The following is a 112,266-nucleotide window of genomic DNA, read 5'->3' on the forward strand; positions in this document are numbered from 1 at the left end:
GGGCAGTGCGGCGCCGGAGGCGAGGAGCAGGGTGGCCAGGGCGACCCCGACGACCGGGCCGGTGTTCATGGCGGTCTGCTGGAGCCCGCCGGCGACTCCGGCGTGCTCCGCCGCGGCGTGGTGCACGACGACGGAGGTGGCCGTCACCATGACGGCCCCGAAGCCGGCGCCGATCAGCGCGGCGCACGCGCCGGTGGCGAGCCCGGAGGCGGTCACCACGGGCCGGCCGAGCAGCAGCACGCCGGCGGTGAGCAGGACGGCGCCGCCGGTGGCGGTGGCCCGCGCGCCCACCCGCTTCTTCAGCAGGGCGCTCAGCGGCGCGCCGACGATTACGAGCAGGGCGAGCGGAAGCATCCGCAGCGCGGTGGGCAGCGGGCCGAGGCCGAGGGTGTCCTGGAGGAGGTACGTGGCCGTGAACAGCGTGCCGGAGAGGGCTGCCGACACCGCGACCAGGGCGCCGAGGCCGGCGACGACCGGGCCGGGCCGCAGCATGTCCGGGGGCAGCAGCGGGTGCGGGGTGCGCCGTTCGTGTCCGGCGAAGGCCACGGCGGCGAGCACCGCGAGGACGAGGACGGGCGCGGCGCCGGCGACGGGCCCCTGGACGAGCGCGTGCACGAGGCAGGCGAGCGCGAGGCCCAGGAGGCAGGCGCCCGGCAGGTCGAGCGCGCCGACGCCCGGCGCGGGCTCCCGGCGCGGTTCGGGAACGGCGAGGCACAGCAGGGCGATCGCGAGCGTCGGGGGCACGCCGATGAGGAACACCGCCCGCCAGCCGTAGGCGTCGACGAGCAGCCCGCCGAGCAGCGGTCCGGCGGCGGCCGCCAGGCCGATGGCGCTGGTGCGCAGGGCGACGGGCATTCCGAGCCGTTCCGGCGGGAAGGCGGCGCGGAGCATCCCCAGGGTGGCGGGCTGGAGCAGAGCGCCGGCGACGCCCTGGAGGACCCGGAGGGCGACGACCCAGCCGATGCCGGGCGCCAGGGCTATCCCGGCGGAGGCGCCGGCGAAGCCGAGGCAGCCGAGGGCGAAGAGCCGCCGGTGTCCGTAGCGGTCCCCCAGCCTCCCGGCGAAGACGAGGAGACTGGCGACGGCGACGAGGTAGCCGGTGCTGGTCCACTGCACCTGCCCGGTGTCCGCGGCGAGGTCCGCCTGGAGCGCGGGCTGGGCGATGGTCAGCACGGTCCCGTCGACCGCGACCACGGCGGCGCCGACGACGCTGCAGGTCAGGGCGAGCGGGCGGTGGAACGCGGAAGGACGCCCCGGAGGTCCGCTCATCGCCCGCCGCCCGAGGCGCCGGCACCCGGTCCGAGGTGCGCGTCGAGTGTCGCGGCGAGCATCGGGGTCATGTCCTCCGTGCCGGTCGCGAGGCGGAGGCTGCCCCAGCGCCTGAGCTGTGCGAGGCCGTGGAGGTTGGCCCACAGGGCGCCGGCCACGACCGCGGGGTCGGCGAGGCCCGGCCGGGCGCGGGCGACGAGCTCGGCGAGGTGGGCGAAGAGCGGGAGGCTGGTGTCGCGCAGACCCAGCCGTCCGCTCTCCAGCAGGTCGTGGCGGAACATCAGCTCGTACATCCCGCCGCGGTGGTGGGCGAAGTCGAGGTAGACGCCGGCGAGGGCCGCGATCCGGGCTCGCGGCTCGTCCTCGGTCACCGCCGCCACCCGGGCGCCGAGCTCGCGGAATCCCTCGTGGGCGATGGCGGAGAGCAGGTCGAGGTGGGTGGGGAAGTACCGCCGGGGCGCACCGTGGGAGACGCCGGCGCGACGGGCGATCTCGCGCAGGGAGAGGGCCTGGACGCCTTCGGCGTCGACGAGCTCGACGCCCGTGCGGACGAGCCGGTCGCGGAGTCCGGTCTCGGGAGGGTCTGCGGTCATGGCACCTGTGTACCCGATGTCAGTAGACACTGTCTACACGGCGCGTAGACGGTGTCTGCGAAGATCACCCGCACGGTCCGTTACACTGGTGCACAGCGAAGGGGAGTAGCCCTGCGAACCGGTCGTCGACACACTGGAACCTCCGGGTTCCCGGTGACCGGGCCCTTGCGGAGACGCGGGTGGGCGAGACCTTCGGCCAGGCAGTACGCCACGTCCGCACATCTGTGGACGTGGACCGTCATGCCGGGCCGAGTGGTCCTCCCGTCGCCCACGAGGCGCCGTGCCGGGCCCGGGCCCGGTCCGAGCAGAGAGCCCCGGTATGCACCTCGACCCCTTGGCGATCATCACCGCCTTCGGGCTGATCTTCCTCGCCGAGCTTCCCGACAAGACGATGTTCGCGTCCCTCGCCATGGGCACGCGCATGCGTCCGCTGTACGTGTGGTTCGGCACCTCCACCGCCTTCGTCGTCCACGTGGCCATCGCCGTCGGCGCCGGCAGCCTCCTCGGCCTTCTCCCGGGCTGGTCGGTCAAGCTCGTCTCGGCCCTCATGTTCGGCTTCGGCGCCTTCATGCTGCTGCGCGGCGGGGACGACGAGGGCGAGGAGGACGCCGGCGGCAGGACCGTGACCGGCTTCTGGCCCGTCTACTCGACGGCTTTCATGGCCGTGTTCATCAGCGAGTGGGGCGACCTGACCCAGATCACCACCGCCAACCTCGCGGCGACCAACGGCACCTGGTCGACCGCGATCGGCTCGGCCGCCGCCCTGATGAGCGTCTCGGCGCTCGCGCTCGTCGCCGGCCGCTTCATCGCCAAGCGCGTCCCGTTGAAGACGGTCCAGCGCATCGGCGGCATCTGCATGGCGGCGCTCGCCCTCTGGTCGGTCACGGAGATCTTCACCGGCTGACGCCCGTCGCCCCGGTCCGCCGGGGAGGGGACCGGGACATGTCCGCCGCCCTACGATGCGGGCATGTCCGTCCCTTCCGAACCCACCGACCGCCTCCAGGCGTTCGGCAACCAACTCGTCGATGTCCACCTCTACCTCCGCGAGGAGCTGGCCCGCCTCCGCGCGGACGTGGCCGGGCATCTCGCCGCCGGCGGTCCGCGCCCCCGCGAACTGCGCGCGCACTGCCTCGCGTTCTGCTCCGCCCTGACCCGCCACCACACCGCCGAGGACGACGGGGTCTTCCCCGCGCTGGCCCGGCGCCACCCCGAGCTGCGTCCCGTGCTCGACGAGCTCTCCCGGGACCACGAGCAGGTGACGGAGCTGCTCACGGCCGTCCGGAAGCTCGTCGACGGCCTCGGCACCGGCCCCGAGCCCGACCCCGCCGAGGTGCGGCGGATCCACGGGGAGCTCGACGGGCTCGTCGCCCTGGTCGAGTCCCACTTCACCTTCGAGGAGCGCAAGCTCGTGGCCGCGCTGAACGCGCTCGACGAGCCGCTGCCCGAGGACTTCGCCCTGCGGGACCTGACGGAACGCTGAGCGGGTCCACGTCGGATCTCTTGATGAAGGTGTGAATCACTGCTTCACTTCTTCCATGCCCTACCGGCGCACGCCCGCGGTCCAGGCCCGTCTCGACGCACAGCGCACCGCGGTCGTCGAGGCGGGCCTCGGTCTGCTCTCCGAGCAGGGCTACGCCGGCTGCACCGTGGCCGCCGTCGCCGCACGGGCGGGAATCGCCACCGGGAGCGTCTACCGCCACTTCCCGAGCAAGGCCGAGCTCTCCGTCGAGCTGTTCCGGACCGTCGTGGGACGGGAGGTCGCGGCGGTCTCCGAAGCGGCCGCCCTCGCCGCACACCGAACGGCCTCCGATCGCGTGGTCGCGGTCATAGAGACCTTCGCGAGCCGCGCCCTGAAGGCGCCGCGGCTCGCCTACGCGCTGCTCGCCGAGCCGGTCGACCCGGCCGTCGACGCCGAGCGGCTGGTCTTCCGGCGGGCCTTCCGCGACGTCTTCGCCGAGCGGATCGCCGCCGGCGTGCGGGACGGCGAGCTGCCGCCGCAGGACGCCCGGCTCACCGCCTCCGCGCTCGTCGGCGCGGGCGCGGAGGCCCTGATCGGCCCGCTGACGGAAGGGGCCCCCGGCCCCGGCACCGTTCCTGCCCTGGTCACCTTCACCCTGCGAGCCCTGGGAGTAGCCGATGCCGACCACGCATGAGGTCACGAACCAAGTTCCGCCGCTCACCGGTCACGACGTCTCGGCCGACCCGGCGCTCCTCGAGTCGCTGCACCGCGAGGGCGCGGGCTGGGCCGAGAGCGACGTACGCGAGCTGGGCGTGCTGGCCGGCGGCCGGGAGGCTCAGGAGTGGGGCCGCCTCGCCGAGCGTCACTCCCCCGTCCTGCACACGCACGACCGCTACGGGAACCGGGTCGACGAGGTCGAGTTCCACCCGTACTGGCACGAACTGATGACCGTGGCCGTGCGACACGGACTGCACGGCGCTCCCTGGTCCGACGGACGCCCGGGGGCCCACGTGGCGCGCGCCGCCAAGGTGTTCGTGTGGGGGCAGGCCGACCCCGGGCACCTGTGCCCGATCTCGATGACCTACGCGGCGGTGCCCGCGCTGCGCGCCGAGCCGGAGCTCGCCGCCGTGTACGAGCCGCTGCTGTCCTCCCCGCACTACGACTTCGGCCTGCGCGTCCCGACGACCAAGCGCGGGATCATCGCCGGCATGTCGATGACGGAGAAGCAGGGCGGCTCCGACGTCCGCGCCAACACCACCCGAGCGGTCCCCACGGGCGAGGCCGGCCTGTACGCCCTGACGGGGCACAAGTGGTTCACCTCGGCCCCGATGTCGGACGTCTTCCTGACCCTCGCCCAGGCGCCGGGCGGGCTGTCCTGTTTCCTGGTGCCGCGGGTGCTCCCGGACGGCTCGCTCAACGCGATCCGCTTCCAGCGCCTCAAGGACAAGCTGGGCAACCGCTCCAACGCCTCCGGCGAGATCGAGTACGAGGGCGCCCTCGGCCGGCTCGTCGGCGAGGAGGGCCGCGGCGTCGCCACCATCATCCGCATGGTGAACATGACCCGGCTCGACTGCGCGCTCAGCTCCGCCTCCGGGATGCGCCTCGGCCTGGTCCAGGCCGTCCACCACGCGACCCACCGCAGCGCGTTCGGCGCCCGGCTGCGCGACCAGCCGCTCATGACCAACGTGCTGGCCGACCTTGCCGTCGAGGCGGAGGCCGCGACGGTCGCCTCGATGCGCCTCGCGGGCGCCGTGGACCGGGCGACGGCGGGGGACGAGGAAGAGGAGCAGCTGCGGCGCCTCGGCCTCGCCGTCACCAAGTACTGGGTGTGCAAGCGGGCACCGGTCCACGCGGCCGAGGCACTGGAGTGTCTGGGCGGCAACGGCTACGTCGAGGACTCGGGCCTGCCCCGGCTCTACCGGGAGTCCCCGCTGCCGTCCATCTGGGAGGGCTCGGGCAACGTGGCGGCGCTCGACGTGCTGCGCGCGATGGCCAGGCAGCCCGCGGCCGTCGAGGCCTTCTTCGCCGAGGTGGACCGGGCGGCCGGCGCCGACCGGCGCCTGGACGCGGCGGTCGGCCGTCTGCGCAAGGAGCTCGCCGGCCTCGGCGACCCGGCGGCCCTGCAGTACCGGGCCCGCCGTCTGGTCGAGCACCTGGCCCTCGTCCTCCAGGGCTCGCTGCTGGTCCGGCACGGGCATTCGGCGATCGCCGACGCCTTCTGCGCCTCGCGGCTCGACTCGGACTGGGGGATCGCCTTCGGGACGCTCCCGCCGGGTCTGGACACGGCGGCGATCATCGAGCGCGGCGCGCCGGTCCTCGCCGGGGCCTGAGCCCTCTGCGGGCGTCGCCTCCCGGGAAGCGTCCGCAGAGCGCTCGCGCGTGGGCCCGCCGGTCGTTCCCGTCACCGCGACGGGCGGGTGCGGGCCCGGCCGCGGCATCGTCACCGACCACCGTCCGCACTTCCGCGCGGACGACGACACCCCGGCGACCGGGGTCCGGCTGCACACGCACGTGGCGGAGGACCACCTGACGGGCAGCTGACGACCGGGCAGAACGACCGCGACGGGCCGGGACCGGACGACGCGTTCACTCGTTCGTGAGTTTCCCCCGCCTACCGTGCCGGAGCCTCGCCACGCTTGATCCATGACCTTACGAACGGACGGCGGCGGCGAGGCCGGGGATCAGCAGGCGGTGCTGCTCGTGGCGGGGCTCGCGGACCTGGCGGTGAGCACGCTGGGCTCGGCCCTGGGCACGGTGCGGGGGCTGTTGCGGCGCTCCGACACCGTGCAGTTGGTGGAGGAGGCCCAGCGGGACCTGGTGGCACGCGGGCGGCTGGCCCTCGACCGGTACGCGGCGACGCCTCCGGCCCATCTGGAGGTGCTGGCCCGGCACGTGCGGGAGCGGCGGGCCCGCGACGATGGCTGAGGCCTGGGACCCGGCCGCGTTCAAGGCCCGCGTCGACGGGGTGCTGCACCGGTTCGTCGCCGAGGAGGCGGACCACCTGGTCGACGTCGACCCTGCCCTGGCGCCGGTGGCCGAGCAGCTGGAGACCGCGGTCGCCCGCGGCAAGCGCCTGCGGGCCGCGTTCTGTTACTGGGGCTGGCGGGGCGGCGGACAGCCGGACAGCGACGCGCTGGTGCGCGCGGCGTCCTCCATGGAGCTGGTGCACGCGGCGGCGGTCGTGCACGACGACCTGATCGACGCCAGTCCCCTGCGGCACGGGCGGCCCACCGCGCACGAGGCACTGCGCTCCGCCGTGCCCCGCCATCCGGAGGCGGCCGGCGCCGCCCGGGCGCTCGCGATGCTCGTCGGGGACCTGCTGATGTCGCTCGCCGGGCAGTTGTTCGTCACCAGCGGGCTGCCGGCCGCCTTCCTGGGCCGGGCGCGCCCGCTGTGGGCGGCACTCGCCCGGGACCTGGTCGCCGGGGAGTGCCTGGAGATCCTGCACACGGGCGCGGCGCCGGACCTGGCGACCTCGCTCAAGGTGATCCGCCACAAGACCGCCAAGTACACCGTCGAGCAGCCGCTGTTGATCGGCGGCGCCCTGGCCGGGGCCGCCCCCCAGCTGCGCGAGGGCTACTCCGCGTACGGGCTACCGCTCGGCGAGGCCTTCCAGCTGCGTGACGACCTGCTCGGTCTATTCGGGGACCCGGCGCACACCGGCAAGGCGACCGCCGACGACCTGCGCGGGCCCCGGCCCACCGCCCTGCTGGCGGAGACCTGGCGGCTCGCGGACACCGGCGGGCGCGAGCGGCTGCGCGCGCTGCTCGCGGTGGACGGCCCCGACGGGGACACGGGCCCGGACGAGGTGCGCGCGCTGATGCGGAGCCTGAGGGCCCCGGAGCGCGTGGAGCACCTGATCGCCGCCCGGGTCGAGGAGTCGCTCCGCGTCCTCGACGAGCTCGACGCACCGCCGCCGGCGGTCGCCGCGCTGACCTCCCTGGCGCACTCCGCGTCGACCCGGCTGTCCTGACCCCGTACCGGAGCCCGCTCCGGTGGCCCCGAAGGAGCCCGCATGATCCACACCGAGGCGTCGATGGACGCCCTGCGCCAGGCCGGCGACGAACTCGCCGACGCGACGGTCGCCACCCTCTTCGAACGCGGGGAGGTCGGCGTCTTCAACACCCTGATGCGGTACGTCTCCACGGCCGGCGCTCCGCTGCCGGACGGTCTTCCGGAGGTCGCCCGGGAGTACCTGCACGTCACGGCCGCGCCGCCGAGCTGGGTGGACTGGGGCGAGATGGAGAAGGCCCGGCTCTTCTTCACCGACAACGACGTGCACATCACGACCGCGCTGTCGTTCGCGGCGATGCCCGCCTGCTATCTCGTCCCGCACGTGGCGCGGCTGCTCGCGACGACGCACGGGCTGAAGTACCCGGCCAAGCGCATGGCGGAGACCGGCCAGTTCACGGTGTACCTGATGCGGCCGGACGCCTTCGAGGCGGGCGGCCGCTTCGTGCCCGCCGCGCAGAAGGTCCGGCTGCTGCACGCCTCGATCCGGCACCATCTGCGGCGTGAGGACCGCTGGGACGTCGCCGGTCTGGGACTGCCGATCTGCCAGGAGGACATGATCGGCGGGCAGATGTTCTTCTCGATGCTCGTCCTCGACAGCCTGCACCGGCTGGGCATCCACATGTCGACGGAGGGCGCGGAGGCCTACGCCTACGCGTGGCGGGTGGTCGGCGCCATGCTGGGCGTCGACCAGGAGGCCGTGCCGAAGGACCTCGACGAGTCGCGCCGGTTCCTCGACCTCTACATGCTCCGGCACATGGGGCCGTCGCCGGACGGGGCGCTGCTGACCCGGCAGCTGATCGAGCTGTACGAGGAGGTCGTGCCGGGCACCTTCTTCGACCCGATCGTCTCCGCGCTCGTCCGTCACCTGGTGGGCGACACCTGCGCCGACTGGCTGGAGGTCCCCCGCACCTCCTGGGACACGGTCGTCAAGGCGGTGCCGCATCTTCTGGGCGCCGTGGAGACGGTCGAGGACCGCTCGCCGCTCGCCGCCTGGATCCTGGACCGGCTCGGGCACCTCACGACGCAGTTCGAACTGTCCTCGCTCACACGCGGCCGGGTGATGCACTACGCCATCCCGGAGCACCTCAGGAAGGACTACGGCATGTCCTCCGCGGTCTCCCGCTCGCGCAGGTGGAGCCCGCCGCCGCCGGTGCTCTCCTGATCCGGCCCGGCAGCCCCTTGCCCGCCGGCGTCCCGACCGCGCCCGGCGTGTTCACTGCCGAGGCCGCGTCGATCGGCCGGCGGGCCGGTGCGGCCCCCGCTCAGCCGGGGTAGGTGATCGACCCCAGCGGCGGGCAGGGGACGAGCGTGGTGCCGGCGCCGGGCCGTTCGACGAAGGCCCGGGCCTCGGCGGCCCGGCGGCGCGAGGTCTCCAGCGCGTCGGCGTCCCAGGCGTCGCGTCGGGCGCGGTCGTCGTCCCAGGTGTCGTCGATGAGACTCAGGCTGGTGTTGCCGGAGCTGCGCTGGAACTCCGCCTTCAGGGCGGCCTGCCGGAGTGCGGTTCCGGTCGCGGCGAGATCGAGGCGGGTGGCCAGCACGCCGGGGGTGTGCGGTCGGCGGGTCGGCATGGGGGCCTGGGGGAGCGACGACACCCCGGTGTCGAGGCGGCCGATGTTGTCGACGCTCGCCTGCTGCGCGTCGCTCACCATGGTCCGCATCTCCCGGTGCAGCCAGAACAGCTCGTCGAGGTCGGCCGGCGTGACGCGCATCCGCTGGTAGAGGGCGCGGAAGCGGGGATCGCCGTGCAGAGGGCGCACGGGAGGTACGTGAAGCGCCACGCAGTCGTTGTAGCCGTCCGCCACCGCGGCTTCCAGGTGGAGGATGGCGACTTCCGTCTCTCCTCGGAGGCATGCCAGCCCGGCGAGGTTGCCACGGCCCGCGGCGGCGATCCAGGCGCCTTCGGGGCCGAGCGCCGTGGCACGCGCGACGACGTCGTGGAGGCCTCTGGTGCCCGCCGTGGCGGCCCCCTCGGTCAGGAGTTCCACCAGCACGTCGTGCAGGCGGTCGGCCAGTGAGTGGACGGTGTCGACCATGGATCTCCTCGGACCTCGGTGGTGAAGAGCGCAGGGGTCGGGTGTGTGGCAGCCCCGTGGAGAGGACGGGTGGGCGGGGTGGGTGGTTCCTGGGCGGCGTGCCCGGCCGGGATCAGTTGTCGGGCCGAGCGGGCACCGCCGTCTCGACGAACGCCCTGACCAAGGCGTTCTCGTTCACCGTTGCCCAGACCAGGCCGTATTCGAGGGGCGGGGCGTCGTCGAAGGGCACGTAGGCGATGCCGGGGCGCGGGTGATAGAGGGCGCCTCGCGCCGCGCCGGGGGCGACGCCGCGGCCCGCGCCGACCAGGGACAGCACCTCCTCCCAGGTGGCGGCCTCGGGGCCGGGGTGGATGGCGGCGCCGGACGGGGTGCGGGCCGGGTAGTGGGCCTCGCGCCAGGCGCGGGAGCGGGTGCGGCCGGTGGTGACCAGGGTCCGGCCGGCGAGGTCCTCCAGGCTGACCGTCTCGCGGCGGGCCAGCGGGTGTGCGGCCGGGACGAGCAGGACCCGGTCCTCCCGGGCGAGCACCGGCCCGGCGGTCAGCCCGGGGACGCCGACGGGGAAGGCCACGTACTGGACGTCGAGTTCGCCGTCCTCGACGGGACGGGTGCCCGCGTCCACGGGCACCTCGCGGAGGGTGAGCGCGCAGCCGGGGTGCCGGGCCAGGAAGGCGTCCGCGGCGGCGGTGAGCAGTTCGCCGCCCCAGGGGGAGCCGAATCCGACGCGGAGGGTGCCGAGGAGACCGCGGCCGGCGGCGGTGGCGCGTTCGAGGGCGGCCAGGATCTGCGCGTGGGCGGGCCGGAGTTCCTCGTGGAGGCGGCGGCCTACGGGGGTGAGGGCGACGCTGCGGCTGGTGCGGGCGAAGAGGAGCGTGCCGACGCGCCGCTCCAGCTTCTTGACGGTCTGGCTGATCCGGGCCGGGGAGACGCCGAGGCGTTCGGCGGTGCGGCCGAAGTGCAGCTCGTCGCCGAGGGTGAGGAACGCCTCGAGTTCGTGCCGTTCGAGCACCCTCCGCCTCCGTTCCGTCCCCGGGTCGTGCCCCCGGTCCGCTGCCGATCGTTAAGTCCCGCTCAAGGCCGCTTGCATTGTTTCACCTTGATGGCCCCTCCTGCGGGGCGGGAGCCTGAGACGTGTGACCCTCCCCCTCTCCGGCCCGCGCACCGCACAGCCGCCCGCCCCGGCCCCCGTGAACGTCCTGGTCGTCACCGTGGCCGGGTCCGTGACGGTGGCGAACATCTACTTCCCGCAGCCGCTGCTCGCCTCCGTCGCCCGCGGGCTGGCCGTCTCCGACCGGACGGCGGGTCTGGTCGCGTCGGCGGCGCAGTTCGGGTACGCGCTGGGCCTCCTGCTGCTGGTGCCGCTGGCCGACACCGCGCGCCTGCGACCGCTCGCCCGGGCCCTGCTCCTCGCCACCGGCGCCGCCCTGCTGGCCGCCGCCGCGGCGCCGAACATCGCGACGCTGGTCCTCGCCACGCTCGCCCTGTCGACCACGACGGTGCTGCCGCAGATCCTCACCCCGGTGGCGGCCGGACTCGCGGGGCCCGGGCGACGCGGCCGGGTGGTCGGCGTCATCGGCCTGGGCCTGACGCTGGGCTCCACCCTCTCCCGTACCGTCTCGGGCGCGCTCTCCGACGCGACCGGCAGCTGGCGAACCGCCTATGTGGTGGCCGCGGCGGCGACGACCGCGCTGCTGTGGGTGCTCCCGCGCGCCCTGCCGGAGCGCGCCGCCCCGGCGGACGAGCCCCGTGTCCCCTACGGGCGGATGCTCAGGGGACTGCCCCGGCTGCTCGGCGCGTACCGGAGCCTGCGAGCGGCGGCGCTGCGGGGCGCGTGCGTGTTCGCCGCGTACAGCGTGTTCTGGGCGGCGCTCGTCTTCCATCTGGCCGCTCCTCCGCTGGGGTACGGGCCGGGGGCGGCGGGTCTGTTCGGGCTCCTGACCGTGCCGGCGGCGCTGGCCTCGGCGTACGCGGGGCCGCTCACGGACCGGTACGGGGCGGGGCCGGTCGGGCGCTGGGCGCTGGGGTGCGTGGGGCTGGGCCTGGCGGTCGCGGGACTGGCGCCCGGCTCCCCCGTGGCGCTCGTGGCGGGGGCCGGGATGGTGGTGCTCGGGACCAGTTCCTGCCAGGTGGCGAACCAGTCCCGGGTGCTCGGGCTCGGGCGGGAGGTGGCCGCGCGCGTGAACACGGTGTTCATGCTGTCCACGTTCGCCGGCGGTGGGCTGGGCTCCCTGGCGGCCGCCTGGCTCTACGGGGCGTACGGCTGGACGGCGGTGGTGCTCGCGGCCGCGGGATTCACGGTGCTCGGCCTGGCGGCCGGGGCAGGCCGGCCCCGAGTTGCGTGACGCCCGCTACGCGCAAGGCTGGGGATACCGGTCCGCGCACCCGCAGGGAGACACGATGCAGCAGCCCGCCCCCCTCGACCTCGGAGCCCTCGTCGACGAGCACCTGGCCAAGGCGCGTGCCGACGCCCACGGCCGCAGCGCCCACCTGGTGGTGCACGACGGGGTCCTGCGGCAGAGCGTGATCGCCCTGATCGGGGGGATGTCGCTGGACGAGCACAACGCTCCCCCGGCGGCGAGCCTCCAGGTGCTGCGGGGCCGGGTCGAGCTGACGGCGGCGGGGCGGTCGGAGGAGCTGGCGGCGGGCCAGCTCCAGATGATCCCGAAGGAGCGTCACGGACTCACCGCCCTGGAGGACGCGGTCGTGCTGCTGACCGCCGTCAACGACTGACCGGGCCCGGTCGGTCCCGCTCAGGCCTCCGGGGGCGTCCTCGCAGCGGCCCGGCGCGGTGGTACCGGGGCTGCCAGGTCGTGGCACGCCATACTCCGCCCCGCCGTTTGTGGCTGCCGGGCCCATAGGGGCCGGCTTCGCCGCGGCTCTACTCTCCGGCGCATCCCCACCCGTCCGAGCCGCACGGGAGTCCTGATGCGACCCACACGAACACCCCGTCCCTCACGCCCGCGGCGCCTCGCGTGGCTGCTGGTCTGCGCCCTCGCCGCCCTGTTCCTCACCGCGCCCGCGTCCGGGGCCGCGGCCGCGGCGCCGGCCCCGGTGCCGGGGACCCTCACGCCCTACAACATCGGCGCGGTGTACACCGCCGGGGTCTCCTCGGGCGGCTACATGGCGACGCAGCTGCACGTGGCCTACTCCGGGACGGTCTCCGGTTCGGCGGCCTTCGCCTCCGGTCCGTACGACTGCGCGCGCACCAGCCTGCCCACCGCGCTCAACGCGTGCATGAACACCACGCAGGACCTCCAGCTCGCGCAGCTGGAGCAGCTCACCCGCGACAGGTCCGCGCAGGGGCAGGTGGATCCGGTGGCGAACCTGGCCGGCGATCCGGTGTACGTCTTCAGCGGGACGAACGACTCCACCGTGAAGCAGCCGGTCGCGACCGCGCTCTCCGACTACTACGCGCACTTCGGCGCCCGGGTGCTGTACAACCGCACCACCGCGGCCGGCCACGCCTGGATCAGCCCGCTCGGTCCCAACGCCTGCGGGGTGACGCAGACTCCGTTCCTGAACGACTGCGGATTCGACGCCGAGCGCGAGCTGCTCGGGCATCTCCTCGGCTCCGTGGCGGCGCCCGCCACCTCCCCCTCGGGGAGCCTGATCCGCTTCGACCAGAACGCCTACGCGCCCGGCGGCTCGGCCGCCGCCCTGTCGATGGGCGACGAGGGCTTCGCGTACGTCCCGGCGTCGTGCGCGGGCGGCGCGGCCTGCTCGCTGATGGTGGCGCTGCACGGCTGCAAGCAGGGCTACGCGTACCAGGGCTTCGGCACCCGGTTCGTCGAGGGCGGCTACCTCAACGAGTACGCGGACACCAACGCGATGGTCGTGCTGTACCCGCAGGCGGCGCCCACCGGCACTCTGGAGAACCCCAACGGCTGCTGGAACTGGTGGGGATATCTCGGCGACGCGGCGTACGCCCGTCACGGCGGGAAGCAGATCGAGGCGGTCATGGGCATGGTCCGTGCCCTGCGCGGCGGCACTCCCCCGCCGCCCGCGGGCGGCGGCTCGGTGACGCTGTCGAGCGTGGACGCACAGGACGGGTACGTGAAGGCGGCGGCCGACGGCTCGGGTCCGGCGGTCGGCACCCTGGAGGACCTGTCCGGCTACGCGCTCGGCCGCGGCACGGACGGGAAGGTGAACCGGACGCTGCTGTCCTTCGACACGTCGCGGATCCCGGCGGGCAAGGAGGTGACCCGGGCGTATCTGACGGTGTCCCGGTCGAGCGGCTCGGGCGACCCCTGGTCCTCGCCGGCCGGCAACCGGCTGCTCGTCGACGTGCGCACGGGCTGCTTCGGCGGGTGCGCGGTGGAGGCCGCCGACTGGTCGGCTCCGGCGACGGTCGCGGGAGCGGCGGAGATCGGGACGTTCTCCTCGGGGAGCGCCGTGTCCACGAACCTGTCCCCTGCCGCGCTCGCGGCGCTGGACCGGAGCGGGACGACACAGCTGCGGCTCGGGTTCGCGTCGGCGCCGGTCACGACCGCGTACCTCTTCGTCAACCAGGCCGCGCCGGTGACGCTGACGGTCGAGTTCCGGTAGCGCGCCGGAGGGTCGTTCACCGCTCCGGCGTCACGAGCACCGGCGGGTGCCCCTGGGGCGGTGAACGGCGGGGGTGCGGCGATCAGCGCGCGGAGGCCGGGTCCGGGAGCCGTCAGACGCGCTTGTTGACCCATTCCAGGGTGACCCTCAGATTGGCGCTCGTACTGCCCTGGACGACGAGTGCGGTGAGCGCACCGCTGTCGATGCCGAGCTGGCAGCCGAACTCCACCGTCGCGCGCTCGGGTGCGGCCCGGTGCAGGGCTTCGCCCAGCTGCGCGGCGAAGGAGGACAGGGCGCCGGTGACCTCCGACAGATCGGGCAGCCGGCCGCGCCCCTCCAGCTCCGTCGGTTCCTGCCCGGCGGGGCCGAGCGGCTGCGCCTCCACGTAGAGGACGCCTCCGGCGAGTTCGACCTTGGTGATCTCCGTCATCATGACTCCTCGGATGTCGTCGGGCGGGTGCTGTCGTGTCGTCAGGTCGTCGTGCCGTCGTGCTGTCGGGTCGTCGTGCGGTGAGGTCTCGTGGCCGGCGTGCCGTCAGGTCGTCTCGTGGCCGGCGTCTCGGGACGTCGGCTCCTCCTCGTCCGGTCAGAGGGCGGGCAGCAGGGCACCGGCGGCCGCGCTCCCGGTGGCGGGGCCGAAGGCGCTGCCGCGGCGCCACTCGGACCAGCTGAGGTTCCAGTCGCCGTAGCCGTTGTCGAAGGGCGTCATCGGCCGGCCTGACCCGTTGACCACCCGGACGACATCGCCCTCGCGGACCGTACGGAAGAGCCAGGCGGCGTCCTCGGTGCTCATGCCGGTGCAGCCGTGACTGACGTCCTCACTCCCCTGCGCGTCGAGCGACCACGGGGCGGCGTGCAGGTACTCGCCGCTCCACGTCACCCGGGTGGCCCACTGGACCTTCAGGTCGAAGAAGTCGCTGTTGCCCCGCGTGATGCCGATGGAGTCGCCGCGCATGCGGACGGTGGCCTCCTTGCCCAGGACGACCTTGATCCCCGCGCGCGTGCGGTAGCCCTCCTTGCCGGTGGTCACCGGGATGGTGCGCACGACCTGCCCGTCGCGCAGCACGGTCATGGTGTGCGCCGCGACGTCGGTGACGGCCTCGATCCGGTCGCCGGTGGTGAGCGTCAGCGGTTCGGAGGGGCCGCCGTAGAGCCGGTCGGTGACGCGGACGCCGTCCAGGGCGCTGCGGACGCGGATCGTGGCGTGCGCGGGCCAGTAGTCGCGCGGCCGGTAGTGCAGCGTGGTGGGCCCGACCCAGTGCCAGGAGCCTTCGACGTGGGGTTCGGAGCTGACGTGGAGGGCGCGTTCCACGGCGCGGCGCCCGCCCGGGTCGGTGGCGGCCACGGGGTGGCTGAGCTCGGCCGTGAGCGGCTGGCCGACTCCGTAGGTGCCGCCGTCGGGGCCGAGTGCGGCGGTGAGCCGTTCGCCCGCGGGCGCGGCCGGGGTGTGCAGGTCGAGCCGGGCCCGCCGGTGCGCGGGCCCGCTGCCGCCGGTGCGCTCGACGAACAGCCCGACGGCGTAGCGGGAGTCGGCGGGGAGCGGCGCGACGCTGGTCCAGCGATTGCCGTCGGGGCTCACGGCGCCGGCGACACGGCGCCCCCGGTGATCGGTGACGGTGACGTCGGCGAGCCGGCCCGAGGTGCGCAGGACGAGGTCGAGGGGGCCCGACGCGGTCCGGGTGTCGAGGGCGAGGGACCTGCCGTCGAGGACGAGGTTGCGGCGGTGCGCGGTGCAGAGCGCGCCCTCGGCCGGACAGGCTCCGACGGAGACGAGCATGCTCGGTACCAGGGCGGACTGCGCGGTAACGGACGACGGCTGGGCCGCGTTGAGGGCCAGCACCGCTCCCGCGGCGACGGACAGGGCGCCCCACCCCTTGATGTTCCTGCGTGACGACACCGCGGACACCCGCCCCTTCTCTCCGGTGCTGACCTGGCCCGACTCATGCCATCAAAACGGATGAAGAGCCTAAAAGATGATCAACCGACCGGGCGTGGCGCACGAGAGACCCGAGAGACGACTCGAACGCACCAACGCGAGACGGGGGGAGGGTCGGAGCCGCCGGGGCGGGACGCGAAGCAGAGAACGGCAGGCGCAGGGGCGGACGCGCGGGAAGCAGACGCGGGGGACGCTACGCCGAGCGGGACGACCGCCGCGGCCTTGTCGCGGAGCAGGGTGACGGTGCAGGCGGCGCGCGGTCCGGCGTAGCCGGCTGGTCAGTAGGGTCACCGTGGCGGTCATGCGCGCACGCCGGCCGCTCACGCTCACCCCTCCGGGTGATTTCCAGCCGTAGGAGAGGGGGTATTCCCCTCCGAAATGCCGGACGGCCGGCGCGGCTTCCGTTCCACACGTGCGCCGTGGCGCTCCACCCGTACGGCGGGCTCGTGGCGCACGTCCACCCGTGCGCCGCCACCTGGCCCCCGACGGCGCCCGGGGAGCATGCGGGACGGCCGCCGTGCGGTGCCGGTCAGCGTGGGACCTCGGGCAGCTCCTCACCCGTCTCCAGAAGCGACTTCAGACTGGAGACGAGCGCAGGCCAGCCTTCGGCGACCAGTCCACGGATGGTGCCGCCGGGCGCCAGGTCGTCATGGACGACGGTGAGTTTGACCATGTCGCCGGCGGGCTCGATGACGTAGCTGACCTTGGAGCGTCCCTCGCCGACGAGTCGTGCGAAGACCTCGTCACCGATGCCGACGGCCTCGGCCCACTCGGTGGTGAAGGTGTGCCAGGTGTACGACAGCAGACGGCCGGGATCGGCGGCGAGGACGACCTGTGCGGGGTCCGCGGTGGTCCGCCCGCCCTCCTCCCACACCATGGGCGATCCGACGGCCCAGTCGGTCTCGAAGGTCACGCCCCAGTAGCGGCGGGTGAGGCCGGGGTCGGTCAGCGCCTTCCACAGCTCGTCGGTGGTGGTGCGGATGTACGTCGTATAGACGAACGCGTCGGTGTCCATGCTTCCCTCGCCGTCCATCGGAGCTCGCTCCCTTCGCTGCCATCGACCCGGCGGACCCTCACGCGTCCGCGCGCTCACGGCCGGAGGGCCGCGGCCACGAGCCCCTCGGTCTGCTCGGTCCCGCGGCCGGCCGCCTCCTCTCCGCCGGTCCACCGGTCCAGGACCGGTCCGGCCACGCAGGCGGGCAGGGTGGGCGTGCGGGTCCCGGGATCCGCGACGCCACGGCCGGCCGGGAAGGCCCGGACCGCGACGCGCCCCGGTTCTCCCTCGGCACCAGGATGTCCCGCGGTCCGGGGTCTCGCACGCCCCGCCCGTGGTGGACCGGGCGGCGGGAGGGGCCGGCGGTCCGGGGATCGTGCGGCACGCGGCCTGGATCCCGCCTCCCACCAGGCCTTTCACGGGTGAATAGGTGTGGAGGAAACTATTCAACTGGGTGCTAGTTTGTCCGGATGTCTCTCAAGCACGCGGTCCTGGCGGCCCTCTTGGAGGGTGAGGCGTCGGGGTACGACCTGGCCAAGCTCTTCGACGTGGCCGTGGCCAACTTCTGGGCGGCCACGCCGCAGCAGCTCTACCGGGAGCTCGACAAGCTCTCCGAGGCCGGTCTGATCGCGGCGCGGGTGGTGCAGCAGGAACGCCGTCCGAACAAGCGCATGTTCACCCTCACCGAGGCGGGCATGGCGGACCTCGTGGCGTACACGGCGCATCCGCCGAAGCCGACGGCCGTCCGCGACGAGCTGATGGTCCAGGTGCAGGCCTGCGACGAGGGGGACACGGCGGCGGTCCGGGCCCATGTACGGGAGCGGATGGACGCGGCCAGGGCGAAGCTCGCGCGCTACGAACGCCTGCGGGAGCGCCTGCTCGACGGGCGGGACGAGACCTCCTACCTGCGCGAGACCCCGCGCGTGGGGCCGTATCTGACGCTGATCCGCGGCATGGCCTTCGAGCAGGAGAACGTGCTCTGGGGCGAGCGGGTGCTCGGGATCCTCGCCGAGCGGGAGGCCCGGCAGGAGGTCGGCCGACAGTAGGCGAGCCATCGGTCTGCCTATGCTGAGGGACATGAGCCATAGGCAGCGGAATGGGCAGGAGCGGCCCGACGGCACGCCGGCGGAGGACGGGGCGCCGCGGCCTGCAGCAGCCGGCCGCGGGCCGCTCGACCTGTCGCTCCTGCGGACCTTCCTGGCGGCGCACCGCACCGGCTCGTTCACGGCCGCGGCACGGCTCCTCGGCCTGTCGCAGCCCACGGTGACCGCCCAGATCCGGGCACTCGAACGGCGCCTCGACCGGGAGCTGTTCGAGCGCGGGCCGCGCGGCACGGCGCCGACGCCGTACGCCGACGAGCTCGCCGCGCAGGTGGCCGGGCCGATCGACGAACTGGCCGCGGTCGCGGACCAGGGCCGGAGCGGCGCCCGGCCTGCGCCGCAGCCCGTGCACCTGGCCGGACCGGCCGAGTTCGTCTCGGTGAGCGCACTGCCCGCCCTCGCGCCGCTGGTGGGCGAGGGCGTACGGCTGCAGGTCACGCTGGGGCTCACCGACGAACTGCTCGACGGGCTGCGGGCCGGGCATCACGATCTGGTCGTGGCGACCTACCGCCCGCGGGGCCGGGCACTGGTCTCGGTGCCGCTCTCCGACGAGGAGTTCGTCCTGGTCGCCTCGCCGGACCTGGCTCGGCGCATCGACCGCGAGGCGCTCGCCGCCGACGGGCCCGGCGCGCTGCTGGGCGTCCCCATGGTCACGTACGCCGAGGACCTTCCGATCGCCCGGCGCTACTGGCGGCACGTCTTCGGGCGCCGGCTCACCGGGGAGGCCGCCGTGACCGTACCCGACCTGAGGGGCGTCCTCGCGGCCGTCACGGCGGGCGCGGGCCTCGGTGTGCTGCCGGCCTATCTGTGCCGGGCGGAACTCGACTCGGGCGCGCTCGTCACCCTTCTCGAACCGGAGGACCCGCCGATCAACACCGTCTATCTGGTGCAGCGTCCGGGAACCCCGGACAACCCCCACGTGACGCTCGTCCGTGACCGGCTGCTCGATGCGGCGCGGGCCTGGTGACCCCGTGCCTACCGCCGGGTAGCCCCGTGGGGTAGCCTCCGTGCGCATGAACGTCGGTGACATCGTCGAGGACTTCACCCTTCCGGACGAGACGGGCGAGCCCCGCTCCCTCTCCGGACTGCTGGCCGAGGGCCCCGTCGTCCTGTTCTTCTATCCGGCCGCACTCACCCCGGGCTGCACCGCGGAGGCCTGCCACTTCCGCGACCTCGCGGGGGAGTTCCAGGCCGTAGGCGCCCGGCCGGTCGGCATCAGCACGGACGAGGTGGCGCGCCAGCAGGAGTTCGCCGACCGGCATTCGCTCGGCTATCCGCTGCTCTCCGACCCCTCGGGCGAGATCCGGGACCGCTTCGGGGTGAAGCGCGGCTTCTCGCTGGCCCCCACGAAGCGCGTCACCTTCGTGATCGACGAGGACCGCCGGGTCCTGGAGGTCGTCCGCAGCGAACTGCGGATGAGCGCCCACGCGGACCGGGCACTCGCGGCGCTGCGGTCACGAGGACGCTGAGCCGAGGACCGCGCCCCGGGCCCGGAGGCCGCCGACGGCCTCCCCGCCGCCTCTCTCCCCCGATCCCCGTGCCCCTCGTCCTCTCCGCGCCTTCACGGGCACGGCCCCGGCCGGGGCGTCCCCGGAGCCGATCACGACGTGCGGGGTCGCGAGGGGTCGGCGACACTCGCGGTACGCGATGCCGCACAGGCCGCCGCGGGAACGGAGTACAGGCATGGACGACTATCCCCTGCTCGACCTCTTCTGGACCATGCTCTGGTTCTTCCTCTGGATCATGTGGCTCTTCCTGCTCTTCAAGATCGTGACGGACATCTTCCGTGACGACGAGATGAGCGGCTGGGGCAAGGCTGGCTGGCTGATCTTCTGCATCCTGCTGCCCTTCCTCGGCGTGCTCGTGTACGTCATCGCCCGGGGCAAGGGCATGAGCCGGCGCGACGTCAAGCAGGCCAAGGAGTCGGAGGCGGCGTTCCAGGACTACATCCGCAGGACGGCGGGCGCGTCCGCGGGCGGCAAGGGCGGCAGCGCGGACGAGCTGGCGCGGCTCGCCGAACTGAAGAACAAGGGGGCCATCACGGACGAGGAGTTCCAGCGCGCGAAGGCCAAGGTCCTGTCCTGACCCGGCACCGCGAGAACGGGAGGACGCCGGCCCGGCCCGTCCGTCGCCCGCCGCTGCTGCGCGAGGCGACCACGGAGCCGGGCCGACCGCGCGAGCGGGGTGGCCGCGCGAGCGGGGTAGCCGCGCGAGCAAAATAGCGCGTCGCGCCACCGGCACCGCCACGGCCGAGCTCGTCGACGCACTCGTACGCGTCCCCATACCCTCCACCCTTAATACGCATCTCAGATGCGCCTTTGATACGGTCATGCCGTGCGGTTGACGAAATTCACCGACCTGGCGCTGCGTGCCGTGATGCGCCTCGCGGTCTCCGAGCAGGACGCCTCCCCCACCACGCGCGAGGTGGCCGAGTCCATGGCCGTGCCTTACGCCCACATGGCGAAGGTGGTCACACGCCTGCAGCACCTGGGGGTCGTCGAGGCGCGACGCGGTCGGGGCGGCGGCCTGACCCTCACCGAGCTCGGCCGGAAATCCTCGGTCGGCCGGCTGGCGCGGACCCTGGAGGGCGACGACGAGGTCGTGGCCTGCGACGGCGATCCCCCGTGCCCCCTGCGGACGGCCTGCCGGCTGCGCGGCGCCCTGCGCCAGGCACAAGAGGCGTTCTACCGCACCCTCGATCCGCTGACCGTCGCGGATCTGGTCGAATCCCCCACCGGACCGGTGCTGGTCGCCCTGTCCGCCGGCCGACCCGTCGACTGAGACACGCCCGCACAGTCCCCCACCCCGACCCGCGCTCGGCGCGCGCTTCACCACGTTCTTAAATACGTAGATCATCTACCAATTAAGGAGTCGTCATGCTGTCCGAGCAGGCCGCCCCCGTCGTCCGCGCCACCCTCCCCGCCGTCGGCGGCGCCCTCGACGAGATCACCGAGCGCTTCTACGCGGGGCTGTTCGCGGCCCGTCCCGAGCTGCTGCGTGACCTGTTCAACCGCGGGAACCAGGCCACCGGCGACCAGCGCAAGGCACTCGCCGGCTCCATAGCGGCCTTCGCCGGAGCCCTCCTGGCGAGCCCCGACACCCGGCCGGACGTCATGCTGGCGCGGATCGCGCACAAGCACGCCTCGCTCGGGGTCACCTCCGAGCAGTACAAGGTGGTCCACGAGCACCTCTTCGCCGCGATCGCCGCCGTCCTGGGCGAGGCCGTGACGCCCGAGGTCGCCCGCGCCTGGGACGAGGTCTACTGGCTGATGGCCAACGCCCTCATCGCCCTGGAGGCCCGGCTCTACCAGGAGCGGGGCGTGGCCGAGGGCGCGGTCTGGCAGCCGATGGAGATCGCCGGACGCACCCAGGAGACCACCGACACGGTCTCCCTCACGCTGCGCCACCCGGACGGACGGCCGGTGGCGGCGTTCCGGCCCGGACAGTACGTGAGCGTCCAGGTGACGCTGCCCGACGGAGCGCGCCAGATCCGCCAGTACAGCCTCTCCGCCGCGCCCGGCCGGCCCGAGTGGCGGATCACCGTCAAGCGCGTCGACGGCGACCCGGCCGGCGAGGTCTCCTCCTGGCTGCACACCCACGGCCGCGTCGGCGAGCGGGTGACGGTCTCGGCGCCGTTCGGCGATCTGATCCTGCCCGAGGGTGACGGTCCGCTGCTGCTCGCCTCGGCGGGCATCGGTTCGACCCCGATGCTCGCGATGCTCGACCACCTCGTCACGACCGGCACGACCCGTCCGGTCACCGTCGTCCACGCCGACCGGTCCCCGGCCGGCCACGCCCACCGCGAGGAGCTGCTGCGGCTGGTCGACGCGCTGCCCGAGGGGACGCTGCACCTCTGGTACGAGGAACCGGGCGCGACGGACGCCACCCGGGGCCGGGCGGACGTCTCCGCCCTCGACCTGCCCGACGGAGTGACGGCCTACCTCTGCGGCCCGCTGCCCTTCATGCGGGCGGTCCGCGGCGACCTGCTCGCCCGCGGCGTCGCGGCGGCCGACGTCCATTACGAGGTCTTCGGCCCCGACCTCTGGCTGGGCACCACGGCCTGACGAGGCCCCCGCCCCGATCACCGCCCCCGGCGACCCGACCGGCGGGCTCCTTCCGCGGGCCGGCGCTCGGCCGGTCCGGTCCGGCCGGGACGCGCCGCCGAAGCCACCCCCCTCGGTCTGGCGCCACCCGGGATCCGCACGCGAACCGCCCGTCTCCCTCGCGGCTGTACGGGAGACGGGCGGGCGCACCGTGAGGCGGCGGGGTTCAGCAGCCCGTGGACCAGATGTGGGAGTCACCGCGGTCGTTGGCGGCTCCGTTGTAGCCGACCTCCTGGCCGGGGGCGAGACAGATCGTCATCGAGCCGCCCTGCCAGGCGGACTCGTAGACCTGGACGTGGTCCTTGATCCCCGGGCCCGAGATCCCGTGGTTGGCCCAGGACGAGTCGGTGTCGGCGATCCAGCTCTCCCACCAGCCGTCGTCGCCGCTCCAGTTGGCGCGCTGCCCGCCGAAGTTCGCCTCCTGCCAGGCGCAGAACTCCCCGGAGGGACATTCGGCGGCCGTGGCGGGCGCGGTCAGGGCCAGTCCGCCCGCGAGGGCGAAGAGGGCGGCCGCGGCGGGGCCGAGGAGTCGCTTCATGAAGCGTCGATGCCTTTCGTTCCGGTGGATGTCGCGGACAGCTCGGCTGCCCGCCGCAGCGCGCGGGCGCGCAACTGCTCGTAGGTGGCGACCTGGTCGCGGTGGAGGGTCCGCACGGTGGCCAGCTCGGCCGGTTCCAGCCGGGCGCGCACGTCGGCGAGTCCGCTCGCCCGGGCGCAGCGGTCGGCGACGGCCGGGGCGGGCGGGCCGGGCCGCGGACGGCCGGCGGGCGCGGCACACCGGGTCCAGCGGTCGAGGGCGGCGCGGTGCGCGGGGTCGTCCTTCATCCGGGCGTGGGCCTCGGCACGCAGGTTGTCGACGGTGACCTGGGCGCGGAACCAGCGCGTCTGGTCGCCGTACAGCTGCGCGCGGGCGGCGGCGACACAGCCGTCACTGTTGGCCGTGACGGTGAGGCCGGTGGCGAGCGTGAGGGAGAGTTCGCGGGGGTCGCTGCCGAAGAGGGCGGTCTGCAGGCGCCGGTCATCGGCGGGGGCGCGGGCCCGGGAGACCGCGGTCAGCGTGAGGCCCTGGGCGCCGAGACACTCGGCCACCAGCCGGCGTTCGGCAGCCTTGAGGAGCCGGTCCTCTCCCTGCCTGCCGGAAGACACGGCGGCGGGCCGGTCCGCGGGTCCGGGCCGGACGGTGGCGCAGCCCGCGGCGGCGAGGGCGACGGCGGCCGCGGCGATCGCACGGCGGGTGGCGTGACGCATGGTTCCCCCTGATGACGGGCCGGATCGGAGGCCGGCGAAGTGATCACCGTCCGTTTCGTGGCGATCAATGCCCGGCGCCACGCGGGCCATGCAGGGCTTCGGGACGGGTCACCCGAAGGGGTCGAACGCGCCGGAGCGCGCGCCGCCAACAGGGCGGCCGGAGGGCTCGCGGCCGCTGCGGGCAGTGGTCGGCGGGCCGTGGATACGACAAAGCCCCGGTTGGACGGGGGATTCCAACCGGGGCCGATTGCCGTGACGTAAGGAAGGGCGGTCACCTCTGGGGGGGACCTGGGGACCGGGCCCCTTCACCGTCACATACAGATGAACGCTGAACGATGTCGCATTGTTCCGCCCTGTCCCCTACGTCGGACGTGAGGCACCTCACCCCGTCTGCCCGGCTCAGTCGTCCTTCTCGGGGCGGTAAACCACTCCGGGCTCGGCCTTTCCGGGGGCGAGCAGCTGCGGGACGGTCACGAAGGTGTAGCCCTGCCGCTTGAGCTCGTCGATGATCCCGGGCACGGCCGGGACGGTCCCGTCGTAGATGTCGTGGAGCAGGATGATGCCGTCGCGGTGGGCCTGATCGAGGACCCGCTGCCTTATCAGGGCCGAGTCGTCGGTGGAGTAGTCCTTGGCGGTGATGCTCCACAGGACCTGGGCGAGGCCCAGGTCGCGGCTCACGTCGCCGACGGTGTCGTCCGTGCGCCCCTGCGGCGGGCGCATGAGGGTCGGCTTGCGTCCGGTGAGCCGCTGTATCGCGTCCTGGGTCCGGGAGAGCTCGTCACGGACCTCGACGGCATCGAGGTCCGTGAGGATGCGGTGGCTCCAGGTGTGGTTGGCGACCTCGTGCCCCTCAGCCGCGATGCGCCTGACGACCTCGGGGTAGCGGTCGACATGCTTGCTGCCGAGAAGGAAGAAGGTGGCCGGCACCCGCTTCTCCTTGAGCGTGTCGAGCAGTCGGGGCGTGTCCTCCCCCGGCCCGGCGTCGAAGGTCAGCGCTATGCATTTCGCCGTGGCACAGTCGACGGCGGGCGCCGCACCGCCGCCCTTGCCGTCGCCGCCGCCCCGGCCGCCGTCCGGGTCCGCCTCGGCGCGGGCCTCGCCGGGGGTGACCCGCTCGGCGGAGCAGCCGGTGAGCGCGAGGACCAGTGACGCGGCGGCGACGAGGGCGAGGGCCGATCCCCGTCGGCGGCCCTGCGTGATTCGGAACATGTACGACTCGCTTTCCCCGGACTCGGATCGTCGACCGTTGCGTCCCACACCTGGTCAGGGCGGGGATCAACGGCTCGCCGAGGACTATACACACGGTGTATACACGGGGAGGCGAGGGGGGTCCGTACGGCACCGACGCCACAGCGCGGGCACGACTGGCCCCGGGCGGCGACCGTACGCTCCGCCCGGGGGCCGGGACACGCCCTCAGCGGGACGCGAGGAGGAGGCGCGCCTCGGTCTCCTGATCGCCGGAGACGGACTGCAAGGACTGGATGTCGAAGGCGCCCGCCAGCACCTTCTCGACCTCGTCGACGGCGTGGTACCCACCTGTGAGCACCGCGCCCACCATTCCGGTGAGCGGTGCCGCCTCGACCTCTTCGTGCCGGCCGGCCGCCGTGTCGAAGGTGGCCGTCCAGACGGTGGGTGCGGGCGCGGTGGGCGCCGCCTGCGGGCCCGGCGCCGCGAGGTCCTCCCCCTGGTAGGTGTGGTCGAGGACGTCGAAGACGGCCTGGGCGTCTTCCCGGCTGCAGTCGCTCAGCTGCACGGTGACGTCGGTGTCGATGTGCAAGTCGTACACGTCGCTCATCTCCTCGTGTGCCCCTTCGCTTCCAGCATCCCTCTCGACGAGGCGTCCCGCGAGGTTCGTGGCACCGTGGGAGGAGGACACGGGAGGCGGTGTGGCGGAAGGCGGACGAGGGTCCACGGACCCCACGGAGCGGGACGGCGGCGAGCTCTCCCTGGGGCGCCACGAGACGCCCGACGAGCGCGCCGACCGACGCTGGAACGAGCTGATGCAGGAGATCCGGGTCGCCCAGACGGGCGTACAGATCCTCTTCGGCTTCCTCCTGACGGTCGTCTTCACCCCTCGCTTCCCCCAACTGACCGACACGGACCGGACCATCTACGTCGTCACCGTCTCCCTGGGCGCCGCCGCGACCGGAGCGCTGATCGGGCCCGTCCCCTTCCACCGGGTGGTCGCGGGCCGTCGGATCAAGCCCCGGGCCGTCTCCTGGGCCTCCCGACTGACCTTCGCCGGCCTCGTCCTCCTCTTCCTCACCCTGGGCTCCGCGCTGCTGCTCGTGCTGCGTGTGGCCACGGGGGCGACCTTCGTCCCGTGGCTCGTCTCCGGAATCCTCGTCTGGTACCTCCTCTGCTGGTTCGCCCTGCCGATGTGGGTGCGCGGTCGCCACACGGCCGACGACCAGGACAGGTGACGACCGCGGGGCGAAGGAGCGGTGCGAGGGGTACGCCGAGCGCACGGCCGCGCCTCAGCGGGTGGCGAGGACCGTCTCGACCGTGTCCGCCTCGGCGGCGGACTTGTCGGGGCGGTACCGCACGACCCGGGCGAAGCGCAGCGTCACCCCGGCCGGGTACCGGGTGGACCGCTGCAGGCCGTCGTAGGCGATCTCGACGACGAGCTCCGGCCGTACCCGCACGGTGAAGCCGTCGTCCGCCACGGCGAGTTCGCCCAGCCGCTCGGTCTGCCAGCGCAGCATCTCGTCCGTGAGCCCCTTGAACGTCTTGCCCAGCATCACGAACGTGCCGTCCGCCGCCCGGGCGCCCAGATGCAGATTGGACAGCAGCCCCGTGCGCCGCCCGTGGCCCCGTTCCACGGCGAGCACGACGAGGTCGAGGGTGTGGACCGGTTTCACCTTCAGCCAGGTCCGGCCCCGCCGCCCCGCGACGTACGGCGCGTCGATCGCCTTGACCAGGACGCCCTCGTGGCCCCGGGCGAGGGTGTCGCGGAAGAAGCGCTCGGCGGCCTCGACCGCCGCCGGGTCGTCCGGCTCGGTCACGACGGTCCGGCGCACCCGCAACGATTCGGGCATCAGCCGGGCGAGCACGTCGTGCCGCTCCCGCCCCGGCCGGTCCACGAGAACCTCGCCGTCTGCCGCGAGCACGTCGAAGAACACCGGGGAGAGCGGCACGGCGGCGGCCGCGCCGGCCACGTCCAACCGGGAACCGACCCGGGAGGCGATGTCCTGGAACGGCAGCGGCCGGCCGGCCGCCGGGTCGACGGCGATCACCTCTCCGTCCAGGACGAACTCGTCCCCGGCGATCTCCCGCGCGGCTGTGACCACCTCGGGGAGGCGGCCGGTGATGTCGTCGAGGGAACGGGTGTAGACCCGGACCTCGTCGCCGCGCCGGTGGACCTGGATCCTGATCCCGTCGAGCTTCTCCTCCACCGCGCAGGGCCCTAGCGCCGCGACGGCCTCGGCGACCCCGCCCGCCGTGTGGGCGAGCATCGGCTGCACGGGGCTGCCGACGCGGAGCGTGAAGGTGCCGAGCACGGCCGGCCCTTCGGCGAGCACGGCGCGGGCGACGCGCGGCAGCGAGCCTTCGAGCATGACGGCCCGACGCAACTCCCCCGGCACGACTCCCGCCGCACGGGCCACGCCTTCGAGGGCGATGGCGTCGAGGGCCCCCTGGCGTACGTCACCGGAGAGCAGACGGAGCAGGAACTCCTGTTCGGGCAGGGTCGCCGCGGCCATCAGGTCGTGCACGAGCCCTGCCCTCCTGGACTGTGCCCCGGCTCCCGACACCCCGGCGAGTTCGGACAGGACCGCATCGGCAGCGGCGAGGGTCAGCTCCGGCTCGGCGACCGGCGGCACGGCCGGCGGCAGGACGTGCTTCAGCACGCTCCACCCGACCCCGATCCGCCCCTGCGGCAGCCGCCCGGAGAGGTAGGCGATGACGAGCGGGCTCTCGTCAGGGTCGGTCTCCGCGAACAGCTCGGCCAGCAGGGCGATCTTCTGCGACCGCGCCGACGTCGCGGCGACCTGCCCCGACACCTCGGCGACTCGGGCAAGGAGCATGCGCCCATGGTGCCCGCGGGCCGCTCCCGGCGCACCCCGGCGCGCATCACGGCCCCGGTCGGGACCTGGCCTCCTTCCGCCTGCGGAGCCGGTCGAGCAGACGCCGCCGGGTCCGCCCGCCCGGCGCCCGCCCGCCACCCGGCGACCGCGCCGGTCCGGACGACGCCGTCACCGCCGGCCCGCGCGCCGTCGGCACGGCGGGTGCGGGCGACAGCGGGTCCGCCGCACGGAGGCCGAACGGCTCCCGTCCCTCCGACGCCGCGGCCCCGGTGGTTTCCGCCTCGCCGATGTCCGGGGGGGCCGTGTCCCGCCCCGCGGCCCACGGTGAGCCGAGGAGCACCCCGGCGCCCGCCCTTCCGGTGCCCGGGAGCGCCGCGCGCGGCCGCACCGGCCAGGCCGAGGACGGCGGGGGCACGAGAGCGGTCATGGAGAAGGGCTCGGGCGGCGGCGCTCCCGGCAGCGGGGCCTGGCGGTCGGCCCGGGCCTCGTCGAGAGCGAGGGCGAGGCTCATGCGGTGCCACAGGATCTCGTCCGGGTCGTCCGCGAGAAGCAGGCGGTCCGCGATCTCGCGGGCCGCCGAAGCATGCGGCCGCCAGGAAGGCAGCGCGGGGCGGAACCGCTCCAGATAGGCTCGCTCGAAGGGGTCGTCGACGACCTCGGCTACGTCGACGGGGTCGAGGAGCGAGGCGATGGCCGCCGTGCGGGCCCACGGGTCGGCGCTCGCCCGCAGCAGCATCCCGAGGCGCCTGGCCCGCCAGTTGCGAGGCCGCCAGTCCTCGGCGCCGTCGGCCCTCGTACGCACGTCCAACGGCAGCCTGCCCATGAGCAGCCCGGGGTGCGTGAGGGCGAACTCGCCGAGCTCGGCGGCCGGATAGAGCCAGACGACGGCCCGGTAGCGGTTGACGTAGAAGCGCACGGGGCTGAAGTGCCCGGTCTTGGCCAGCCGGGCGAACCGGCCCTTGGTGACCGAGAGCAACCGGGCCCCCTCGGTCGTGCCGACGGAGCGGACCCGCTCGCGCAGTCCGCCGGGGAAGTCCGGCGCCCCTCTGAGCCTCTCGATCTCGCTCCGTGCCACCCGGCGCCGGGTCGGGTCGGCGGGTCCGTCCCCCGCCCCACCCCCGGAGCCCGGCACCGTACGGACGATACCCAGGTCCACGGCGAGCTGGAACTCGTCGCGCTTCAGGGCCAGTTCCTGTGCGGCGCGCCCCGGCGCCACGGTGAGCGGGCCGTCCTTGCCGAGTCCGGCGCCGCGTGCGGGCGCCATCCGCTCCGCCGGTTTCCGTGTCGTCGCCCAGCCGGGCCGGGCCGACTCGGGCGGTGCCGGTGGCGCGGCGGGAGCCCTGTCGGACGCCCCATGGCTCCGGGTCGCCTCCCGAGGCGCCCGCCGGGTCGCCTGCTGCGTCACTTCTCGCGTGGTCATGCGTCGTCTCCCCGTATCGCGTTCATCTCGAACACTCTCGGTGACGACCGTAACGCACAGTGACGACTTCTCGCCTGCCCTGTGGACAACCGGCTGTGGACAACCTCAGATGTCGTCCGCTCCGCCCCCGTCACCCGGCTGCCGGGCCGCCACGCCCAGGTGCTCGCCGACCCGGTTCACCAGCAGCGTCATCTCGTAGGCGACCTGGCCGACATCGGCCTCGGCGGCGCTCAGGACGCACAGGCAGCTGCCCTCGCCCGCCGCCGTCACGAACAGCAGGGCCTCGTCGAACTCCACCATCGTCTGGCGCGGCCGGCCGGCCCTGAAATGCCGTCCCGAGCCACGGGCCAGACTGTGCAGCCCGGACGAGACGGCGGCCAGGTGCTCGGCGTCCTCCCGCTCCAGACCGCTGCTCGCTCCCGTCACCAGGCCGTCGTTCGACAGCACCAGCGCGTGCTGTATCGAGTCGACCCGGCGGGTCAGATCGTCCAACAGCCAGTCGAGTCCCCGGTCCAGCGCCATGTGTGCCTCCCCCTGTGCGGTACATGCTTCCGATCAGCCTTACGCACTGTCGTGGACAGGGCAAGCACCCGTCACCGCCCGCGCGCCGTCCCGTGCCCGGGCCGTCCGGGTCCCACCCCGCGCACCCGGCCCCCGCCCTCAGCCGACCGAGTCCAGGAGCCGCGCGGTGTGCACGCGTCCCGCGTACTCCACGAGCCGGATGAGGACCTCCTTGCCCGAGTCCCGGTCCCGTGCGTCGCACAGCACCACCGGCGTGCCCCGGTCCAGGTCCAGGGCCCGCGAGACGTCGTGTGCACCGTATGTGCGGGCGCCGGTGAAGCAGTTGACGGCGACGACGAACGGGATCCGGCGGTGCTCGAAGTAGTCGACGGCGGGGAAGCAGTCCTCCAGGCGTCGGGTGTCGGCGAGCACGACGGCCCCGAGCGCGCCCTGCGAGAGCTCGTCCCACAGGAACCAGAAGCGGTCCTGTCCGGGGGTTCCGAAGAGGTAGAGGGAGAGGCCGGAGCGGATGGTGATGCGGCCGAAGTCCATGGCCACGGTCGTGGTGGTCTTCCGGTCGACGCCGCCGGTGTCGTCCACGGACTGCCCGGCACGGCTGAGCTGTTCCTCGGTGCGCAGCGGCCGGATCTCGCTGACGGCGCCCACCAGGGTGGTCTTGCCGACTCCGAAACCGCCGGCGACCAGGATCTTCAGGGCGAGGGCGGTGGTGTCCGCGCCGCCCGCCGGGGTGCTCTCAGAGCGCTCGTAGGCCATCGATGACTTCCCTCAGGATCCGTTCGTCTGGGAGTTGTGCGGGCGGTACGGGTCTGCTGACCTTCACGAAGCCGGCTTCGAGGAGATCGCCCAGCAGGACCCGGACGACCCCGACGGGCAGGTCGGCATCGGCGGCGAGTTCGGCGACCGACTGGGTCTCGGCGCGGCACAGGGTGAGCAGGGACCGGTGTTCTGGACCGAGGAGCGACTCCTCGGCCGTCCCCGGCGGGTGGTCGTCGACGACGACGAGCGCGATGAGGTCGAACCGCACGTTGCTCGGCCCGGGCTTGGTGCGCCCGCCGGTCATCGCGTACGGCCGGACGAGCGGCCCGGCGTCGGCGTCGTACCACCGACTGCCCGGCACGGGCCGGCCGTCGCCGGTGCTGCCATCGTTCATGGGGTTTCTCCGGTCAACCGGCGGCAGGCGGGGTCGTCGTGAGCCGCGGCGGGGTGTGCAGGTGCTCGCCGACCCGCTTCACCAGGCGGGCCATCTCGTAGGCGATGAGGCCGATGTCGGCGTTGACCCCGCTGAGCACGGCCAGGCAGGAGCCGTCCCCGGCGGCGGCGACGAAGAGGAAGCCGTCGTCCATCTCGACCATGGTCTGCCGCACGCCGCCGGTGTGGAACTGGCGTCCGGCACCCTTGGCCAGGCTGTTGAAGCCCGAGGCTATGGCCGCCAGGTGCTCGGCGTCCTCGCGGCTGAGTCCGCTGGAGGCGCCGACGGCGAGGCCGTCGTTGGAGAGCACGACCGCGTGGCGCACCTCGCGGACGCGCATCGCGAGGTCGTCGAGGAGCCAGTCGAGTTCGCCGGAGCGCTGGTGGGACACCCTCTCGTGGTCGATCATCCGTCGTCTCCTTCACTGCCGGGGTCGCTGGGTGCGTGGCCGTGGCCGGTGCCGAGAGGGCGCCGGGGGCCGGGCGGTGTGCCGCCCGAGATGCCTGGGCCGGGGCCCGTCCCGGTGCCGGGGCCGGGGCCCGTCCCGGTGCCGGGGCCGGGGCCCGTCCCGGTGCCGGGGCCGGGGCCCGTCCCGGGGCCGGAGTCGGAGCTGGTGCCGTGGCCGGTACCGGAACCGCGGCCGTGCCCGGTGTCGGTGCCGGACGGCGGACCGGAGAGCGGACCGCTGGGGCGCGGGCGGCCCGGGGCAGGACCGCCGCCCCGCTGCCAGCCCTCGCGGTAGGCGGACATCCGATCCCTGACCTGCTCCGGGGTGCGCCCGGCGGCGCCGTCGGGAGCGGCCGGTGCGGCGTACGGATCGGGTCCGGGCGCCTCGCGCAGTTGTGGCACGAGGCTCGCCTGGCGGACCCGCCGCGGCAGGTCGCCCCCCTTGTCCCCGGCCGACGCCGCCGGTCCCGCCGAGGGAGCGCCCGGCGCCGCGGGCGGCGTGGGGGGTGCCGGCGGGGCCGGGGGCAGCGAGCGGGCACCGCGTTGACGCAGGGCGGTGACACCGGCCGGGGGCCGGGCCGGCTCCGCGGGCACCGCGAGGGCGGGGATGCGGGGCGGCCGGGGGCCGCCGGCGGCAAGCTCGCCGGGCGGGCCCGCGACGACCGGTGCCGGGCGCGGGCCGGGCACCGGGGCTCCCGCGGGCACCGGCCCGTCGGCCGGGCGCGGCGCCGGAGCGGCGGCCGGTGGAGCGGTGGGTGCGGTGGACCGGCCGGGCGGGAGGGCGCCCTGCAGGAGGTCGTTGGGGAGCAGCACGACGGCGGTGGTGCCGCCGTAGGGCGAGGTGCGCAGATGGACCTTGATGTCGTGCCGCGAGGAGAGCCGGCTGACGACGAAGAGGCCGAGCCGGTCGCTGTCGAAGAGGTCCAGGGCGTCCGACTGGGCGATGCGGGCGTTGGCCTCGGCGAGGCTGCGCTTCCCCATGCCCAGCCCGCGGTCCTCGATCTCCAGGGCGTAGCCGTTGCCGACGGGTTCGCCGCTGACGCGCACCTTGGTGTGCGGCGGGGAGAACTGGGCGGCGTTCTCGATGAGTTCGGCGAGGAGGTGCGTGAGGTCGGCGACGCCGCCGCCGACGACCGCGGCGTCGGGGAGCCGGCTCAGCTCCACGCGCGCGTAGTCCTCGATCTCGGAGACGGCGGCGCGGACGACGTTGGTGAGCGGGACGGGCATGCGCCAGGCCCGGCCGGGGGCGGCGCCGGAGAGGATGATGAGACTCTCGGCGTGCCGGCGCATCCGGGTGGTGAGGTGGTCGAGCCGGAACAGGTCGCCGAGCTCGTTCGGGTCGTCGGCGCGCCGCTCCATGCTGTCGAGCAGGTTGAGCTGACGGTGCACCAGGACCTGGCTCCGCCGGGCCAGGTTGACGAAGACGCCGGAGATTCCGTTGGCGAGTTCGGCGCGTTCGACGGCTGCCGAGAGCGCGGCGCGGTGGACGGTGGTGAGCGCCTCGCGGACCTGCCCGATCTCGTCCACGGGGGCGGGTCCCGGCCGGGCCTCTGCCTGGACGTCGATCTCCTCGCCGGCCCGCAGGCGGCGCATGGCGGCGGGAAGTTTACGGCGGGCGATCTCCAGAGCGCCGTTGCGGAGGCTGATGAGCTCGACGACGAGACCGCGACCGATGCGGACGGAGATCACGAGGGAGGCCAGGACGGCGACGAGCCCGAAGACGACGGCGGCGCCGCCGACGCTGAACGCGCCCCCGCCGAAGGGGTCGTAGCGGTCCGCCGCACGGGCGCGGGCGGCCTTCATGACGCCGGAGATGCCGTCGCGTACGGAGGCGTGGGCGGCGTCCCACTCCGCGGAGGTGACGGCCTGGGCGGCGCTCCGGCCGGGGGCGGCGGCGCGCACCCGCTCCTCGGCGGTCTCCAGCTGCCGGTAGGCGGGCTGGGCCGTGAGGTCGCGCCACGCGGTGCGCTGGGGCGCGGGCAGGTCGGCGGTGGCGGTCTCGGTCAAGGTGCGCCGGGCCTCGACGGCGCCGCCGAACTCGCGTAGCCCGTCCGCATCGAGTTGGCCGGTGAGGTGCGCGAAGCCGAGCAGTGCGTCCTCGCGGGCGAGCATCTCCGCTGCGCGGGCGAGTTCCAGCAGGACGCGGGCCTCGGCGCCCGCCCCGGTGTCCTCGATGCCGGAGAGGGCGCCGCCGACGGAGAATCCGGCGGAGATGGCTGCCGTGTACGCGTCGTAGATCTGGTCCCCGTCGGCTCGGCCGTCGACGGTGGCGGTGCGCAGTCGGCCGAGTGCCTCGGCCTTGACGACGAAGTCGGCGACCCGTGCCGACGCGTCCTCCGGGAGGCTGCCGCTGTCGCCGACCGTGTGGCGGGGGTCGAGGCGCAGCCGGGCGACGGCGGCGTCGGTGGCCCGCCCCAGCTGCTTGAGCTCGTCGGCGCGGCCGGCGGCGGGGGCGGCCGTCTGGCGCACGGCGGCGCGCCGTTCGTCCTGGAGAGCGACGATCGCGAGGACCACGGGCTGCCGCACCTCGGTGTCCACGGACTGCAGGAGCCGGAGCCTGGCGATGTCCTGGGCGGTGGTGACGGTGGCGAATCCCCACAGGGCCAGGAGGGAGACGACGGGGACCATGAGCAGCGAGACGATCTTGGCGCGGACGGTGCGGGGGCGCAGTCCCCGGCCCCGGATCCGCGTCGCGGTCGAGGGGGCGGGGGGTGCTTCGCGGTGTGCGGAAGGCTCGGGAGCGGGTCGGCCGGGGGCGGGCGGACCCGTCAGGGGCGTACCGGTCGGGGGCCCGGCGGGCCGCTCGGGGGGTGCCGTCTCGTCGGCGGGCGGCCCGGCGTGCGCGCGGCGTCCGCGGGCCGCTGCGGGCGGCTGCGCGGGTGCCCCGGCGTCCGGGGTCCTGCGGGGAGTTCGCATGGCCTCCTCGTTCCTTCGTTCACGGACCTGTGGGGAGCGGGCGGGGTCCGCTGGCGCCGAGGGCGTCGGGCGGGGTGACGTGGGGGCGGGGGCCGACGAGTACGACCGGGGGCGCGGCGGGCGCCGGGGGAACGTCACGGGGGGACGATGCCGAGGTGGCGGGGGTCGTGGTGAGAGGGGGACCGTGGCCCGCCGGACCGGAGTCGGACGCCGCTTGCGCCTCCTCAGGGCCGCGCCTCCCGGGTGGCCGGCCCGAGCGGCCTCACCGTCCTAGGCGTCCGCCGCACCGTGCACCGGCCCCGACGGATGTGCGTAGGCGGGCGTGCCGTCCCCCTCCCGCGGTCCGACGCGCGTCGTCTCCGGCCGGAAGCCGGGCGGTGCGACGTCCACCGCCCGTTCGTCGGGTTCGCTCAGACGCACGGCCGAGGCGGAGGCGGCGCGCTCGCCGGCCGTCGGCGAGAGGGCGACGAAGGCGGAGGTGATGAAGAGGTACGAGCCCAGGCCGACGGCGAGCGGGAAGACGAACTGCATGACCGAGGCCCCGGGGAGCTCGGCCGCCGAGGGCGCGACCTCCACGCGTACGGCGAACATGCCGGTGTAGTGCATGCTGCTGACGGCCGCGCCCATGACGAGCGAGGCGAGGGCCACGGCCGCGGGTGAGTGGATGTCGAGGGCCGCCCAGAGGGCCGCCGTCGCGGCGACGACCGCGATGACGACGGAGAGGGCGACGAGCGCCGGGTCGTAGCGCACCTGTCCGTGCAGCCGCAGCGCCGCCATGCCCATGTAGTGCATGCTCGCCACACCGACGCCGGTCGTCAGGCCGCCGATCATGAGCGAGCGGACGCGGTCGCGGCCGTGTCCGACGACGAACACGCCGACGCCCACCACCCCCATCGCGATGAGGAGGCTGAGGAGGGTGAGCGGGACGTCGTAGCGGATGTCGGTACCGGTGACGCCGAAGCCCAGCATCGCGACGAAGTGCATCGTCCAGATGCCGGTGCCGAGGGCGGAGGCCGCGGTGAGCAGCCAGTTGCGCCGTGACCGGCCGGTCGTGTCGAGGGCGCGTACGGTGCAGCGCAGGCCGAGGGCGGCGCCTGTGCAGGCCATCGCGTACGACAGCACGGGTGTCAACCAGCCGTAGCTGGCGTGGTCCAGGTGTCCCATGGCTCAGGGACGCTAGTGCGCTCCTGGGGGCGCACCGGGGGCGCATTTCGAAAGCTGATGGAATATGACATCGAGATGTTCCTGAACGATCGCACCGGGCTCGAACGTGCGCGCAGAACGTTCACTCCCCCGAGGGAAGTCCGAGGATCCGCGGACGGTCGACTCACGCCTGTGGGTGACGCGCATCTGAGGGATCATGGAGCGCATGAGCGACGACCCCCCACAGGTACGGGAGTTCTTCGGCAGCCGTGCCGCGCGCTGGGACTCCCGTTTCCCCGACGACGGCCCCGCCTACGCCGCCGCCGTCGCCGCACTCGGCCTGCGCCCCGGCGACGCCGTCCTGGACGCGGGCTGCGGAACCGGCCGGGCATTGCCCCCGCTGCGCGAGGCGGTGGGTCCGAGCGGCACCGTGATCGGCGCGGACCTGACGCCCGAGATGCTCACCGAGGCCGCGCACGCCGGACGCGACCGGGCCGGCGCACTGGTGCTCGCCGATGTCGCCCGGCTGCCGCTGCGGGACGGCGGGCTGGCGGCGGTCTTCGGCGCGGGGCTCGTCTCGCATCTCGCGGACCCCGCCCGTGACCTGCGGGAGCTCGCCCGCGTGACGCGGCCGGGCGGGCGCCTGGCGCTGTTCCATCCGATCGGACGCGCCGCCCTCGCCGCGCGCCACGGGCGACGGCTCACCGACGGGGACCTGCGGGCCGAGCCGCGCCTCCGGCCGCTCCTGGCCGGCTCCGGATGGCTTTTGACCTCGTACACGGACGAGGACGACCGCTTCCTCGCACTGGCGGTACGCCGCCCGGAGTGAGCACCGGGGCACCGGGCGGCCCCGGCCGGAACGGGTGGTGGGGCCGGGACACCGGCGGCTACCGTGCCATGATCCGGTCTCCCAAGGGGCGCACGCCCCGCGCGCCGCCGTGGCCCCTCCCCCGCGACCGCCGTCCGCAGGTCGGGATGTTCCCGTGCCGCCTCTCGACGGGCGGGTTACTCACTGGTTAGGGTGCGCCGACGACCAGATGGGGAGGCTGACGTGGGTGAACCGGAACCCGCCGCGACCGGCGTGGAGCACGGCGACGCCGACGACGACGCGCTCTACGTGCTGACGGCGGCGCTGCTCACGCCCGCGCAGTTCCCGACCGTGCTCGGCGACGACTACCCCGCGGCGTGCGCGGCTCTGCACCTCGAGCCCTGCGCGGAGGGATACGGGCTCGTGCTCGGCCAGGACGGTCAGGGCGCGCGGTGGACGGTGATCGTGGACGACGTCTCGCTGGTCGCGGTCGCCATCGCCTCCTGGGACTGCGGGATGGAGTACGACCTGTCCCCCGACGAGCGGTCCGTCGTGGCCGCGCTGCCCGGCTGGCCCCTCGCCGTCGCGACAGCCGCGCCCGGACTTCCCGCGCCGCACGACCCGGAGCCGGAGGAGGGCGACCCGGCCCCGCTCGCACCGCCGGACGGCGGGCGGTGGGGGCCGGCCCAGCGGCGCCTGGGCGCGGACATGGTGGCGCTGCAGTGGTCCGACTGGCGCTCCCGGATGGACGAGGACGAGGACGGCGGCGCGCCGGACACGGGCTCTGCCGGGGACGGCGCCCACCACGCCCCGGAGGTCGCCGTGAGCCCGGCCCCCGAAGGCGACGGCGCCGGGAACGCCCCCGGCCACGCCCCGCACACCGGAGTCCGCCGGGCACTCGACGAGCTGAGCCGCTATCTGGAGCAGGCGCCGCCGGTCGGGCGGGTACGGTCGAGCTTCGCGGCCGGTGAGGCACGGATGCTGCGCGCGGACGGGCCCGGCTGGTCGCTGGTCGCACGGACCGACGACATGGCCTTCCTGCTGCTGGACGACGAGCCGCACGAGGTCCTTCCGGTGACCCGGGGTCCGCGGCTGCCCGCGCTCCTGGAGGCCTTGGACGCGATGGCGGTCCGGCCGAGCTGAGCGCGTCCCACACTGCGCGGTCATGCGAGGTGTGGTGCGGGCCCATGGTCCGGTGATCGGGGCGCCCGCAGGATGTGGCGGCGCGCCCCTCGGGGTGCGCCACTGTCCGCACCGTCGTCCCACCGGAGGCCGCCATGCGCCTGTCCCGAGGCGTTCCCCTGCTCGCCGCGCTCCTGACGGGTCTCACCGCCCTCGGCCCCGCCGCGCCCGCCGGCGCGCACACACCCGGCCACTGCGCCCGCCAGGACCGGCTCCACGTGCCGGGCGCCGAGCACCAGGAGACCGCGTGTCTGCCGGATCTCACCACCGCGGGGCTGGCCGGCACCCCGTACACCGACCTGGCCGACCAGGCCGGCCTCTCGGCGAAGGGCACGGTCAACCCCTCGGGCGTGCCCGGAGTCCAGATCGACGGCTACTTCCCGGACGGCTCGCGGCTGAACGCCACCCACGGCTGGGCCCATGACGCCCAGTTCGTCATCCGGCTGCCGGACCACTGGAACGGCGGCCTGGTCGTGACCGGCGCACCCGGCACCCGCCGCCAGTACTCCACGGACGCGCTGATCTCCGACCAGGTGCTCGCCCGGGGCTTCGCGTACGCGGCCACGGACAAGGGCAACACCGGACCGGACTTCTTCACGGACGGGCGGGAGCCCGGCGACGCGGTCGCCGAGTGGAACCGCCGGGTCACCGAGCTCACGAGGGCCGCGAAGAAGGCCGTGCGGCAGCGGTACGGGGCGGGCCCGCGGCGCACGTACATGACGGGCATCTCCAACGCCGGCTACCTCACCCGCTGGCAGCTGGAGAACCGGCCCGAGCTCTACGACGGCGGCGTGGACTGGGAGGGCGTGCTGTGGACCACCCGCGGCCCCAACCTCCTCACCAGCCTGCCCGTCACGGTCGCCCGCCACTTCGGGTCGGCCACCGACGAGGACCTGATCGGGGCGGGCTTCGCGCCCGGCTCGCGCTTCCTGTGGCCGTACCACGAGAAGGCCTACTGGGGACTGACGCAGAAGATCTTCCGTGCCGAGTTCGACCCCTCGTACGACCCCGCCTGCCCGGGCACGACGGCCGGTTCGACGGTGGAGGAGCTCCTCGCGCCGTGCGCCTCGGACGCGTCGTACGCCTACCCGGCGCGCCCCGCGTCCGTGCGGAGGGCGGTGGCGAAGGTCGCGCTCACCGGCCGGATCGGGAAGCCGCTGATCACCCTGCACGGCGACCTGGACACGCTGCTCCCGATCGCGACCGACTCGGACGTGTACGCGCGGATGATCGACGCCCGGGGCCGGGGCGCCCTGCACCGCTTCTACACGGTCCAGGACGGGACGCACACCGACGGTCTGTACGACACCTACCCGGACCGGCTGCGGCCGATCCTGCCCTGCTACCGCTCGGCGTTCGACGCGCTGACCCGGTGGGTGGAGGCGGACGTGACGCCGCCCGCGGACGGGCTGGTCGCCCGGCCCGCGAGCGGTGACGTGGTCAACTCCTGCGCGCTGGGCCGGGGCCGCGATGCGGACGGAAGCCGTGCCCCGGGCCGGAGTTGATCAGACCATCTCCAGGGGACGGTGCGGCTCCGCCGGCAGCTCGACCCGGATCGAGTCGCCCGGCCGCACCTCCCCGCCGGCCAGCACGACGGACATGACCCCGGCCTTGCGGACGATCTGCCCGTTCTCGTCGCGCCCGAGGACCTGCTTGAGCAGCCCGTGGCAGAAGGCGTCGATCTGCGCACACGGATTGCGCAGCCCGGTGACCTCCACGACGGCCTCCGCGCCGAGGTGGAGCCGGGTGCCGGTCGGCAGGCCGAGCAGGTCGATGCCACGGGTCGTGACGTTCTCGCCGAGGTCGCCCGGGGCGACCTCGAAGCCGGCGCCGGCCACGTCGTCGAAGAGCTCCGCGTGGATCAGGTGGACCTGGCGCAGATTGGGCACGGTCGGGTCCTTGGCCACCCGCGAGCGGTGCTTGACCGTGACCCCGGCGTGCACGTCGCCCTCCACGCCCAGGCCGGCGAGCAGCGTGATGCTCTCCCGGTTGGGCTTGGTGAACGAGTAGACGCCGTTGCTGCTGACCGTCGTGACGGTGCCCTGGACCGTGTCTGCGCTCATGAGACGCATTCCCCCTCGCGGTGATGTCGCGGCCCGACCTTACGCGAGGCCCTCGAGGCGCAGCGGGGCACCCACCTCGTGCAGGTGGCCGAGCGCCTGCCGGTAGGAGTCGACGAAGCCGGTCTCGGTGTACGGAATGCCGAGCGCCGCGCAGTGCGCGCGCACCGCGGGCTGGGCGAGGCGCAGATGGGGGCGCGGCATGCTGGGGAAGAGGTGGTGCTCGACCTGGTAGTTGAGGCCGCCGAGGAACCAGTCGGTGACGGCGCCGCCGCGGATGTTGCGGGAGGTGAGGACCTGGCGCCGGAGGTGGCCCCAGGAGTCGCCGTCGGGGTGGGCGTCGGGCATCTCCATGCCCTTGTGGTTGGGGGCGAAGGCCATGCCCAGGTGGACGCCGAGCAGCATCTGGTGGAGCAGCGCGAAGACGAGGGCCTGGAGCGGGCTCAGCAGGGTGAGCAGCAGGGTCACGTAGCCGGCGAGGTGCGCCAGGAGCAGGGCGCCCTCGACGAGGCGCTCGCTGCGGCTGCGCCAGGGGCCGGTCCGGGAGACCAGGGCCTGGATGCCGTACACCTTGAGCGCGATGCCCTCCAGGGTGGTCAGCGGGAAGAAGAGCCAGGCCTGGTGGCGGGTCAGCCAGCGGCGCAGTCCGGTGCGGTCGGCGGTCTGGTGGGCGGCGAAGACGAGGACGTCGGCGGCGACGTCCGGGTCCTTGTCGAGATGGTTGGGGTTGGCGTGGTGCCGGTTGTGCTTGTCGTTCCACCATTCACGGCTCATGCCCAGGAGCAGGTTGGCGTGGACGAGCTGGAGGATCCGGCCGAGCCTGCGGTGGTCGGTGATCTGGGAGTGGCCGGCGTCGTGTCCCACGAAGGCGGCGCGGGCGGAGAACAGGGCGAGCGGGAGGGCGAGCGGCAGGGCCCACCAGGACGGGCCGATGAGCGCGAGGCCGGTGAAGACCGCGGCGAGACCGAGCAGGTTGGCCACGATCCCGCGGGCGTACCAGGCCGGGCGGCGTTCGAGGAGGCCCTGTTCCCTGACGGTGCGCAGGAGCGGGGCGAACTCGCTGCCGGCGCCCTTGTCCTGGGCGCCCCTGCGGGGGCGCCGGGCGGGACTCGGCCGCCCGCCCGGGTCTGCGGCAGAAGGCGCGGTGAGCGTCGCGGTGGCCTGGGGCATGGCGGTCTCCGGGTTCCGAGGAAGGGTCCGTGGAAGAGGCCGTCGCGCGGGCCGCGCCGGCTCCATGAAACCTACGGATCGGTGATCGTCCGGGACCATGGCGTCACCACCCGGAGCGGGTCGGGGGGGCGCCCCGGGGGCGGGGGTGGGGCCTTCCCCACCCCCGCCCCCGGCCCCCTCCACGTCGCGTGACGTGGATCACCGAGCGGGGGCACGCGGGGCGGTCCGGCTTCCTGTACCCTCGGCCGCTCGACCTAGTAGTCAAATTTGAGGAATGCGTTGTCGCAGTCTCCGTCGCAGTCGCCCTCGTCCTCGCTCCACCCCGATGAACTCGCCCGCCGGTCCGTCCTCTTCCTGCCCGCCGATCCGCCCCGCACGGGCCGGTTCGCCTTCTGGTCCCCGGACGCCGCCCTCGGCGCACCGACCGCGGACGACGCGACGCCCGCCACCCTGACGGTCGTCGACGACGGCGTCCGGACCGTCACCGTGCCCGCCCTCCTGCTGTCCGTACGGGACGCCCTGCCCGTCCTCGCGCGGGCCCGCTTCGCCGAGGACGCCGCACCGTCGGCGGCCTTCTGGGGCGCCGCCTCGCTGTTCGCGCTCGACCTGGTCGCCCGGGGCCTGCTGCTCCCCGGACTCACCGAGGGCGATCTCGACGCCTGGCGGGTCGGGCCGCTCGGCCCGGAGGACCTGGCCGCCCTGCGCGACCTCGCCGCCTCCATGCCACCGTCCGCCCACGCCGTACCGCTGCCGGAGCCGGCCGAGGACGGCGGGCCGCTGCTGCCCGAACCCGAGTTCCTGCTCAGGGCGTTCGCCGACGCCGTGGCCGACACGCTGCCGCGTACCCCGGCAGCCCCGCTGGCCGCCGGCGGGCCCGCCTTCGCGGCCGACGAACACCACGACCCGCAGTCCCTCCCGCACCAGCGGGCCTGGGCGGCGGAGGTGGCGGCGGGTCACGACGCGGGGGTGCGGCTCTCGCTGCGCGTGGAGCTCCTGACCGACGGGCCCGCCGACGTGACGGAGGCGGGCCGCGGAGACGCCGGGACGGAGCGGGCCGGCGCCTACGCCGACGGGTCCGCACCCGCCTTCCGCGTGGTCCTCCAGATGCACGCCGCCGCCGACCCGGCCCTCGTCGCGGACGCGGCCGAGGTGTGGGCGGGAACGACTCCGGCCGGCGCGGCCTTCGGCGCGCGGGCCCGGATGGACGCACTGCTCGCGCTGCGCCGTGCGGCGCGCGCGTGGCCGCCGCTGTCCCCGCTGCTCACGGCCGCCGTGCCGGACGCCGTCGACCTCGCCGACGAGGAGATCGCCGAACTCCTCGGCCCGGCCGCCCGTGCGCTCGCCGCGTGCGGCGTCCGCGTGCACTGGCCCCGCGAGGCCGCCCACCGGCTCACCGCCCGCGCGGTGATCGGACCGCCCGACCAGGACGGCTCCGGGTCCGGCTCCCGCGACCGGGGCGACGCGCTGCCGTCCTTCCTGTCCGCGGACGCCCTGCTCGCCTTCGACTGGCGCTTCGCGATCGGCGACGAGGAGCTCACCCGCGCCGAGCTCGACCGGCTGGCCGAGGCCGGGCGCCCGCTCGTCCGGCTGCGCGACCAGTGGGTGCTCGTCGACCCGGACGAGCTACGCCGCGCCCGGGAGCAGCGGGACCGCAAACTCACCGCGGTCGAGGCGCTGGGCGCCGTCCTCACCGGCAGCACCGAGATCGACGGTCGCCCGGTCGAGGTCCGGGCGACCGGCTGGATGGAGCGGTTGCGGGAACGGCTCGCCGACCCCGAGGGCGGCGCACAGGAGATCGCCCAGCCCGCCGCCCTCGCCGCCACGCTGCGCGACTACCAGCTGCGCGGCCTCGGCTGGCTGCACCGGATGACCTCGCTCGGGCTCGGCGGCTGTCTCGCCGACGACATGGGCCTGGGCAAGACGATCACACTGATCTCCCTCCATCTGCACCGGCGGAGCGACCCCGAGACGGCCGGCCCGACCCTCGTGGTCTGCCCCACCTCCCTGATGGGCAACTGGCAGCGGGAGATCGAGAGGTTCGCGCCGGGCACACCCGTGCGGCGCTTCCACGGCGCGTCGCGCACCCTGGAGGGACTCGCGGCGGGCTCCCCCCACGCCCCCGCCGACAGCGGCTTCGTCCTCACCACCTACGGCACGATGCGGCTGGACGCCGCCAGTCTCGCCGAGGTGCCGTGGGGGCTGGTCGTCGCCGACGAGGCGCAGCACGTCAAGAACCCGTACTCGGCGACCGCGCGCGCCCTGCGCACCATCGGCTCGAAGGCGCGCGTGGCGCTCTCGGGCACGCCCGTCGAGAACAACCTGTCCGAGCTGTGGGCGATCCTCGACTGGACCACCCCGGGGCTGCTCGGCGGGCTCGGCGCGTTCCGTACACGCTACGCCTCCGCCGTCGAGGGCGGCGCCGATCCGGGCGCGGCCACCCGACTCGCCGCGCTCGTCGGGCCGTTCCTGCTGCGGCGGCGCAAGTCCGATCCGGGCATCGCGCCCGAGCTGCCGCCCAAGACCGAGACCGACCACGCCGTGGCGCTCACCAAGGAGCAGGCGGGGCTGTACGAGGCGGTGGTGCGCGAGACGCTGGCCGCCGTCGCCGGGGCCGACGGGATGGAACGGCGCGGCCTGGTGGTCAAGCTGCTCACGGGGCTCAAGCAGATCTGCAACCACCCCGCGCAGTACCTGAAGGAGGACCGGCCGCACATCGGGGGCCGCTCGGGCAAGCTGGAGCTGCTCGACGAGCTCCTCGACACGATCCTCGCCGAGGACGCGAGCGTGCTCGTCTTCACCCAGTACGTGGCGATGGCCCGTCTGCTCGAGGAGCATCTCGCGGCGCGCGGCGTGCCGGCCCAGTTCCTGCACGGCGGCACGCCGGTGGCCGAACGCGAGGCGATGGTCGCCCGCTTCCAGGCCGGCGAGGTGCCCGTCTTCCTGCTGTCCCTGAAAGCGGCGGGTACCGGCCTCAACCTCACGCGGGCCGGTCACGTCGTGCACTACGACCGGTGGTGGAACCCGGCCGTCGAGGCCCAGGCCACCGACCGGGCGTACCGGATCGGGCAGACGCAGCCCGTACAGGTCCACCGGCTGATCGCCGAGGGCACGATCGAGGACCGCATCGCGGACATGCTGGAGCGCAAGCGGGCGCTCGCCGACTCGGTGCTCGGCTCGGGCGAGGCGGCCCTCACGGAGCTGACCGACGCCGAGCTGGCCGAACTGGTGCGCCTGCGCGGGGAGGACGGACGATGAGCGGGTACGGGAACGGGCCGGGGAACGGCGACGGCGAGGAGCGGACCTTCGCGGCGCTGCCGCCGGTGCAGGGCGGTGCCTTCGCCCGGACCTGGTGGGGCCGGGCGTGGCTGAAGGCACTGGAGGACACGGCCCTCGACGGCCGGCAGCTGAAGGCGGGGCGGCGCCACGCGCGGGCCGGAGCGGTCGGCGCCGTGTCGGTGCGGCCGGGCCGGATCACGGCCGTGGTGCAGGACGGGAACGGCTCGGCCCACCGCAGCGACGTGCTCCTCCAGGAGCTGTCCGAGGAGGAGTGGGACCGGCTCGTCGACCTCGCGGCCGACAGTGCCGGCCACATCGCGGCCCTCCTGGACCGGGAGATGCCGCCGCACCTCGTGGAGGACGCGTCGGCCGCCGGGATCGAACTGCTGCCGGGCATCGGCGATCTGGAGCCGGAGTGCGGCTGCGAGGCGTGGGACCACTGCCCCCACACGGCGGCCCTGTGCTACCAGATGGCGCGGCTGCTCGACCAGGATCCGTTCGTGCTCCTCCTGATGCGGGGGCGCGGGGAGCGGGCGGTCGTCGAGGCGCTGCAGGAACGCAGCGCCGCGCGGGCGGCGGGCGTCGAGGAGGCCCATGGCGCGCCGCACCCGGGTGAGGCCGCGCGGACCGGTTCGGGCGTGTCGGCCGCCGAGGCCTTCGCGGCTCGCGACATCCTGCCGCCGCTGCCCGCCCCACCGGTTCCGTCGGCGGCTCCGGGCGGGCCGCCGTCCCTCGACACCGAGACCGACCCGGAACCGGGGATCGACCCGGCGGCCCTGGAGTTCCTCGCCGCGGACGCCGCGGCCCGGGCGCACCGTCTGCTCTCCGGCGCGGCCACGCCCGGCGAACCCCCGCTGACGGCTGCTCAGGACGCGGTACGGCTCGCCGCCGGCGCCCCGGCCCCGTGGATCGCGAGCCGCCTCGCGGAGGGCTCCGGGCGCACCCGGGCCGGCCTCGACCTCGCCGTACGCGCCTGGCGGCTCGGCGGTCCGGCCGCCCTGACGGTCCTGGAGGAGGAGTGGACCCCGGGCCCCGAGGCCCTCCGACGCGCCGAGGCCCGACTGGCGGAGGCCTGGGAGGGGGACGAGCACCCCGTTCTCCGGAGGTCCGGCCCCGCCCACTGGACGGTGGTCGGCTCGGACACCCAGCTCCGCCTCGGCGAGGACGGCCGGTGGTGGCCCTACCGCAGGGAGGGCGCCCACTGGGCCCCGGCGGGCCCGGCGGAGCACGACCCGGCTGCGGCGCTGGCCGGGGCGGTGCGGCCGGCGCCGTAGGCGGGCGCGGGACGGGGTGGTGCGGCGCCGGAGGCAGGGGGGTGCGGACCGCCCGGGTGCGGACGGGGCGCGGGTTCCGGGCGGGACGGCAGCGGTGGGGCCTCGTCCCGGCGGCGTCACTGCAGGCGCGTGGTCAGCTTCCGGCCCGTTCCGGACGGGACGGCCAGGCTGCAGGCGACCGTGTCGGTGCCCAGAAGGTAGCTGGTGCGGTAGGGGTACTGGACGAAGGTCGTCCAGCGGGTGCCGAGCGGCTGATCGGCGGCCTTGAGGCGCAGCGGCCCCCGGCACAGTGCGGCCGCCGCGTCCCGGACGGCCCGGTCGTCGGCGAAGCGGCCCGAGAGGCGGAGCCGCGCGACGAGTTCCGCGTCGTGCGGCGTGTCGCAGTTGCGGCGGACGACGGTACCCAGCGCGTCGCGGTCGATGTCGAAGCAGGCGCCGACACGCAGCCCGTCGTACGGCGTCGGGGCGGGGGACGTCGCGGCGCGGCGGGGCGCGGTCGGCCGCGGCCGTGGGCGCGCGGTTCCGGAGGGCGCGGCGGGGGCGGTGGGAGAACCGGAGGCCGGCGTGTGCGTGGGGCCCGGGCCCGTGCGGGGTGGCGTGGTGCGGCGGGCCGTGCGGGTGGGCAGGGGCGAGGGGCTCTCGCCCTGCGCGGAAGGCTGCTGCCCCACGCCCGGGGCCTCCGCGTCAGCCGGGTCGCCGTCCGACGCGTCCTGCGTGTCGGAGCCGGTGACGGCCGGACCGGACGGCGTGGCGCGCACGTCGCCGTCGCCCGGACCGCCACCGCCGTGTGCGGTGACGGACAGGGCGAGGATCGCGGCGAGTACGGCGACCGGCAGGACGACGACGCCCGGCCGTCTCGGCGGCCGGGCGTCGCGGGACGGGGATTCCGTCGACGGGCGGAGCATGGGATTCAGGGTCGCCCGCCTGCGCGCGTGTGGCGAGCGATACCGGTGAGTTGGGCCCCGCTCGTACAGAACCGTGACAATCCCGCAGCTCGCACGAGACCCGGAGCCCGCCGCACGTGTGCCTACAGACCCAGCTGGCGCTCGGCCGCGTCGACGGTCTGCGCGAGCAGTACCGCGATGGTCATCGGGCCGACGCCGCCGGGGACGGGGGTGATGAGGGAGGCCCGCTCGGCGGCGCTGTCGAAGTCGACGTCGCCGACGTTGCCGGGGTTGTAGCCGGCGTCGACGACGACGGCGCCGGGCTTGATGTCCTGGCCCTTGATGAACTGCGGCTTGCCGACTGCGGCGACCAGGATGTCGGCCTCGCGGATCGCGGCGGGCAGGTCGGCGGTGCGGGAGTGGCAGTAGGTGACGGTGGCGTCGCGGCCGAGCAGCAGCAGACCGGCCGGCTTGCCGAGGATGGCGCTGCGGCCGACGACCACGGCACGCTTGCCGCTGAGCTCGACGTCGTACGCGTCGAGCAGCCGCATGATGCCGCCGGGGGTGCAGGACGCGAAGCCGGGGAGGCCGAAGCCCATGGCGGCGAACGAGGCCATGGTGACGCCGTCGACGTCCTTCTCCGGGGCGATCGCCTCGAAGGCGGCGCGCTCGTCGATGTGCGGGCCGACCGGGTGCTGCAGCAGGATGCCGTGGACGTCGGGGTCCTCGGAGAGCGCGGTGATCGCCGCGACGAGCTCCTCGGTGGTCGTCTCGGCCGGGAGCTCGACGTGTCGGGAGCGGATGCCGGCCTTCGCGCAGCGGTTCTGCTTCATCTTCACGTACGTGACGGAGGCCGGGTCGGCGCCGACGAGGACGGTCGCGAGGCAGGGGGTGACGCCGGTGCGGCGGGTGATCTCGGCGGCGCGTACGGCGGTCTCCTCGACCGTGCGACGGGCGAGCGCGGTGCCGTCCATGAGGCGTGCGGTGCTGGTGGACATGGGCCACTCCTGGGCGTCGTCGAGGAACGGGGTTCGCCCAGGCGCACGGCTGCGACACGTCCGCGCGGGAGCCGCGCGTCCGCCGGGCCGCTCCCCGGTGGTGATCCACCTCAAGCGCCAGTCACGGCCCGGGCACCACTGTACGTGACCGGGTCGTGCAGGCTCCGGTCGGGGCCGTGTGCGGCCTGCCCGGCGACCTGTCGGCGGGCCGCCGGGGAACGACGACGCCTGGGTGACGAACGGCTCGCCGGGGGCCGAGTCGCACGACGGATGGGCCACAGGGACGGAGGCCGCCGGGGCGGCGGGAGACGCCGAGCGGCCGGGCCGCAGGGCGACACCCGGCCCCCGGGAAGTGCCCGAGGCGCGGCGCTTCCCGGCAGTGGTTCCCTCGTGTCGGCAGGAAGGCGGCCCGTGATCCTGAGAGGCTGGTGGGGTGCGTGATCGGATGGGGCTGGCCGAGGTCCTGGCAGCGGCGGAGAAGGCCGCGCCGGTGGACTCCCTCAACGTCGTGGCACGCAATCTGCGCGACCGGTTCGGGGCCCGGTCCGTGTCGTTCCTGTTCGTCGACGTCGCCGGCCGGCGCATGGTGCGGGTCAGCGAGGAGGCGACCGCACGGCAGGAACGCGGCCCCGACCGCATTCCCCTCGCCGGCAGTGCCTACGACGAGGTACTGCACGGCCAGAAGCTGGTCCACCTGCGGGTCGACGGGCAGGGGTACCGGGTGCTGGCCCCGGTCACCAACCGCGGTGACACCCTCGGGGTCCTGGAGCTGTTCCTGCCTCGCGTCGCCCCGGAGGTGCTGGAGCAGATCGAGGAGGCCGCACACGCGCTGGCGTACATCGTCGTCACCGATCGCCGCTTCACCGACCTCTACCACTGGGGCCAGCGCACCACCCGGGTCAGCCTGGCCGCGGAGATCCAGCGTCAGCTCCTGCCCTCGTCCCCCTCCTGCGAGGCCTCCGAGTTCGCTCTCGCCTGCGCCCTGGCACCGGCCGACAACATCGCCGGGGACACCTACGACTACGCCCTGGACCGCGAGACCCTGCACCTGTCCGTCACCGACGCCATGGGTCACGACGTCGATGCCGCGCTCATGGCCACGCTGGTCGTCAACGCCTCCCGGGGCGCTCGCCGGGCCGGCGCCGGCCTGGTGGAGCAGGCCGGCGAGACCCATAAGGCCCTCCTGGGCCACGGCCGGGGAACCTTCGCCACCGGCCAGTTGCTGCGCATCGCCCTGGACGGGAGCGGCGCCCGGCTCGTCAACGCCGGCCACCCCTGGCCACTGCGTCTGCGCGGGGGTCTGGTCAGCGAGATCCCGCTGCACGCGGACCTTCCCTTCGGCATCACCACGCAGGGCCGCTACCGGGTCCAGGAGCTGGATCTTCGCCCCGGTGACCGCCTCGTGCTCTATACGGACGGCATGCAAGAAGGCCCGGCCGAGGACCTCGACCTCTCCGCTCTCATCAGTGACACCGCCACCGAGCACCCCCGCGAGGTCGTACGCCACCTCATCGGCGCGGTCGCCGACGTCTGCGAGGGTCATCTCCCCGACGACGCCACCGTGCTCTGCCTCGACTGGCACGGTCCCGTCCCCCAGGCTCAGAGCCACGCCCGGACAACGGTTCAGGACCGTGCAGCCGTGGCTGCACGGTCCTGAACGTGTCACTCGACCCTTACTCACCGGGCGCTTCGGCCCGGGGCGGGAGTCAGGCGGGGTTGATGTTCTCCGCCTGCGGGCCCTTCTGGCCCTGGGTGATGTCGAACGTCACGGTCTGGCCCTCCTGGAGCTCACGGAAGCCCGAGGAGTTGATCGCGGAGTAGTGGGCGAAGACGTCCGGGCCGCCGCCGTCCTGGGCGATGAAGCCGAAGCCCTTTTCCGCGTTGAACCACTTCACAGTTCCGGTAGCCATGTCTGATGCCTTCCAGTCGATGAACGCCTCCCACCAGGTGGTGGAAGGCGGAGGTGATCGCCCTGGTTCCTGCGGCACAGCACAGCAAAACGCCCACGCCCGAGGCGTGGGCAAAGGGAACTTCCGAACCACGACAGCTGCCACAGACGGTACACGCCCGGACACGCTCCCACCACAGGAAACGAGCACACGTCGTGGATCTTGTGCGGGCAGGCCCGCCGCGGGGCGGCAGGCGCACCCTCGGTCAGGCCGCCGTCGGATCCGCCGATCGGGCGGCGCGGCGGTAGGCGGCGTTGATGCGCCGGGCCTCTTCGAGCTGGTCCTCGAGGATGACGATCCGGCAGGCGGCCTCGATCGGGGTGCCCTGGTCGACGAGCTCGCGGGCGCGGGCGGCGACACGCAGTTGGTAGCGGGAGTAGCGGCGATGGCCGCCGGGCGAGCGCAGCGGCGTGATCAGCCGGGCCTCGCCGATGGCGCGGAGGAAGCCGGGGGTCACACCGAGCAGCTCGGCGGCCCGGCCCGTCGTGTAGGCGGGATAGTCGTCGTCATCGAGACGTTCGTAGGGAGTGTCTGCCGTCATCGCACCTCTTTCGTGGAACGCGTCGAGGGGCCCGGGTGCGGTACCGGCACCCGGGCCCCGAAGGAACTGCTACACCATCTGCCGGCCCTGATTCCGTGCCGGCCTTCTGTGTCCGCGGACCCGACCTGGCTGCTGTCGGGCGTGCGGGGATCGCGGTTGCGTGACCGGAGACCACCTCGCTATCGATGTCCTGCGGTACCCGGGCTCACTGCACCGCCCGGGCGATCCTGATGGCGTTGGCTCCTCCGTTCTTCCCTCTGGATCGATCACTTGCCTCACGGGAACTGCGAACTGCTGGTATTTCAGGTACTGCTGATGGCCTCTCAGAGCGCCATCCCGGCAGCCGGCCCCGTCGCCCGTCCTGCGTCTGCTCGGGCTGGGAATCCCCTACCGAACCCCGATGCGCGCGTCCGCAGCCGACGCCTTCACCAGGGGTACCGCATCCTTGCCTCACTGCTGGGTGCTGCGTTCGCGGGTGCCGCATCTGCCATGACGGCGGCCCCGGCGCGGCGGCCCCTGATCACTGCGGGCCACCCGGTCCGGCCGTCAGCCCCGTCGCCGTCCTGCGAAAACCCTGGCTTCGGGACTCCACCGCCGTACCGTCCTGCAACTGCGTGTCCTGCTGGTACCACGTGCCGGCAGTTCTCCTCTGCCAGGCCCTGCTGTCCTTCTTGGCTACGGCAGAAACCATAGCCCTGCCGTTCCCCAATGTCTACTGCGGCCGCTATAGATTTTCGCGAGCGAGGCAATGAACTAATCGACCCCGGGCAGCGAGCCCCACGGGGCGCGAGGTGCCGCCCAGGAGCGACCGTCGCGGGGTGGGCGATCAGGACGAGCCCTCGCACTCCGGCAGGGCCGGCAGTCGGAGCAGGCGCGGGACGGCGAGGCGCCGGGGCGGTCGCATCCCGGCCACTGCGAGGCCGGCGGTTCGCGGCACCCCGGTCGCCGACCCTCGCGGCCACCGGGAAGAGCGGCAGGTGGGCACGGACACCTCGCGGCATCGAGTACCAGGAGTGCAACTTCTTTCACTCCTGGAAACCCTCGTTGAGCTGGACTTTGACATTCCGTCCGAAGGCGTGGCTGAAAATACTTGCAGCAACTTGCGTAAGTGTTTCGCGGGCGCCGAAGCTGCGCAGCATGGCAAACCTCATGCAGCAGATAGCGCGTCCCGTCGCTCTCGCCGCCACCGCCGCGGCCGGCCTCCTCATGCCCCTGACCGCCGCCCCGCCCGCCGTGGGTGACACCGGATCACCGGCTCCGGAGTGCGTGGAGTACGTCCAGAGCTGGCGCTACACCGACGTCCACAACGGCTGCGGCGACGCCGTCTCCGTCACGGTCCAGTACACGAACGGCCAAGGGGCCCCGTGCCGGGCGCTGCAGCCCGGAGAAGGGGCGACCTTCGCCGGCTACGGATCGGACGGCAACTACGTCACGGGGCTGCGGACATGCGACCCCACGATCACCAGTCGTGCGGGCCTGACGAGCGGTTGACGCCTCGCACTCCACTGCCGCCTCGCTCGGCCACTGCCGCCTCGACCGCACCGGTGCCGCCGGGATTCCGGACGGCTGCGGGCGGTCCGGAATCCCGGACGGCTGCCCGCGGAAGACCATGCGGCCCGCGTGGACGCCGAAGGGGCCACACCGACGTACGCAGTGCGGCGTCCCGGCGCGGAAGGCGTGGGCGGGGCGGGGCGGACCGCCCGTCAGGTGGTGCGGGACAGGACGTCGGTGACGCGGCCCGATGCCCGGGAAAGCAGGATGCTTCGACGGGCGTCGGTCGGGTAGCGTGCGGGCCATGTCGAGTCCTGAGTCAGACACGGTGGGGGCTTTCGGTCACGCCGTCAGCCCCCTGAACCACTGAGCCCGTAGCCCTTCGTCACACCACCTTCTACGGTGGGACGGGTGTGCGCTCGGGGCTGGCCGCGGTGACGAGATGACCTTCTCGTGCCTCTCCTCACCTCGGAGCCCACTCGATGCCTCTCGCCTTGTACCTGCTTGCCATGGCCGTCTTCGCCATGGGCACCTCGGAGTTCATGCTCGCCGGCCTCTTGCCGGACATCGCCTCGGATTTCGACGTCACCGTCGGGACAGCAGGCGTGCTCACCTCGGCCTTCGCGACCGGCATGATCGTCGGCGCCCCCCTGATGGCCGCGCTTGCCCGCAACTGGCCCGGGCGCCCGGCCCTTCTCGGGTTCGTCCTCGTTTTCGCGGCAGCTCACGCCTTGGGCGCCGTCACCACGAGCTTCACCGTCCTGTTCGCCACCCGCGTCGTCGCCGCGCTCGCGAACGCGGGGTTCCTCGCCGTCGGCCTGACGGCTGCGGCCACTCTGGTCCCACCTGACAGGAAGGGACGCGCGCTGGCCGTCCTGCTGTCGGGAACGACGGTGGCGACGATCGCCGGTGTCCCCGGCGGGTCGGTACTCGGCACCACACTCGGCTGGCGGGCCACCTTCTGGGCAGTCGCCGCCCTCTGTCTGCCTGCGGCTCTCGGCATCCTGAACGGCATCCCCGCAGGACATGACAAGGACGAGGCGACCGACAAGCCGGCCTTGCGAGCGGAGCTCGCCCAGCTCGCCCGGCGGCGGTTGATCCTGGTGATGCTGATCGGCGCGCTGGTGAACGCGGCAACCTTCGGCAGCCTCACCTACCTCGCCCCCGTGGTGACCGACAGCGCCGGGCTGGGCGAGTGGTGGATCTCTGTCGCTCTGGTGCTCTTCGGTGCCGGTTCCTTCCTGGGCGTCACGGTCGCCGGACGCTTGTCCGACCGAAGCCCCGGACCGGTCATCGCGATCGCCGGTCCGTTGCTGCTCATCGGCTGGCCGACTCTGGCGGTGCTGGCCGACAGGCCGGCCGCCCTGTTCACCCTCGTATTCGTGCAGGGCGCGCTGGCGTTCGCGCTGGGCAGCACGCTGATCACACAGGTCCTCTACGAGGCCGCGGGAGCCCCCACGATGGCCGGCTCGTATGCGACGGCGGCGCTGAACGTGGGCGCCGCCGTCGGCCCCGTCGTCGCTGCGGCCACGCTCGGCACCGAGGCCGGGCCCCTCGGACCGTTCTGGACCAGCGGGCTTCTCGTCGCGGTCGCGCTGCTCATCGCCTTTCCCCTCCTCACCGCCATCACGGCCGGCCGGAACACCAAGGTGCTGCGGTGACACATGCCCACGCACCCTCGACCATCGAGGACCACCGCGAGGTGGAGCGCTCCCAGCGCATCCTCGCCGACGAACTCCGGTAGGCCAGGCAGTGGTCCGCTGAAGCGGCACGGGCGCGGGCGATCGCGGTCTGGAAGGTCCCCCACGAGTACCACCGGCCTCGCACCGCCGCCGGTGACCGTCCTCCGGTCTCACGCCTCCACGCGAGCGCCGCCGGCGTCGTGGCCGGCAACACCTAGGCTGTGGATCATGACGAGTGCGGCGGAGCGGATGGCGCGGGCGTTCGACGCCCTGTCGGGGGACTACGACGACGCGCACCACGACATGATCGCGTCTGAGCTGACCGACTGGCTGGCGCCGACGCATGACGAGGCGGTGGCGGACGTCGCCTGCGGCACGGGGGCGGTGGCGCTGGCGGTGGCCCGCCGCCGACAGGAGCCGAGGCCGGCGACGCCGGTGCTGGCGATCGATCTGTCGGCCGGGATGGTGGCCGCAGGGCAGGCCCGGGCGGAGCGGGCCGCCGTCGCCGGCAGCATCGACTGGCGGGTGGGGCCCGCCGTGCCGCTGCCGGTGGCCGACGACTCGCTCGACCTGGTGCTCTGCGCGTCCTCGCTGCACTTCCTGGGGAGTGCCGCCCTGGCCGACTGGCGGCGCGCGGTCCGGCCCGGCGGCAGGATCGGCTTCAGCCTTCCCCTGGCCTCGGGGTTCCGGCCCGGCGGGGTGTTCGCCGACCTGGTCGCCGCCGACCTGGCGCTGCCCGGGACGGCCGGGGACGCGGTCCGGCTGGCCGGGACGGCCGGGCTCGCCGCTCCGGCCGCGCGGGAGCTCCGGCTCGGCGCCCGCGCCGTCGTACTGGTCCGGGGAACCGTGCCCGGCGCCCCTGGCCGTGACGCGGTGGCCACCGCGGCCGGAGAACCCCTGCTGTCGCACTCCCCCGCGCCGCTTGGTTCCTCTTGATCTCCGCGGTACCGGAGCGCCGGCACGTCTCCTCACCCGACGCGGTCTCGCCGTGGACCCGCTTCCGGTCGTGCTCCCCGGCCTCGTCCGTGCCGGTGCCCGTGACGGTGCAGTCGACGCCGCCCGCCGCTGCCGAAGGCAGAGTGCCGGCGGCTGCGGTAGGACAGCTCGCCGGCACCGCTGCCCTGCCGGCGCCCTCCCTCACCGGAGCGGAAGCCGCATTGCGCGGGGGTCCCGCCGGCAGGTCGGAGGGGTGTGCTCGGGCGATCGGGATGCTCGGTAGCGTGATCAGCTGGTGCATGGAGGGTCCATGCGTCCGGACGGTCCCCGCCGGGGCTTCCGGCGAAGAGTGATGAGGCTGCGATGAGCGAACTGACGAAGCCCGAGGTCGACGTTCCGGAGGGTGACGCTCCCACCGAACTGACCGTCCGGGACCTGGTCGTGGGCGACGGGCCCGAGGCGAAGCCGGGCATGGTGGTCCGGGTGCACTACGTCGGTGTCACCTTCGAGTCCGGCAAGGAGTTCGACGCCTCCTGGGACCGGGGCCAGCCCTTCAAGTTCGCCCTGGGCGGCGGCCGGGTCATCAAGGGCTGGGACCGGGGGGTGAGGGGGATGAGGGTCGGCGGCCGGCGCGAGATCATCGTTCCCCCGCGTCTCGGCTACGGCAAGCAGTCGCCCTCGCCGCTGATCCCCGCGGGCTCCACCCTGATCTTCGTGGTGGACCTGCTCTCGGTCTGAGGCAGGCCCGCGTCCGGTGTCCTGCGGAGGTCCGGCGCTCCGCCCGGCCGTCGGCCACGTCAGGGACGCACCTCCGCGCGTGCGGGACGCGTCGACGCTCGGGGCACGCCGAACGGGCGCTTGCACTCCCGGCCGTCACAGGATCTCGGCACGTGCCGTGGGGCGGTGGCGGGCTCGGCGAGAGGATCGTGCAAGCAGTCTTTGTGCCTCGATGAGAGGCCGGGCGGCGGACCTCTGCGGCGAACGAGCCCGGGGGCGGGACGGCCCCGGGCTCGCCGGACTCGGCGGGACGCTCACAGAGGACCTCACGCGGAGTACTTCTCCCGGAGCCGTTCAGATCCCCGGCACGGTGTTCTACGGTCTCCTCCATGCGAGCTCCGCTGCTGCACGGGCGCTGTCCCGGACTGACCGGTGCGCTTCCCTTCCTCCCCCTGGGCGAGGCGCCCACGCCCGTTCGGCCGCTGCCGGGGCTGGGCACCCGCGCCGCACTGTGGGTGAAGGACGAGAGCGGATACGGCGACGGCGGCTGGGGCGGCAACAAGGTCCGCAAGCTGGAGTGGCTGCTGCCCGAGGCCCGGCGGCGCGGCGCCGGAACCATCCTGACGGTCGGCGGCCTCGGCACCCACTGGGGCCTCGCGGTCGCCCGCTACGCACGGGAGACGGGGCTTGCGGTGGCCCTGGGCCTGATCGACCACCCCGTCGACGAGCATGTGCGGGCCCAGCTGGAGCGGCTGCGCGCCTCCGGTGCGACGCTGCACTTCCTGCACACCAGGACCAGGCTGATCCTGGCGGCGCCCTGGCTCTTCGCCCGGCACACCCGGGGCCGCTCCCTGCCGTACTACCTCCCGGCGGGCGGCTCCTCGCCGCTCGGCACGCTCGGCGCCGTCGAGATCGCCCTGGAGCTCGGCGCGCAGGTCGAGGGCGGGACGGTGCCGGAGCCTGCCTGGGTGGTCACCCCGGTCGGCTCCGGCGGTACCGCCGCAGGGCTGGCCCTCGGACTGCGGCTGGCGGGGCTGCGCACCCGCGTCCTGGGTGTCGTGGTCAACGACACCCTGAGGCTGGACTCCACCACCCTCCTCGGGCTGGCCCGCCGCTCCGCGGCCCTGCTCCGGAAGCGGGGCGCCGATCTGGGCGGCGCGGCCCCCGGCCCCGGCTCGATCCGCACCGAGACGGCCTGGCTGGGTGCCGGTTACGCGCACCCCACACGGGCCGGGGACGAGGCACTGGCCCGCGCCTCGGCACAGGCGGGCCTGACCCTGGAGCGCACGTACACCGCGAAGGCGCTCGCGGCCGTGCTCGCCCTGGACGCGGCCGGCCGGCTGGAGGGCGGCCCCGTGGTCTTCCTCCACACCCATGGACCGCGATGACGCGGGACTTCGGGGCGGGGGCAGGGCGCCGGGCCGCCCGGCGAGGGCGGGTCAGGCGCGCAGGACCCGTACTCCCGCCGCTGCGACGGCCGCTTCCTGCTCTTCGGTGAGCTGGTCGTCCGTGACGAGGTCGTGGATGTCGGACAGCGGACAGATGTCGGCGAAGGTGACCCGGCCCACCTTGCTGCTGTCCGCCAGGACGACGGCCCGCGCCGTGCTGCGCAGGAAGGCCCGGTCCGTGGTCGCCTCCATCTCGTCGTGCGTGGTGCAGCCCTCGCTCGCCGTCAGCCCGTCGACGCCGATGAAGGCGATGTCCAGGTGGTAGTGCGCGAGCATCCGCTCGGCCGCCGGTCCCACGAGTTCGTAGCTGGCCGACCGGCCGATGCCGCCGATGACCACGAGGCGGGTCTCGGGCCGGGCGATCAGCTCGGCCGCGATGTTCACCGCGTTGGTCACGATGGTGATGCCGCCCCGGTCGGCCAGCCTCCTCGCCAGTTCGCTCGTCGTCGTGCCGCCCGTCATCCCGACCACGGCGCCGTCGGGCACCAGGCTCTCGGCGGCGAGGGCGATCTGCCGCTTCTCCGCCTGACGCGTCTCCCGCCGCTGACGCAGGGGCACCTCCAAGTTGACCGCGCCGCCCCGGGTACGGTGCAGCAGCCCTTGGTCGTGGAGCTCCTGGAGGTCGCGCCTGACGGTGGCGGTCGAGACCTTCAGGAGGTCGGACAGCGCGTGCACGTCGGCGCTGCCCTCCTCGTTCACGTACGCAAGAATTCGGGCTGTGCGATCAGCTTTGAGCATGAGCGCAGTCTAGAGGGGGCGTCCGGCTGCGCCCTCGGCGCAGCTCCGGGCAGGGGCGTCCGCCGGGCCTGCGGGGTGGGGAGCGGTCAGGATCCGCAGGAGGCGCGCCACCTCCCCCGCCACCGCCTCGCGGCCGTCCCCCAGGTAGACCCGGGTGTCGACCAGCTCGGCCTCCGCCGCCAGACGCCTGCGGACCGCCTCGGTGAAGGCCTTGTTGAGGTGGGTCGCTATGTTGATCTTCGTCATGCCGTGCGCGACCGCGGCCGTCAGGGCTCCGTCCGCCACCCCGGAGGAGCCGTGCAGCACCAGTGGTACGGGAACGGCGGCCCGCAGGGCGGCGATCAGGTCGAGGTCCAGGGTCGCGGTGCGGGTGAGCATGGCATGCGACGTGCCGACGGCGACGGCCAGCGCGTCGACACCCGTGCGCGAGACGAACTCGGCGCCCTCCCGCGGGTCGGTCCTCGCCCCGGGCGCGTGGACGCCGTCCTTCCCGCCGACCTCGCCGAGTTCGGCCTCCACCCAGACGCCTGCCGCGTGGCACGACGCCGCCACGTCGGCCGTCGCCCGCACGTTCTCCTCGTACGGCAGGACGGAGGCGTCGAACATCACCGATCCGAAGCCCAGCTCGACCGCCTCCTCCACCAGTGACCGCCGGGTCGCGTGGTCGAGATGGACGGCCACCGGCACCGTGGCCGCCCGGGCCACCGCCAGGACCGCGGTGCCGATGGGTGCGAGACCCCGGTGGTAGCGCACGGCGTTCTCGCTGATCTGCAGGACGACCGGCGCCCCGGCGGCCTCCGCCCCGGCCACGATGGCCTGGGCGTGCTCCAGCTGGATGACGTTGAAGGCTCCGACGCCGCTTCGGCTCCGCAGGGCGGGTGCGACGATCTCTCCGGTTCCGACGAGGGTCACGATTCTCCTTGAGGGTGTGCCGGGTCGACTTCCCCGATCCGTACCGGGCCGGGCGTACGGCCGTGGCCGGCGGCACCGAAGCGGCCGGGCGGCCGGTGGGGACCGCTGCGCCGTTCCCGCCCACCGCCCGTGGCGGTCCACCCGGCGGCGTCCCGGGCGACGACGCTCACGGTGCCGGGCTCCGTACCGGCGCCGGCGGAGCGCGGGCATGCCGCCGACGGGGCGACGCGCATCCGGGTCACGGCTGGTCGAGGACGATGGAGCGGGTGAGATTGCGCGGGTGGTCGGGGTCGAGGCCCTGCCTGACCGCGAGGCCGACCGCCAGGCGCTGCGCGCGGATCAGGTCCGCCAGGGGGTCGAGCGCGGAGGTCGAGACCCTGGCACCGGTCGACTCGACCTGCCCGACGAGACCCGCCGGCGGTTCGCCGAGGAACCACACCAGACTGGCCGGACCGCTGACGCTGATCGGTCCGTGCCTGAACTCCATGGCCGGGTAGGACTCGGTCCACGAGGACGACGCCTCACGGACCTTGAGCGCGGCCTCCTGGGCGACGCCGCAGGTCCAGCCGGTGCCCAGGAACGTGAACTGCCGGGCGTCGAGGGCCCCTTCGGGCAGTGGCTCGTCCAGCGCCCGGCGTGCCTGCTCGGGCAGGTCGGCCGGTGCGGAGCCGAGGTGCGCGCGGAGCAGGACGAGCGCGGTGGTCGCGAACCTGGTCTGCACGACGGACTTCTCGTCCGCGAACTCCAGCGCGACCACGTGGCGCGCGGCATCGCCGACCGGGGTGCCGGGGTCCGCGGTGATCGCCACCGTCTCGGCGTTCCGTACGCGCGCGAGCGCAGCGAGCACCTCGGTGGTCGTACCGGAGCGGGTGAGGGCGATCACCCGGTCGTACCGCCGTGCGGCCGGGAACTCCGACGCCGCGAACGCGTCGGTCTCTCCCCTGCCGAGCGACTCGCGGAGCGTCGCGTACGCCTGGGCGATGTAGAGCGAGGTCCCGCAACCGACGATCGCCACCCGCTCGCCGGGAGCCGGCAGGTTCTCCGGTGCCAGAGCGAGGGCACGCTCCCAGCACTCGGGCTGGCTGGCGATCTCGTCGTCGACATGAGCCATGAAGTCCTCCTGCGCAAGACTGCACAATGGTGCGTGAAGTTGATCGATGTATAGTCCAGAATCTCAACTTTGCGCAATACTGCGCACACGGCGTTCAGGATCGAGCAGCGGGAGCAGCGGCGGCCCGCGCCCGTGCGAGGCCCGGATCTGCGCCGGTGCCCCGTCTGCGCCAGGATCCGTCCGGCCGCCGGGCACGCCGCGCCCCGGTGCGCGGCGACGCGGCCGCCCGGCGAGAACGGCTGCCCGCCGGAATCCGGAAGCGGGTGACCGGTCATTTCGCCGATGTCCTCCGCCGCCGGCGCCCCGAGAGTGACGGGGCCGGTCCGCACCGGTGCGCCGACGGCCCAGCGGTCGGCGCCTCGCCACCACGCCATGACGGCACACGACACGAGAGGACGACTCCGTCGTGAAACGACACATCGCCGCCGCAGCAGCAGCCCTGTCCTGCCTCCCCTTCCTCGCCGCGCCGGCCGCCACCGCCGCGGCCGCGCCCGCCGCACCGGCCGCGGACAACCCCTACCAGCGCGGGCCGGCGCCCACCGTGGCCTCGATCGAGGCGGCCCGCGGCGCCTACGCGGTCTCTCAGACCAGCGTCTCCTCCCTGGCCGTCACCGGCTTCGGCGGCGGCACCATCTCCTACCCCACCTCCACGAGCGACGGCACGTTCGGCGCCGTGGTGATCTCCCCCGGCTTCACCGCGTACGAGTCCTCGATCTCGTGGCTCGGTCCCCGGCTCGCGTCGCAGGGCTTCGTCGTCTTCACGATCGACACCCTCACCACGCTGGACCAGCCGGACAGCCGGGGCCGTCAACTCCTCGCCGCCCTCGACTACCTGACCCAGCGCAGTACGGTCCGCTCCCGCGTCGACGCCTCACGGCTGGGCGTCATGGGCCACTCGATGGGCGGAGGAGGCACCCTCGAAGCCGCCAAGAGCCGGCCCTCGCTCAAGGCGGCCATCCCGCTCACCGCCTGGAACACCGACAAGACGTGGCCCGAGATCAGCACCCCGACCCTGATCGTGGGCGCCGACGCGGACACCATCGCCCCGGTCGCCACCCACTCGGAGCCCTTCTACGAGAGCCTGCCGGCCTCCCTGGACAAGGCCTACCTGGAGCTCAACGGGGCCACCCACTTCACCCCCAACAGCTCCGACACGACGATCGCGAAGTACAGCGTCTCCTGGCTGAAGCGGTTCATCGACGACGACACCCGCTACGACCAGTTCCTCTGCCCCCTGCCGCGGCCGAGCCTGACCATCGAGGAGTACCGGGGCACCTGCCCCCTCGGCTGACGCGCCCGTCGTCCCGCCGCGTACCGGGGACGCGGCGGGATCCCGGGGTTGCCGGCCGCCCGGCGCGTTCGGCGCCCGGGAGACCGCACATCCGCGCGTGCCGGGACGCGGACCCGGGCCGCGCCGATTGTCGGCGTGCACAGCCGGCGCCCCCGAGGTATGGACCCCGGCCCAACGCCTCCCTCTTTCCTCGGCTCTTACCGGCCAGTACCGTGACGGCGTGAGTGGAGCGCCGAGGGTCGTCGCTGCTCCGCGGCTGTACGACCGCGCGTCCGGTCTCGCCGTCGTGGCGGAGCTGTCGGCGCGGGCCGCCGAAGGCGCGGGGGGCGTCCTGCTGCTCACCAGCCGCCCGGGCACCGGCAGGACCGCACTGCTCGACCGGGCGGTGCGCGACGCGTCCGTCCGGGCGCACCTGGTGGGCGCGCCCAGTGGCAACCGCGTGCCCTGGAGCGGGGTGCGCGCCCTCCTGTCCGCCCTCGCCGCCACGCCCTCGGCGGCGCGCCGCGCGCTGCGGGCGGCCCGCGGCCCGGGCGGCGTGCCCGGCGCGCTCGAAGCGCTGTGTCCGGGCGAACCGCTGCTGCTCTGCCTGGACGACCTGCACCGCTGGGACGCGTATTCCCGCACCTCGCTCGACGCGGCCTGGCGCGGGAGCCGGGGACCGTGGGCGTGGGTCGTGTCGGTCGCCGCCTACCACCGGCCCCCCGATGTACCGGGTGCCCGGCTGTTGACCCTGGGGCGGCTGAGCGACGCCGGGGCGCGGGCTCTGCTCGACGACCTGTGCCGGGTACCCCTTCCGGCGTCCCTCCGCTCGCGCCTGCTCGACGAGGCCGCGGGCCATCCCGGTGTCCTGACCGCGACGGCCGCCCGGTTCGGCGCCGGTCCGGAACCCGACGGCGGGCCACCGGGCACGGTCGCCGACGACGCCCTGCTGTCCGAGGTGTACCGGGGGCTCCTCGACTCCCTGCCGGCCGAGTGCGGGCGGCTGTTGACCCTGGTGGCCGTCGCCGGCGAGCCCCCGCACGGCACCGGGCAGCCGGAGTCGCGGGCCGGGCGGCCCGTCGGCTCCGACGCGGTCCGCCCGGTCCGCGCCGACGCGGTCCAGGCGGTGGCCCGCGCCGTACGCGCGTCACCCGAGACGCTCGACCGGCTGGTCGCCGACGGGTTCCTGCGCGGGCCCCGGACAGCACTCCGGTTCGACGACCCGTTCCTTCGGCGCGCGGTCCTGGGCACGCTGCCGCCGGCTCGGCGCCGGGAGCTGTCCGCCCTCTTCGCCCCTCCCACCGGAGCCGGAGCGCCGGCGGCGAGCGGGACGACGCCGCCCTCTCCGCAGGCGCCGGAAGACGTCCGCGGAGCACCCCCTGCGCCGCGCGCGACCGAATACGTCCGTGTGCCGTCCGATGCGCCGTGCACCCCGGACGACGGACGGGTGCCACCCACTGCGCCGTACGTACCGGACGACGTCCGTGTGCCCCCCGACGTGCTGCGGGGACGGGCCGAACTCGCCCGCGGGGTGGCCGGACTGGGCGACGGACCGGTCGGGGACGCCCATCACGTGCTGCTCCTCGCCCATTCGCTGCTGCGCGAGGAGGCGCCGCTGGACGCCGCGGAGGCGCGGTTCCTCGCCATGGAGGCGGCGTGGGCGGCCGGGGACCCGGAGGCCTGCGCCACCGCCCTCGGGGGTGGCCCCGGCGGCGATCCCTCCGGCTCCCGACGCCCCGCCGGATCGCCCGCCGAGGCCGATGCGGCGGAACGGTACTTCCGCGACGGAATGTGCGCCGCGCTCGACGCGCGGCTGGCGGAGGCGCGGGCGCCGCTGGCCCGGGTCGTCGCCCTGGACGGCGCGTCCGGTGATCCACGCCGTCTGGTGCGCGCGGGCGCGGCCGCCCTGGTCCTCGGGGACGCGCCCGCCGCCGTACGCGTCCACACCCGCGCGCTGGCGACGGTGCGTGCCACGGCCGGGACCGTACCGCTGTGCCGGGTTCTCGAGCACCTGGCCTACGCCGAGTTGCGCGCCGGACAGCACGAGCGTGCGGCCGCGCACGCCAGGGAGGGGCTCCGCACGGCGGAGCTCGCCGGGCAGCGCAACGCGGCCGCCCACCAGCACGCGATCCTCGCCCTGGCGGCCTCCGTCCGGGGCGATGCCCGGGCCGTCAGGGAGCACGCGGGCCGTGCGCTCGGAACCGCCCGGGCGCACGGCCTCGTCCAGGCGACGACGCTCGCCGAGTGGGCGATCGCCCGGGCCGAACTGGCGGGCGGTCTCGCCGTACAGGCCGCGGCCCGACTTGCTCCCCTGGTCGGGCGAGGGCCGCGCGGCGGCCACTTCGCCCTGCGGATGCTCGTCGTGCCCTGCTTCGTCGAGGCCGCCTGCGCGGCGGGCCGGGAGGCCGACGCCGGCAGGGCCGCCGAGGAGTTCGCGGTCTGGGCCGGGCTCGGCCTCGACCCCCAGGCGCCCGCCCAACTGGCCCGCTGTCGGGCCCTGCTGGCCGGATCCGGGGATCCGGCCGACTGGTACCGCGAGGCGGTACGGCAGCACGAGGACGGCGGCAACGACTTCGAGCGGGCCCGGACCCTGCTCGCGTACGGCAAGTGGCTGCGCCGGCGCCGGCGTCTGGTCGAGGCGCGAGGGCCGCTCAGCGACGCGCTGGTCACCTTCGAACGCGCGGCGGCCGGCGTGTGGGCCGACCAGGCACGGGCCGAACTGCGGGCGACCGGCGGTGCGGTACGCGGCAGGGCGGTCCCCGGCGCGGCGGGCGAGCTGACTCCGCAGCAGCAGCGCATCGCCGGGCTGGTGGCGGCGGGGGCGACGAACCACGAGATCGCCGACCGGCTGTCGCTGAGCCGCCGCACCGTCGACCACCATCTGCGGAACGTCTTCGCCCGGCTGGGCGTCCGCTCCCGCGTCGAACTGTCGGGCCTCCTGTCCCGGCCCCCGGGCGACGGTCGCCGTTCCGACCGGTGACCGGAGGGGGCCGGGTCGACGGGCGAGGGGCTTCACCCCACCGCCGCCGGCCCGCCACGGCTCCAACCCGCGCCTCCTGCCCGCGACGGCTCCAACCCGCCGCCGCCGGCCCGCCACGGCTCCACCCCACCGCCGTCGGCCCGCAACCGCCCACCCCGCGGCCTTGCGGCTGACGGTGCCTCAGCCAGCGGCCGTCAGCCGGAAGGCGTCCAGGGCCAGCGTCATCTCCGTGAGGTCCCGCGGCCGGGACAGGGACCGGGAGGTCAGCTGTTCCAGGCGGCGCAGCCGGTTGAAGACCGTGTTGCGGTGGCAGTAGAGCCGCGCCGCCGCCCGGCCCGCCGAGCCCTCGCACTCCAGCCAGACGTCCAGTGTCTCCAGCAGGATCGCGCGGTCGGCCGGGTCCAGTTCCAGCAGACCGCCCAGGACGTCCGTCACCAGGAGGCCGGCCAGCTCCGGTTGTCCGACCACGAGGGCGCCCGCCATCCGGCGGTCCAGCCGGACGATCTGCCGTGAGTCCGGCGGGCTGGTCCGCAGCGCCAGCTCCGCGAGCCTGCGTGCCCGGCCCAGTTCCGCCAGCCCGGTCACCACCGGGCTGATCCCTCCGGGCCCCGGGCAGCGCCCTTCGAGCAGGTCGGACAGCGCGTCCAGACCGGTGCCCTCCGCCAGCGACACCACCCCGATCTCGCAGTCCGCGCCCATCCGCCACAGGAACCGCACACCGGCCCCCTGCACCCGCCGGTGGAACGGCTCGGGGACCTCCCGCCGGTCGTGCCGCAGCACCACCACCGCGTACCGGCCGTGCTCCGGCAGATCCAGTCCGGCCGCCGCCCGCGAGGTCACCTCCGGCGAACACCGGCCCTGCAGCAGGGCGTCGAGGAGCGCCTGGAGCTGCTCGTCGGTGCGCCGCCGCAGCTCCCGTTCGGTCGCCCGGTAGGCCTCCGACGCGGTGTCCGCCTGCGCGTCCACCGCCTGCCAGACCATGGTCGCCGACTGGGTCAGCACCGCCATGCGCGACGGGAACGCCGACGCGTCCTCGATCAGCGCCTCCCACACCAGATGACCGGCGTGCCGGTAGGCGTGCACCACCAGCTCCAGCGGCATCCCCTGCTCGGCGCGCCGCCGCCCCAGTTCGTCGGCGTGCTCCAGGTCCCGCCGCGGCGAGTCCCGCGGTGCCGAGATCATCTCGATCCCGATCCGCATCGCCTCGTGCGCCTCACGCCAGTGCTGGTCGTGCGGCACGACCCGGCCGTACACCGGCGCGTGCTCGTGCAGTTCCCTCAGGTGCTCGTCCACCAGCTCGGGCAGCCGCTCCAGAAGCCCCGTACACGCCTCGGCCAACAGCTTCCAGTCATCGCCGGTCCGTGGTCTGCGCCGTCCCATGCCCGGAGGATGCCACCCCGCACCCCTTCCCGACAGGCCCCTGACGCGCGGTGTTGTGCGCGTGCACAACCCGCACCGGCGCCCGCTGGTCACCGGCAGCGTTTCGGCCGCGGCACGTGGACGGGCCGCCTCCGCGGTGCTGGGGTGAGCGCCACCGAACGGGCCACGGAAAGGGGAACCATGGGAGGGACCGGACTCGCCCTCGAGATCACGGACCTGTCGGCGGGATACGGACCGGTGCACGCCCTGAGGCGGGTGTCGCTGACGGTGCCGGAGGGCGCCGTCGTCACCGTCCTCGGCGGCAACGGCGCGGGGAAGTCCACTCTGCTGAGGGCCGTCTCGCGCACGCTGTCGTTCCACGGCGGGGCCGTCACCTCCGGCACCGTCGAGCTCGGCGGGCGGCCGATCGGCGGGCTCACACCGGACCGGGTCGTCGCCGCCGGCGTCTGTCAGGTGCCGGAGGGGCGGCAGGTCTTCGCCCGGATGACCGTGGAGGACAACCTGCGGGCGGGGGCGCTCGGCGCCCGGGGCTACCGGAAGGCGAGGGCGTCGGCCCTGCGACGGGTGCACGAGCTCTTCCCCGTGCTCGCCGACCGCTCCCGCCAGCCGGCCGGACTGCTGTCCGGCGGGGAACAGCAGATGCTCGCCGTCGGACGCGCGCTGATGGCCTCGCCGAGGCTGCTGCTCCTGGACGAGCCCTCGCTCGGCCTCGCCCCGCTCATGGCGGCCCGGATCGCCGACACGATCCGCGAGATCAACGCCCAGGGCACCACCGTGCTCCTCGTCGAGCAGAACGCGGCGCTCGCGCTGCGGCTCGCCGACCGGGCGTACGTCCTGGAGGTCGGCGAGGTCGCCCTGTCCGGCCCGGCCTCCGAACTCGCCGCGTCCGACGAGGTGCGGCGGCGCTACCTGGGCGTCGTCGACGGGGACGCGGACGCGCCGGACGCGGTGGTCGCACAGCCCGTGCTGTCCGGCTGGGAGGAGACCCGATGAGCGAGCCCTCCGGCCGGGGCACGGACCCCGGTGCTCCCGCCCGGCCGCCCTCCGCACCCGGCGAGGACGCCCCGACGGGCACCGGGCCCGCCGGCCGTACACCCGTCACCGCACCCGCGCCGGATACGCCACCCGCCGCCCCCGGAGCCGTCGCCCCGCGGGGCCCCTCCGCCTCGACGGCCCTCGCCGCCGTCCCGGCCCTGGAAGTCCGTGACGTGACGGTCCGCTTCGCCGGGCTCACCGCTCTCGACGCCGTGTCGTTCACCGTCCGTCCCGGCACCGTGCACGCGGTCATCGGCCCCAACGGCGCGGGGAAGTCGACGTGCTTCAACGTGCTCTCCGGCGTCTACCGGGCGACCTCGGGAAGCGTCCGGCTCGGCGCGCACGAACTCACCTCCCTGCCCCCGCACAAGATCGCCGGACTCGGCGTCGCCCGCATCTTCCAGAACCTCGCGCTCCCACCCCGCACCACCGTCGAGGACAGCCTGATGCTCGGGCGGCACCGGCTCACGCGTTCCGGCTTCCTCGCCACCGGGCTCCGACTGCCCTCCGCCGCCCGCGAGGAGGCCCGCCACCGCGCCCGCGTCCGCGAGATCGCCGCCTTCGTCGGCCTGGAGAAACAGCTGGCGCGACCCGCCGGATCCCTCCCGTACGGCCAGCAGAAGCTCGCCGAACTGGCGCGCGCACTCTGCATGGAGCCGACGCTGCTGCTGCTCGACGAACCCGTGGCCGGGATGACCGGCGACGAGCGCCGCCGGACGGCCGCCGTGATCGCCGGCGTCCGCGACAGCCTCGGGATCTCCATCGTGCTCGTCGAGCACGACATGGGAGTGGTCATGCGGCTGGCCGACGCCGTCACCGTCCTCGACTTCGGCCGCCGGATCGCCGACGGCACTCCCGCCGACGTCCAGAACGACCCCGCGGTCGTCCGCGCCTACCTCGGAGAGGAGACCGCCGGGTGACCACCTTCGCCGAACTCCTGCTGAACGGCGTCTCGCTAGGATCCGTGTACGCCCTCATCGCCCTCGGCTTCGTGGTGATCTTCCGCGCCACCGAGGTCGTCAACTTCGCCCACGCCTCCCTGCTGCTCGCGGGCGGCTACGTGACGGCCGTGCTCCACGAGAGCATCGGCTTCTGGCCCGCGCTGCTGGCCGGGATCTGCGGCGCGGCCCTGGTCGGCGCGGCCGTCGAGTTCCTCGTCATGCGCCGCTACCGCGGCTCCGACCAGAGCGTCCTCGCCATCGTCACCATCGGGGTCGACATCCTGCTGGCCACCGAACTCACCCGCCGCATCGGCACCGACATCCTGTCGCCCGGCGACCCGTGGGGCGACGCCGTCGTCACCCTGGGTCCGGTCACCCTGGCGCAGACCCGCATCGCGGCCCTTCTCGTCGCCGGAGTGCTCATCACCGCCTTCCTGCTCGCCTTCCGCCACACCTCCTGGGGCGTTGCCATGCGCGCCGCCGCCGAGAACCGGGAGACCGCCGCCCTCATGGGCATCCGGCTCGGCCGGGTCTCGCTCGGCGCCTGGGCGGTGGCCGGTGGTCTCGCCGCCGTCGCCGCGCTCTTCCTCACCGTCTTCCCGACCCCGGGCCTGGAGCGCACCACCTCCCTCGCCGCGATGAAGGCCTTCCCCGCCGCCATCCTCGGCGGGCTGGACTCCACCACCGGCGCTCTCGTCGGCGGCCTGCTGGTGGGCGTCACCGAGTCCCTCGCCACCGGCTACCAGGGCGATCTGGCCTTCCTCGGCCGCGGCATCGGCGACCTCGCCCCGTATCTGGTGATGGTCGCGGTGCTGCTCCTGCGCCCCGCCGGGCTCTTCGGCACGAAGGAGCCGTCCCGTGTCTGACACGCTGCCCCGCCGCGGAGCGGCCGCCCTCGCCCGTCCTCGCGTCCACGGGTGGGCCGCCGCCGGGCTCGTGCTCGCCGGCCTGCCGTTCTACCTGGACCGGTTCTGGCTCCAGGCCGGGCTCTTCGCCATGGCCGCCGCGATCGGCGCCATCGGCATCAACCTGCTGACCGGTGCCACCGGCCAGCTGTCGATGGGCCACGCCTTCTTCCTCGCCGTCGGCGCGTACGGCTACTGCGCCTTCGCCGGGGACGGGACGGACGGGCTCACCGGACTCGGCCTGCCCGGCTGGCTCGCCGCGGTCCTCGCCGTCGCCCTCTCGGGCGCGGCCGGCGGGGTGTTCAGCCCCATCGCCGGCCGGCTGCGGGGCGCCTACCTGGGCATTGCCACCCTCGCGCTGATCTTCATCGGACAGCACGTCCTGTTCAACGCCCACGATCTCACCGGCGGCTTCAACGGGCGCGCCGTGCCCCCGCTGAGTCTCCTCGGCCTCACCTTCGACGACAGCGAACTGCTGGTCGCGCAGGTCCCGTTCGGTTCCGCCGAGAAGCTCTGGTACCTCGGTCTCCTCCTCCTGCTCGCGAGCGCCCTCTTCGCCCGCGGCGTCCTGCGCGGCCGCCCCGGCCGGGCGATGAACGCGATCCGCGACCACCGGATCGCCGCCGGGGTCCTGGGCATCCCCGTGGCCCGCCACCGTGCGGCCGTCTTCGTCCTGTCGTCGATGTACGCGGGACTGGCGGGGGTGCTGCTCGCGCTGGTCTTCCAGCGCACCGTGCCGGAGTACTTCGGCATGATGCTCTCCCTCGAATACCTGGCCATGATCGTCATCGGCGGTCTCGGTTCGGTCGCCGGGGCGGTGGTGGGAGGCGTCTTCGTCTCCCTGCTGCCGCAGCTCCTCAACCGGTACAGCGACGCACTGCCCCTGGTCTCCGCCCCCGGGACGGGCGGGATCGCACCGGGGGAGGCCGCCCGCTATCTCTACGGCGCAGCCGTCGTCGCGGTGGTGCTCTTCCTGCCCGGCGGCCTGGTCCGGCTCGCCGCACGGCCCCGCGGGCGAACCGCCCGGCCCTCGCACTCCTCCAGGGAGGAACGATGACCCACCCACGCCAGGCCCCGAGAACGACGGCCGCCGTACTCGCCGCCGCACTCGTCGTGCTCACCGCGGTCGGTTGCAGCTCCAAGGCCCGGTCCACCGACGACGCGGGCCCCGGAGCCGACGGGGTGAAGTCCGGCAAGGGCGTCACCGACACGACCATCTCGGTCGGTGCGCTCACCGACATGACGGGCGTGTACGCCACGCTCGGCAAGAGCGTCACCCAGGCCCAGCAGCTGTACGTGAAGCAGGTCAACGCGGCCGGCGGGATCTGCGGCCGGCGGCTGGAGCTGACGGTCCGGGACCACGGCTACGACCCGCAGAAGGCGCTCTCCGCCTACACCGAGCTGGAGCCGAAGGTCGTCGGCTACATGCAGTTCATCGGCTCGCCGTTCGTCGCCGCGGTGAAGCAGCGCGTCGACTCACGGGACAGGGGGCTGGTCCTGCCGCAGGCCTGGTCGGCCTCGCTGCTCGGCTCGCCGTACATCCGCGTCCTCGGCTCCACGTACGACATCGAGACGATCAACGCCGTCGACTTCCTGGTGAAGGAGAAGGGGCTGAAGGCGGGCGACAGGGTGGGCCACGTCTACTTCGAGGGCGACTACGGCGAGAACGCGCTGAAGGGGTCGAAGTTCGCGGCCGGGAAGGCCGGGCTGACGATCGTGGAGCAGAAGATCAAGCCCACCGACAACGACATGTCGGCCCAGGTCGCGGCGCTGAAGCAGGCGGGTGTCAAGGCCGTGGTCGTCAGTGCGGGCCCGCGCCAGGCCGCCTCGCTGGTCGGCGTCGCGGCGGCGACGAGGTTCCTCGTGCCGGTGATCGGCAACAACTCGGCCTTCGCCCCTCAGCTGCTGGGCACCCAGGCCGGGCCGGCGCTGGAGAAGATGTACTGGTTCGCCTCGCCGAGTCTCCCGATCGGTGCCGACACCCAGGCCGCGAAGAAGGTCGTCGCCGATTACAGGGCCGCTTACCCGAACGACGGCCTCGACAACGGCATCGTGGCCGGCTGGACGGCCGCCGGCGTCTTCGGGGAGGCGCTGAAGAGGGCCTGTGACGCCAAGGATCTCACCCGGGAGGGCGTCGACAGGGCCCTGCTGACCCTGAACGCGTACGACGCCGGGTTCGGGGTGCACGACTTCAGCGACCCGAACGCGCCGTCGTCACGCGAGTCCGTCATCCTCCGGCCGGACAAGTCCGTGCCGGGCGGCATGCGGACCGTCCGCGGACCGCTCGTCTCCGATGCGGCGAAGGGCTTCACCCCGAAGGCCGGCTGAGCGCGCCCTCCGGAGCGGCACCCCTCGCAGGTGGCCGGGCGGGGGCGCGGTGCCGGGGGCGCGGTGACAGGCGCCCCGGGACCGTGGTGACGGAGCCGTGGTGACGGGTGCCGAGACCGTGATGACGGGACTGCGGTGACAGGGCCGTGGTGACAGGCGCCCCGGGGCCGTGGTGACGGAGCCGTGGTGACGGGTGCCGAGACCGTGATGACGGGACTGCGGTGACAGGGCCGTGGTGACAGGCGCCCCGGGGCCGTGGTGACGCGTGCCGGGACCGGAACGGCCCGGTCCCGGCACCCCGCCCCGCGAGCAGGCCCCGCGAGCAGGCCGCGCGACCTCGGTCGGTGGGGCGGCGCGCGGCGCGTCACCCGTTCGTCCGGCAGCGCGGGCAGCCCCCGCCGTTCGCGCACAGACTGCTGAGAGCCGCCCGGTCTCCGGCCGCTCGCGAGGGCGGCAAGACACGTCCACGCTGCAAGGGAGGGGCCCATGTCCGATGCGTTCCGCGAGGGGATCGGCCCCGACCTCCGCGACCCCGCGCCCGAGCGGCCCCGGCGCAGGCAGCCGGCGGCGCGGGAGGGCTCGCGGGGCCTCGGGCCCACCGTCCGTCACGACGCCGGGTACGGCACCGCGTACCACGGGGCCGTCGAGCCCCGGTGCGGCACCGTGAACACCGCGGCCACCGCCGGTCCGGAGCCGTACGACGACCTCGACCGCGGGGCCGGGGCCGAGGCCGCCCGCGCATAGGCAGGGGGATGGGCGGCATGAGCGGAGGCGACGACCTGCCCGGGCTCGGCGAGGCGGTTCTGGACGCACTCTTCACCCAGTCGGACGTGGGGGTGCACGTCCTCGACCCGCAGCTGCGCGTGCTGCGGGTCAATCCGGTGGCCATCGGCATGCGCGGAGTCGAACAGGAAAGCCTCGTCGGCCGACCGGTGGCGGAGGCGTACGCCGCGCTCGGGGTGCACGTGGACGAGGCGATGTTCCACGGCGTCCTGGCCACGGGACGCCCCGTACACGAGGCGCTGCTGCGCAGTAGGCCGCTCGCCGATCCGGATCGTGAGCACGTGTTCTCCGTGTCGGTGTACCGGCTGCGGAACGAGGCGGGGCGCACGCTGGGGCTGGTCGCGACGGCGGTGGACGTGACCGAGCGGGAGCGTGCGCAGGGCCGGCTGGACCTGCTCCACCGCGCCCGGGAGCGGATCGGCGGCAGCCTCGACGTGGAGCGCACCGCCCGGGAGCTGGTGGACGTCATGGTGCCGGACTTCGCGGACGGCGCCGTCGTGGCGCTCACCGACTCCGTCCTGCGTGACGGGGCGCCGAGGCCTCCTTCGCGCGACAGCCCGCTGTTGCTGCGCTGTGCCGCGGCGGGCGGCGCTGCCGGCGAACGGCCGCCTCCGCCGGTCGGGTCGGTGCTGCTGCCGGGGCTGTTCGGTGCGGACTTTCCCTCCTCGCCCGTGGTGCTGACCGTCCCGGGGAGTGCCGACGAGGACGGCACGCCCGAGGGGCAGCTGCTGGTCGCGTCCTTGTCGGCACGGGACCAGGTCCTGGGCGCCGTCGCCTTCCGGCGGCGCCCGGGCGCCGAGCCGTTCACCGACGAGGACGTGGAGCTGGTACGCGGAGTCACCTCGCGGACGGCGATCAGCCTGGAGAACGCGCTGCGCTTCACCCGCGAGCACATCGTCATGACGGCCCTGCAGAGCTGGCCGCTGCGGCAGGAACAGGACACCCGGCGGGCGGCGGAGATCGCCCAGCGGCACCGGCCGGGTGGCAGGGGCGGCGCCTCCTGGTTCGACGCCCTGCCGCTGCCCGGCGCCCGGGTGGCGTTCGTCGTGGGAAAGGTCGAGGACCCCGTGCTGAGCGCGGTCGCGACGATGAGCCGGCTCCGGACCGCGGTCCACAGCCTGACCACCCTGGACCTCGACCCGCACGAACTCCTGGCCCGGCTGCACTCCACGGTCCTACGGCTCGCCCGTGAGCAGGCGGCCACGGGAGAGGCGGACGAACCGACGGCCCACTGCACGTTCGCCGTCCACGACCCGGTCACCGGCCGGCTCGACGTCGCCCGGGCGGGCAGGTCGCTGCTCGCCATCGTCCATCCGGACGGCTCTCTCGACACCTCCCCCCTGCCCGACGGACCGCTGTTGGGCAGGGAAGGACCGCCGTTCGCCAGTACGAGTCTCGTGCTGCCCGAGGGCAGCACGATCTGTCTGGCCTCCCCCGCGGACACGGAGCAGAGCGGACCTGCCCTCGAGGACCTGGCGAACGCGCTGGGTCACCCGGTGCGCGAGCCGGAGCAACTCGCGGACGACGTGGGCGCGCTGCTGGCCGCCGACCGGGTCCTGCTCGTCGCCCGGACCCGACGGCTGCCCGACGGCGACGTGGCGGAGTGGACGGTCGAGTCGGACTTCCGGGCGGTGGGGCCGGCCCGGCGCAAGGCGGAGGGCCGGCTGCGGGAATGGAAGTCGACGGTCGACCCGTTCGCCGCCGCACTCGTGGTGAGCGAACTCGTCACCAACGCCGTCCGCTACGGCGCCGGACCGATCACGCTGCGGCTGATCCGCGGCGGGACGACGCTCCTCTGCGAGGTCGACGACGCCGCGCTCACCGCCCCGTACCTGCACCACGCCAAGGCCGTGGACGAGGGCGGCCGCGGGCTGTACATCTGCGCCACGCTCGCGGAGAGCTGGGGGGTCCGTTATCGCGAGCACGGCAAGACGGTCTGGGCCGAACTGAGCACCACGCCGGACGCCGAACCGGAGGCGCGGCGGGAAGAACGGGGAAAGGCGACCGGGAACGGCAGCGGCCGGCCGGAGAGGCCGTCCCCACGGCCGGACACCGCCGCTGATCCCGCCCACTGAACGCCGCGGAACGGGGCGGTGCACCACCGTCCGGCGCATGCCGTCGTGCACCACCGTCCGGTGCATGCCGTCGTGCACCATGGCCGCTGAGGCCGTCCGTCTCGAACAGGCTTGGGCGGGGCGGAAGTCCGGCCCCGGCGAGACCCGCGCCGGAGCCTCGGCGCATCCCTGTCACGCGAGTCCCGCATCATCACCGGACGGCGGTGTGGACAGGTTGCCTCTCCCGGCGGAGCCGTGGGGCATGCCGCACGGGGGCACCGGGCGACGTGACCCTACGCGTCGCTCCGGGACGTCTCCTCCGGGATGCGACGACCTCCGGAATCAGCGATCCTGGAATTGTTCTCTGAACCGAACCAACCTCCCCACTCACGTCGATCGCATCAGCCGAGCCCACTCGGCTGGTGAAGGAGGCGCTGTGGTTGCCCTGAACCGCATGCCTTTGAGGGGCGGGGGCTGCGTTCTCATCGAGGGATCGACGCCGTCGGACGGGCCGGTCAAGGCCGGTCGCATCGGCGACACCATGCACGAGCTTCCGGGGAGTCTCCAAGCGGCGCTGGAACCGATCACGGAGGCCGCGCGCGCCACTCTCGAACAGCTGCGGAAGGCGCGTCCGGACGCCATCACGGTCGAGTTCGGGGTCAACCTGGCGGTCGAGGCGGGCGCTGTGATCACCAAGAGCCGCGCCGACGGTCATCTGAAGGTGACCGTGTCCTGGGAGCGCAACGGCGCTGCCTTGTCGGGCGGAGAAGGGAGTTGATCCCCCGTGGCCGGGACAACGGGGGCGTCGGGTGCGACGCGACTCCCCCTCGCCGTCGCTCAGATCCTCGGCCCCGACGGCACCGCGGCAGGCGCGGGATTCCTGGTAGCCGGTGACCTTCTGGTGACCTGCGCGCATGTGGCGCGTGCCGTCGGCTCCGGCCCCGGTGACCGTCTGAAGGTGGCCTTCCCCCGGGTGGAGGACGCGGAGCCGATCGGCGGCCTGATCCTCGAAGCACCGTGGCGTGACCCCGAGGCCGAGGATGTGGCCTTCGTCCGCCTCAACGGCGTTCCCGCGGGGACGGAGGAGGTGCCCCTGGGACCGGCCGAGGGCAGTCGCGGTCACCGAGTTCGTTCCTTCGGGTTCCCCTCCCAGGCGCCGCGGGACGGGCACTTCGGCTTTGGTGTAGCCGGGGACCTGCTGCCGGCCTCGGCCGACGGGATCGAACTGCTCCAGCTGACCGGCGCCAACGACCTCACCACCGGGTTCAGCGGCGGGCCGGTCCTCGACGAGGAGACCGGCCTGGTGGTCGGGATGCTCACCGAGATCACGGCCCCCGACGCATACGAGCGTGGACACAACATCGCGTACGTCACGCCCACTCGGACGCTGCGGAAGCTGATTCCCGAGCTTGTCGAGAGCGAGTCGTGCCCCTACCGGGGCCTGGAGTCCTTCACCGCCGAACAGGCGCGGTGGTTCGAAGGCCGCCAGGACGCGGTGCGGCAGGTCATGGCCAGCCTCGCCCGGCAACGGCTCACCCTGTTGCTCGGTCCTTCGGGCTCCGGCAAGTCGTCGTTGATCCAGGCAGGCGTACTGCGGGCGGTTACCGGAGGCGAACTGCCGGGCAGTGAGCGGTGGTACATCGTCCTCGTGCGTCCCCGACAGGACCTGCCGGCCGAGCTCGAGCGCGCAGGACTGCCGGGCGCCGGCACCGACGGGATTGCCGCAGCCGTTGCCCGTTGCCTCGAAGACGATCCCGCATGCGAGCACGTCCTCCTGGTCGTCGACCAGTTCGAAGAGGTCTTCACCCAGCCCCACCCGGACGGACAGCGCCATACCCGGGAGGTCACCGCGGAGATCGCCGAGGCCACCGCGGCAAGCGATCGGCTCAGCGTCGTCCTCGTCATGCGGGACGACTTCTACCCTCAGCTGGCCGCGCAGGGGCCCGAACTCCTCGAAGCGGCAACCCCAGGACTCCTCAACGTTCCCAGCACCCTGAGCCGTCAGGACCTGCACGACATCGTCACCCTGCCCGCCGAGGACGTGCGGCTCCGGTTCCAGGCAGGACTGCCCGAGCAGATCATCACGGACGTCCTCGCCACGGCACCCGACGGCGCGGCCACGCTCCAGGTACCCGCCACCGTCCTGCCGCTCCTCGAACTCACGCTCAGCCAGCTCTGGCAACAGCGTCAGGACGGCTATCTGACCCACGAGGCGTACCGGCGCATCGGAGGGGCCACCGGAAGCCTGACTACCTGGTGCGACACCGCTCTCGACGCACTGTCCACAGAGCAACGCCCCGTCGCCCGGCGGATTCTCACCTCCCTGGTGCGCCCGGCCGACCCGACCCGGCGCATTCCCGCCACCCGCGCACAGGTCCCCCTGAACGAATTGCGCGAGCTCGCGACGAGCCCGGACAGCGCCCTCGACGGAGCGGGCAGCTTCGACGAAGTCCTCGCCATCCTCACGCATCACCGCATCGTGACCACCCAGACCGTCGAGGTCCGTGAGGGCCCCGGCCACCATCCAGGTCAGCCGGTGGCCGAGCTGATCCATGACGCACTCATCCGCGACTGGCGCACCCTGCGCGAGTGGGTCGGCCAGGACCGCCGGTTCCAGGAGTGGTTCGAGCGCACGCGCGAGCGGCGTGCGCGCTGGGCCACCGGACAGGACCCGGGCGACCTGCTGGCCGGCACGGCCCTCGCCGAAGGTCTCGACTGGGGCCGGCAACGCCATCTGCCCAGCGACATCTCAGCGTTCCTCACGGCAAGCAGGCAACGCCAGCATGCCGTCATCCGGCGCAGCAGACGCCTCAACAGCATCCTCGCGACGCTGCTGGTGCTCGCCATGGTCGCCGTGGGTGGGGCGGTCTGGCAGTGGCGGTCGGCCGTGGACGCCCGCGAGACGGCCCTGTCCCGGCAGCTGGCCGCGAAGTCCACCGAACTCATCACGACGAATCCGGAACTCGCCTCGCTCCTCGCCGTGAAGGCGTATCGCACGAGCCACAATGCCGAATCCCTGGAGAGCCTCCGCAACGCGGCGTCTCTACCACAGCATCGACGCCTGACCGGCCATACCGAGACGGTCCGTACCGTGGCGTTCAGTCCCGACGGAGAGACTCTCGCGACGGTCGGGGACGACCACACGATGCGCCTGTGGGACGTTGCCACCGGCAAGGCCCGCATCTTCCGCAAGCTCACGAACGAGGTGTACTCGGCGTCGTTCAGCCCCGACGGCCGGACGCTCGCGACCGGCGACGCCGACGACACGGTACGCCTGTGGAACACGACCACCGGAGCGTCCCGCGCCATCCAGGCCGAGGGCGCCGGCCAGGTCGTCGCCGTGGCGTTCAGTCCCGACGGGAGCACCCTGGCAACCGGAGGAACGGACACCAAGGTGCGCCTCAGGGATGCGAGGACCGGCGAGCTGCGCAAGACCCTGCCCGGGCACACCGATCCCGTGTATTCGATCGCGTTCAGCCCCCAGGGCAGCACCTTGGTCTCCGGCAGCACGGACTCCACGGCGCTGCTGTGGGACGCTGCCACCGGAAGGCGGCTGAGGAAGCTGGAACACCCCGGACCGGTCTACTCGGTGGCGTTCAACCGCGTGGGCACCACCGTCGCCGTCGGCGGCGCGGACGGTACGGTGCAGTTGTGGAGCACGGCCACCGGCGCGGCCCGCAGCACGGAGAGCGGCAGCGCGGTGGCCTCGGTGGCGTTCAGCCCCGACGGACGGACCTTCGCCACCGGCAGCGACAACGTCGTGCAGCTGTGGGACACCGCCACCGGAGCCGCCCTCACGAGTCTGTTCGGCCACACCGATGACGTTCAGTCGGTGGCGTTCAGCCCGAACGGACGCATCCTCGCCTCGGCCGGACTCGACCGCACGGTGCGGTTGTGGGACACCCGCAGCGGAGCGGTACGAGCCACCCGGGCAGGACACCCCGCCGGGGTGCTCTCGGTGGCTATCGACCCGGCGGGAAAGACCCTCGCCAGCAGCGACACCTTCGGCTACGTCCGGCTGACCGACCTGGCCGACGGGGCGGTTCGGGCGCCCGTCGCCCGGCATGACGGCGGTGTGCACGCGGTGGCGTTCAGCCCGGACGGCCACACACTCGCCACCGGCGGCATGGACAGCAAGGTGCGCCTGATCGACGTGCCCACCGGCAGGACGCTCAGGACGCTCGCCGAACACGCGGCTGAGGTACACGGTGTGGCCTTCAGCCCCAAAGGCGACCTCCTCGCCTCGGTCGCCGGCGATCGCACCGTCGTCTTGTGGGACCCGGGCACGGGCAAGCGCCTTGACGTTCTGGAGCAGCAGGCGAACGGGATCAACGACGTGGCCTTCAGCCCTGACGGACGGATCCTTGCCACCGCGGGCAGTGACGCGCACGTCCGGCTCTGGGACGTGGCCACGGCCAAGCTCCGCTCCACTCTGGTCGGCCATACGAGCCAGGTGACGTCAGTGGCCTTCAGCTCCGACGGACACACGCTTGCCTCGGGCAGCTCGGACCGCACCGTCCGGTTGTGGGACATCCCCTCCGGCGCCCCCCGTGCCACCCTGCTCGGAGCCACGGACGAGGTGGAAGCAGTGGCCTTCAGCCCCGACGGGCAGATGGTCGCCGCCGCCGGGATGGACCTGTCCACCCGCCTCTGGGACGTTGACTCCCACAAGCCGCTCATCACCTTGATCGGGCACACCAACGCGGTGTTCGCCGTGACGTTCAGCCCCGACGGCCGCACCCTCGCCACCGGTGGGCTCGACAAGAACGTACGCCTGTGGAACACCGAACTCACCGAGCCCGCCGCAGCGGTCGAGAGCATCTGCCGCACCGTCGGCCGTGATCTCACCCCTCAGGAGCGGTCGGCCTATCTGCCAGGCCAGGCAGCCAGTCCCGTCTGTGGATCGGGCTGACTCCGGACCCCCGCGGCCCATCCGCCGTGTGGCGTGACCGCCCGCGCCTCCCGCGCCAGGCCAGAGCCCGCTCCCTCACGCGCGGAACCGCCGAACCCCCGTAGCGTCCCCTGCCTGACGGCAGGGGACGCTACGGGGGTTGCCTCGCCGGGTTCGGCTCACAGGCGTCGGCGAGGGCGCGGGATCAGGCCCGGAGCAGTCGCTCCGTGACCTCACGGTAGGTCCGCAGGGTCTGCCGGAGCTGCTCGGTGTCGGGGCCGGGCCCCGCCGGGTCGCCGTTCTCCTGCCAGCCCGCCGACAAGGCGGCCCGGCGGTCCCTGAGGGAGGCGACGAGCTGTCGCTCCACCTCGGCGAGGACCTCGTCCGCCTCGGCGACCGAGTCGCGGGGCCCGTCCACGAAGCCCGCGAGGGCCTGGTGCAGGAGCTGCCCGAGGCGGTCGCGTTCGGCGTCGCCGAGCAGCGGTCCTGCCGGACCTCCGCCGTCGTGCGCGGCGAGCTCCGGTCCCGGCCCGGACGCGGTGCCGGGGCCAGCGCCGTGGGCGTGGTCCTGACCGCGTCCGGCGTCGACGGGCGTGCCGTCGTCACCCGGCCGGCTCGCCGTGTCCCGTCCGCGCGGCGCGGCGGGGGTCGCGGCGGGAGCGTTCGTGCGGCTCCCGCCGCTCCGGCCCGTGGCACTGGGGGCGTCGGACGGGACTGCGGGCGGGGCCGTCTCCGGATGAGACGTCACCGAAGGCGGAGCGGGCGGCGGGGAGGCGGGGGCGGGCGGTGCGGCGGGCGGAGTCGCCGGAGGGCCGGCCGGCCGGACGGTCCCGGCCGCGCCGTCTCTCCCGTACCCCGTGGGTGTCTGTCCGCCGGCTTCCCCCGACGGCCGCGGGACCGTGGGGTCCGCGAACTCACCGCGCGCGTCGGTGTCGTGCTCGGCTGCCGCACCGCGTTCCCGGTTCTCGCGTGCCATCACGCACCACTCCCCTTCGGCTTGAGCAGATGCCGGGGCTGCCGCCCGGCCGCCGGACGGGCCCGGACGCCCTCGGTACCGGTCGCGCTCCCCGGCGCCATCAGATCCTCGAACAGGTCACGTGCGCGGACCAGCGCCTCGCGCAGCTCCTCGGTGGAGGCGGACGCGGAGCGCGCCGCCCGGCTCAGCGTGCGCAGGCCCTCCACGTGGTGCGGGTGGTGCACCGACAGGGCTGCGAGCTGCTCGTCGCGCCGGTCGGGATCCGGGAAGCCCCGGGTCGCCGCGACCCGCCCGAGGAGTTCGTCGGCGTCCGCGGCGGCCTGCCGCGGCGCGTCGACGAAGCGCTCCTGGAGCATGGTCCACTGCGCTTCGTAGTGCTCGCGTACGGCGGCCTCCAGCGGCAGCTGACGGACGCCGCCGTACGCCTCCACCCGCTCGCGCAGGTCACGGTGGGCGGACTCGGTGTCTCCGGCGTGCAGTTCGAGGGTGCGGTCGTACTCGGGGCCGAAGCGTCGCCTGAGGGCGCTGGTGCCGCTGCCCCTGCCCGTGCGGGCCCGGAGCAGGGCGCCGGCCGTGAGGAGAAGCACGGCTGCTGCCGCTGCGATGATGAGAACTGCGGTCAGGGTCGACATGACTGCCTTCCTGGACGGTGATGACTCCTGGCTGCTCGTCACTGTGTTCTGGGCGCCTGTCGGTTCGCCTTGCCGCTTCTCGGGGTGGCAAACCCGGGGCGCTCAGGTGCCGGCGGTTCGGTGGGGACGGACTGCCCCGCGGAACACGACGGAGGCCCCGGGCTCGGTGAGCCCGGGGCCTCCTCCACCCGCGGTGCCGGAAGGGGGAGCCGCGTCAGAAGGGGGAGCCACCGAAGGGGCCGCCCAGTCCGTAGTACGTCGCGAGCTCGTCGCGGTAGCGGGGCTCGCCGAGGTGCTTGTCGCGGTGGAACTCCGGAGCGTCCTTGATCTGCTCCTTGGTCCGGTCCACGAAGATCTTCCTGTCGTCCAGGTCGATCCGCACCACGGTGCTCGCGGGGAGGAGGACCTCCTTCCCGAAGATCCACACTCCGGTGTCCACGACCAGATAGGCGTCGCCGACCTCGTCGGAGTGCGCGTCCACCTTTCCGATACCGCCGTCGATCGCCTCGACCTTGTAGCCCTTCAGGTCGGTGCCGGCCAGATGGCCCGAGGTCGACTTGAAACTCCACCCGTGCTCAGTCACCCGAAAACAACTCCTCCGGTAGCCGGGACGGCCTGTTTCGCCGTCCCCCTTTCCGTCTGCGGTGCCCGGCGGAACGCGTTCCCGCCTGGGCTCCGCCTGCCCCGCACGCCGCGACCCATGCCCCGCCTCTCGGCACGACGTCCGCCGCGGCCGACGCAAGGCGGCCGACACAAGGGGACGCAAGGGCTGCGGCGCAAGGGGATCACGTCACCTCCGCCTGGTGCGGTGGGCTGCCGTCCGCGAGGCGTCAGGGCCGGGCCTCAGCCGAGCGGGGGCACCCGCTCGGACTCGGGCGGCGGCCCCGGCGGAGTGCCGTCGCCGAACGGGCGGCCGCCGAGCTCCTCCCGGGCGTGCGGGGTGAGCCAGCCACGGGTGTCCGGCCCCCGCGGGACGATCCCGGTCGGGTTGATGGTGTGGTGGACCACGTAGTAGTGGGCCTTGATCTGCGCGAAGTCGATCGTGTCGCCGAAGCCGGGGGTCTGGAAGAGGTCTCGGGCGTAGGCCCACAGGGCGGGCAGCTCGGTCAGCTTCTGCCGGTTGCACTTGAAGTGTCCGTGGTAGACGGCGTCGAACCGGACCAGGGTCGTGAAGAGCCGGACGTCGGCCTCGGTGATGGTGTCGCCCACCAGGTAGCGGCGGCGCGCCAGCCGGTCCTCGAGCCAGTCGAGCCGCCGCCACAGCCGCCGGTACGCCGAGTCGTACGCGTCCTGCGTACCGGCGAAGCCGCACTGGTAGACACCGTTGTTCACGTCACGGAAGACCTTCTCGGCGACGTCGTCGATCTCGTCGCGCAGCCGCTCGGGGTAGAGGTCGGGGGCGCCGGCGCGCTGGTGGGCCCGCCACTCCCTCCCGAGATCGAGCGTGATGCGGGCGAAGTCGTTGGTCACCACCTGGCCGGTGGGGATGTCGACGAGCGCGGGCACCGTGATGCCCCGCGCGTAGCCGGGGTCGCGCTCGAAGAACGCCTCCTGCAGGCGCTCGATGCCGAGCACCGGGTCCCTGCCGCCGGGGTCCAGGTGGAAGGACCAGCTGCGGTCGTCGTGGATCGGCCCGGCGATCCCCATGGAGAGCACGCCCTCGAGTCCCATCAGCCGCCGGACGATCGCCGCCCGGTTGGCCCACGGGCAGGCCCGCGCGATCACCAGGCGATAGCGCCCGGGCTCCACGGGCCAGCCGTCGCGGCCGTCGGCCGTGACGCGCGTCGTGAGGTAATGCTGATCCCGCCTGTACTCCCCGTCGCCGGCCACACCTCGAGCGTAAGCGCACCGACGGCCCCGCGCGAAGCGACAGGGCGTGACGAGCCCCGGGGCGGTGCGGCGTGCGCCCGTCCGGTGGACCGGAGGTGCCGGGTGTCCGGGGCGGCCTCGCAGGCGGCGCCGCGCCCCGCTGTCGCGGACGGCGAGGGCGGGATCCCGGGCGGTGCGGGGGGCACCGTCGCGGGCCGTCAGGGGCCGGTTGTGAACGCCGCGCTTCACGCGTGTGTCGCTCGATTCACTATGCGAGACGCAGTGGGAAGAGCCGTTGACGCGTCCGGAATTCGCTGCAAGCCTCTTGGACGTGAGCGCGTCAGACAACCTCTCCGCGCGGCTCCACGTCGATCTGCGACGTCAAGCCAGCGCCATCTGTGCCGTCGGCCGGTAGAACCGCCGAACGGCGTCTCTCCTCTGCTCTGCTCCCGGCCGTTCAAGTGTTCTTGACCGTGCCACCGCGGTTTCCGCGCCCTCTCTTCCACCGTTCCAGGGGATTCACCCGACGGGGTCCCGTTTCCGGTTCCCCGCGCATGCACCGTCCTTCCGCGACCTGACGCGCCGTTTCCGGCAGCGCGTTTCCCCGGGGTCGCCAGGCGGCGCGTCGCGGGTCCCGTCGCCGTACCCACGGAAGAGCTCCGCAGCAGCTCCCCCAACCGCTCCCTTTCACGTGAACAGGACTTCCCATGACCACGACGGCGTCGACCCGACGACAGTTCCTCACCCTGCTCGGCCTCTCCGCGGCCGCCGTGAGCTGCGGGACCTCCGCTTCAGGGGCGTCCGGCGGGGGCCGCACCCGGACGCTGCGGTACCAGGGCTGGGCGGGGCAGGTCATCCTGCCGGAGCTGGCCGAGGACCTCGGCTACCTGGAGGACGTGAAGCTGGAGTGGATCGGCAACACGATCAGCGGGCCGCAGGACATCCAGTCCGCGGCCACCGGGCAGACGGACTTCGGCGGGGCGTTCAACGGCGCGGTCGTGAAACTGGCCGCGAACAGAACTCCCATCAAAGCGGTCATCAGCTATTACGGCTCCGACAAGGACGCATACAACGGCTACTACGTCCTCGCCGACAGTCCGATCCGTTCCGCCCGCGACCTGGCCGGCAAGAAGGTCGGGATGAACACGCTCGGAGCGCATGCGGAGGCCATGCTCGACATCTATCTCCAGCGTGGCGGTCTCTCCGAGGCCGACATCGACAAGGTCGAGCCGCTGGTGGTGCCTCCGGTGAACACCGAGCAGTCGCTGCGCCAGAAACAGATCGACGTGGCCGTGCTCGGCGGGATCCTGCGTGACAAGGCCCTGGCCACCGGCGGGATCCGCCCGCTGTTCACGGACTTCGAACTCCTCGGTGCCTTCAGCGCCGGCTCCTACGTGATGACGGACCGGTTCCTGCGGCAGAACCCCGACACGGCCAGGACGTTCGTCACCGCCGTGGGACGGGCCATCGAGTGGTCGCGCACCACTCCGCGCGACGAGGTCGTCGCGCGGATGACGGAGATCGTGAAGAGGCGCGGACGCAACGAGGACACGGCGCCGCTCCGGTACTGGCGGTCCTACGGCGTCGCGGAGACGGCGGGCCGGATCACCGGCAAGGAACTCCAGCTCTGGATCGACTGGCTGTCCGAGCGCGGCGACATCCGCAGGGGCCAGGTCTCGCTGGCCGACCTCTACACCAACGACTTCAACAGGGCCGGGCAGGCCGGCGCGGCGAAGCCCGCCTCACCGGTCCCCGCCGCCTCGAAGAGCGGGAGCTGATCATGCCGGCATCCACCACGCCCAAGGTCGTGTTCGAGGGCGTACGGAAGGACTTCACGGTCAAGGACCCGAAGCGGACGGCGGGCGGGAGGCGCCGGTCCCGGGAGTTCACCGCGGTCGACGGCATCGACCTGCGGATCGCCGCGGGTGAGTTCGTGGTCCTGGTCGGCCCCAGCGGCTGCGGCAAGTCGACCCTGCTGGACCTGCTGGGCGGCCTCGCCCGGCCGACGGCCGGACGGATCCTGCTCGACGGCGAGCCGGTGACCGGTCCCGGCCTGAACCGCGGCATCGTCTTCCAGCAGTACGCGCTGCTGCCCTGGCGCACGGCACAGGGCAACGTCGAGTTCGGCCTGGAGGCCACCGGCGTACCGCGCCGCGAACGGGGCGCACGGGCCCGGGAGTTCCTCGAACTCGTCGGCCTGTCCGGCTTCGAGAACCGGCATCCGCACGAACTGTCGGGCGGGATGCGGCAGCGGGTGGCGATCGCCCGCAGCCTCGCCTACGACCCCGACGTGCTGCTCATGGACGAGCCGTTCGCCGCGCTGGACGCCCAGACCCGTGAGTCGCTGCAGGACGAACTGCTCCGCATCTGGCAGCGGACCGGGAAGACCGTCGTCTTCATCACGCACAGCATCGACGAGGCCGTCTACCTGGGGCAGCGCGTCGCCGTCATGACGTCCCGGCCGGGACGCGTCAAGCAGGTCGTGCCGGTCGCCCTCGGCGCCCGCACCGGCACCGACGACATCCGTTCCAGCCCCGAGTTCGCCCGCCACCGGCACCGGATCTGGTCGCTGCTGCACGACGAGGTGGCCAGGGCCCAGCAGTTGGAGAAGGAGGAGGCGACCGCATGAGCCTCATCACCCGGACCACCACCGAGAAGACTCCCCCGCCCACCCCGGAGAGCCCCGCCGACGCCCACCGCGACCCGGCGCCCTCCGCTCCCGCCCCTTCCCCGTCCGGCCCCTCGTCGCCCGGCACCTCCTCGCCCCCACCGCCGCGGTCGTCGCTCGGGGGCCCGGTCCGGCCGGCCCCGGTGCGCCGGGTGGTCCGACGGCTCGGTTCCCTGCTGGTCACCGGCGTCACCAAGTCCGCCGCGATCGCGGCCCTTCTGCTGCTGTGGGAGGCCGCGCCACGGCTGGGGCTGGTCGACCGGATCTTCCTGCCCCCGTTCAGCGAGGTCGCCGTCGCCTGGTGGGAGCTGGCCGCCGACGGTCAGCTCGCCGACCACACGTACGCCAGTCTGGTGCGCTCCTTCAGCGGATTCGGACTGGCCCTGGCGCTCGCCGTGCCCCTCGGTCTGCTGATCGGCTGGTACCGGCCCGTCGCCGAACTCCTGGGCCCGCTCCTCGAGGTGTTCCGCAACACCGCCGCGCTGGCCCTGCTGCCGGTCTTCGTCCTGCTGCTGGGCATCGGCGAGACCTCGAAGATCTCCATCGTGGTCTACGCGTGCGCCTGGCCGGTCCTGCTCAACACGATCAGCGCCGTGCGGAACGTCGACCCCACGCTGCTGAAGCTCGCGAGGTCGATGGACCTGTCCGCGCCCCGGCTGTTCCAGAAGGTCATCCTGCCCTCCGCCGTGCCGGTGATCTTCACGGGCATCCGGCTCGCCGGAGCGGTGTCGATCCTGGTCCTGGTGGCCGCCGAGATGATCGGCGCGAAGGCGGGCCTCGGCTATCTGATCAACGCCTCGCAGTACAACTTCGCCATCCCCCAGATGTACGCCGGCATCGTCACGATCTCCGCCATCGGCGTGGCCTTCAACCAGCTCCTGGTGGTCCTGGAACGCCGGCTCAGCTCCTGGCGCGTCTCCCCCGGATCCTGACCGGCGCCTCCCGGCGCGTACCGGACCGCCGCCCGTCACTCGACACCCGTCACCTGCCCCCCCCGATCGACCCGGCACCCGCACCCGGCACCCGGCGCCCGCCCCGACCATCGCCGCCGCCCGGACGTCCCGCCGCCCCGACCAGAGGAAACCCATGACCGCGACCAGCCCCCGCCGCCTGCATCTCAACGCCTTCCTGATGAACGCCGGCCACCACGACGCCGCCTGGCGCCATCCCCGTACCCAGCCCGAGCGGATCACCGATCTGCGCTACTTCCAGGAGCTCGCGCGGACCGCCGAGCGCGGGCTGCTCGACTCCGTCTTCCTCGCCGACGGGCTGGCCCTGTGGGGGAACGCCCGGTACAACGCGCTCGGCGGCCTCGAACCGCTCACCCTGCTGTCGGCGCTGGCGGCGGTCACCGAGCACGTGGGTCTCATCGCCACCGTCTCCACCACCTTCAACGAGCCCTTCCACACCGCCCGCAAGTTCGCCTCCCTGGACCACATCAGCGGCGGCCGGGCGGGCTGGAACATCGTCACCTCGGGCACCGAGAACGAGGCCCGCAACTTCGGCCGCGACGAGCATCTCGAACACCGGTTGCGCTACGAGCGGGCCCGGGAGTTCGTCGAGGTCGCCACGAAGCTGTGGGACAGCTGGGAGGACGACGCGATCCTGCTCGACCGTGAGCGCGGCGTCTACGCGGACACCGACCGGGTGCGGGAGATCGCCCACCGCGGCGAGCACTTCGCGGTGCGGGGCCCGCTGAACGTTCCGCGCAGTCCGCAGGGCCACCCGCTGCTGGTGCAGGCCGGTTCGTCGGAGGACGGCAAGGAGTTCGCCGCGCAGTACGCCGAGGCCGTCTTCACCGCCCAGCAGACACTCGCCGACGGGCAGGCCTTCTACAAGGACCTCAAGTCGCGGCTCGCCCGCCACGGACGCGAAGAGGACCACCTGCTGGTGCTCCCGGGCATCGCCCCCGTCATCGGTTCGACCGAGGCGGAGGCCCGCGCGCTGGAGCAGGAGCTCACGGAGCTGCAGATCCCCGAATACGGGCTCGCGCAGCTGTCCGGGATGCTCGGCACCGACCTGACGGGGGTGCCGCTGGACGGGCCGCTGCCCGACCTGCCCGAGGAGCGGGACATCAACGGCAACAAGAGCCGTTTCACCCTCGTCGCCGAACTCGCCCGCCGCGACGACCTGACCGTGCGCGAACTCATCGCCCGGCTCGGCGCCGGACGCGGCCACCGCGTCCTCGCCGGCACCCCGGAGCAGATCGCCGACGAGCTCCAGCTGTGGTTCACGCAGGGCGCGGCGGACGGCTTCAACATCATGCCTCCCCATCTGCCCGGCGGTCTGGAGGACTTCGTGGACCACGTCGTACCGGTCCTGCAGCGCCGCGGGCTGTTCCGCACCGAGTACACCGGCCGCACCCTGCGCGAGCACTACGGGCTGGCGCGCCCCGCCGGCCGGTCGGCCGCGGCAGCGGGCCAGCCCCTGTGACCCCCTCCCCTCACCCCCTTCCCCCACGTCACCTCCCCCACCTCAGCTCTCCCCTTCTCCTCAACCGCACCCTCGCCCTCACGAAAGGACCCCGCACATGACCACCAGCACCGCCTTCGACGTCCGCAGGATCGGAGGGCGGATCGGCGCCGAGATCCACGGAGTGGACCTCGGCGGCGACCTCGCCCCCGCCGTCGTCGCGGAGATCGGCTCCGCCCTCCTGGAGCACAAGGCGCTCGTCTTCCGGGACCAGCAGCTCGACGACGCGGGCCAGCTCCGCTTCGCCTCCCTCTTCGGCCCGCTCACCACCGCGCATCCGACCGTGCCGTCCGTCGACGGCCGGCCCGAGATCCTGCCCGTCGACGGCGACGAAGGCATCCGCGCCAACCACTGGCACACGGACGTCACCTTCGTCCGCACCCCGCCGAAGGCGTCCACGCTGCGGGCCATCGTGGTCCCGCCCTACGGCGGCAACACCCTCATCGCCAACACCGCGGCCGCCTACCAGGACCTGCCCGAGCCGCTGCGCGAGCTGGCCGACAGGCTGTGGGCGGTACACACCAACGCCTACGACTACGCCGCCCCGAAGAACGAGAAGGCGGCCGAGCACCGCAGGCGGTTCGTGTCCCGCACGTACCGCACCGCCCACCCGGTCGTCCGCGTCCACCCCGAGACCGGGGAGCGCGGCCTGTTCATCGGGGGCTTCGCCCAGAGCATCCTCGGCCTCGGCCCCTCCGAATCCCGTGACCTGCTGCGCATCTTCCAGGCGTACGTCACCCGCCCCGAGAACATCGTGCGGGTGGCCTGGCAGCCGGGCGACCTCGTCCTGTTCGACAACCGCATCACCCAGCACTACGCCCCGGACGACTACGGCGACCTGCCGCGCCTGCTGCACCGCGTGACCGTCGCGGGCGACGTGCCGGCCGGTGTCGACGGCACGCTCAGTCACCTCATCGAAGGCGACGACGCCGGCCACTACACCCCCGCGACGGCGTGAACTCACACCGTGCGCCCGTTCGGCGTGCGGGGGGTGTAACGGCCCGCGCGCAGGCGGTGTGACCGTCCGGAAACCGGACGTTCCTACCGTCGGACCCCGGATGGGAGACTTCCCGTCCGGGGTCCGACGGGGAGGGGTGCCGGTGGCGTCGCAGGGAGCGGTGACCGAGACGGTCCGGACGGTGTGCTCGTACTGCGGCGTGGGCTGCGGAATCGTCCTCGACGTCGTGCGCGAGTCGGCGAACGGTCCCCGGCGAGCCGTGCGGACCGCCGGGGACAAGGCCCATCCGGCGAATTCCGGGCGCCTCTGTACGAAGGGCTCCACCAGCGCCGACATGATGGGCGCCGCCGGGCGGGCGACGGCGGCGCTGGTGCGGGGCGAGCGCGGTGGTGCGCAGGCCGAGGCGGACGTCGACGCGGCCGTGGCCGACGTGGCGCGGCGGCTGCGGGCGATCCTGGACGAGCACGGGCCGGACGCCCTGTCCTTCTACGTCTCCGGCCAGATGTCGCTGGAGGCCCAGTACCTGGCGAACAAGCTCGCCAAGGGCTTCGTGCGGACGAACCAGATCGAGTCGAACTCGCGGCTGTGCATGGCGTCGGCCGGTTCCGGCTACAAGCTGTCGCTGGGCGCGGACGGCCCACCCGGGTCGTACCAGGACTTCGATCACGCCGATGTCTTCTTCGTCATCGGCGCGAACATGGCGGACTGCCACCCGATCCTGTTCCTCCGGATGATGGACCGGGTGAAGGCCGCCGGGGCGAAGCTGATCGTGGTCGACCCGCGGCGCACCGCCACCGCCGACAAGGCCGACCTCTTCCTCCAGATCAGGCCCGGCACGGATCTCGCGCTGCTCAACGGGCTGCTGCACCTGATCGTCGAGAACGGGCACGTGGACGAGGACTTCGTCGACGCGTTCACGGAGGGCTGGGAGGCGATGCCCGCCTTCCTCGCCGACTACCCGCCCGCGAAGGTCGCGGAGATCACCGGCCTCCCGGAGGCCGACATCCGGCGGGCCGCCCGCTGGATCGGCGAGGCCGGTGAGTGGACGAGCTGCTGGACGATGGGTCTCAACCAGTCGACCCACGGTACGTGGAACACCAACGCGCTGGTCGATCTGCACCTCGCGACCGGTGCCATCTGCCGCCGGGGGTCCGGGCCGTTCTCGCTCACCGGTCAGCCCAACGCCATGGGCGGCCGCGAGATGGGCTACATGGGACCGGGCCTGCCCGGGCAGCGGTCGGTGCTCGTCGACGCCGACCGGGCCTTCGTGGAGAGGCTCTGGGGCGTGCCGGAGGGCACCCTGCGCACGGACGTCGGGCGCGGGACGGTGGAGATGTTCGAGCGCATGGCCGCCGGGGACATCAAGGCCTGCTGGATCATCTGCACCAACCCCGTCGCCTCCGTGGCCAACCGCAAGACCGTCATCGCCGGACTGGAGGCCGCCGAACTCGTCGTCACCCAGGACGTGTTCGCGCAGACGGAGACCAACGCCTACGCCGATGTCGTGCTGCCCGCCACGCTGTGGGCCGAGTCCGACGGGGTCATGGTCAACTCCGAACGGAACCTCACCCTCGTCCGCGGCGTCGTCGACCCGCCCGGGCAGGCGATGCCGGACTGGCAGCTGATCGCGCGGGTGGCGTGTGCGATGGGATTCGCCGAGGGCTTCACCTACGGGTCGGCGGAGGAGGTGTTCGAGGAGCTCAAGCAGGCGTGGAACCCGCAGACCGGGTGGGACCTGCGGGGCGTCTCGTACGAGCGGCTGCGCGTCGCGCCCGTGCAGTGGCCCGCACCGTCCGCCGACGGCCCGGACCGCAACCCGGTCCGCTACCTCAACGACGGTGTCAGCCAGACCCTGCTCGTCCGGCCGGACGGCTCCCGTCCGCGGCTGGCCTTCCCGACACCGAGCGGGCGCGCCCGGTTCTTCGGCCGCCCGCATCTGCCCCCGGCGGAGCTTCCCGACGACGCCTACCCGTTCGTCCTCAACACCGGGCGCCTCCCGCACCAGTGGCACACCCTGACCAGGACCGGGAAGGTCGCCCGGCTCACGAAGCTGAACCCCGGCCCCTTCGTCGAGATCCACCCCGAGGACGCCGCCGCGCTCGGGGCCGCCGACGGCGACCCCGTGGAGATCGCCTCACGCCGCGGCCGGGCCGTGCTGCCTGCCGTGGTCACGGACCGGGTCCTGCCGGGGAACTGTTTCGCGCCCTTCCACTGGAACGATCTCTTCGGCGAGTACCTCGCCGTCAACGCCGTCACCCACGACGCCGTCGATCCGGTCTCCTTCCAGCCGGAGTTCAAGGCCTGCGCGGTCACGCTCACGAAGACGTCCGCTCCGGTCCCCGTCGCCCGTCCGCACCGGGCGCCGGAAGGGGAGCGGGCGCGGGGCACGGAGACGGTCGCGGGTTCCGCGACGGCCGTCCCCGCGCCGGCTTCCGCCCTCGCGCATCTGCTCGGGGTCGCCGATCTCGTGCCGCCCCCGTTCTCGGAGCCGGAACGCCGCTATCTCGCGGGCTATCTCACCGGCCTGGCCGGCGCCCCCGCGGACGGCCGGGTCCCGGTGCTGCCCGCCTCCGCGCCGTTCCTCCCCGCCCACGGGCTCTGGGTCGACGGTGTCCTCGCCGGGATGTTCTCGCGCGCAGGCGCTCCCGGGCCGGCGCCGGCGGACCGGCCCCGGGACGAGTCCCCCCCCGCTCCCGCCCGGCGCCTTCTCGTCCTGTGGGCGTCCCAGACCGGGAACGCCGAGGAGTTCGCCGCCACGGCCGCCGGCCGCCTCACCGAGGCCGGGTTCGCCCCGTCCCTCCTCTCCATGGACGGCGTCGACCTCGCGGAGATCGGAGACGAGGCGGATCTGCTGGTGGTGACCAGCACCTTCGGGGCGGGCGACGCCCCGGACAACGGCGCCGCCTTCTGGCAGGCGCTGAGCGCGGACGACGCCCCGCGCCTGGAGGGCGTGCGTTACGCCGTGCTCGCACTGGGCGACTCCGCTTACGACGACTTCTGCGGCCACGGCCGGCGCGTCGACGAGCGCCTCACCGAGCTGGGCGCCGTCCGCCTGCACCCCCGGGCCGACTGCGAGCCGGACCACGAGCAGCGCTCCGGCGCGTGGCTCACCGCGCTCCTCCCGCTCCTCGCGCCCCCGGTCCGAGAAGCAGCGGCCCCGCCGCCCCCCGTTCCCGCACCCGCGCAGGCGGCGGGTACCCCGACGGGGCCCGCCGCCGGGGCGGTCCCGTCCGGCCCCGCGGCCCGCACCACGGTGTACACGAAGTCCTCGCCCTTCCCCACGCTGCTCGTCGGCAACCGGCTGCTCAGCCTGCCCGGCTCCCGGAAGGAGGTACGACAGTTCTCCTTCGACACCCGGGACGGCGAGCTGGCCTACGAGGCCGGCGACGCCCTCGGCGTATGGCCGGCCCACGGTGCCGACCTCGTCGCCGAGTGGCTCGCGCTCACCGGGCTCGACCGCGACGAACCGGTCGACGTCGGAGACCCCGCGCCCCTCCCCCTGGCCGAGGCCCTGCGCACCCGGCTGGACATCACCCGCATCACCCCGGACCTGCTGAGGTTCGTGACCGAGCGCACCGGCAGCCAGGAGCTCAAACGGCTGCTGCGCCCGGGCAACAAGGGCGAACTCGCCAAGTGGAGCTGGGGGTTGCAGGCCGCCGACCTGATCGGCGCCTTCCCCGTTCGCGCGTCCGCCGCCGAATGGACCGCCGTCCTCAAGCGCCTGCGGCCCCGCCTGTACTCGATCTCGTCCAGCCCGCTCGCGCACCCGGGCGAGGTGCGCCTCACCGTCTCCGTCGTGCGCTACACCAACGACCGCGGCCGCGGCCGCACCGGCGTGTGCTCGGCCTATCTCGCCGATCACGCGGACGACGGGCCCGTCCAGGTGTTCGTCCAGCCGTCCCCGCACTTCCGCCCGCCTGCCGACCCGGCCACCCCCATGATCATGGTCGGTCCGGGGACGGGCGTGGCCCCGTTCGTCGGCTTCCTGGAGGACCGTCAGGCACGCGGTCACACCGGCCGCAACTGGCTGTTCTTCGGTGAGCAGCGCGAGGCCGGCGACTTCTACTACCGCGAGGAGCTGGAGGCGCATCTCGCCGCCGGGCGGCTCGACCGGCTCGACGTCGCCTTCTCGCGCGACCAGCGGAACAAGGTCTACGTCCAGGACCGGATGCGCGAGCACGGCTCCGCCCTCTGGTCCTGGCTGCGGGACGGCGCCCACCTCTTCGTCTGCGGCGACGCCTCCCGCATGGCCCGGGACGTGGACCGGACCCTTCGGGAGGTCGTCGCCCGCCACGGAAGGATGGGCGAGGAGGAGGCCGCCGCCTACGTCGAGCGGATGGCGGCGGACAAGCGCTACGTCCGCGACGTCTACTGAGAGCCGGGGCGCCGGCAGGCCCGGCCGCCCTGCCCGCCCGGCCTCGTCGCCGCGCCGTGGAGCGGGCGGCCGCGCCGTGCCCGCCTGGCCTGCGCCGATCGCGGGTAGTGATCCCCCGCACACACCTCCCGCTCCGGGTGGGAGCGCGTGCTAGCGTCCGCGAGCGTGACCTCCGCCCTCCGCACGCCCGCGTCCGCCCCGGCCCCGGCCCCGGCCGGATCCTGCCCGTACGAGCGTCCGGCCGCCTCGACGCTCCCGGGGACGGCCCCGGAAGACCCCTTCGGGCTGCTCGACCTCTTCGACGAGGGCTTCGTCAGGGACCCGTACCCGTGGCTGGACCGTCTGCGGTCCGACGCGCCGGTGCACCGTGACCCCGCCACCGGACTGTGGCTGGTCAGCCGGTACGAGGACATCCGCACGGTACTGCTCGACCCGGCGTCCTTCCGGCCCGACAACGCCCAGAACGCGGTCACGCCGTTGGGCGTGCCGGTGCTGCGCGTTCTCGCCCGCGCGGGCTTCCGGCTGCGTCCCGCGCTGGCCAACAACGCCTCCGAGAGCCATGCGGGCCTGCGCCGCGTCGTCACCCGCTTCTTCAACGCCCAGCGGGTGGCGGCCGCCGTCCCCGTCATCGAGCGGATCGCGGACGAACTGCTCGACTCGGTGCGGGAGGAGCTCGCCGGCGCCGGGGAGAGCGACCTCTTCTCCGCGTTCGCGCACACGCTGCCCTGCCGGGTGATGATGCGGCTCCTCGGCATCGAGGATCTGGACGCCGCCACGCTGGTGCGCTGGAGCGACGCGTCGCTGGAGCTCTTCTGGGGGCGCCCCTCGCCCGCCCGCCGACTGGAACTGGCGGAGCTGGTCGGCGAGTTCCACCAGTGGCTCACGGAACTCGTGCACCGCAGGCCGGCGCCGGAGGACAGCTTCGTGGGAGCCCTGGCCCGGCACCGCCTGCCGGACGGGACGCCGCTGGATCCGCGGACCGCCGTCGGGGCGTGCTTCTTCGTCTTCATCGCCGGGCAGTCCACGACCGGACAGCTCATCTCCACCGTGCTGCGCCGCGCACTCGCCGAGCCCGGGGTGTGGCCGCGGCCCGCGCACGAGGAGGGCTTCGCCGAGGCGTGGGTCGAGGAGGTGCTGCGGCGCGAGCCACCCGTCACCTCCTGGCGCCGGGTCACCGCGCGCCCGCTGGAGCTGGGCGGTGTCGACCTGCCCGCCGGTGCCGAACTGCTGCTGATGCTCATGGGCAGCGGCTCCGACCCGGACGTCTTCGACGCCCCCGGGCAGATGGTCCCCGGCCGCGCGAACATCCGCCACCACCTCGCCTTCGGGGTGGGGCGGCACCGCTGCCCGGGTGCGGCCCTGGCACGTACGGAGGCGGCCGTGGCCCTGCGCGCGGCGGCCCGCCGCCTGCCCGGCGTCCGGCTCGCACCGGAAGCGGCCCGGGCGCCCACCCTCGGCCTGCTCTCCTTCCGCGCGCCGCTGCGGGTCCCGGTCGTCGCGCCGCCTGCCTCGGCCTGACGCCGGGCCGGCACCTCCCGCCCGGCGGAGCCCCGCGGCCGGCCTTCGCCCGGCGCAGCCGTGCGGCCGACGGCAGCCGTGGGCCGGAGTTCCCGGCCCGACGGCTCCCGGGCGGGACGGGGGCTTCGGCGCGCCGGGCAGCGCGCTGCTCCGGAGGGCGATCTTGTCGGGGCGCGCCGACAATGAACCTGACGGGCCTTCCCGCGACGACGGCGGGTCGGGTGGTTCTACGGTCGGGAGGTCGTGGGACGTGGCATGGGTGTGGCCATGACGGCGGAGGACCGCGCTCCGCCCGTCGGCCCGGACCGTCCTGGCGAAGGGGTGGGCCGTCCTGCCGGTACGCCGGCCGGTGCGCCCGCGGCGGCCACGCCGTCCCCGGCGACGGGTACGACCGCGCGGGCCGTGACGAGCGGGGCGCGGGTGGCGACCGCGGAGGGCGGGGGGCCCGGGCCCGCGGAGCCGTCCGGACCGGCTCCCTCCGGCCCGCCGGACGAGTCGTCCTCCCTCAGGAATCTCGTGACCCGGCTGACGACCGCCTACCCCTCGGTCGACGCGGCCGCCGTCGAGGCCGCGGTCGTGGCGTCGTACGGCCACTTCGAACAGGCCCGGGTCCGGGCGTACCTCCCTATCCTGGTCGAACGACGGTCCCGGAAGGCGCTGGACGCGGTCCGCAGGGCCGACGGCGGCCGGACGGCCGATGTCCGGGCGCCCGGTCCGGAGCCGGACGCGGCCGCGGATCGGAGGCAGGGCGATGACGGGACGGTCGGTTTCCGTGGGAGGACCGCACCGGAGTTCGGGGGATGACCGGGGCGCCCGCGCGCCCGCCGGGTCCCGCGGAGCGTTGCTCGTGACGTTCCCGGTCGGGCGGCCCGCCCGGCGGCCGGGCGCCGCATGATGTCCTGGGCGCGGGCCGTCCCCGGGGTCCGCGCGTTCTCGTCCTACCGGCGCGAGTGGCTGGTCAAGGACCTGGTGGCGGGGACCGTCCTGACCACGCTGCTGGTGCCGCAGGGCATGGCGTACGCCGAGCTGGCGGGGCTGCCGCCCATCACCGGCCTGTACACGACGGTTCTCTGCCTCCTCGGATACGCGCTGTTCGGGCCTTCCCGGATCCTGGTGCTGGGCCCGGACTCCTCGCTGGGGCCGATGATCGCCGCGACGGTGCTGCCCCTGGTGGCGGCGGACGGGGATCCCGCGCGGGCCGTCGCCCTGGCGTCGCTGCTCGCCCTGATGGTGGCGGGCATCATGATCCTTTCCTCGGTCGCGAAGCTCGGCTTCGTGGCCGACCTGATCTCCAAACCGACGATGATCGGCTACCTGAACGGCCTGGCGCTGACCATCCTGATCGGTCAGCTGCCCAAGCTGCTCGGCTTCGAGGTCGAGGCCGACGACCTGATCGGCGAGTTCACCGGTTTCGTGGCGAGACTCGGCGAAGGGGCGACGGTGCCGGCCGCAGCCGCGGTCGGATGCGGCGGGATCGCCGTCATCCTGGTCCTCCAGCGCTTCCTTCCGAAGGTGCCCGCGGTGCTCGTGATGGTCGTCCTGGCGATCGCCGCCACCACCGTCTTCGACCTGGGCGGACGCGGGGTCTCGCTGGTCGGCGAACTGCCCCGGGGGTTCCCGCCCTTCACGATCCCGGACGTGCGGCTCGCCGACCTGTCACTGCTGCTCGGCGGCGCGCTGGGCATCGCGCTGGTCTCCCTGGCCGACACGATCTCGAACGCCTCGGCCTTCGCGGCCCGCCAGGGGCAGGAGGTGCGCGGAAACCAGGAGATGGCCGCGATCGGCGTGGCCAATCTGGCGGCCGGTCTCTTCCAGGGCTTCCCGGTCAGCACCAGCGGATCGCGTACGGCGGTCGCGGAGCGCGCGGGCGCCAGGAGCCAGCTCACCGGTGTCGTCGGCGCGGTGATCGTCGTCCTCATGCTGGTGCTGGTGCCGGGCCTGTTCCGGAACCTGCCCCAGCCGGCCCTGGCAGCCGTGGTGATCACGGCGTCGCTGTCGCTGGCCGACATCCCCGGTGCCGTGCGCCTGTGGCGGCAGCGCCGGACGGAGTTCCTGCTCTGCTGCGCCGCGTTCGCCGGCGTGGCTCTGATCGGCGTGCTGGCCGGGATCGCCGTCGCCGTGGCCCTGTCCGTGCTCAACGTCTTCCGCCGAGCCTGGTGGCCGTACCGCACCGTGCTGGGGCGGGTGCGGGGCCTCGAGGGCTACCACGACGTCCGGTCCCACCCCGAGGCCCAGTTGCTGCCCGGGCTGGTCATCTACCGCTTCGACGCCCCGCTGGTCTTCGCGAACGCCAGGACCTTCCGCGAGGAGATCAGGCGGCTGGCCGGGGCGGAACCGCCGCCGCGGTGGATCGTGATCGCGGCCGAGCCCATGACCGACGTGGACACCACCGCTGCGGACACCCTGCGGGAGCTGGCCGAGACGCTGGAGGCGCAGGGCGTGCACCTGGTGTTCGCCGAGCTCAAGGACCCCGTGCGGCGCGCCGTCGAGCAGTACGGGCTGATGCGGACGCTCGACGCCCGGCGCTTCTACCCCACCGTGGAGGCGGCCGTCGCCGCCTACCGCCGGCGGCACGCCGGGGCGGACTGGACGCCGGGGGCCGGGGACGGCCTCTGAGGCAACCGCCGCGCCGGCCGCCGCCCCGGGGCCGCCTTCGCCGGTACGGCCGGTGCGGCCTGCGCTACCGCCGCGACACGGGGACGAGGCGGAGGAGGCCGTGCAGGACGGAGTCGATCGTGTCCTGCGCGGGCTCGTCGCTCACATGGGTCAGCAGCCGGGCCAGGACCTGCAGCAGGTGGGGAGAGGCCATCACCCGGGGGTGGAGGACCGGCCGGAAGCCGAAGCGGGAGAAGAGCAGGTCGCCCGCGACGTTCCCCAGCCGGTAGTAGCGCGCCCAGCGGCGCTGGATCTCGACCGGGTACTGGTGCAGCGCGTGCTCGCGGCGTGGTCCGGCCGGCCGGGCCAGCGCCAGCGCGATGATCTCCGCCGCCACCTCGGCGGCCTCCATGGCCTGCGCGATGCCCTCGCCGCTCCACGGACTGACCATGCCGGCGCTGTCGCCGACGAGCAGCAGGCCCCGGCGGTACTGCGGCCGCCGGTTCAGTCCCATCGGCAGCGGAGCGCTGCGCAGCGGGGAGTCGGCGTTCTCCTCGTGCAGTCCCCATTCCGCGGGCAGCCGGGGCAGCCAGTGCTCCAGCACAGCCCGCAGGTCCACGGGCCGGCGCCGGCGCTGCTGCGGCAGCGCGCCGAGGCCCACGTTGACGCGCCCGTCCCCGAGGGGGAACACCCATCCGTAGCCCGGCAGATCGGCCCCGGTGCGGGGACAGCGCAGGTCGGCCCACAGCTCCAGGTAGGGGTCGTGGGTGCGGGCCTCACTGCGGTAGTAGCGGCGGGCGGCCGCGGCGACGGGCCGCTTCGCGTCGCGTTCGAGCCCCAGGCCCAGGGCCGTACGCGCCGAGGCGCCGTCGGCGGCGACCACGAGCGGGGCCCGGTAGGTCACCGGCTCGCCGCCCGGACCGCGGGCGGCCGTGACGCCGATGACGTGCCCCGATCGGTCGGTCAGCGGGCCCGTCACCTTCACATGGGTCCGCAGGCGTGCTCCGGTGGCGCTCGCGTGCGTGGCGAGCAGGTCGTCGAAGTCGTGCCGGCTCCGGGTCAGGCCGAAGTCGGGAAGGGCGCCCAGGCGCGGCCAGTCCAGCTCCACCTGGTGCCCGCCGCAGACCCAGCGCATCCCCTTGTTGCGCATCCAGCCGGGCGCGTCGATGTCGATGCCCAGCCGCACCAGCTGGTTCACGCTGCGCGGGGTCAGGCCGTCGCCGCACACCTTCTCCCGGGGGAAGCCGCTCTTCTCCAGGAGCAGCACGTCCACACCGGCCCGCGCCAGGTGCACCGCGGCGGCGGAACCGGCCGGGCCGGCCCCCACCACGATGACCTGCGCCTCCTCGTCACCGGCGCCTTCAGATCCCCCGCGGCCGCCCTCGGGGCCGCCGCCATCCTCGTCACTTTTGGTGATCACTCCCCTACTATGCCCCCAACCGGCCCCGTCAGACCCCGCGGCACGGCCGAAGCGGCCGCGCGTTCCCGCCGGGCGGGCGGACCCGCCCCACCCGCCGGGCAGGGCCGCGGGGACGGCTCCTCGGCTACCGGCCGGGCAGGACGGCGCGCGCGGGCCCGGGGGGGGGGCCCCCCCCCCCCCCCCCCCCCCCCCCCCCCCCCCGCGCGCTCGCACACGCTCACCGCCCGGCCCGCACGCGCTCACCCCGTACGCCCGCACCGCCCGGCCCGCACACCCCGTACGCCCGTACGCCCGCGCCCTGCGCTCAGCAGATCCGCGGCAGTTGCTCGCCGAGCGGCATGTCCACCACCCGTGTGCCGCCGAGGCCGGTCCGGGCCACGACCATGCCCGGATGCTCCGCCACGGCCTCCCCGATGACCGTCGCGCCGGCCCCGAGCGGGTGGGCGCGCATGGCCTCCAGCACGGACTCCGCCCGCTCCCGCGGGACGAAGGCGACCAGCTTGCCCTCGTTCGCGACGTACATCGGGTCGAGGCCGAGGATCGCGCAGGCGTTGGCCACGGGATCGGGGACGGGCACGGCGCGCTCCTGGAGGGCGACGCCGGTACCCGAGGCGACGGCGATCTCGTTGAGCGAGGCCGCCAGGCCGCCCCGGGTGGGGTCGCGCAGCACGTGGAGGTCCGGTGTCACCGCGAGCATCGCCTCGACGAGACCGCCGAGCGGCGCGCAGTCGCTCTCGATCTCGACCCCGAACTCCAGGCCTTCCCGCACGCTCATGATCGCCACGCCGTGGACGCCGACGGGGCCGCTGACGATCACCACGTCGCCGGGGACGACGCGCTGCGGCCGCAGATCAACCCCGTCGGGGATCACGCCGATCCCGGAGGTGTTGATGTAGACGCCGTCCCCGTGGCCGGCCTCCACGACCTTGGTGTCGCCGGTGACCACCTGGACGCCCGCCGTACGCGCCGCCGCGCCGAGGGCGTCCGCCACCCGGGCGACGACCTCGGTCTCGACGCCCTCTTCGAGGATGAAGCCGCAGGACAGGTAGGCGGCCCTGGCCCCGCTCATGGCGAGGTCGTTCACCGTTCCGTTGACGGCCAGGTCGCCGATGCTGCCCCCGGGGAAGAACAGCGGGCGCACCACGAAGGAGTCGGTGGAGAAGGCCAGCCGGGCACCGCCGAGTTCGAGGGTGGCGGCGTCCGTGGTGACCGAGAGCGCGGGGCCGCCGAAGGCGGGGACGAAGATCTGCTCGACCAGTTCGGCGGACAGGGCGCCGCCGCCGCCGTGGCCCATCACGACGCGCGCCTGGTCCCGCAGCGGTGCCGGGCAGGTCCAGGCCAGCATGTCCGGTGCCGAGCCCCCGCCGAGGGGACCGCTGGTGCTCGTGGTGGTCGTGTCAGACAACGGAGCGTCCTTCCAGGGGCGGGAGGTTCGGGGACGGGGCGGTCGACGGCACGGCCTCGGGGGCGGTCGCGTCCGACGGGACGGGGCCGGGGGCCGGAACGCCGGGCGCCGGGCCCCGCCGCCCCGGCGAGCCGAGGTCGAGCCGCCGGTAGAGGTAGTAGGCGGCGCAGGCTCCCTCGCTGGAGACCATCGTGGCGCCCAGGGGGGAGCGCGGGGTGCAGAGGGTGCCGAACGCCTCGCACTCGTGGGGCTTGAGGAGTCCCTGGAGGACCTCCCCGCTGCGGCACTCGGCCGGTTCGCGGGTGTCGATCCCCTCGACGGAGAACCGGATCTCGGCGTCGTAGTCGCGATACCGCTCCGAGAGCCGCCAGCCGCTGTCGGGGATGACGCCGATGCCGCGCCAGGCGCGGTCGGTGACCTCGAAGACGTCGTCGAGCATGGCCCTGGCCGCGGGGTTGCCGCCGTCCTGCACGGCACGGGGGTAGGCGTTGTCGACGGTGTGCTCGCCCCGCTCCAGCTGGAGCACGGTCCTCCGGACGCCTTCGAGGATGTCCAGCGGCTCGAAGCCCGTGACCACGATCGGCACCCGGTAGCGTGCGGCGAGTTCGGGGTACTCGGCGGTGCCCATGACGCTGCAGACGTGGCCGGCGGCGAGGAAGCCCTGCACCCGGCAGTCAGGGGAGCGCATGATCGCGTCGATCGCGGGCGGTACCCGGACGTGGGAGACCAGGAGGCTGAAGTTGCGGATGCCGAGCCGGCGTGCCTGATGAACCGTCATGGCGTTGGGCGGGGCGGTGGTCTCGAAGCCGATGCCGAAGAACACCACCTCGCGCCCGGGGTTCTGCTCGGCGATCCGCAGCGCGTCCAGCGGCGAGTAGACCACCCGGACGTCGCCGCCCTGGCCCCGGACCTGGAACAGGTCCCGGCCGGTGCCGGGGACCCTCAGCATGTCCCCGAAGGAGCAGAAGATCACGCCGGGGCGGGAGGCGATCTCCAGGGCCTTGTCGATGACCTCCAGCGGGGTCACGCACACCGGGCAGCCGGGGCCGTGGATCAGCTCCACCTGCTCCGGCAGGAGTTGGTCGACGCCGTGCCGGATGATGCTGTGGGTCTGGCCTCCGCAGACCTCCATCAGCGCCCAGGGCCGGGTCACCGTCGCATGGATCTCGTCGAGCAGCCGCCGGGCCAGCCCGGGGTCCTGGAACTCGTCGATGTACTTCACCGGTGCACCTCTCCGGCGACGCCGTCGGGCGCCTGCCACTCGCCTTCCGCCGTCCCGGCGGCCTCCCACGGGTCGCCGAACTCCTCCTGGAGCATGCCGAGGGTCTCGAACAGCTCCAGCGTCCTCCTCGCCGACTCCTCGTCCAGCCGCTGCAGGGCGAAGCCGACGTGGACGATCGCGTACTCGCCGACCTCCAGGTCCGGCAGGTACTCCAGGCAGACCTCCTTGACCACGCCGCCGAAGTCGACGGTGGCCATCCGGGTGCCGTCCCGGTCCTCGACGTCCAGCACTCTTCCAGGGACCGCCAAACACATGTGCGTCTCCTCACTGTCGCTGTCGTGCTCGCGCGCCGGCGTCCGGGGCGGCGGCGACCCGTCCGGCCACGACGAGCTGGCCGAGGGCCAGTCCTCCGTCGTTCGGCGGGACCAGGCGGTGGCGCAGGACGGTGAAGCCGTCCCGGCTCAGGACGCGGGCGCAGGCCGAGGCGAGCACCGCGTTGGCGAACACTCCCCCGGTCAGCGCGACGGTCTCCACGCCCAGTTCTCCGCGCGCCGCGTCGCAGACCGTGTGCACCAGACGGGCCACCGCCCGGTGGAAGCGGGCGGCGACGAGGGCCGCCGGAACGCCGCCGCGCACGTCGTCGGCGGCGGCGGCCAGCAGGGGCGCCGGATCGGCGGTGAGCGGACCGCCGGGCTCGGGAGCGCGCAGCCGGAAGGTGTAGCGCGCGTCGTCCCGCGCCGCCGGTTCGCGCAGGGCCGCGGCCTCCAGGGCGACGGCCGCCTGCGCCTCGTGGCCGGCGAGATGGCAGATCCCGGTGAGGGAGGCGAGGGCGTCGAAGAGGCGGCCCATGCTGGATGTGGGTACGCAGTTCAGGCCGCGGGCCAACTGTTGCCGGATCAGGCGCAGTTCGTCGGGCGGACAGGTGCTCACGCACGGCAGGGCGGGGTCGGCCGGGAGTCCTGCGGCGTACAGGTGGGCGAGGGCCATGCGGTACGGCCGCCGGACGGTCGCGTCCCCGCCGGGCAGCGGGACGTAGGCGAGGTGCGCGTATCGCGAGAACCCCGCGTAGTCGGCGAGCAGGAACTCCCCGCCCCAGACGGCGCCGTCGAGGCCGTAGCCGGTGCCGTCGAAGGCGACGCCGAGGACCGGGCTGCTGCCGTCGTGGCCGTTCTCGGCCATGGCGGCGGCGACGTGCGCGTGGTGGTGCTGCACGGGGACGACCGGACGTCCCGCCGCGTGCCGGGCGGCCCAGCGGGTGGACCGGTACCCGGGGTGGCGGTCGGCCGCCAGCAGGACGGGGGTGACCCCCGTGACGGACTCCAGCTGCCGCTCGGCCGAGGTGAGGGCCAGCTGGGTCGCCGGCGAGTCCATGTCGCCGATGTGTGCGGACAGCCAGGCCTTGCGGCCCTCGCCGAGGCAGAAGACGTTCTTGAGGTCCCCGCCGACCGCGAGCGTGGGTGCCACCTCGACCGGCAGGGTGAGCGGCAGCGGGGCGTAGCCGCGGGAGCGGCGGAGGACGAGTTCCCGGCCGTCGACGACGCGTACGACGGAGTCGTCGCAGGGGACGTGGACGGGGCGGTCGTGCAGCAGCCAGGCGTCCGCCAGGCCGGCGAGCCGGGTCAGGGCGTCCGCGTCGTCGGTGACGATGGGTTCGCCGGAGAGGTTCCCGCTGGTCATGACGAGAAGGCGGGGCCCTCGCGGGTCGTCGGCGCCGAGTCCGAGGAGCAGGTGGTGGACCGGGGTGTACGGGAGCATCACGCCGAGGTCCGGGCTGCCGGGGGCCACCTCGGCGGCCGGGGCGGCGCCGGGGCGCGGCGGGGTGTCGCGGCGGCGCAGGAGGACGACGGGCCGGACGCGGCCGGTGAGGAGTGCGCGCTCCGCGGGGGTGAGGTGGACCAGCGGCTCGACGTCCGCGAGGTCCGCTGCCATCACCGCGAAGGGTTTGTCCCCGCGTGCCTTGCGCCGGCGCAGTGCGGCCACGGCCGCGGGGTTCGTGGCGTCGCAGGCGAGGTGGTAGCCGCCCAGGCCCTTGACGGCGAGGACGGCGCCGTCCGCGAGCATCCGCCGGGCGGCGGTCACCGGATCGGCGGCCGCGTCCGCCGGGGCGGCCCGGCCCGGTCCGGCGACCAGGCGCAGCCGGGGGCCGCACTCCGGGCAGGCGACGGGCTGCGCGTGGAAGCGCCGGTCCGCCGGGTCCTCGTACTCCCGCGCGCAGTCGGGGCACAGGGGGAAGCCGGCCATGGTGGTGTGGGCGCGGTCGTAGGGCAGGCCGGTGACGATGGTGAAGCGGGGCCCGCAGTGGGTGCACGTGACGAACGGGTGGCGGTGTCTCCGGTCGGCGGGGTCGGCGAGTTCCCCGAGGCAGTCGTCGCAGGTGGCGGTGTCCGGTGGGACGAGGGTGCGGACGTCGCCGCCCTGCCGCGAGGGGACGATGACGAATCCGCTGCCGCCGCTCGCCGCGACCGGGGTCGTCTCGACGGATTCCACCCGGGCCAGGGGCGGCGCCTCGGGCGCGACGCGGGCGCAGAAGGCGGCGACGTCGGCGGCGTCGCCCTCGACCTCGGCCACGACGCCGTCGGGGGTGTTGGTGACGTGGCCGGACAGGCGCAGGCCGGAGGCGAGGGCGTAGACGTAGGGCCGGAAGCCCACGCCCTGGACGACTCCGCGCACGACGACGCGGGTGCGCCGGACGGGCGTCGGGGGTGCCGTTCCCGGGCGTACCGCGGTCACGCGCCGGCCCGGGCCATCACGGGCATGTGGGGGGCGGCGCCCTCGGCCGCGGCGAGCGCCCGGTCGAGCAGCGTCCCGGCGCCGCGGCCGTCGCGCGCGGAGCTGAGGAGGACCTCGACGCCGGGGTTGACCTGCTCGACGTTGCGGCGGAAGGCCGCCTCGTCGAACTCCGCGGCCGCGGCCAGGTCGGCCTTCGTCACGAGCACCAGTTGGGCGAGGCCGAAGGCCGTGGGGTACTTCAGGGGTTTGTCCTCGCCCTCGGTGACCGAGGCGAGGACGACCCGGAGGGATTCGCCGAGGTCGTAGCCGGCCGGGCAGACGAGGTTGCCGACGTTCTCCACGAACAGCACCCGGGTCGCCTCGGGCAGCCAGTCGTGCAGGTGCCGGGCGACCATGTCGGCCTCCAGGTGGCACAGCCCGTCGGTGTGCACCTGTTTGACGGGGACTCCGGCCCGGGCCAGGCGTTCGGCGTCGTTCTCGGTGGCGAGGTCCGCGGTGAGCGCGGCCGTGCTCACGTCGCGTTCGGCGGAGAGCCGCAGGGTGCGCTCCAGCAGGGCGGTCTTCCCGCTGCCGGGGCTGGACATCAGATTGATCATCGTCGTGCCGCGGGCGGTCAGCTCGGTGCGCAGGATGTCCGCGGCGGCGTCGTTCCTGGCGAGGACCGCCCGCTGGAGGTCGACTACTCGGCACATGTTCGGCTCTCCTCGGTGAGGGGTTCGCTGCGTGGTGCGCCGGTCCCGGCGGGCCCGGTCCAGTGGACCTCCCGGATCCGCAGTTCCCGCCCGGAGACGAGCTCGACGGCCGCTCCCGCGCAGTCGGGGCAGAGCAGGTGCGGGGGCATGCCGACCTGCCAGACGCGGGAGCAGGGCGCGCAGCGTGCGGTGCCGGGGACCGTGTCCGTGATCAGCTCGGCGCCCTCGGCGACCGTGCCGGCGCAGGCGAGTTCGAAGCAGAACCGGAGCGAGTCGGCGACGATGCCGGCCAGCTCGCCCACCTCCAGGCGGATGCTGCTGACGCCCTCGGCCCCGCGGGACCGCGCGGCCGTCTCGACCTGGTCGACGACGGCCAGGGCGACGGACATCTCGTGCATCGCGCTCCGTCCCTGGCTGGGGTGTCTCCGGGCCGCCATTACAGGGCAGGAGCGCTGCGGGGTGCGGCCCGGCTCGCCGGGCGGGCGCCGGGGTGTCGTCCGTTCGGTGGAGTCGCGCCGCTGTCCGGGGCCCGTGCGGGGCCCCGGACAGCGGATCCTGCGGTGCGCCGGGCGCGTCACATCCTGCTGATGCGCAGGTAGCGCCGGAGGTCGGGCAGGACCCCCTTGACGAGGGCCACGGCGGCCAGGGCGGCGGTGAGGGTGACGACGGTGGTGCCGATGACGTTCTTGCTCATGCTGCTCTCCGTGTCGGGCTTCGGACGGCGGCTTCCCGGCCGACGAGTTCGGTCACCATGCGGACCGCCCCGGGCACGGCGGCCGCGACCTGCGGGCTGAGTTCCATTCCCTCGTCGAGGCAGGCGGGTTCGCAGCCCACGACGAGGATCCTGCGGGGCGGCGCGGCGCCCGTCCCCGCGCACAGGGTGTCCAGCAGGGCGAGGACGGCGTCGGGTGTCATCCGGTGGCCGTCGAGGGGGACGCCCCCGGGGTCGGCGGCCCGGCCCTCCGGCGTGGTGGCGTCGATCAGGTAGAGCGTCCCGGGTGCGCCGCCGCGGGCCGTGGCGTCGACGAGGACGAGGGTGTCCCAGCCGTCGAGGAGCCGGTAGGCGAGGTCGACGCCGCGGATCCCGACGTCGGCCACCTCGACGTGGGGCGGCAGCCCGCCCTGGGCGAGCAGGCGCGCGGTCTCGACGCCGAAGCCGTCGTCGCCGAGGAAGACGTTGCCGACGCCCGCCACGAGGGTGCGCGGGCCGGCCGGGGGTTCGGGGTCGTTCACGTGTCCTCCAGGGCGCGGACCTCGTCGGGCTGGAAGTAGAGGAAGCGGCCCTGTTCGCGCCGGATGTCGGCGCCCGGGTCGTCCTCCAGGGTGACCGCGATGTGCACCCCGCCGTCGACGTCGTGCAGCACGGCTTCGACGAGGGCGCTGCGGCCGTCCACGAACAGGTCCTGGGCGTCGGACCGGCGCAGCCGCGGGCACAGGAGCACCCTGCTGCCCGCGCTCACGGGCCGTCCGTCGACGAGCACGTGGTCCCGTGCGGGATCGACGGTCGGGTCGCCCGCCGGGTCCCACCAGGGGGTGTCCGGTGCGAAGGGGTCGGCGCCGGCGGGTGCCTGGGGTCCCGTGACCTCGCGCAGGCTGCGGACGGCTCCGTGCAGCCGCTCCAGCACCTCCTGCGGCATGCTGTCCGCCAGGTCGATGACTGCCGCGGCACGGGCGTCGGTTCCGCGGGCCTCCCGCTTCTCGTCGTCCGTGAGGGCCGCGGTGCGCAGGGCGAGGATCTCGTCGATCTCGGTCGCGTCGTAGAGCGCTCCGGGGCTCTCGGGGGCGATGGCCGGGTGGTCGTCGAGGATGATCGGCGAGGAGAGGACGAGATCGGCACGGCCGGGTTCGCCGGCCAGAACGGGCCAGGTGTTGCGGTTGTCGCAGGAGGCCACGGCGCCCCTGGCCCATTCCGGCGGGTCGGTCATCGACAGGAAGGATCCGGCGTCGAGGCGGAGCAGGGTGTGCGTGGCGACCAGGGAGTGCGCGAGCGCCGCGTGCCGGTCCGCGCCGGGTCCGGCGTTCCAGCGGCTGTCGTTCTCGACCGTGACGGACAGGCGCCGAACGCGGTACGGGCCGTCGAGTTCGGCGGTGGAGATCCGCAGGACGCCGCTGATCGCCTCGCGGCGGCGGACCAGCCGTCCGCGGACGCGCCCCCGGGCGTCGGTGACGTCCTCGGTCTCCGCGGCGGCGGGACGGCTGAAGGGCACGGTGACGCCCTCGCCGTCCAGTGCGCCGACGGGGACCGTGAGGGCGACCCGCTCCTCGACGCCCTCGTCCCACGCCGGCAGGACCCGGTCGGGCAGGCGCAGTTCGGCGACCGGGGCGTGGCTGCCGTCGGCGCGGAGCTCCTCCACGGTCCGTCGCTGGACGTGCAGGAAGCGCACCTCCAGGGCCAGTTCGGCGCCGGGCCTGGGTTCCATGAGGCAGGAGGTGTGCTGCCGCGAGTGCTCCCCGGCGGCGTTCCAGGACGGCGGTACGAGGACCCCGAACTGCCAGCGGAACCGGTTCTTGGCCGCGGACGCCCGGTACGGATAGAGGACGTAGCCCTCGAAGAGGACGGCGTCGGCGACCTGCCGCGCGACGGCGAGCCGCGCCTCGGTCTCGGAGCTGAAGACGGCGGTCGTCACCGGGCCTCCTCCCCCGCCTCGGCGAGCAGCGAGTCGACGGTGGCCTGCCAGGACGGGAGGGCGCGGCGGGACCGGTAGGCGAGCAGGGCGTCCATCGCGTCGTTCGGGAGCCGGATCCAGCCGCAGCCGGGGAAGTGCTGGTCGATCATCTCGCGCCAGACCTTCACCGGCATGCGGTGGACGACCTCCTTGTCCCAGGGCACCGGCTCGACGTGGAATCCTCCGGCGCCCGTGAAGGCGGTGCCGGAGAAGAGCAGGAGCAGCGGCACCTCGCCGTCGGTCAGCGACCGGAGGTAGCGGCTCGCGGCGATGTCGGTGTCGTAGGTGCAGGGCACGACGAGGTCGGTGTCGATCTCGCCGGTGAATCCGGGGACCATCACGGAGACCTGGGCGAACTGCACCGGGTTGAGGCTGCTGCCCCAGCGGGCGCGTTCGCCGAACAAATCGCCGAGGGCCGCGGCCTCGGTGTCGTCGTACCCGCGCCGGGCGGGCTCGATGCGGATCTGGCAGCGGAGCGCCAGGGCGTGCACCCGGGTGCCCGGTGTCGCGGTGATGCGCAGCCGGAAGACCAGCGTCGGTCCGGCCGCGTAGGTGTCGGCGCGGACGTCGGTGCAGGCGAAGGAGAACTCGGTCACGTGCTGCTCCCCTGCACCTCGCGCGCCGCTCCGCGGACGCGGGCGAAGACGGCGTCGAGGTCGGCGCGTGCCTCGGCTCCTCCGTCGAAGCCCTGCCAGTGCAGTCGCATGCGGCCCACCAGTTCGTAGCAGATGTCGATCGGCACCAGGAAGCACTCCGTGCGTCCCTGGTGACGGCGCATCAGCAGGGCCTCCACGTCGGGATCGAGGAGGTCGGCGAGCCGGGTGGCGCCGCGCACGGCCTCCCAGGCGGGGTCCTCCGGTTCGCTCTCGGCGGCGCCCGCGGGGCTGGGGTAGAGCGCCACCGCCCGGCCGAGCGCCGAGTTGTGGAAGAGGAAGGCGACCGAGACCGGGATCCGCAGCGACTCCCACACCGCGTCGTCGACGCGGTGCGCCGGATCGGCGAGGACGCGGTCCGGCACGGCCCGGAAGCGGCTCCGCGTCGCGGCCGAGTGGTCCATGAGCTGTGCGCAGGGACCGCAGGCGCAGGCCAGGGCCCGCCGGTCGACGTCGGCCAGGTGGCGGTGGCCCGCGTCGGCGAGCCGGGCCCCGCACAGTTCGCACCGCTCTTCGCGGGGCGGGCGCGGGGCGGTGAAGCGCCGCAGGCCGGTGGGGGCCGGGCGGGCCCGCGTTCCGGTCGGGTGCCCCGTCATGCGGGGCCGCCCTGGCTCGCCGGGGACGGGCGGGCTCCGATCTGGAGCAGTGCGGGCTCGCGCGCGCCCTGCGCCTCCAGTTCGACGCCGGTCACCTCGGGGGCGAAGCAGGCGAGGGCGTCCAGCGCCGCCTGCCGGGTGGCTTCCCGGGTGCTCGGGCATCCGCAGCCGGAGGAGGCCGCGACGGCGAGCGTCAGAACGCCGCTCGCCGCGTCGAAGCCGGCGTTCCGCACGTCCTGCGGCAGGCCGGACAGCGCCCGGTCGATGCGGCTGGGCAGGTCCTCCGGGTGCAGTCCGTGCAGGTTGAGCAGGCTCGCGACGAGTGCGTCCGCGAGCAGGGCGGCCATCGGTTCGGCGGAGGGCCCGGACGGGGGCCGCCCGATGAGTTCGACGACGCGGGTGAGCCCGCTGCCGTAGAACTCCACGAGGACCCGTACGAGGTCCTCGGCGGCCGCGACGGCGTCGGCGTCCCCGGTCTCCGCCAGCCGGTCGAGGACCTCCTCGACCCGCCGGCCCGCCTGCTCGGCGGTCACGGCGCTCATCCGCCCAGTCCGCTCAGGCCGGTGGGCACGTGCATCGCCTTCACGGTGCGGCCGTTGCCGGTGTACATGTGCACCCCGCACGGCAGGCACGGGTCGAAGCTGCGGACGGCGCGCATGATGTCGATGCCCTTGAAGTTCTCGGGCGTGTTCTCCTCGAAGATCGGGGTGTTCTGCACCGCGTCCTCGTAGGGTCCGGGGGTGCCGTAGGTGTCCCGGGTGGAGGCGTTCCACGGCGTGGGCGGGTACGGGTGGTAGTTGGCGATCTTGCCGTCCCGGATCACCATGTGGTGGGAGAGGACGCCCCGCACGGCCTCGGTGAAGCCGACGCCGATGGACTCGTCGGGCACCTCGAACTTCTCCCAGGTCTGGGTGCGTCCGGCCCGGACCTCCTCCAGGGCCTTCTCGGCGCTGTGCAGGGCGACGGCCGCCGCGTACGCCTGGAAGTAGGTCCGGGCGCGGTTGCGCTCCAGGGCGTTGCTCCACTGCGGGATCTTCCACTCGAAGGTGGTCTCCGGCTTGGTCAGCGTCCGGGGCAGGTTGATGACGACGCTGTGCCCGGTGGCCTTGACGTAGCCGATGTCGACCAGGCCGGACAGGGCGGTCGACCACAGGCGCGCGATGGGGCCGCCGCCGGTGTCGAGCGCCAGGTGGTCCTTGCCGTCGAACCAGCGCGGGGACATCACCCAGCTGTACTTGTCGTCGAAGTTCCGCTTCTGCGGGGCGGGGATGGTGTGCTGGTTCCACGGGTGCCGGGGATCGACGGGGTTGCCCAGCGGGTCGTGCGTGACGAACTGTTCCTGCCCCTGCCAGTCCTCGTAGTAGGAGCTGCCGAGCAGGATGCGGATGCCGAGGTTGATCCGCGTGAGGTCGTTGGTCACGAGCTTGCCGTCGACGACGACGCCCGGGGTGACGAACATCCGCCGTCCCCAGTCGGTCATGTTGGCGTACGTGAAGTCGCAGTGCTCGGGGTCGTTGAGCGCTCCCCAGCAGCCGAGGAGGACGCGGCGGCGGCCGACCTCCTCGTAGCCGGGCAGCGCTTCGTAGAAGAAGTCGAAGAGGTCGTCGTGGAGCGGGACGACCCGCTTCATGAACTCCACGTAGCGCATCAGCCGGCTGAGGTAGTCGGTGAAGAGCTGCACCGACGCGACGGTGCCGACGCCGCCCGGGTAGAGCGTGGAGGGGTGGACGTGACGCCCCTCCATCAGGCAGAACATCTCCCGGGTGTAGCGGCTGACCTGCAGCGCCTCGCGGTAGAACTCGCCTTCGAGGGGGTTGAGCGAACGCATGATGTCGGCGATCGTGCGGTAGCCGTGCTCCGCGGCGTGGGGGGCCTCGGTGCGCTCGGCGAGTTCCAGGACCCCGGGGTTGGTCTCGCGGACCATCTTCTCGCAGTAGTCGACCCCTACCAGGTTCTCCTGGAAGATGTTGTGGTCGAACATGTACTCCGCGGCCTCGCCGAGGTTGATGACCCACTCGCCCAGGTGCGGGGGCTTCACGCCGTACGCCATGTTCTGCGCGTACACGGAACAGGTGGCGTGGTTGTCGCCGCAGATGCCGCAGATGCGGCTGGTGATGAAGTGCGCGTCGCGCGGGTCCTTGCCGCGCATGAAGACGCTGTAGCCGCGGAAGACGGAGGAGGTGCTGTAGCACTCGGCGACGCGCCGCTGCTTGAAATCGATCTTGGTGTGGATGCCGAGACTGCCCACGATCCGGGTGATGGGGTCCCAGGCCATCTCCACCAGGCCGCTGCCGTCGCCCTTCGCCTTCGCCTGAGATGCCATGGTCTGTACGGTGCCCTTCTTCGGTTCTTCGACGTCACGAACGGTGGTCGGTTGAGGGGGTCTGCGGGCCGGCGGGCCCGGTCACCACGGCGGCCGGTAGCCGGTGGTGATCCGGTCGCCGGTGTGCCGCCACTTCGGCTCCCTGTCCACGGTCCTGGCCGTGATGCTCCGCAGCCGGCGGATGACGGAGCCGTAGACGCCGCTGGCGGAGCTGGAGACCTTGGCGCCGGGCGGTTCGTCCATGAACGGCATGAACTTGTCCGGGAAGCCCGGCATCGTGCAGGCGATGCAGATGCCCCCGACGTTCGGGCATCCGCCGATGCCGTTCATCCAGCCGCGCTTGGGGACGTTGCACTTGACGACCGGCCCCCAGCAACCGAGCTTGACCAGGCACTTGGGCGAGTCGTAGGTGGTGGCGAACTGGCCCTGCTCGTAGTAGCCCGCGCGGTCGCAGCCCTCGTGCACCGTCGCTCCGAAGAGCCAGGTCGGGCGGAGCTTGTCGTCCAGCGGGATCATCGGCGCGGAGCCGACCGCCTGGTAGAGCAGGTAGGTGAGGGTCTCCGCGAAGTTGTCCGGCTGGATGGGGCAGCCGGGCACGCACACGATGGGGATGCCGGCGCCGGACTTCCAGTCCCACCCGAGGTAGTCCGGCAGGCCCATCGCGCCGGTGGGGTTGCCCGCCATGGCGTGGATGCCGCCGTACGTGGCGCAGGTGCCGATCGCGACCACCGCGAGCGCCTTGGGGGCCAGCCGGTCGATCCATTCGCTGGTGGTGATGGGCTGGCCGGTCTCCGGGTTGTCGCCGAAGCCGCTCCAGTACCCCTCGGGCTTGATGTCCTCGTTCGGGATCGAACCCTCGACGACCAGCACGAACGGGTCGATCTCGCCCCGCTCCCCCTTGAAGAACCACTCGATGAACGTGTCGGCGCCGCCCACCGGACCGCACTCGAAGTCGATCAGCGGCCAGTGGACCGCGATCTTCGGCAGTCCGGGCAGGCCCGCCAGCGCGATCTCCTCGATGCTGGGCTGCATCGCGGCGGTCAGGGCCACCGAGTCGCCGTCGCAGCTCAGTCCCGCGTTGATCCAGAGGATGTGGATCGGCTTCTCGTCGCTGCCGGGTGCGGCGCCCCGGTCCTCGGCCGGGGCCTGCGTGGTGTCGTTCATGGGTCGCCTCCTGCGGAGGATGGGGCGGAGGCCCGCTTCGGGCCCTGCGTACGAGTCAACGGTCGGCCGGACCGGCCGGGCCCGCACCCCGGGAGTCGGGGGATCCCGCACTCTGGGGCTCCTTGCGGGCGAAGGCCCGGCGCAGGTCGTGGAAGGGCGCCGCGGGATCGTCGAAGATCGCCCGCATCCGGCGCAGCTCACGCTCCCGGTGGGCCGCCAGGGGCGTCCGCGCCTCCCTGACCTCGTGTTCCGCCTTCTTCGCCGCCACGCGGGACGCGACGCCGGGGTGCGAGGCGAGGCGCGCGGCCATGCGGGTGATCTCGTCGGAGAACCCGCCCGGCCCGCAGTCGACGACCCGGTCGACGAGGCCGAGGCTGCGGGCGGCGCCGGCAGCCACCGGCCGGGCACTGCGGGTGAGGCGCTCCGCGAGAACCGGGCCCACCTTGCGGGGCAGGGTGTGCGTCCAGTACTCCGATCCGTACAGCCCCATGCGCCGGTAGTGGGGGTTGAGGACGGAGCCCCGGCGGCACCACACCTCGTCCGCGGCCAGCGCCAGCATCACCCCGCCCGCGGCGGCGTTGCCGCCGATCGCGCTGACCACGAGCCGGTCGGTCGTGGTCAGGACCGCCTCGACGAGGTCGTTCATGGCGTTGATGTTGGCCCAGGCCTCGGCGGCCGGGTCGGCGGCGGCCTCGATCACATGGAGGTGGATGCCGTTGGAGAAGAAGTCGCGCTGTCCGCCGAGGACCAGGACGGACGTGGGGCGCCCGCAGGCCGCCCGGTAGGCGCTCAGCAGGCGACGGCAGTGGTCGGTGCTCATCGCGCCACCGGGGAAGGCGAAGGACAGCACCCCCAGCGGCCCCTGCTCCCGGTAGCGGATGTCGGACCACGTCCGGCCCCGCGCCGGTGCGGCGACGGGCACGGGCGGCTCGGGGAGCTCCGGCAGCCGGCCCGCCAGAGCGAGGGTGGCGGGCAGTTTGCAGGCACGCGCCTCGCCGGCGGCGGTCCGGGCGCGCAGCTCCGGGATCCAGACGGCGCCGTCCCCGGTGGCCCGGCAGACCGCGCCCGCCCGGGTCGCCAGCAGCTCTCCCGGCCGGCCGCGCAGACCGTCCTCCGGGTGGCCTCCGTGCAGGAACCACTCGGCCCCGAGCAGCTCGTCCAGGACGCCGGGCTGGGAGTCGGCGGCGCGCAGGCGCCGCAGGACCGTCTCGGTGTCCTGGTCCCAGGAGATCCGGCGCTCCTCCTGGCGGAGGAAGGGCCGGGCGCGCGCCGGGCCGGTCTGCGGGCTCGGTGCGGCCCCGGCGGCGATCCGCTCGACGGCGAGGTGCACGGCGGTCATCGCGGCGTCGGACAGTTCGTTGCGGTAGAGGTCGCTCTTGCCCACCGCCGGGACACGGAAGGGGACGGTGGCCCAGACGTCGCCCGCGTCCATCTCCTCGTCGGCCTGCAGGACGGTGACGCCCCACTCGTCGGCGCCGTCCTGGATCGCCCGGTCCAGGGAGGACGGCCCGCGGTCGCCCACCGGACCCGGGTGCACGATCAGACAGTGGCGGCTCGACCAGACGTCCCGGGGTACGACCGCCTTCAGCAGGGGCGCGAGGACCAGGTCCGGGGCGTGCCGCACGACGGCCTCCCGGATGGCCGCCCCGTCGGGCGTGATCTCCACGGCGACGGCGTGCCCGCGGTCCTGCAGTTCGGCCCGGGCCCGCTGGGTCAGACTGTTGTAGCTACTGGCGATGAGCAGAATGCGCATGGCAGCCCTCCCGCGTCGTCGTGGAAGCCTCGCGCCGGGGCCGCGGGTCGGGGGCGGCCCCAGCGATCGTCGGGCAACCCGGACGGAGAGGGCGGCGACGCCTCCCGGGGCCTCACTCGATAGAGACCCGATTCCCACCACTTGGCGGCAGCTCGCCGTGGGGAGCCGGGGGCGAGGGGACGGGGGCAGGGGGCCGGGGCCGCCGGAGCGGCCCCGGGCGTGGCCGGGCCGGGCCCGGCGCGCCGCTCACTGCGGCATGAGCACCGTGTCGATGACGTGCACGGTCGCGTTCGAGGTGGGCACGTCGCCGCAGACGACGGCGGCGGTGCCGTTCACCTTGTACGCGTCCCCGGACCCGCTGGTGGTCAGGGTGCCGCCCTGCAGTGTCCTGAACGACCCGTCCGCGAGGTCCGCCTTGTCCACGGGCCGGTCGACCACGTGGTAGGTGAGGATCTTCGTGAGGGTGGCCTTGTCGGCGAGGACCTTGTCCAGGTCAGCCTTCGGGATCTTGGCGAACGCGGCGTTGGTGGGCGCGAAGACCGTGATGTCCTTGGCGTTGTTCAGCGTGTCGACCAGACCGGCCTTCTTCACGGCGGCCACCAGGGTCGACAGCTGCGGGTTGCCGGCCGCCGCCGTCGCCACCGGCTGCTGCGCCATGGTGTCGAGCGAACCGGCCCCCTGGGCGGGGACCGACGCGCAGGCCGGACCGAAGGGGCCGTCTCCGTCGTCGGCCGACGCGTGCGGGGCCAGGGCTCCGAGCGAGACCACGAGGGCGGCGGCGGCCAGGGCGGCCGGGACACGACGTCGGGTGAGCGTGGTGTTCATGACGTGCTCCTCCGTCCGGCCGGACGCCCGGCGGGCGGCGGCCGTGGATCGGGTTGTCCTCTCACCCTGGGCTTCGACGCGGGGCGGGTCCCCGGATGAGACGGACGGCGCTTTTCC

General features: G+C 74.0%; 100 protein-coding genes and 1 riboswitch (1 of these 101 only partly in view). Of the genes, 50 read left to right on the forward strand and 50 right to left on the reverse strand.

Annotation, left to right across the window (positions count from 1 at the left end):
• Both ACGF1Z_RS01845 and ACGF1Z_RS01850 read right to left on the reverse strand, forming a co-directional pair.
• Positions 1–1,269 carry the 5' portion of an MFS transporter gene (locus ACGF1Z_RS01845; protein WP_392998798.1) on the reverse strand. 114 nt of this gene lie to the left of the window's left edge, so 1,269 of the gene's 1,383 nt are visible here — the first part of the coding sequence; its start codon is at positions 1,267–1,269; its stop codon lies beyond the left edge, outside the window.
• A complete protein-coding gene (locus tag ACGF1Z_RS01850; RefSeq protein WP_392998800.1) occupies positions 1,266–1,862 on the reverse strand; it encodes a TetR/AcrR family transcriptional regulator in 597 nt (198 codons plus the stop codon). Before ACGF1Z_RS01850 ends, ACGF1Z_RS01845 begins: the two co-directional genes overlap by 4 nt.
• Positions 1,863–2,181: 319 nt before the next feature.
• Between ACGF1Z_RS01850 and ACGF1Z_RS01855 the strand changes: the two genes are divergently transcribed.
• The 8 genes from ACGF1Z_RS01855 to ACGF1Z_RS01890 all read left to right on the forward strand — a co-directional run bounded on the left by ACGF1Z_RS01855 (position 2,182) and on the right by ACGF1Z_RS01890 (position 8,497).
• Positions 2,182–2,766 carry a TMEM165/GDT1 family protein gene (locus ACGF1Z_RS01855; RefSeq protein WP_392998802.1) on the forward strand — a complete coding sequence of 195 codons (585 nt, stop codon included), beginning with the start codon at positions 2,182–2,184 and terminating at the stop codon, positions 2,764–2,766.
• Positions 2,767–2,829: 63 nt separating this feature from the next.
• Entirely contained in the window at positions 2,830–3,342 is a 513-nt protein-coding gene (locus ACGF1Z_RS01860; RefSeq protein ID WP_392998804.1) for a hemerythrin domain-containing protein, read from the forward strand.
• A gap of 55 nt (positions 3,343–3,397) precedes the next feature.
• Complete coding sequence (locus ACGF1Z_RS01865) at positions 3,398–4,015, forward strand: TetR/AcrR family transcriptional regulator (protein WP_392998806.1); 618 nt, start codon at positions 3,398–3,400, stop codon at positions 4,013–4,015.
• Positions 3,999–5,651 carry an acyl-CoA dehydrogenase family protein gene (locus ACGF1Z_RS01870; RefSeq protein WP_392998808.1) on the forward strand — a complete coding sequence of 551 codons (1,653 nt, stop codon included), beginning with the start codon at positions 3,999–4,001 and terminating at the stop codon, positions 5,649–5,651. Before ACGF1Z_RS01865 ends, ACGF1Z_RS01870 begins: the two co-directional genes overlap by 17 nt.
• A 49-nt stretch (positions 5,652–5,700) precedes the next feature.
• Positions 5,701–5,862 carry a hypothetical protein gene (locus tag ACGF1Z_RS01875; RefSeq protein ID WP_392998810.1) on the forward strand — a complete coding sequence of 54 codons (162 nt, stop codon included), beginning with the start codon at positions 5,701–5,703 and terminating at the stop codon, positions 5,860–5,862.
• Between the two features lie 102 nt (positions 5,863–5,964).
• Complete coding sequence (locus ACGF1Z_RS01880; RefSeq protein ID WP_392998812.1) at positions 5,965–6,246, forward strand: polyprenyl synthetase; 282 nt, start codon at positions 5,965–5,967, stop codon at positions 6,244–6,246.
• Complete coding sequence (locus ACGF1Z_RS01885) at positions 6,239–7,294, forward strand: polyprenyl synthetase family protein (RefSeq protein ID WP_392998814.1); 1,056 nt, start codon at positions 6,239–6,241, stop codon at positions 7,292–7,294. The genes ACGF1Z_RS01880 and ACGF1Z_RS01885 overlap by 8 nt, the downstream gene beginning before the upstream one ends.
• A 42-nt stretch (positions 7,295–7,336) precedes the next feature.
• Positions 7,337–8,497 (forward strand): oxygenase MpaB family protein, encoded by a 1,161-nt coding sequence (locus tag ACGF1Z_RS01890; protein WP_392998816.1) that lies wholly within the window; start codon positions 7,337–7,339, stop codon positions 8,495–8,497.
• A 100-nt stretch (positions 8,498–8,597) separates the two neighbouring features.
• Here ACGF1Z_RS01890 and ACGF1Z_RS01895 read toward each other — a convergent pair whose 3' ends face one another.
• Positions 8,598–9,368 (reverse strand): hypothetical protein, encoded by a 771-nt coding sequence (locus ACGF1Z_RS01895; protein WP_392998818.1) that lies wholly within the window; start codon positions 9,366–9,368, stop codon positions 8,598–8,600.
• A gap of 112 nt (positions 9,369–9,480) precedes the next feature.
• A complete protein-coding gene (locus ACGF1Z_RS01900) occupies positions 9,481–10,374 on the reverse strand; it encodes a LysR substrate-binding domain-containing protein (protein ID WP_392998820.1) in 894 nt (297 codons plus the stop codon).
• A 124-nt stretch (positions 10,375–10,498) separates the two neighbouring features.
• Between ACGF1Z_RS01900 and ACGF1Z_RS01905 the strand changes: the two genes are divergently transcribed.
• From ACGF1Z_RS01905 to ACGF1Z_RS01915, 3 genes are all read left to right on the forward strand, one after another.
• The gene (locus ACGF1Z_RS01905) at positions 10,499–11,707 is read left to right on the forward strand and encodes an MFS transporter (protein WP_392998822.1); all 1,209 of its coding nucleotides are present in this window, start codon (positions 10,499–10,501) and stop codon (positions 11,705–11,707) included.
• A gap of 55 nt (positions 11,708–11,762) precedes the next feature.
• A complete protein-coding gene (locus ACGF1Z_RS01910) occupies positions 11,763–12,095 on the forward strand; it encodes a cupin (RefSeq protein ID WP_392998824.1) in 333 nt (110 codons plus the stop codon).
• A gap of 195 nt (positions 12,096–12,290) precedes the next feature.
• The gene (locus tag ACGF1Z_RS01915; RefSeq protein ID WP_392998826.1) at positions 12,291–13,910 is read left to right on the forward strand and encodes a PHB depolymerase family esterase; all 1,620 of its coding nucleotides are present in this window, start codon (positions 12,291–12,293) and stop codon (positions 13,908–13,910) included.
• Positions 13,911–14,022: 112 nt separating this feature from the next.
• Here ACGF1Z_RS01915 and ACGF1Z_RS01920 read toward each other — a convergent pair whose 3' ends face one another.
• From ACGF1Z_RS01920 to ACGF1Z_RS01930, 3 genes are all read right to left on the reverse strand, one after another.
• A complete protein-coding gene (locus ACGF1Z_RS01920; RefSeq protein WP_392998828.1) occupies positions 14,023–14,343 on the reverse strand; it encodes a CU044_2847 family protein in 321 nt (106 codons plus the stop codon).
• Positions 14,344–14,496: 153 nt separating this feature from the next.
• Positions 14,497–15,807: an Ig-like domain-containing protein gene (locus ACGF1Z_RS01925; protein WP_392998830.1), complete on the reverse strand. Its 1,311-nt coding sequence runs from the start codon at positions 15,805–15,807 to the stop codon at positions 14,497–14,499.
• A gap of 568 nt (positions 15,808–16,375) precedes the next feature.
• On the reverse strand, positions 16,376–16,861 hold the full coding sequence (locus ACGF1Z_RS01930) for an SRPBCC family protein (RefSeq protein WP_392998832.1): 486 nt from the start codon (positions 16,859–16,861) through the stop codon (positions 16,376–16,378).
• A gap of 449 nt (positions 16,862–17,310) precedes the next feature.
• Here ACGF1Z_RS01930 and ACGF1Z_RS01935 point away from each other — a divergent pair, with 449 nt between their 5' ends.
• The 6 genes from ACGF1Z_RS01935 to ACGF1Z_RS01960 all read left to right on the forward strand — a co-directional run bounded on the left by ACGF1Z_RS01935 (position 17,311) and on the right by ACGF1Z_RS01960 (position 22,004).
• On the forward strand, positions 17,311–17,886 hold the full coding sequence (locus ACGF1Z_RS01935) for a PadR family transcriptional regulator (RefSeq protein ID WP_392998834.1): 576 nt from the start codon (positions 17,311–17,313) through the stop codon (positions 17,884–17,886).
• A gap of 31 nt (positions 17,887–17,917) precedes the next feature.
• Positions 17,918–18,907: a LysR family transcriptional regulator gene (locus tag ACGF1Z_RS01940; protein ID WP_392998836.1), complete on the forward strand. Its 990-nt coding sequence runs from the start codon at positions 17,918–17,920 to the stop codon at positions 18,905–18,907.
• Positions 18,908–18,953: 46 nt separating this feature from the next.
• Positions 18,954–19,409 (forward strand): peroxiredoxin, encoded by a 456-nt coding sequence (locus ACGF1Z_RS01945; protein WP_392998838.1) that lies wholly within the window; start codon positions 18,954–18,956, stop codon positions 19,407–19,409.
• A 214-nt stretch (positions 19,410–19,623) separates the two neighbouring features.
• A complete protein-coding gene (locus tag ACGF1Z_RS01950) occupies positions 19,624–20,025 on the forward strand; it encodes an SHOCT domain-containing protein (protein ID WP_392998840.1) in 402 nt (133 codons plus the stop codon).
• Between the two features lie 249 nt (positions 20,026–20,274).
• Positions 20,275–20,721: an RrF2 family transcriptional regulator gene (locus tag ACGF1Z_RS01955; protein ID WP_392998842.1), complete on the forward strand. Its 447-nt coding sequence runs from the start codon at positions 20,275–20,277 to the stop codon at positions 20,719–20,721.
• A gap of 95 nt (positions 20,722–20,816) precedes the next feature.
• Positions 20,817–22,004, forward strand: a complete 1,188-nt coding sequence (locus ACGF1Z_RS01960; RefSeq protein WP_392998844.1) for a globin domain-containing protein — start codon at positions 20,817–20,819, stop codon at positions 22,002–22,004.
• A 205-nt stretch (positions 22,005–22,209) separates the two neighbouring features.
• Here the strand turns inward: ACGF1Z_RS01960 and ACGF1Z_RS01965 are convergent, their stop codons facing one another.
• The 4 genes from ACGF1Z_RS01965 to ACGF1Z_RS01980 form a co-directional block, all read right to left on the reverse strand.
• A complete protein-coding gene (locus tag ACGF1Z_RS01965) occupies positions 22,210–22,581 on the reverse strand; it encodes a peptidase inhibitor family I36 protein (RefSeq protein ID WP_392998846.1) in 372 nt (123 codons plus the stop codon).
• Entirely contained in the window at positions 22,578–23,291 is a 714-nt protein-coding gene (locus tag ACGF1Z_RS01970) for a hypothetical protein (protein WP_392998848.1), read from the reverse strand. Before ACGF1Z_RS01970 ends, ACGF1Z_RS01965 begins: the two co-directional genes overlap by 4 nt.
• A gap of 399 nt (positions 23,292–23,690) precedes the next feature.
• Positions 23,691–24,500 (reverse strand): polysaccharide deacetylase family protein, encoded by an 810-nt coding sequence (locus ACGF1Z_RS01975; protein WP_392998850.1) that lies wholly within the window; start codon positions 24,498–24,500, stop codon positions 23,691–23,693.
• Between the two features lie 205 nt (positions 24,501–24,705).
• Entirely contained in the window at positions 24,706–25,086 is a 381-nt protein-coding gene (locus tag ACGF1Z_RS01980; RefSeq protein WP_392998852.1) for a hypothetical protein, read from the reverse strand.
• Positions 25,087–25,177: 91 nt separating this feature from the next.
• On the opposite strand from ACGF1Z_RS01980, the gene ACGF1Z_RS01985 reads away from it, so the two are divergent.
• On the forward strand, positions 25,178–25,714 hold the full coding sequence (locus ACGF1Z_RS01985; protein ID WP_392998854.1) for a DUF6328 family protein: 537 nt from the start codon (positions 25,178–25,180) through the stop codon (positions 25,712–25,714).
• 54 nt (positions 25,715–25,768) lie between these two features.
• On the opposite strand, the gene ACGF1Z_RS01990 is transcribed toward ACGF1Z_RS01985, so the two are convergent.
• The 8 genes from ACGF1Z_RS01990 to ACGF1Z_RS02025 form a co-directional block, all read right to left on the reverse strand.
• The gene (locus ACGF1Z_RS01990) at positions 25,769–27,316 is read right to left on the reverse strand and encodes an ATP-dependent DNA ligase (protein WP_392998856.1); all 1,548 of its coding nucleotides are present in this window, start codon (positions 27,314–27,316) and stop codon (positions 25,769–25,771) included.
• Between the two features lie 46 nt (positions 27,317–27,362).
• Positions 27,363–28,580, reverse strand: coding sequence for a DUF6397 family protein (locus ACGF1Z_RS01995; protein WP_392998858.1), 1,218 nt, complete (start codon positions 28,578–28,580; stop codon positions 27,363–27,365).
• 261 nt (positions 28,581–28,841) lie between these two features.
• On the reverse strand, positions 28,842–29,258 hold the full coding sequence (locus tag ACGF1Z_RS02000; protein ID WP_392998860.1) for a roadblock/LC7 domain-containing protein: 417 nt from the start codon (positions 29,256–29,258) through the stop codon (positions 28,842–28,844).
• A 138-nt stretch (positions 29,259–29,396) separates the two neighbouring features.
• Positions 29,397–30,011 carry an ATP/GTP-binding protein gene (locus ACGF1Z_RS02005; protein WP_392998862.1) on the reverse strand — a complete coding sequence of 205 codons (615 nt, stop codon included), beginning with the start codon at positions 30,009–30,011 and terminating at the stop codon, positions 29,397–29,399.
• Positions 29,992–30,408, reverse strand: a complete 417-nt coding sequence (locus ACGF1Z_RS02010; RefSeq protein ID WP_392998864.1) for a DUF742 domain-containing protein — start codon at positions 30,406–30,408, stop codon at positions 29,992–29,994. Before ACGF1Z_RS02010 ends, ACGF1Z_RS02005 begins: the two co-directional genes overlap by 20 nt.
• Positions 30,409–30,421: 13 nt before the next feature.
• Positions 30,422–30,856, reverse strand: coding sequence for a roadblock/LC7 domain-containing protein (locus tag ACGF1Z_RS02015; protein ID WP_392998866.1), 435 nt, complete (start codon positions 30,854–30,856; stop codon positions 30,422–30,424).
• Entirely contained in the window at positions 30,853–33,810 is a 2,958-nt protein-coding gene (locus ACGF1Z_RS02020; RefSeq protein WP_392998868.1) for a nitrate- and nitrite sensing domain-containing protein, read from the reverse strand. The genes ACGF1Z_RS02015 and ACGF1Z_RS02020 overlap by 4 nt, the downstream gene beginning before the upstream one ends.
• Positions 33,811–34,080: 270 nt before the next feature.
• On the reverse strand, positions 34,081–34,974 hold the full coding sequence (locus ACGF1Z_RS02025; RefSeq protein WP_392998870.1) for an MHYT domain-containing protein: 894 nt from the start codon (positions 34,972–34,974) through the stop codon (positions 34,081–34,083).
• 205 nt (positions 34,975–35,179) lie between these two features.
• Here ACGF1Z_RS02025 and ACGF1Z_RS02030 point away from each other — a divergent pair, with 205 nt between their 5' ends.
• The 3 genes from ACGF1Z_RS02030 to ACGF1Z_RS02040 all read left to right on the forward strand — a co-directional run bounded on the left by ACGF1Z_RS02030 (position 35,180) and on the right by ACGF1Z_RS02040 (position 38,448).
• Entirely contained in the window at positions 35,180–35,782 is a 603-nt protein-coding gene (locus tag ACGF1Z_RS02030; RefSeq protein ID WP_392998872.1) for a class I SAM-dependent methyltransferase, read from the forward strand.
• Positions 35,783–36,004: 222 nt separating this feature from the next.
• Complete coding sequence (locus tag ACGF1Z_RS02035) at positions 36,005–36,904, forward strand: hypothetical protein (RefSeq protein WP_392998874.1); 900 nt, start codon at positions 36,005–36,007, stop codon at positions 36,902–36,904.
• A 134-nt stretch (positions 36,905–37,038) separates the two neighbouring features.
• The gene (locus ACGF1Z_RS02040; RefSeq protein ID WP_392998876.1) at positions 37,039–38,448 is read left to right on the forward strand and encodes a tannase/feruloyl esterase family alpha/beta hydrolase; all 1,410 of its coding nucleotides are present in this window, start codon (positions 37,039–37,041) and stop codon (positions 38,446–38,448) included.
• Here the strand turns inward: ACGF1Z_RS02040 and ACGF1Z_RS02045 are convergent, their stop codons facing one another.
• Together ACGF1Z_RS02045 and ACGF1Z_RS02050 are read right to left on the reverse strand one after the other, a co-directional pair.
• Entirely contained in the window at positions 38,449–39,006 is a 558-nt protein-coding gene (locus tag ACGF1Z_RS02045; RefSeq protein WP_392998878.1) for an MOSC domain-containing protein, read from the reverse strand. It abuts the gene before it with no gap.
• 39 nt (positions 39,007–39,045) lie between these two features.
• Complete coding sequence (locus tag ACGF1Z_RS02050) at positions 39,046–40,173, reverse strand: fatty acid desaturase family protein (protein WP_392998880.1); 1,128 nt, start codon at positions 40,171–40,173, stop codon at positions 39,046–39,048.
• Between the two features lie 279 nt (positions 40,174–40,452).
• On the opposite strand from ACGF1Z_RS02050, the gene ACGF1Z_RS02055 reads away from it, so the two are divergent.
• Both ACGF1Z_RS02055 and ACGF1Z_RS02060 read left to right on the forward strand, forming a co-directional pair.
• A complete protein-coding gene (locus ACGF1Z_RS02055) occupies positions 40,453–43,428 on the forward strand; it encodes a DEAD/DEAH box helicase (RefSeq protein ID WP_392998882.1) in 2,976 nt (991 codons plus the stop codon).
• Positions 43,425–44,723: an SWF or SNF family helicase gene (locus ACGF1Z_RS02060; protein ID WP_392998884.1), complete on the forward strand. Its 1,299-nt coding sequence runs from the start codon at positions 43,425–43,427 to the stop codon at positions 44,721–44,723. The genes ACGF1Z_RS02055 and ACGF1Z_RS02060 overlap by 4 nt, the downstream gene beginning before the upstream one ends.
• A 116-nt stretch (positions 44,724–44,839) precedes the next feature.
• Here the strand turns inward: ACGF1Z_RS02060 and ACGF1Z_RS02065 are convergent, their stop codons facing one another.
• On the reverse strand, positions 44,840–45,628 hold the full coding sequence (locus ACGF1Z_RS02065) for a hypothetical protein (protein ID WP_392998886.1): 789 nt from the start codon (positions 45,626–45,628) through the stop codon (positions 44,840–44,842).
• A gap of 122 nt (positions 45,629–45,750) precedes the next feature.
• A complete protein-coding gene (locus ACGF1Z_RS02070) occupies positions 45,751–46,605 on the reverse strand; it encodes a bifunctional 5,10-methylenetetrahydrofolate dehydrogenase/5,10-methenyltetrahydrofolate cyclohydrolase (RefSeq protein ID WP_392998888.1) in 855 nt (284 codons plus the stop codon).
• Between the two features lie 28 nt (positions 46,606–46,633).
• A riboswitch (ZMP/ZTP riboswitch) is annotated at positions 46,634–46,740 on the reverse strand.
• 310 nt (positions 46,741–47,050) lie between these two features.
• Here ACGF1Z_RS02070 and ACGF1Z_RS02075 point away from each other — a divergent pair.
• A complete protein-coding gene (locus ACGF1Z_RS02075; RefSeq protein WP_393000272.1) occupies positions 47,051–48,262 on the forward strand; it encodes a PP2C family protein-serine/threonine phosphatase in 1,212 nt (403 codons plus the stop codon).
• A 49-nt stretch (positions 48,263–48,311) separates the two neighbouring features.
• Here ACGF1Z_RS02075 and ACGF1Z_RS02080 read toward each other — a convergent pair whose 3' ends face one another.
• Positions 48,312–48,515, reverse strand: a complete 204-nt coding sequence (locus ACGF1Z_RS02080; protein WP_331907913.1) for a cold-shock protein — start codon at positions 48,513–48,515, stop codon at positions 48,312–48,314.
• 244 nt (positions 48,516–48,759) lie between these two features.
• The gene (locus ACGF1Z_RS02085) at positions 48,760–49,095 is read right to left on the reverse strand and encodes a MerR family transcriptional regulator (RefSeq protein ID WP_392998891.1); all 336 of its coding nucleotides are present in this window, start codon (positions 49,093–49,095) and stop codon (positions 48,760–48,762) included.
• A gap of 1,137 nt (positions 49,096–50,232) precedes the next feature.
• Here ACGF1Z_RS02085 and ACGF1Z_RS02090 point away from each other — a divergent pair.
• From ACGF1Z_RS02090 to ACGF1Z_RS02110, 5 genes are all read left to right on the forward strand, one after another.
• The gene (locus ACGF1Z_RS02090; protein ID WP_392998893.1) at positions 50,233–50,586 is read left to right on the forward strand and encodes an alpha-amylase; all 354 of its coding nucleotides are present in this window, start codon (positions 50,233–50,235) and stop codon (positions 50,584–50,586) included.
• Positions 50,587–51,068: 482 nt separating this feature from the next.
• Entirely contained in the window at positions 51,069–52,247 is a 1,179-nt protein-coding gene (locus tag ACGF1Z_RS02095; RefSeq protein WP_392998895.1) for a Cmx/CmrA family chloramphenicol efflux MFS transporter, read from the forward strand.
• Positions 52,248–52,496: 249 nt separating this feature from the next.
• Complete coding sequence (locus tag ACGF1Z_RS02100) at positions 52,497–53,204, forward strand: class I SAM-dependent methyltransferase (protein WP_392998897.1); 708 nt, start codon at positions 52,497–52,499, stop codon at positions 53,202–53,204.
• 363 nt (positions 53,205–53,567) lie between these two features.
• Positions 53,568–53,942 (forward strand): FKBP-type peptidyl-prolyl cis-trans isomerase, encoded by a 375-nt coding sequence (locus tag ACGF1Z_RS02105; RefSeq protein WP_392998899.1) that lies wholly within the window; start codon positions 53,568–53,570, stop codon positions 53,940–53,942.
• 368 nt (positions 53,943–54,310) lie between these two features.
• Complete coding sequence (locus tag ACGF1Z_RS02110) at positions 54,311–55,309, forward strand: pyridoxal-phosphate dependent enzyme (protein ID WP_392998901.1); 999 nt, start codon at positions 54,311–54,313, stop codon at positions 55,307–55,309.
• Between the two features lie 51 nt (positions 55,310–55,360).
• On the opposite strand, the gene ACGF1Z_RS02115 is transcribed toward ACGF1Z_RS02110, so the two are convergent.
• The 3 genes from ACGF1Z_RS02115 to ACGF1Z_RS02125 all read right to left on the reverse strand — a co-directional run bounded on the left by ACGF1Z_RS02115 (position 55,361) and on the right by ACGF1Z_RS02125 (position 58,130).
• Entirely contained in the window at positions 55,361–56,107 is a 747-nt protein-coding gene (locus ACGF1Z_RS02115; RefSeq protein WP_392998903.1) for a DeoR/GlpR family DNA-binding transcription regulator, read from the reverse strand.
• 9 nt (positions 56,108–56,116) lie between these two features.
• Positions 56,117–57,019: a ketose-bisphosphate aldolase gene (locus ACGF1Z_RS02120; protein WP_392998905.1), complete on the reverse strand. Its 903-nt coding sequence runs from the start codon at positions 57,017–57,019 to the stop codon at positions 56,117–56,119.
• 238 nt (positions 57,020–57,257) lie between these two features.
• The gene (locus ACGF1Z_RS02125) at positions 57,258–58,130 is read right to left on the reverse strand and encodes an SIS domain-containing protein (protein ID WP_392998907.1); all 873 of its coding nucleotides are present in this window, start codon (positions 58,128–58,130) and stop codon (positions 57,258–57,260) included.
• Positions 58,131–58,536: 406 nt separating this feature from the next.
• On the opposite strand from ACGF1Z_RS02125, the gene ACGF1Z_RS02130 reads away from it, so the two are divergent.
• Together ACGF1Z_RS02130 and ACGF1Z_RS02135 are read left to right on the forward strand one after the other, a co-directional pair.
• Positions 58,537–59,421 carry an alpha/beta hydrolase family protein gene (locus ACGF1Z_RS02130; protein WP_392998909.1) on the forward strand — a complete coding sequence of 295 codons (885 nt, stop codon included), beginning with the start codon at positions 58,537–58,539 and terminating at the stop codon, positions 59,419–59,421.
• Positions 59,422–59,641: 220 nt separating this feature from the next.
• A complete protein-coding gene (locus ACGF1Z_RS02135; RefSeq protein ID WP_392998911.1) occupies positions 59,642–62,380 on the forward strand; it encodes a LuxR C-terminal-related transcriptional regulator in 2,739 nt (912 codons plus the stop codon).
• A gap of 180 nt (positions 62,381–62,560) precedes the next feature.
• On the opposite strand, the gene ACGF1Z_RS02140 is transcribed toward ACGF1Z_RS02135, so the two are convergent.
• Positions 62,561–63,760 carry a PucR family transcriptional regulator gene (locus tag ACGF1Z_RS02140; protein ID WP_392998913.1) on the reverse strand — a complete coding sequence of 400 codons (1,200 nt, stop codon included), beginning with the start codon at positions 63,758–63,760 and terminating at the stop codon, positions 62,561–62,563.
• A gap of 180 nt (positions 63,761–63,940) precedes the next feature.
• On the opposite strand from ACGF1Z_RS02140, the gene ACGF1Z_RS02145 reads away from it, so the two are divergent.
• The 9 genes from ACGF1Z_RS02145 to ACGF1Z_RS02185 all read left to right on the forward strand — a co-directional run bounded on the left by ACGF1Z_RS02145 (position 63,941) and on the right by ACGF1Z_RS02185 (position 76,718).
• Positions 63,941–64,753, forward strand: coding sequence for an ABC transporter ATP-binding protein (locus ACGF1Z_RS02145; RefSeq protein ID WP_392998915.1), 813 nt, complete (start codon positions 63,941–63,943; stop codon positions 64,751–64,753).
• The gene (locus tag ACGF1Z_RS02150; protein WP_392998917.1) at positions 64,750–65,715 is read left to right on the forward strand and encodes an ABC transporter ATP-binding protein; all 966 of its coding nucleotides are present in this window, start codon (positions 64,750–64,752) and stop codon (positions 65,713–65,715) included. Before ACGF1Z_RS02145 ends, ACGF1Z_RS02150 begins: the two co-directional genes overlap by 4 nt.
• Positions 65,712–66,602, forward strand: coding sequence for a branched-chain amino acid ABC transporter permease (locus ACGF1Z_RS02155; protein ID WP_392998919.1), 891 nt, complete (start codon positions 65,712–65,714; stop codon positions 66,600–66,602). Before ACGF1Z_RS02150 ends, ACGF1Z_RS02155 begins: the two co-directional genes overlap by 4 nt.
• Positions 66,595–67,698, forward strand: coding sequence for a branched-chain amino acid ABC transporter permease (locus ACGF1Z_RS02160; protein ID WP_392998921.1), 1,104 nt, complete (start codon positions 66,595–66,597; stop codon positions 67,696–67,698). The genes ACGF1Z_RS02155 and ACGF1Z_RS02160 overlap by 8 nt, the downstream gene beginning before the upstream one ends.
• Entirely contained in the window at positions 67,695–68,969 is a 1,275-nt protein-coding gene (locus ACGF1Z_RS02165) for an ABC transporter substrate-binding protein (protein ID WP_392998923.1), read from the forward strand. The genes ACGF1Z_RS02160 and ACGF1Z_RS02165 overlap by 4 nt, the downstream gene beginning before the upstream one ends.
• Positions 68,970–69,455: 486 nt before the next feature.
• Entirely contained in the window at positions 69,456–69,713 is a 258-nt protein-coding gene (locus ACGF1Z_RS02170) for a hypothetical protein (RefSeq protein ID WP_392998925.1), read from the forward strand.
• A 17-nt stretch (positions 69,714–69,730) separates the two neighbouring features.
• Positions 69,731–71,827: a SpoIIE family protein phosphatase gene (locus ACGF1Z_RS02175; protein WP_392998927.1), complete on the forward strand. Its 2,097-nt coding sequence runs from the start codon at positions 69,731–69,733 to the stop codon at positions 71,825–71,827.
• Between the two features lie 415 nt (positions 71,828–72,242).
• Positions 72,243–72,584, forward strand: a complete 342-nt coding sequence (locus ACGF1Z_RS02180) for a CU044_2847 family protein (RefSeq protein WP_392998929.1) — start codon at positions 72,243–72,245, stop codon at positions 72,582–72,584.
• Positions 72,585–72,590: 6 nt separating this feature from the next.
• Entirely contained in the window at positions 72,591–76,718 is a 4,128-nt protein-coding gene (locus tag ACGF1Z_RS02185; RefSeq protein ID WP_392998931.1) for a trypsin-like peptidase domain-containing protein, read from the forward strand.
• Between the two features lie 184 nt (positions 76,719–76,902).
• Here the strand turns inward: ACGF1Z_RS02185 and ACGF1Z_RS02190 are convergent, their stop codons facing one another.
• From ACGF1Z_RS02190 to ACGF1Z_RS02205, 4 genes are all read right to left on the reverse strand, one after another.
• Entirely contained in the window at positions 76,903–77,445 is a 543-nt protein-coding gene (locus ACGF1Z_RS02190) for a hypothetical protein (protein ID WP_392998933.1), read from the reverse strand.
• Between the two features lie 227 nt (positions 77,446–77,672).
• Positions 77,673–78,305, reverse strand: coding sequence for a hypothetical protein (locus tag ACGF1Z_RS02195; RefSeq protein WP_392998935.1), 633 nt, complete (start codon positions 78,303–78,305; stop codon positions 77,673–77,675).
• 214 nt (positions 78,306–78,519) lie between these two features.
• Positions 78,520–78,888: a PRC-barrel domain-containing protein gene (locus tag ACGF1Z_RS02200; protein ID WP_392998937.1), complete on the reverse strand. Its 369-nt coding sequence runs from the start codon at positions 78,886–78,888 to the stop codon at positions 78,520–78,522.
• Positions 78,889–79,148: 260 nt separating this feature from the next.
• On the reverse strand, positions 79,149–80,135 hold the full coding sequence (locus ACGF1Z_RS02205) for a glutathione S-transferase family protein (protein WP_392998939.1): 987 nt from the start codon (positions 80,133–80,135) through the stop codon (positions 79,149–79,151).
• Between the two features lie 310 nt (positions 80,136–80,445).
• Between ACGF1Z_RS02205 and ACGF1Z_RS02210 the strand changes: the two genes are divergently transcribed.
• The 10 genes from ACGF1Z_RS02210 to ACGF1Z_RS02255 all read left to right on the forward strand — a co-directional run bounded on the left by ACGF1Z_RS02210 (position 80,446) and on the right by ACGF1Z_RS02255 (position 94,721).
• A complete protein-coding gene (locus tag ACGF1Z_RS02210) occupies positions 80,446–80,529 on the forward strand; it encodes a putative leader peptide (RefSeq protein WP_393000274.1) in 84 nt (27 codons plus the stop codon).
• Between the two features lie 292 nt (positions 80,530–80,821).
• Positions 80,822–81,892, forward strand: a complete 1,071-nt coding sequence (locus ACGF1Z_RS02215) for an ABC transporter substrate-binding protein (protein ID WP_392998941.1) — start codon at positions 80,822–80,824, stop codon at positions 81,890–81,892.
• Positions 81,893–81,894: 2 nt separating this feature from the next.
• Positions 81,895–82,743 (forward strand): ABC transporter ATP-binding protein, encoded by an 849-nt coding sequence (locus tag ACGF1Z_RS02220; RefSeq protein ID WP_392998943.1) that lies wholly within the window; start codon positions 81,895–81,897, stop codon positions 82,741–82,743.
• On the forward strand, positions 82,740–83,714 hold the full coding sequence (locus ACGF1Z_RS02225; RefSeq protein WP_392998945.1) for an ABC transporter permease: 975 nt from the start codon (positions 82,740–82,742) through the stop codon (positions 83,712–83,714). The genes ACGF1Z_RS02220 and ACGF1Z_RS02225 overlap by 4 nt, the downstream gene beginning before the upstream one ends.
• 154 nt (positions 83,715–83,868) lie before the next feature.
• The gene (locus tag ACGF1Z_RS02230; protein WP_392998947.1) at positions 83,869–85,215 is read left to right on the forward strand and encodes an LLM class flavin-dependent oxidoreductase; all 1,347 of its coding nucleotides are present in this window, start codon (positions 83,869–83,871) and stop codon (positions 85,213–85,215) included.
• Positions 85,216–85,312: 97 nt separating this feature from the next.
• Positions 85,313–86,212, forward strand: a complete 900-nt coding sequence (locus ACGF1Z_RS02235) for a TauD/TfdA dioxygenase family protein (protein ID WP_392998949.1) — start codon at positions 85,313–85,315, stop codon at positions 86,210–86,212.
• A 100-nt stretch (positions 86,213–86,312) separates the two neighbouring features.
• A complete protein-coding gene (locus ACGF1Z_RS02240) occupies positions 86,313–90,587 on the forward strand; it encodes a molybdopterin-dependent oxidoreductase (protein ID WP_392998951.1) in 4,275 nt (1,424 codons plus the stop codon).
• Between the two features lie 165 nt (positions 90,588–90,752).
• Positions 90,753–92,105: a cytochrome P450 gene (locus ACGF1Z_RS02245; protein ID WP_392998953.1), complete on the forward strand. Its 1,353-nt coding sequence runs from the start codon at positions 90,753–90,755 to the stop codon at positions 92,103–92,105.
• A 267-nt stretch (positions 92,106–92,372) separates the two neighbouring features.
• Entirely contained in the window at positions 92,373–92,909 is a 537-nt protein-coding gene (locus tag ACGF1Z_RS02250) for a three-helix bundle dimerization domain-containing protein (protein WP_393000276.1), read from the forward strand.
• Positions 92,910–92,996: 87 nt separating this feature from the next.
• Entirely contained in the window at positions 92,997–94,721 is a 1,725-nt protein-coding gene (locus ACGF1Z_RS02255; protein WP_392998955.1) for a SulP family inorganic anion transporter, read from the forward strand.
• Between the two features lie 64 nt (positions 94,722–94,785).
• Here ACGF1Z_RS02255 and ACGF1Z_RS02260 read toward each other — a convergent pair whose 3' ends face one another.
• The 17 genes from ACGF1Z_RS02260 to ACGF1Z_RS02340 all read right to left on the reverse strand — a co-directional run bounded on the left by ACGF1Z_RS02260 (position 94,786) and on the right by ACGF1Z_RS02340 (position 112,149).
• Positions 94,786–96,033 carry a geranylgeranyl reductase family protein gene (locus ACGF1Z_RS02260; protein WP_393000278.1) on the reverse strand — a complete coding sequence of 416 codons (1,248 nt, stop codon included), beginning with the start codon at positions 96,031–96,033 and terminating at the stop codon, positions 94,786–94,788.
• 391 nt (positions 96,034–96,424) lie between these two features.
• Positions 96,425–97,525, reverse strand: a complete 1,101-nt coding sequence (hypE, locus tag ACGF1Z_RS02265; protein WP_392998957.1) for a hydrogenase expression/formation protein HypE — start codon at positions 97,523–97,525, stop codon at positions 96,425–96,427.
• Positions 97,518–98,747, reverse strand: a complete 1,230-nt coding sequence (gene hypD / locus ACGF1Z_RS02270; RefSeq protein ID WP_392998958.1) for a hydrogenase formation protein HypD — start codon at positions 98,745–98,747, stop codon at positions 97,518–97,520. The genes hypE and hypD overlap by 8 nt, the downstream gene beginning before the upstream one ends.
• Positions 98,744–99,061: a HypC/HybG/HupF family hydrogenase formation chaperone gene (locus ACGF1Z_RS02275; protein ID WP_392998960.1), complete on the reverse strand. Its 318-nt coding sequence runs from the start codon at positions 99,059–99,061 to the stop codon at positions 98,744–98,746. Before ACGF1Z_RS02275 ends, hypD begins: the two co-directional genes overlap by 4 nt.
• Positions 99,062–99,071: 10 nt before the next feature.
• Positions 99,072–101,417, reverse strand: a complete 2,346-nt coding sequence (gene hypF / locus ACGF1Z_RS02280) for a carbamoyltransferase HypF (protein ID WP_392998962.1) — start codon at positions 101,415–101,417, stop codon at positions 99,072–99,074.
• Between the two features lie 56 nt (positions 101,418–101,473).
• Positions 101,474–102,169, reverse strand: a complete 696-nt coding sequence (hypB, locus tag ACGF1Z_RS02285; protein ID WP_392998964.1) for a hydrogenase nickel incorporation protein HypB — start codon at positions 102,167–102,169, stop codon at positions 101,474–101,476.
• On the reverse strand, positions 102,157–102,567 hold the full coding sequence (gene hypA, locus ACGF1Z_RS02290) for a hydrogenase maturation nickel metallochaperone HypA (protein ID WP_392998966.1): 411 nt from the start codon (positions 102,565–102,567) through the stop codon (positions 102,157–102,159). The genes hypB and hypA overlap by 13 nt, the downstream gene beginning before the upstream one ends.
• A gap of 176 nt (positions 102,568–102,743) precedes the next feature.
• Positions 102,744–102,863: a DUF6893 family small protein gene (locus ACGF1Z_RS02295; RefSeq protein ID WP_392998968.1), complete on the reverse strand. Its 120-nt coding sequence runs from the start codon at positions 102,861–102,863 to the stop codon at positions 102,744–102,746.
• Entirely contained in the window at positions 102,860–103,402 is a 543-nt protein-coding gene (locus tag ACGF1Z_RS02300) for a hydrogenase maturation protease (protein WP_392998970.1), read from the reverse strand. The genes ACGF1Z_RS02295 and ACGF1Z_RS02300 overlap by 4 nt, the downstream gene beginning before the upstream one ends.
• A complete protein-coding gene (locus tag ACGF1Z_RS02305; protein WP_392998972.1) occupies positions 103,399–104,796 on the reverse strand; it encodes a hypothetical protein in 1,398 nt (465 codons plus the stop codon). Before ACGF1Z_RS02305 ends, ACGF1Z_RS02300 begins: the two co-directional genes overlap by 4 nt.
• Positions 104,793–105,431 (reverse strand): DUF6084 family protein, encoded by a 639-nt coding sequence (locus ACGF1Z_RS02310; RefSeq protein WP_392998974.1) that lies wholly within the window; start codon positions 105,429–105,431, stop codon positions 104,793–104,795. The genes ACGF1Z_RS02305 and ACGF1Z_RS02310 overlap by 4 nt, the downstream gene beginning before the upstream one ends.
• Positions 105,428–106,084: a DUF5947 family protein gene (locus ACGF1Z_RS02315; protein WP_392998976.1), complete on the reverse strand. Its 657-nt coding sequence runs from the start codon at positions 106,082–106,084 to the stop codon at positions 105,428–105,430. Before ACGF1Z_RS02315 ends, ACGF1Z_RS02310 begins: the two co-directional genes overlap by 4 nt.
• The gene (locus ACGF1Z_RS02320; protein ID WP_392998978.1) at positions 106,081–106,626 is read right to left on the reverse strand and encodes a hypothetical protein; all 546 of its coding nucleotides are present in this window, start codon (positions 106,624–106,626) and stop codon (positions 106,081–106,083) included. The genes ACGF1Z_RS02315 and ACGF1Z_RS02320 overlap by 4 nt, the downstream gene beginning before the upstream one ends.
• On the reverse strand, positions 106,623–108,407 hold the full coding sequence (locus ACGF1Z_RS02325; RefSeq protein WP_392998980.1) for a nickel-dependent hydrogenase large subunit: 1,785 nt from the start codon (positions 108,405–108,407) through the stop codon (positions 106,623–106,625). Before ACGF1Z_RS02325 ends, ACGF1Z_RS02320 begins: the two co-directional genes overlap by 4 nt.
• A gap of 81 nt (positions 108,408–108,488) precedes the next feature.
• On the reverse strand, positions 108,489–109,571 hold the full coding sequence (locus ACGF1Z_RS02330; protein ID WP_392998982.1) for a hydrogenase expression protein HypE: 1,083 nt from the start codon (positions 109,569–109,571) through the stop codon (positions 108,489–108,491).
• Positions 109,572–109,626: 55 nt separating this feature from the next.
• Positions 109,627–111,324, reverse strand: a complete 1,698-nt coding sequence (locus ACGF1Z_RS02335) for an enoyl-CoA hydratase-related protein (RefSeq protein ID WP_392998984.1) — start codon at positions 111,322–111,324, stop codon at positions 109,627–109,629.
• A 246-nt stretch (positions 111,325–111,570) separates the two neighbouring features.
• A complete protein-coding gene (locus ACGF1Z_RS02340) occupies positions 111,571–112,149 on the reverse strand; it encodes a fasciclin domain-containing protein (protein WP_392998986.1) in 579 nt (192 codons plus the stop codon).
• Positions 112,150–112,266 lie beyond the last annotated feature (117 nt).

This window comes from Streptomyces sp. NPDC048018 (genome assembly GCF_043202995.1).
Lineage (GTDB): Bacteria > Actinomycetota > Actinomycetes > Streptomycetales > Streptomycetaceae > Streptomyces.

What these genes read in the sequence shown, in the direction of transcription:
- ACGF1Z_RS02005 (WP_392998862.1), bottom strand. Translation starts at nt 30,011, where the DNA reads ATGGCCTACGAGCGCTCTGAGAGCACCCCGGCGGGCGGCGCGGACACC.
- ACGF1Z_RS01915 (WP_392998826.1), top strand. Translation starts at nt 12,291, where the DNA reads ATGCGACCCACACGAACACCCCGTCCCTCACGCCCGCGGCGCCTCGCG.
- ACGF1Z_RS01930 (WP_392998832.1), bottom strand. Translation starts at nt 16,861, where the DNA reads ATGGACACCGACGCGTTCGTCTATACGACGTACATCCGCACCACCACC.
- ACGF1Z_RS02175 (WP_392998927.1), top strand. Translation starts at nt 69,731, where the DNA reads ATGAGCGGAGGCGACGACCTGCCCGGGCTCGGCGAGGCGGTTCTGGAC.
- ACGF1Z_RS02075 (WP_393000272.1), top strand. Translation starts at nt 47,051, where the DNA reads ATGGGGCTGGCCGAGGTCCTGGCAGCGGCGGAGAAGGCCGCGCCGGTG.
- ACGF1Z_RS01980 (WP_392998852.1), bottom strand. Translation starts at nt 25,086, where the DNA reads ATGAGCGACGTGTACGACTTGCACATCGACACCGACGTCACCGTGCAG.
- ACGF1Z_RS02080 (WP_331907913.1), bottom strand. Translation starts at nt 48,515, where the DNA reads ATGGCTACCGGAACTGTGAAGTGGTTCAACGCGGAAAAGGGCTTCGGC.
- ACGF1Z_RS02125 (WP_392998907.1), bottom strand. Translation starts at nt 58,130, where the DNA reads ATGGCTCATGTCGACGACGAGATCGCCAGCCAGCCCGAGTGCTGGGAG.
- ACGF1Z_RS02340 (WP_392998986.1), bottom strand. Translation starts at nt 112,149, where the DNA reads ATGAACACCACGCTCACCCGACGTCGTGTCCCGGCCGCCCTGGCCGCC.
- ACGF1Z_RS01935 (WP_392998834.1), top strand. Translation starts at nt 17,311, where the DNA reads ATGTCTCTCAAGCACGCGGTCCTGGCGGCCCTCTTGGAGGGTGAGGCG.
- ACGF1Z_RS01880 (WP_392998812.1), top strand. Translation starts at nt 5,965, where the DNA reads ATGACCTTACGAACGGACGGCGGCGGCGAGGCCGGGGATCAGCAGGCG.
- ACGF1Z_RS02150 (WP_392998917.1), top strand. Translation starts at nt 64,750, where the DNA reads ATGAGCGAGCCCTCCGGCCGGGGCACGGACCCCGGTGCTCCCGCCCGG.
- ACGF1Z_RS02320 (WP_392998978.1), bottom strand. Translation starts at nt 106,626, where the DNA reads ATGAGCGCCGTGACCGCCGAGCAGGCGGGCCGGCGGGTCGAGGAGGTC.
- ACGF1Z_RS02010 (WP_392998864.1), bottom strand. Translation starts at nt 30,408, where the DNA reads ATGAACGATGGCAGCACCGGCGACGGCCGGCCCGTGCCGGGCAGTCGG.
- ACGF1Z_RS01970 (WP_392998848.1), bottom strand. Translation starts at nt 23,291, where the DNA reads ATGCGTCACGCCACCCGCCGTGCGATCGCCGCGGCCGCCGTCGCCCTC.
- ACGF1Z_RS01895 (WP_392998818.1), bottom strand. Translation starts at nt 9,368, where the DNA reads ATGGTCGACACCGTCCACTCACTGGCCGACCGCCTGCACGACGTGCTG.
- ACGF1Z_RS02110 (WP_392998901.1), top strand. Translation starts at nt 54,311, where the DNA reads ATGCGAGCTCCGCTGCTGCACGGGCGCTGTCCCGGACTGACCGGTGCG.
- ACGF1Z_RS02020 (WP_392998868.1), bottom strand. Translation starts at nt 33,810, where the DNA reads ATGCGAACTCCCCGCAGGACCCCGGACGCCGGGGCACCCGCGCAGCCG.
- ACGF1Z_RS02115 (WP_392998903.1), bottom strand. Translation starts at nt 56,107, where the DNA reads ATGCTCAAAGCTGATCGCACAGCCCGAATTCTTGCGTACGTGAACGAG.
- ACGF1Z_RS02105 (WP_392998899.1), top strand. Translation starts at nt 53,568, where the DNA reads ATGAGCGAACTGACGAAGCCCGAGGTCGACGTTCCGGAGGGTGACGCT.
- ACGF1Z_RS01850 (WP_392998800.1), bottom strand. Translation starts at nt 1,862, where the DNA reads ATGACCGCAGACCCTCCCGAGACCGGACTCCGCGACCGGCTCGTCCGC.
- ACGF1Z_RS02070 (WP_392998888.1), bottom strand. Translation starts at nt 46,605, where the DNA reads ATGTCCACCAGCACCGCACGCCTCATGGACGGCACCGCGCTCGCCCGT.
- ACGF1Z_RS02250 (WP_393000276.1), top strand. Translation starts at nt 92,373, where the DNA reads ATGACGGCGGAGGACCGCGCTCCGCCCGTCGGCCCGGACCGTCCTGGC.
- hypB (WP_392998964.1), bottom strand. Translation starts at nt 102,169, where the DNA reads ATGTGCCGAGTAGTCGACCTCCAGCGGGCGGTCCTCGCCAGGAACGAC.
- ACGF1Z_RS01975 (WP_392998850.1), bottom strand. Translation starts at nt 24,500, where the DNA reads ATGTTCCGAATCACGCAGGGCCGCCGACGGGGATCGGCCCTCGCCCTC.
- ACGF1Z_RS02255 (WP_392998955.1), top strand. Translation starts at nt 92,997, where the DNA reads ATGATGTCCTGGGCGCGGGCCGTCCCCGGGGTCCGCGCGTTCTCGTCC.
- ACGF1Z_RS02325 (WP_392998980.1), bottom strand. Translation starts at nt 108,407, where the DNA reads ATGGCATCTCAGGCGAAGGCGAAGGGCGACGGCAGCGGCCTGGTGGAG.
- ACGF1Z_RS01865 (WP_392998806.1), top strand. Translation starts at nt 3,398, where the DNA reads ATGCCCTACCGGCGCACGCCCGCGGTCCAGGCCCGTCTCGACGCACAG.
- ACGF1Z_RS01945 (WP_392998838.1), top strand. Translation starts at nt 18,954, where the DNA reads ATGAACGTCGGTGACATCGTCGAGGACTTCACCCTTCCGGACGAGACG.
- ACGF1Z_RS01890 (WP_392998816.1), top strand. Translation starts at nt 7,337, where the DNA reads ATGATCCACACCGAGGCGTCGATGGACGCCCTGCGCCAGGCCGGCGAC.
- ACGF1Z_RS01940 (WP_392998836.1), top strand. Translation starts at nt 17,918, where the DNA reads ATGAGCCATAGGCAGCGGAATGGGCAGGAGCGGCCCGACGGCACGCCG.
- ACGF1Z_RS01920 (WP_392998828.1), bottom strand. Translation starts at nt 14,343, where the DNA reads ATGATGACGGAGATCACCAAGGTCGAACTCGCCGGAGGCGTCCTCTAC.
- ACGF1Z_RS02095 (WP_392998895.1), top strand. Translation starts at nt 51,069, where the DNA reads ATGCCTCTCGCCTTGTACCTGCTTGCCATGGCCGTCTTCGCCATGGGC.
- ACGF1Z_RS02050 (WP_392998880.1), bottom strand. Translation starts at nt 40,173, where the DNA reads ATGCCCCAGGCCACCGCGACGCTCACCGCGCCTTCTGCCGCAGACCCG.
- ACGF1Z_RS01990 (WP_392998856.1), bottom strand. Translation starts at nt 27,316, where the DNA reads ATGCTCCTTGCCCGAGTCGCCGAGGTGTCGGGGCAGGTCGCCGCGACG.
- ACGF1Z_RS02000 (WP_392998860.1), bottom strand. Translation starts at nt 29,258, where the DNA reads ATGGCGCTGGACCGGGGACTCGACTGGCTGTTGGACGATCTGACCCGC.
- ACGF1Z_RS01965 (WP_392998846.1), bottom strand. Translation starts at nt 22,581, where the DNA reads ATGAAGCGACTCCTCGGCCCCGCCGCGGCCGCCCTCTTCGCCCTCGCG.
- ACGF1Z_RS02085 (WP_392998891.1), bottom strand. Translation starts at nt 49,095, where the DNA reads ATGACGGCAGACACTCCCTACGAACGTCTCGATGACGACGACTATCCC.
- ACGF1Z_RS02335 (WP_392998984.1), bottom strand. Translation starts at nt 111,324, where the DNA reads ATGCGCATTCTGCTCATCGCCAGTAGCTACAACAGTCTGACCCAGCGG.
- ACGF1Z_RS02045 (WP_392998878.1), bottom strand. Translation starts at nt 39,006, where the DNA reads ATGAGCGCAGACACGGTCCAGGGCACCGTCACGACGGTCAGCAGCAAC.
- ACGF1Z_RS02090 (WP_392998893.1), top strand. Translation starts at nt 50,233, where the DNA reads ATGGCAAACCTCATGCAGCAGATAGCGCGTCCCGTCGCTCTCGCCGCC.
- ACGF1Z_RS02230 (WP_392998947.1), top strand. Translation starts at nt 83,869, where the DNA reads ATGACCGCGACCAGCCCCCGCCGCCTGCATCTCAACGCCTTCCTGATG.
- ACGF1Z_RS02060 (WP_392998884.1), top strand. Translation starts at nt 43,425, where the DNA reads ATGAGCGGGTACGGGAACGGGCCGGGGAACGGCGACGGCGAGGAGCGG.
- ACGF1Z_RS02240 (WP_392998951.1), top strand. Translation starts at nt 86,313, where the DNA reads ATGGGAGACTTCCCGTCCGGGGTCCGACGGGGAGGGGTGCCGGTGGCG.
- ACGF1Z_RS01860 (WP_392998804.1), top strand. Translation starts at nt 2,830, where the DNA reads ATGTCCGTCCCTTCCGAACCCACCGACCGCCTCCAGGCGTTCGGCAAC.
- ACGF1Z_RS01995 (WP_392998858.1), bottom strand. Translation starts at nt 28,580, where the DNA reads ATGGCGCCCGCACGCGGCGCCGGACTCGGCAAGGACGGCCCGCTCACC.
- ACGF1Z_RS02100 (WP_392998897.1), top strand. Translation starts at nt 52,497, where the DNA reads ATGACGAGTGCGGCGGAGCGGATGGCGCGGGCGTTCGACGCCCTGTCG.
- ACGF1Z_RS02315 (WP_392998976.1), bottom strand. Translation starts at nt 106,084, where the DNA reads ATGACGGGGCACCCGACCGGAACGCGGGCCCGCCCGGCCCCCACCGGC.
- ACGF1Z_RS02025 (WP_392998870.1), bottom strand. Translation starts at nt 34,974, where the DNA reads ATGGGACACCTGGACCACGCCAGCTACGGCTGGTTGACACCCGTGCTG.
- ACGF1Z_RS02145 (WP_392998915.1), top strand. Translation starts at nt 63,941, where the DNA reads ATGGGAGGGACCGGACTCGCCCTCGAGATCACGGACCTGTCGGCGGGA.
- ACGF1Z_RS02225 (WP_392998945.1), top strand. Translation starts at nt 82,740, where the DNA reads ATGAGCCTCATCACCCGGACCACCACCGAGAAGACTCCCCCGCCCACC.
- ACGF1Z_RS02215 (WP_392998941.1), top strand. Translation starts at nt 80,822, where the DNA reads ATGACCACGACGGCGTCGACCCGACGACAGTTCCTCACCCTGCTCGGC.
- ACGF1Z_RS01910 (WP_392998824.1), top strand. Translation starts at nt 11,763, where the DNA reads ATGCAGCAGCCCGCCCCCCTCGACCTCGGAGCCCTCGTCGACGAGCAC.
- ACGF1Z_RS02295 (WP_392998968.1), bottom strand. Translation starts at nt 102,863, where the DNA reads ATGAGCAAGAACGTCATCGGCACCACCGTCGTCACCCTCACCGCCGCC.
- ACGF1Z_RS01870 (WP_392998808.1), top strand. Translation starts at nt 3,999, where the DNA reads ATGCCGACCACGCATGAGGTCACGAACCAAGTTCCGCCGCTCACCGGT.
- ACGF1Z_RS02065 (WP_392998886.1), bottom strand. Translation starts at nt 45,628, where the DNA reads ATGCTCCGCCCGTCGACGGAATCCCCGTCCCGCGACGCCCGGCCGCCG.
- ACGF1Z_RS01950 (WP_392998840.1), top strand. Translation starts at nt 19,624, where the DNA reads ATGGACGACTATCCCCTGCTCGACCTCTTCTGGACCATGCTCTGGTTC.
- ACGF1Z_RS02165 (WP_392998923.1), top strand. Translation starts at nt 67,695, where the DNA reads ATGACCCACCCACGCCAGGCCCCGAGAACGACGGCCGCCGTACTCGCC.
- ACGF1Z_RS02015 (WP_392998866.1), bottom strand. Translation starts at nt 30,856, where the DNA reads ATGATCGACCACGAGAGGGTGTCCCACCAGCGCTCCGGCGAACTCGAC.
- ACGF1Z_RS02140 (WP_392998913.1), bottom strand. Translation starts at nt 63,760, where the DNA reads ATGGGACGGCGCAGACCACGGACCGGCGATGACTGGAAGCTGTTGGCC.
- ACGF1Z_RS02330 (WP_392998982.1), bottom strand. Translation starts at nt 109,571, where the DNA reads ATGAACGACACCACGCAGGCCCCGGCCGAGGACCGGGGCGCCGCACCC.
- ACGF1Z_RS02170 (WP_392998925.1), top strand. Translation starts at nt 69,456, where the DNA reads ATGTCCGATGCGTTCCGCGAGGGGATCGGCCCCGACCTCCGCGACCCC.
- ACGF1Z_RS01855 (WP_392998802.1), top strand. Translation starts at nt 2,182, where the DNA reads ATGCACCTCGACCCCTTGGCGATCATCACCGCCTTCGGGCTGATCTTC.
- ACGF1Z_RS02195 (WP_392998935.1), bottom strand. Translation starts at nt 78,305, where the DNA reads ATGTCGACCCTGACCGCAGTTCTCATCATCGCAGCGGCAGCAGCCGTG.
- ACGF1Z_RS02030 (WP_392998872.1), top strand. Translation starts at nt 35,180, where the DNA reads ATGAGCGACGACCCCCCACAGGTACGGGAGTTCTTCGGCAGCCGTGCC.
- hypA (WP_392998966.1), bottom strand. Translation starts at nt 102,567, where the DNA reads ATGCACGAGATGTCCGTCGCCCTGGCCGTCGTCGACCAGGTCGAGACG.
- ACGF1Z_RS02235 (WP_392998949.1), top strand. Translation starts at nt 85,313, where the DNA reads ATGACCACCAGCACCGCCTTCGACGTCCGCAGGATCGGAGGGCGGATC.
- ACGF1Z_RS02220 (WP_392998943.1), top strand. Translation starts at nt 81,895, where the DNA reads ATGCCGGCATCCACCACGCCCAAGGTCGTGTTCGAGGGCGTACGGAAG.
- ACGF1Z_RS01885 (WP_392998814.1), top strand. Translation starts at nt 6,239, where the DNA reads ATGGCTGAGGCCTGGGACCCGGCCGCGTTCAAGGCCCGCGTCGACGGG.
- ACGF1Z_RS01960 (WP_392998844.1), top strand. Translation starts at nt 20,817, where the DNA reads ATGCTGTCCGAGCAGGCCGCCCCCGTCGTCCGCGCCACCCTCCCCGCC.
- ACGF1Z_RS02275 (WP_392998960.1), bottom strand. Translation starts at nt 99,061, where the DNA reads ATGTGTTTGGCGGTCCCTGGAAGAGTGCTGGACGTCGAGGACCGGGAC.
- ACGF1Z_RS02040 (WP_392998876.1), top strand. Translation starts at nt 37,039, where the DNA reads ATGCGCCTGTCCCGAGGCGTTCCCCTGCTCGCCGCGCTCCTGACGGGT.